The organism is Lentzea sp. NPDC054927, assembly GCF_053610285.1.
This window is the reverse complement of record NZ_JBSGXZ010000006.1, coordinates 1-111,732: the sequence shown is the minus strand read 5'-3', so window position 1 is coordinate 111,732 and position 111,732 is coordinate 1. Positions and strand designations below refer to the sequence as shown.

The window sequence follows — 111,732 nt, the reverse complement described above, 5'->3', positions numbered from 1 at the left end:
CGCACGAGTTCGTCGTCGGGGCAGGGGACGTCGGCCAGCGGGAACGGGATGCCGAGCGCGGCGTACTTGGGTGCGCCGAGTTTGTGGAACGGCAGCACTTCGACGCGTTCGACGGCCTCCAGGGTGCTGACGAAGGACGCGATGCCCGCGACGTTGTCCATGGCGTCGGTGTGGCCGGGCACGAGCACGAACCTGATCCACATCGGTTTGCGCAGCGCGGACAGCCTGCGGGCGAACTCCAGCGTCGGCGTGACCTCGCCGCCGGTGACGTGCCGGTAGGTGAGCGGGTCCCAGGACTTGATGTCCAGCAGCACCAGGTCGGTGTCGGCCAACAGCTCGTCGGACGCCCGCGAGCCCAGGAAGCCGGACGTGTCGAGCGCGGTGTGCAGGCCGAGCTGCTTGGAGCGGTGCAGGACTTCGGCGGTGAAGTCCTGCTGCAGCAGCGGTTCTCCGCCGCTGATCGTCAGCCCACCGCCGGCGACTTCGATGAACCGCCTGTACTTCGTGACCTCCGCCATGACCTCGTCGACGGTCATGCGGTGGCCGTCGCGCATGTGCCAGGTGTCCGGGTTGTGGCAGTAGAGGCAGCGCAGCGGGCACCCGCTCAGGAAGAGCACGAAGCGGGTGCCCGGTCCGTCGACCGCGGTGGAGATGTCCCATGAGTGGACTGATCCTGTGGTCACAGCGACTCGTGGAACGTGCGGTTGATGACGTCGCGTTGCTGCTCGGGCGTGAGCCGGACGAAGTTCACCGCGTAGCCGGAGACGCGGATGGTCAGCTGCGGGTGCTTCTCCGGATGCGCCATCGCGTCGAGCAGGGTTTCGCGGCTCAACACATTGGCGTTGAGGTGGAAACCACCCGCGTCGGTGTAGGCGTCGAGCACGCCGACAAGGTTGGTCACCTGCTCGTCCTCGGTGCGTCCGAGGCCTGCGGGCGTGATGCTCGCGGTCAGCGAGATCCCGTCCTGTGCCTGGCCGTATGGGAGCTTCGCCACCGACAACGCCGCGGCGACGAGCCCGTGCCGGTCGCGGCCGTTCATCGGGTTGGCACCTGGTGCGAACGGTTCGCCCGCGCGGCGTCCGTCCGGGGTGTTGCCGGTGTGTTTGCCGTAGACGACGTTCGAGGTGATGGTGAGCACCGACTGGGAGTGCACGGCGCCTCGGTGAGCGGGGTACTGCCGCACCTTCCGCATGAAATCCTCGACCAGCTCGACGGCGATCGCGTCGGCGCGGTCGTCGTTGTTCCCGTACTGCGGGAAGTCACCCTCGACGGCGTAGTCGACCGCGAGGCCGGTCGCGTCGCGGATCACGCGGACGCGGGCGTGCTTGATTGCGGACAGGCTGTCCGCCACCACCGACAGGCCGGCGATCCCGCACCCGAGGAGCCGCTGGACCGGGTGGTCGTGCAGCGCCATCTCGATGCGTTCGTAGGCGTACTTGTCGTGCATGTAGTGGATGATGTTGAGGGCTTCGACGTAGGTCTTGGCGAGCCAGTCGGTCATCCGGTCGAACGTCGTCCGCACCTCCTCGGGATCGAGGTACTCGGAGGTGATCGGCGGGAATGCCGGTGCGACCTGGACGCCGGTCATCTCGTCGCGGCCGCCGTTGATCGCGTACAGCAGCGCCTTGGCGAGGTTGACCCGCGCGCCGAACAGTTGCATCTGCTCGCCGACCTTCATCGCGGAGACGCAGCAGGCGATGGCGGTGTCGTCGCTGAACCGCGGTCGGATCAGGTCGTCGTTCTCGTACTGGATCGAGCTGGTGTCGATGGAAACCTTGGCGGAGAACCGCTTGAATCCGTCGGGCAGACGCGGTGACCACAGCACGGTGAGGTTCGGTTCTGGTGCAGGGCCGAGGTTGTAGAGGGTCTGCAGGAACCGGAAGCTCGTCCGCGTGACCAGTGGGCGTCCGTCTTCGCCCATGCCGCCGATGGACTCGGTGACCCAGGTCGGGTCGCCGGAGAACAGCTGGTCGTACTCCGGTGTGCGCAGGAACCGCACGATCCGCAGCTTGATGACCAGGTCGTCGATGAGCTCCTGCGCCTCGCGTTCGGTCAGCCGGCCCTCGTCGAGGTCGCGTTGCAGGTACACGTCCAGGAAGGTGGACGTGCGGCCCAGCGACATCGCGGCACCGTTCTGCTCCTTCACCGCTGCGAGGTAGGCGAAGTACAGCCACTGAACCGCCTCTCGGCCGTTGCTGGCCGGACCGGAGATGTCGTAGCCGTAGGACGCGGCCATGACGCGCAGTTCCTCGAGCGCCCGGACCTGCTCGGCGAGCTCCTCGCGGTCCCGGATGACGTCCTCCGTGGACATCATCTCGTCCAGCGCCGCCCGTTCGGCCTTCTTCGCCTCGACGAGACTGTCGACGCCGTAGAGCGGGACCCTGCGGTAGTCGCCGATGATCCGGCCTCGCCCGTAGGCATCCGGCAGACCGGTGATGATGCCTGCCTTGCGGGCACGCAGGATCTCGGCGGTGTAGGCGTCGAACACGCCGTCGTTGTGGGTCTTGCGGTACTTGGTGAAGATGTCCCGGATGTTCGGCTCGAGTTTGTAGCCGTAGGTTGCGAGGCTCGTCTCGACCATCCGCAGGCCGCCGGTGGGCATGATCGCCCGCTTGAGCGGTGCGTCGGTCTGCAACCCCACGATGATTTCGTGGTCGCGGTCGATGTAGCCCGGAGAGTGTGCGGTGATCGACGACGGGGTGTTCGGGTCGACGTCGTAGATCCCGCGAGCGCGCTCGTCGACGAACATCTCCGTCAACCTGTGCCACAACGCGGTCGTGCGCGGCGTCGGACCGGACAGGAAGGTCGCGTCGCCGTCGTACGGCGTGTAGTTGGACTGGATGAAACCGCGCACGTCGATCCTGCCGACGGTTGCGCGCTCGGCGGTGGCAGTCATCGCGTCAGCACGACCTTGAGCGCGCCGGTGTCGCCGGCGTTCTCGAATACCTCGTACGCCTGCTCCATCTCGTCGAGCACGAAGCGGTGCGTGATGAACCGCTCGCCGTCGATCCGGCCCGCCGCGACCATGCGCAGCAGGGTGGGCGTCGAGCTGGTGTCGACCAGCCCGGTGGTGATGGTGACGTTGCGGATCCAGAGGTTTTCCAGGTGCAGCGTGGCGGGCTTGCCGTGCACGCCGACGTTCGCGACGTGCCCGCCGGGACGCACGAGTTTCGTGCACAGCTCGAAGGTCTCCGGCACACCGACCGCCTCGATCGCGACGTGCGCGCCGAGTCCGCTGGTCAGCTCGCCGACGACGCGTTCCGCCTCTTCGGCGGTGGTCGCGGTGACGTCCGCGCCGAACTGCTTCGCGGCGTCGAGCCGGGACGCCGCCAGGTCGACCGCGACGATGTGGCTGGGGCTGTAGAGCTGCGCGGTCTGGATCGCGGCGAGCCCGATCGGCCCGGCACCCACGATCACCACGGTGTCGGCGGGCTTGATCCGTCCATTCAGGACACCGACCTCGTACGAGGTCGGCAGGATGTCCGCCAGCACGACCGCAGCCGTGTCGGTGACGTCGTCGGGCAGCAGGTGCGTGGAGGTGTCGGCGAACGGCACGCGCACGTACTCGGCCTGCACACCGTCGGTCGTGTGGCCGAGGATCCAACCACCGCCGCCGAGGCACTGGCCGTAGCTGCCAACGCGGCAGTATTCGCAGCGGCTGCAGGACGTGATGCACGAGATGAGCACCCGGTCGCCAGGCTTGATGCCGGTCACCGAGGCGCCGACCTGCTCCACGACGCCGACCGCCTCGTGGCCGAGGATCCGGCCGGGCCCGACCTCGGGCACGTCGCCCTTGAGGATGTGCAGATCCGTGCCGCAGATCGTGACCGCGGTGACGCGGACGATCGCGTCCGCGGGGTCCTTGATCTCCGGCTGGGGAACGTCTTCCCACGCGCGCTTGCCAGGACCGTGGTAGACCAGCGCCTTCATCGCAGATTCCTCCTCGTCGGTTCGTCGATCCCAGACTTCTCGGGTCGGCGGACGCGGCGCAGAGCCCGTGGTCCCAGACGCTGGAGGACCTAAGGACCTCCTGCTGCCTCGTGCGGCAGACCTACCGTCGACTTATGAAGCACGCACTGGTGGTGTATGAGTCGATGTTCGGCAACACCAAGGAAATCGCCGAAGCCGTGGCCGAAGGGTTGCGGGGCTCCATGACCGTTGAGGTCGTCGAGGTGAGCTCGGCCCCGGTGGAGCTGAGTGACGAGGTCGGGTTGCTCGTGGTCGGTGGTCCGACGCACGCGTTCAGCATGAGCAGGCCGAGCACCCGCGCCGACGCCGCCACCAAAGGCGCCGACAAGCAGGCGGCCGCGGCAGCAGGACTGCGGGAGTGGGTGGAGCAGATCGGCAAGGGAGCGGCACACCCGCCGGTGGCCGCGTTCGACACAAAAGTCAAGCGGCCGAAACTGCCCGGCTCCGCTGCCCGTGCCGCGCTCACACGGTTGCGGCGCGCCCACTTCCCGGTGCTCACGTCGGCGGAGAACTTCTACGTGGACGGCACCGCGGGCCCTCTGGTCGAAGGTGAGCCCGACCGCGCCAGGAACTGGGGTGCCAAGTGCGCGGCAGAGGTGGGACAGGCCGACATGTGACCACCGTGATCGCCGGCGGCGGCGTGAGCGGGCTCAGCCTCGCCGCGCACCTCGCGGTGGCCGATCACCGGCACCCCGTCTTGGTTGTCGACGACGGCTCGTATCCTTTGGACGACAGGACATGGGCGTCCTGGAGCGACCGGCCCGGCCTGCTGGACGCCGCCGCGTCGCGATGGTTCGAGCGGATCCATGTACACGCCAACGGCCGTACCACCGTGATACCGCTGGGGCGTTACCGCTATCGCGTGGTTCGTGGCAGTGATCTGCGGGCCGTCGTGCGCAGGTACACCGATCCGTTGCCGCACTTCACCTTCCATCGCGGTCACGTGGATCGGATCGACCAGAACGGGGTCGTGGTCGATGGTAACCACATGAGGTCCAGGTGGGTGTTCGACAGCGTGATCGGACCCGAAGTGCCGCCACCTGTGGACGCACAGCTGAGCTTCTGCGGCTGGTATGTACGCAGTGAACGAGAGGCGTTCGATGCGGAGACACCGACGTTCTTCGACTTCCGCACGTCACAGGAGCATGGCGCGAGTTTCATCTATGTGCTTCCTGGTCACTCAGGATCCTGCGCAGCTGGAGCGGGCCTTTGGCGCATTGTTCCGTTTCCACACCGCGGAGCCCGCGCTGCGCTTCCTTGACGAGGTCACCACGCCGCCGCAGGAATGGCGGTTGTTCGCGGGCATGCCCGCAGCGGTCTACCTTGCCGCGGCCGGGCGCCGTCTCAGTTCCTGACACCGCCGGTTTCGGCGTTGTGCTCGATCGTTCGCAGCACGGCGCGGCTGATGAGCGACACAGCTGGTGTGCTGATGCGCCAGTAGCGGCGGAAGTTGAGCCAGGCCTGGGGATCGGTGAGAGTCACCCGGATCTCCGATGAGAGCAGGGTGCGGCGTTCGCCGTAGGGGTGAGCGGTGAACGACCACACGACCTTGCCGAAACCCGGTGCGGCGAAGTCGAGGAAGTCACGCGGCTCGCACGGAATCCACTTCACCACTGGCCGCCAGAACTTGCCGACCGCGCCGAGCACGATCTCGTGGCCTGGATTCTCACCGAGGATCATCCAGTCCGTGCCGGCGTCGAGGTCGTCCCACGTCAGCCGAGTGCGCTCACGGGTGGGACCGTTTTTGCGTGCATGCCACCGTTCCGGCATCTCGCGGAACCACACCGCGAATCCCGCGACGCCCCCGCGCAGCTCGGTGAGGTCCAACTCCCGCAAGGCCTTCCACGTGGTCACCGGATTCGCGTCGACCAGCAGGTGGTCGGTGCGGCCGAACTCAGGCCTGGAGGCGAACCGGTCGGCGAGGAGCGGGGATGGTGGTGTGGCCATGGTGTGCCTCCAGAACCGGTTGGTGCACAACGAGAACAGGGCACGGGGCGTGATGGAGTGCGGCTCTGGTGACGGTACCGCTCTCGTGCGTGTCACCGGAACCGACGACGATCAGGTCGGTGTCGGTGCACCGTGCGATCGCCTCGTGCGGTTGCGCGCGGACCAGCACAGCGTGGTGCCGGATCCCGTCGAGCGCTGCGGACGCGCGTGCGAGTACATACGTGTGGTCCGTGTCCATGCCGCACCTGACCGGGGGCTCTGGCGCGGCGTGGAGGACCCGCAGCCCCGCGCCACGTCGCCGGGCGAAGTCGGCGGCGTGACGCAGCACCCGGCCGTCACCGGGGCCACCGCTGACCAGAACGGTGACGTGGCGGTGCTGGGCGTCGACGGCAGCGGGCGTCCCACGCACGACCACCGTGTCGCAGCGCGCCGCGGCGAGCAGCGGCAGGACGTGGCCACCCAGACCAAGTGCCGAGTTCGCCGGACCCCGGTAGCCGATGACCACGAGCTGGGCGTGGAAGTTTTCCTGTGGGCGGTGGATCTCGAGGCCGGTGCCGACGAGCTGGGCGTGAGCGGCTGCCCACCGCAAGGCGTTCTCGTCGCGTCTGGCGCCGTCTTGGATGATCACAACTGGTTCCATGCATTGACGATGGTCCGTCGCGTTCGTCTGGAGCAGGGCGGGAAGAGTCCACTGCGTCGGGACCAAAGTCCTGCCATCGCGAGGCCTGTCCGGCACAGTCGGTTCAGTGCGTTGCATGCTCGTCGGAGTCGAGCAGCAGCTCGGAGACGGAGCGACGCGGCGTGGGAGGGACAGGCGTGCTGAAACCCATGCGCAGCACGGTCTGCGGCACGAGCAGTCCACCAAGCGCCCGTCGCAGATCCTCGCGAACGCGCCGGACCTCGACCGGCTGGGACAGGAACGACGCGGACAGCCCGTGCGTGGTCGCGGTGAGTAGAACGCGCTGCATCGCTTGCCCCGCCTGCAGATCACCGAGTGGCCCGTCGTAGTGCGAGCACAGGACCATGACGAGCGGGTCGGACTCGTAGTCCTTACCGGGGTGGCGTTCGGGGCCCTGGAAGTCGCGGAACACCCACTCGTCCTGCATCTCCGGACGCACGCCCGCCGAAGCGGGCGGCACGCCGTCGATTGCGCCGGGACGATGGCCGGTGAACGCCGCGAGCTCCGCTTGCACGCCCTCGTCGCCGAGCTGGATCTGGTGTGCCTGCTGAACGAACCGCTTGAGCTGGGCGCGGTTCTCCGGCGTCGTCACGAGATGCAGCCAGGACCGTTCCAGCTCGGCCGCACGAACCAGCGCATGGCGCTGACGAGGGTCGATGATCCCTTCGAGGAACGGCCTGCGGTTGGTGCGACGGCGGGGCACTGCCGCGAGCAGGGCCCGGCTCTCGTCGTCGATCTTGAGCGTGCCACCGCGGCGCACCACGGCGAGCGCGCCGGGCGCGTCGTGGCCGGGCAGCATCGACACCAGTGGTCGCACACCCATGCTTTGCAGGGCCAGCCGCAGGTTGAACAGCGCCGCACCGCAGGACAGCCGCAGTTCGCGGTCTTCCGGGTCGGTCGCCGCCAGCTTGCGGCTCGGGTCCGGGTGCAGCTCGATCCGGTGGCGCCGCACGAGGAAACGCCACGGCTGGGTGTTGTGCACGGACGGAGCGAGCGAGGCAGTCGTGAGCGCGCTCTCGATCTGTTCGGGCCCCAGCCCCAGAGCCGCCACCACTTGAGCCATGTTCTTCACCCCATCGTGTTGCCTGGTGAAACCTGTTGTGGCGTTCACTGTCCGCGCCGCCACGGGGTGAACCCACCATCGAAGGTCCCGACCTGACCGGGACCGCTTGGCGCCGCAACGACCTCGTGACAGGCTTGATCCATGGTCGACTCTCAGGATCCACCGGTACGCAGCCTGCTCGGCGGGTTGCGCCTGGACGACCTGCTCGACGAGATGCGTGACCGGCTCGCCGAGATCGGGTCCACCAGGGACAAGATGCAGAGCCTGCTCGACGCCGTCCTCGCGGTCGGCGCCGGCTTGGAGCTGGACTCCACCCTGCAGCGCATCGTCCAGGCGGCCGTGGAGCTCGTGGGCGCCCGCTACGGCGCGTTGGGGGTGCTCGGCTCGCGGCACAACCTCTCGCAGTTCGTCTACGTCGGCATCGACCCCGAGACCCGCGCGCACATGGGGCACCTGCCCGAGGGCAAAGGCCTGCTCGGTCTGCTGATCAAGGATCCTCGGGCGATCCGCCTGCACGACCTGTCCGAGCACGCGGCCTCGGTGGGCTTCCCTGCCAACCATCCGCCGATGCACAGCTTCCTCGGCGTTCCGGTGCGGGTGCGGGACGAGGCGTACGGCAACCTGTACATGACCGAGAAGAAGGGCGGCGGGGACTTCACCGCCGATGACGAGGTCGTGCTGGAGGCACTGGCCGCGGCGGCCGGTGTGGCGGTGGAGAACGCCCGCCTGTTCGAACGCTCGCGGATGCGGGAGCGGTGGCTCGAAGCGACCGCGGAGATCAACGCGCAGCTCCTGGCCGGTGCGACCGCCGATGACGCGCTACGGCTGATCGCACAGCGGGCCGTTGAGCTGGCGTCGGCTTCGTGGGCGGCAGTGCTGCTGCGCGATGGGAATGAACTCCGCAAGGCCGCACAGGCGGGGAACGAGACTGTTCCCGATGCCTTCGCCGCCGACGCACCGGTGCTCGCGCAGGTGCTGGAGACGGCCGCACCGGCGTTGATCGAGGAAGTGGACGGCCAGCTCGGCGACCTGCCGGCCCAGACAGGCGCCGCGGTGGTGCTGCCGCTGCGCGCCGGAACCACGGTGACCGGTGTGCTGCTCGCCGTCCGGGACAAGGACGCGGCCTCCTTCGGTGCGGACCTGATGCCGCTGCTGGCGTCGTTCGCCGACCAGGCCGTGGTCGCGATCGAGTTCGCCGAGAACCAGAGCGCCAAGCGCCTGGTCGACGTGCTGGAGGATCGCGACCGCATTGCCCGTGACCTGCACGATCACGTGATTCAGCGGCTGTTCGCCACCGGCATGAGCCTGCAGGGCGCGTTGACCTGGGTGACTCACCCGGAGGCGCGCAGGCGGGTGACGAAAGCGGTGAACCAGCTCGACCAGACGGTGCTGGAGATCCGCACGTCGATCTTCGACCTGCAGGCGGACTCCGGCGACACCGGGCTGCGGCGAAAGCTGCTCAACGCCGTCGCCGAACTCACCGAAGACGGCGAGCTGAGCCCGGCAGTGCGGATGTCGGGCACTATCGACAGTCTGGTGCCTGACTACATCGGCGACCACGCCGAGGCGGTGGTGCGCGAGACCGTGAGCAACGCGCTGCGTCACGCTAACGCGACGGAGTTGACGCTGACCGTTGAGGCCGGCGACGCGCTGATCATCACGATGGTCGACAACGGCACAGGCATGCCACCTGACATCGCGCGCAGCGGCCTGCGCAACCTCGAACAGCGCGCGGCCGAGTTGAACGGCGCGCTCACCGTCGGCGAAGAACCTGGTGGCGGCACGCGGGTGACGTGGAGGGTCCCGCTGGACTAGCCGGTCTCGTTGTCGTGGGTGGGCTTGCGCAGCTGCGAGGCGAGCACGGCGGCCTGGGTGCGGCGTTCGAGGCCGAGCTTGGCGAGCAGGTGGGAGACGTAGTTCTTCACGGTCTTCTCCGCGAGGAACATCTTCTCCGCGATCTGCCGGTTTGTCAGGCCGTCACCGATGTAGTCGAACACCGTCCGCTCCTGCTCGGTGAGAGCACGAACCGGGTCTCCCTGCTCGCGTTCGCGGCGGATCCGGTTGAGCAGCGCCGCGGTCGAGCGGGCGTCCAGAAGCGACTGTCCGGCTGCGACGGTCTTCACCGCTGTGGTGAGGTCGGTGCCGAGGATGCGCTTGAGCACGAATCCGGACGCGCCCGCCATGATGGCGTCGAACAGCGCCTCGTCGTCGGTGAACGACGTGAGCATCAGGACGTTCAGCTCGGGCATGCGTGAGCGCAGCTCGCGGCACAGTTCGATGCCGTTGCCGTCGGGCAGCCGCACGTCCAGCACGGCCACGTCGGGGTTGGTCACCGGGACCATCGTCAGCGCCTCGGTCACCGAGGCCGCCTCGCCCACGACTTCGAGGTCGGGAGAGGCGCTGAGCAGCTCCCTGATCCCGACCCGGACTACCTCGTGGTCGTCCACCAGGAAGACTCGCGACACCACCGCAACCACCTTCTCTCGATCGTTCCGCGATCACGATCTCCCGGCGGACCGTGGGCCACACAGGGCCCAAAGACCCTGTCACCGGGAATCCAGTGTCCTCCGGACCTGCTCGAACTCCTCGGTGTCGATGTCACCTCTGGCCAGCCGCTCCCGCAGTATGCGCGTCTCCGAACCGGTGTGCGGGAACCGGCGCAGCAGCACGACGCCCAACGCGACCAGGCCGCCCCAGAACAGCAACATGGTCAGCGCCATCATCGAGAATCCGCCCCAGCCCATCGGGGTGCCGTAGTACCAGGTCATCGTCATCGCCTCCGTTGTCGTGTCCAGGCTCTTCCCGTTGACCGGGCTGTGCGGAGAGTCCAAGTGCCCGACCCAAGTGAGCAGGTCCGCCCTGTCCCTGCGGCGCGCTGCGGCGGAATCGTCGAGACATGCGATGGAACCCAGCAGAGTCCGCGGAAATCGTCGAGGCAGCCGTTAGAGCGCCCGTGTACAGCGCGGACCGCCCGTGGGCTCTGGAGCTGCACGGCCGGTCGGTCTACCTCTTCGAGGCAGGGGCACGGTCCGAGCACGACCCGCTCGGCTTCGACCGCTTGCTCTCGTGCGGCGCCGCCCTGGAACACGTCGTGCTCGCCATCCGGCACGCTGGCTGGCACCCGCACGTCGTGTTCCCGACCGACCAGGCCAGCCCCGACCTCCTTGCTGTCGTGCGCGCGGACCGCAGCCAGCCACCGGATCCGCAGGACCTCGACCTGCATCGGGCGATGCGCCTGGTGGACGTGTCCGGTGAAGGCGACGCTCACGCGTTCGGGTGGGCGAGCCACTGGGCGGGAACGGAGCTGCGCGCCCTGAGCGACCACGAACTCGTCGTGATCACCACCGATGACCGCCGCCCTGACCACGTCCGGGGCGGCGCGGCGCTGCAAGCCGCCGTGCTGGCCGGTCGAAGCGCCGGAGTGGCGGTGCGGCCGGTGGTGCACCTGGTGCACCGGCAGGAGTGGCGGGCGGGCCTGATCGAACGGCACGAGCTCGCCGGCTTCCCGCAGGCGCTGGCGATCGTCGGTGCCAAGGGCCCGGTCGGCACGGGACCTACGACAGCGTCCGCCGGTCGGTCCGATTCCTAGCGTTGTAGTCGGAAGGGAGTTCCGCCATGCGTGCTCGCGACATCATGACCAGCCCGGTGATCACCGTGACGCCGGCCGTACCGCTCAAGGGCGCGGCCGCGCTGATGGTCTCGCACGGGTTCACCGCGCTGCCCGTCGTCGACGACGACAAGCGCCTCATCGGCATCGTGACCGAGGCCGACCTGGTGCGCGGCCAGTACCTCGAGGAAACCGGCAGCGTGGTCGCCGACGTGATGACCACCCCCGCCGTGGCGATGGACGCCGCCGCACCCGCCGAGATGCTGGCACGCGTCATGATCGACGACCGCAGGCGGTGCGTCCCGATCGTCGACGGCTCGACCGTGATCGGCGTCGTCACCCGCCGCGATCTGGTGCGGGTGCTCGCCAGGGCCGACACGACGGTGGCTGCGGAGGTCCAGCGTGTGCTCGACATGTACAGCGGTGGTCGCAAGTGGACGGTCACGGTCCACGAGGGCGAGGCCGTGATCGGCGCCGCGACCACCGACGGCGAGACCGAACGGGTCCTCGTCGCACTCGCTGACGCGGTGCCGGGAGTGCTCCGCGCTCGCGTTCTGACTGGAGGACAACGATGAAGGCCCCATCCGCCCCGATCGTGGTCGGCGTCGACGGCTCCGCGTCGGCCCTGTCCGCCGTCACCTGGGCCGCGCAGGAGTGCGCCCGCCACAACGTGGCGTTGCGGCTCGTGCACGCTTATGTGCTGCCGACCCGCGGCTACCCCGAGATCATCCTCACCGGCAACGAGATCCGCCAGGCGATCGAGCAGCTCGGCCGCGACAAGCTGGACGAGGCCACCGCCGCCGCGCGGGCGGCCGCGCCGAACATCGAGGTGACGACCGAGATCGTGTGCTGCGGCTCCACCACGCTCCTGATCGAGGAGTCGAAGACCGCACGGCTCGTGGTGGTCGGCTCCCAGGGTCTCGGAACGGTGACCGGCATGATCGTCGGCTCCACCGCACTGGCACTGGCGGCCCACGGCAAAAGCCCAGTCGTCGTGGTGCGCGGAACCTCCGTGCCTGATGGGCCTGTCGTCGTCGGCGTCGACGGCTCTCCGACCAGTGAGGCCGCGCTGGCCTTCGCCTTCGAGACGGCGTCGATGCGCAGCGCTCCGCTCACCGTGGTGATGTGCTGGACCGACTTCATGGTGGAGAGCGCCTACACCGCCTCCCGGTTCACCGTGGACTGGGGACAGGTGGAGGCCGACGAGCGACGGCTGCTGGCGCAGCGACTCGCCGGGTGGCAGGAGAAGTACCCGGATGTGCAGGTGCATCCGGTGGTCGTGCGGGATCGGCCGGTGCGGGCGTTGATCCGGTACGGGGCTGAGGCTCAGCTTGTGGTGGTGGGTAGCCACGGGCACGGCGGGTTCGCCGGCATGCTGCTCGGCTCGACGAGTCAGGCCCTCGTCTACAACGCGCCGTGCCCGGTGGCGATCGTGCGGCCCGACTAGGCCGCGTTATCGGCTGACTTCCCCTTCGTCTTCGCGATGAAGGGGATGTCGGCGAACTGCAACTCGATGCCGAGGTTGCGCAGCTCGTGGCTCAGCCGCAGCAGGCTCACCTGCGACAGCGTGAACAACGTGTCGACATCCCACGCCCGGCCGGCGATCGCCAGGACGACCACGGTCGGGCGCTCGGTGACGTCCCGCTGGCTGTCGAGCACGCGGACCTTGTCCCGCAACTGCTGCATCGCCTGCGGCTCGAAGTACTGCGCCCACGCCGACACCTGCGCCTGCGTGTACAGGTGGCTCGCCGCCGTCGCGCGTCCGAGCCACTTGATGTGCACGATCTCGTTGTCGGGACCGAAGACGTCGCAGATCTCGAAGCCCCGCAGGTGCATCGGGGTGTAGGCGAGGCCGCGGTCCATGCACAGGTAGCCAGCCTGCTTGGCCACCTTCTCGGCGAAGCGGTGCTCGTCGTCCCGCTCGCCGGTTGGCACCCACACCGGGAACGTCAGCGTGCTCTTGTTCTCCAGCAGCGCGCGGACCTGCTCCTTGACGCGCGCGACCGCGCCTTCGCCGATCTCGTACCACTTGCCCTGGTGCAGGGCGTAGGTCTTGCCCTCGACCACGGTCTGGAACGCCACCCACTTGATCATGGAGATCGGCCGGGTGAACGGCTCCGCGCCCAGCTCGTCCTCACAGGGCGCAAGACCTGCCTTCCGCAGCACCTCGAGCCGAAGCGACGGGTCGACGGCTGCGAACGGCTCCACCAACTCGTAGATCTCGAACCCCGGCTCCAGCGCCCGCGCGGCGGTCGGGCCGACCCGGCTCGACTTGAAGGACTGAGCCTGGCCGATCTCCCGGATCGCCGAGGAGGGCCAGCAGACGCCCAACGGTCCGAACTGGTCGTCGCCGCCGAGTGCCGCGGAGAACTGGCGCTCCAGGTCCGGCATGACCGGGTCGTTGGGGCTGACAGGACGGATCTCCGCGATGTGGCGCAGCGGTGCGCCCGCCACGTCTTCGTCGACGATCGCGCTGATCTTGCGCAGGTCGGCGATGAACGTCTCGGGAGTGCGACCGAGCTGGATGTTCAGCGCGCGCCCTGCCCTGATGTTCCAGGTGTTGCCGTCGGTGGCGGCGTCGTAGGTCAGACCGGACAGGTCGGCCGGCCCCTCGATGCCGGTGACGAGCTCGCCCGCGGGTTCCAGGGGGAAGCCCGACAGCGAGCTGCCTGAGGGGAACGAGACCTCCATGCCGCGTGCGGACACGTCGAGGAGGCTGCTGCGGAGCACGCGGACCTTGTCCGGGTCGATCCGCCTGATCCCGAAGTTCAGCCCGAAGTCGTCGTCGAGCAGCAGCTCGTCGAGCATGAACCTGCTCGACGCGCCCCACGTGACGGCGCAGACCCACTCGTCGTCGATCTCGACGACGATGAGTGCGAACGGGGAACTGCCCGTGAGACCCAGGTTCTCGAGGTCCGACACCCCTGTGAGGTGCCGGACCCAGTCCGGCTCGCCGCTGCTGCGGACGCCGGCGAGTACGTGGGTGCGGGTTCCGGCGATCAGGAGTTCACCGTGGTACTTGAGGTCGACTCCTTCGACGCTCTTGAGGTAGTCGCCGAGGTTCTCGTGCGTGACCGGGAGGCGATACACGGTCGCCGCCCCGGTCGGAAGTGCCTTTGCCAAGGTAGGGGCTTCTTTCGTCGTTCGATCGACGACGCAGGTGAAGACAGCGGATGCATCGTCTGGCTGATAGGGCGCGCGGGGGAACGCGCGCAGCCGGACAGCCGTGCGGCAGGCCTGTGACGGTCCGATGTGGACACCTTGTGACGTCGCCCATTTGGATGCTGACGTCACACGATCGTGACTGGTCCTGCGCGCCTGTGAAGCCCTAGACTCGGCGCGCGTTCTCCCGACTTGTTCTGGTTCTGAGGCCAGGTTCTTGCCGGTGGAACTTCACGCGGCCTCCTGCTCGAACAGGGGGTCGCGTTCGCACGTCCAGGGCATGTTCGCCTTGGACGTGATCCAAGAATGACACGCCCACACGTATGAACACGGCAGCCGACACGCCCAAGACCCTTGAGTGGTCGACGTCCATCGCCGAACGGTGAGCCGTGTTTGGCGGGACTGAACTACGCGCCTATCAGTCCATTCCGTAAATCAGTGGCGGTAAGAACCGTCCACTTTCTTTCCAGATAAGGCCGACAACCTTGTCGAAGGCCTGATAATTGACAAAAAGTGGTCAATTTCAGGTATGGAAATCGCGAGAAGTTGCGCAGAGTGACTGATCGGATGCGGCTCGCTGCATGTCCGCGCTGCGGCAGAACGACCGTTCGTCGCAGATGGGGTCAATTGGTGCCCTGGGAGACGTCGTATGGATCAGATCGCGTGTTACACGCGGTTAAACGGTGCTGATTAAGCCTCGTGATGTTGGAATCGCCCTACGTGAAATCGATTTCTTGCGGGGTTCTCGTTCAAGTCCGCTGTTACCGGGTGGCTGTTGGGGGAATGACGACGACAGGGCACTCGGCACTGCGCAGACAGGCCGCAGCGACTCCGTGCGTGAGGAATTCGCGGACGGCTCCGCGTCCTCGTGTGCCGATCACCAGCAGCTCGGCGTGCTTTGAGGCGTCGGTCAGGTGGTCGGCCGCGTGCCCGACGACGACGCACTCGGCGACGTCCGGCGCGTGGAGCATCGTGGCGCGTACCTGCTGCACGGTGTCGTGGAGTTCGCGCGCGGGGTGTCGTTGCGGCATCTCGCCGTATGGGTTGAGCCCCATCGGCACGGCCGGCACGACCACCGGCTCCTGGTGGTAGGCCAGCATCGCCTCCACCCGCGCGCCCCGATGCGCCGCCTCTTCCATCGCCCACCGCAAGGCCGCGCGTGACTCCGGCGAGCCGTCTACACCGACCAGGATCACGGGTGTCCTCATGGCTGCTCCCATCACTCCTGACCAGCGTGGCGGCGAGGGCGGACGCGCCGGCAGGGACCAAGGTCACGAGCCAGGCGAGCCCATCCGCACTGCTGACGCCCACGCGCGAGGCGAACCCTCGATCACACCGAGTGGATGGAGGACGTCATGAGAGCGAAACGGGGCGACTGGCTCGTAGAAGCCGGCGGGCGGCGCGGAATGATCACGGCGGTCAAGCACGAGGACGGCAGACCTCCTTTTCTCGTGCGGTGGCTGGACACCGGGCACGAGACGCTGGTGTTTCCCGGCCCGGACGCGCACATCGTCACGGCCGAGGACGAGGCCGCGCGACTGCGCACGGGCTGACTTGTGGACACCCCTGTCGCACTCGGCCACCTCGCGACGGCGCTCGCGATCGGCCTGCTGCTGGGCGTGGAGCGTGAGCACGACAACGCGCACAACTCGACCAGGCCCGCAGGGTCTCGGACGTTCCCGCTGATCGCACTGGCCGGAGCGGTGAGTGCGGCGCTGTCACCGGTGGCGCTGGGCGTCGCGCTCGGTGCTGTCGCCGCGCTCGTCATCGCCTGGTACCTCAGCACCGCGGAACCTGGCGCTACGACCGAGATCGCCGCTATCGCCACGTTTCTGCTGGGCGCGCTCGCATGGCATCGGCCCGAGCTCGCGGTGCCGGTGGGTGTCGCGGCCGCGGCATTGCTGGCCGCGAAACGGCCGTTGCACCGGTTCGCCCGCAAGGTGGTGAGCGATCAGGACGTGCGCGACGCGATGATCCTGTTCGTCGTCGCGTTCGTCGTGCTGCCGCTGCTGCCCAACCGCCCGCTCGGCCCGTACGGCGTGCTCAACCCAGCCCGCGTGTGGTGGCTGGTCATCGCCGTCACAGTGATCGGCTGGGCCGGATACGTGGCGGCACGCGCGTTCGGCGAGCGCTGGGGCTTGCTCGTCACCGGGTTCGCAGGCGGTTTCGTGTCCGGGTCGGCGACGACCGCGGTGATGGGGCGCAAGTACCGAACCGTTGGTGCGGCGGCGTTTCCCGGCGCGGTGGCGGTCAACCTGGCCACTCTGTCGCAGATCGTCGCGGTGACCGCCATCGCCAGCCCGCCAGTTGCGCTGCGGCTCCTGCCCGCGATCGGAGCGGGTGCGGTGGTGCTGCTGCTTGAGGTGGCATGGCTCGTCTGGCGCACCAAACTCGCGGAAGCGGAGAACGACGAGCCCGTGCTGAGCAGGCCGATGTCGCTCAAGGCGGCGCTGTCGCTGGCCGCGATCCTGGTGCTGTTCCTGGTGGTCACCCGCGCGGCAGCCGAGTGGCTCGGTGGCGGGGGAGTGGTTGCGGCCGGAGCACTGGGCGGTCTGGCTGACGCGCACGCCGCAGCGATCGCGGCGGCTTCGCTTGCACCACAGTCGATTTCGGTGCACACAGCTGTCCTGGCCTGCGGTGCGGCGCTGGCCACGAACACCGTCGTGAAGCTCGTCTTGGCCACGGTGGCCGGCGGACCGCGGTTCGCGCTCCAGCTTGCGGCATGGCTCGCGCCGGCGGTCGTGGCGGTCGGGCTGGGCATGGCCTGGTAGGCCGGGGACGAAGGTCCCGAACGGCGCGGGACCGCAGGCACTCACCGGCCGCTGCGCGGACCGGAAGGCTGAAGTACATGAGCGAGAACGAATCCCGGCCCGTGGTGGTCGGCATTGATGGATCACCGGCCGCACTGGCGGCGTTGCGGTGGGCCGTTGAGGATGCTCGGCGGCGTGGGTGTCCGGTCGACGTGATCTCGGCGTGGCACCCGGACTACGGCGTGATGATCGGCCCGGTGCCCGCTGAGGTCCTGATGGCGCTGTCGCCGCAGGCGATGAAGGAAACCGCGCGGAAGAACCTCGACGCCGCGGTGCAGGGGTTCGAGGGTGTTGAGATCCGGGCGATCCTGGTCGAGGGCGACCCCAGGGACGTCCTCGCCAAGGCGTCGAAGGACGCGGAGCTGCTCGTGGTCGGCAACCGCGGGCACAGCACGGTGGTCGAGGTCATCCTCGGCTCGGTCAGCTCGTACTGCGTGCACCACGCCTCGTGCCCGGTCGTCGTGATCCGTGAGCCGAAGGTCAAGAAGGAGCACGCGCTTGCTGCCGCGGCCGCACCGCTGACGCCTGGACCGCTGCTGTGAACGCGGCGGCGTTGCTGACGGACGGCTCGGTCGTCACGGTGCGCGAGCTGGGGCCGGACGACGTGTCGGCACTGCTCGACCTGCACCGCGGGCTGCCGATCGAGGACCAGTACCTCAGGTTCTTCAGCACGTCGCCGAGGCAGTTGGAGGACTTCGTCGAGCGGATGGTCTCGCCGGACGCGCCACGCCACGTCGTGCTCGGCGCGTTCCGTGAAGGGCGGCTGCTTGGGGCTGCGAGTTACGTGGTGGTGCGGGAGACGGACTTCGCGGAGGTCGCGTTGGTCGTGTCGCACGCCGAGCAGGCCCACGGCGTCGGCACGCTGCTGCTGGAGCACCTGGCCTCGCTGGCGCGCAGCCGGGGCGTGCGCCGCTTCACCGCCGAGGTACTCACGATCAACGGCCGGATGCTGCGCGTCTTCACCAGCATGGGCCTCGTCACGGCCATCGTGCCCGACGGCGAGGTCATGTACATCGAGCTCGTCCTCGAGCCCGGCGACACTTACCTCGACGCGGTGAGCCAACGGGAATCGCTCGCCGACGTCGCGAGCCTGACCCACGTGCTGCGTCCCACCTCCATCGCCGTGATCGGCGCGGGTCGATCACCGGACTCGGTGGGGCACGCCGTGCTCCACAACCTCGTCGACGGCAACTTCACCGGCGACCTCTACGCCGTCAATCCGCACGCGAAGTCCGTGGACGGTGTCGACTGCTACGCCTCGGTCGGCGAGCTGCCTGAAGCACCCGAACTGGCGGTGCTTTGCGTGCCGGCGAAGGCCGTTCCCGCCGTCGCCGAGGAGTGCGGCCGCCGCGGCGTGCGCGCGCTGGTCGTCATCTCCTCGGGTGTCAACGCCGAGGAATTGCTGACGGTGGTCGGTGCACACGGGATGCGCCTCGTCGGCCCGAACTGCCTTGGCGTGTCGACGAGTGCGCCCGCCATGCGGATGAACGCCACGTTCTCCGCGCACAGCACGCTCGCGGGCACCATCGGGCTGGTCACCCAGTCCGGCGGCGTCGCGATCGGCGTGCAGGAGGAGTTGCGGAGGCTCGGCCTCGGCCTGTCGAACCTGGTCTCCACCGGGGACAAGCTCGACATCAGCAGCAACGACCTGCTGATGTGGTGGGAACACGACCAGGACACCCGGATCATCGCGCTGTACCTGGAGTCCTTCGGCAACCCGCGCAAGTTCGCCCGCATCGCCCGCAGGGTCGCCGCGAGCAAACCGGTGCTCGCCATCCGCGCGGCCACCAGCGAAGCGGGCCAGCGCGCTGCCGCCTCGCACACGGCCTCGACCGCGACGCCCTCGGTCACCAGGGACGCGCTGTTCCGCCAGGCGGGCGTGATCGCCGTCGACAGCGTGCCGGAGCTGACCGACGCCGTGATGGCCCTGAGCTGGCAGCCGCTCCCCAATGGACGGTCGGTCGCGGTGCTGAGCAACGCCGGCGGACTCGGCGTGCTGGCCGCGGACGCCTGCGTCCGCCAAGGACTGCACATGGCCACACTCGGCGAAGAGACCCGCAAGGCCTTGGCACAGTTGGTTCCGGCGACGGCCAGCGTGCAGAACCCGGTCGACACCACCGCGGTCGTCGACGAGGAGACCTTCGCCCGCTGCCTCGACGTCATCGGCGCGGACCCCGCGGTCGAGGCGGTGATCACCGTGACAGTGCCGACCGCACTCGGCGACCCCTCCGATGGTGTGCACAACATCGACGGCAAGCCGGTGCTCGCAGTGCGTACCGGTCAAATCGAACGGCTCGGGGGAGAGGTGCCTTGCTACGCCGAGCCCGCTCGCGCGGCAGCGGCTCTGGCACGGCTCGCGGAACGCGCCGAATGGCTCGCCCGCCCGAGGGAGTTCACTCGCCTGAGCCGGATCGACCTCGATGCCGCGAAGGCGATTGTGGCGCAGGGACAGGGCTGGCTGCCTCCGGACGAGGTGGTGTCGCTGCTGACCGCGTTCGGGCTGCCAGTGCTGGGCGGAACACTCGCGACGACCCTGGAGCACGCGGTGGCGGCGCAGCAGGCTTACGACGCACCGGTCGCGCTCAAGGTTGTCGCCGACGACCTGCTGCACAAGAGCAAGGGAGGCGGCGTGGAACTCGGCGTCACCGACGCGGGCGGGGTGGCGGAAGCCTTCCGCGCGTTCCAAGAACGCTTCGGCGACAGGTTGCGCGGCGTGTTCGTGCAGCCGATGGCCTCGGGCGGCAGGGAACTGCTGGTCGGCGTCGTCACCGACGAGAAGTTCGGACCGCTCGTGGTCACCGGACTCGGCGGCGTGGACACCGACCTGCTCGACGACCGGGCGGCCGCACTCGCGCCACTGTCCACAGCGGACGCCGACGATCTCCTGCACGGCTTCCGCACTGCGGGCCATGTGCTCGCGGAGACGAACGAGAAGGCAGTGCGGGAAGTGCTGCTGCGAGTGGCCGAACTGGCCGGCGCACTGCCCGAGGTCGTCGAACTCGACATCAACCCCCTGGTGGTGACGGACACGGGATGCGTGGTCGTGGACGCGCGGGTGCGCGTTGCACAGGCCGAGCACACCGACCCGTTCCTGCGCCGCCTGCGGATCAGCTGACAACGCGAAGACAGAGGAGAAAAGGCCATGAGCAGCAAGCCGATCGTCGTGGGCATCGACGGAACGCCCGCATCGGACCGAGCACTGGAGTGGGCGCTGGACGAGGCCGTCGTGCGCGGCTGCCCGTTGCACGTCGTCCACGCCTGGACCTTCGAGGCGCTCGCTGACTGGACGGAGACCACCGAGCAGCGCGTGCGGGCCGAGTCGGAGGCCCTGATCGAGAAGGCAGTGCAGACGTTGTCGGAACAGCGCGAGGAGCTGCCCGAGATCGTCCGCAAGAGCCTGCGCGGCGACGCCGCGGAGACGCTCGAAAAGGCCTCTGAAGGCGCCGCGATGCTGGTCGTCGCCTCGCACACCGGGCACCGGATCCGCCAGATCGTGCTGGGCTCGACGAGCATGCACGTCGTGCGGCACGCGCACGCGCCGATCGTCGTCATCCCGGTGAGCGACCGCGAACTCGCTGAGACCACGCGATGAAGGCCGCCGACGCGATGGTCTGGCCGCTCGTCACGGTCGGACCGCGTGACTTCGCCCGCCACGCCGGCGGCCTGATGGACGACTTCGGCCTGACGATGCTGCCCGTCGTCGACCAGCGCGGGTTCCGGGGCGTGGTGACGAGAGTGGACGTGATGCGAGGCAAGGAAGGTGTGCAATCACCTTTCGTGCGGCAGGTGATGTCGCAGCCGGTGCTCGTGGCCGCGCGGGACACGCCGGTGGAGACCGTCTTCGACGCGATGACTCGCTATGAGGTGTTGTGCGCGCCCGTGCTCGACGACGGGCAGGTTGTCGGCATGGTCACCAGGCTCTCGATTCTCCAGGCGATCACCCGGAACAACCACCTGCACGTGGAGGCAGGCCGTGCCGCTGTCCACAGCTGACCGCGAGGACGTCGCCCACCACGGACTGCCGGTGGCCGAGGTCGTCCTGATCGCGGAGACGGACGAGGCCGCCGGTCTCTCCACCACCCAGTGGCGGGATCGGCTGGCGGCGCTCGGCCCGAACGAGCTGCCCGCCCAGCGCGGGCAGAGCTGGGTGGTGCGGCTGCTCGGACAGCTGCACCACCCGCTCATCTACGTGCTGCTGGTGGCCGCGGGGATCACCGCCGCGCTGGGCGAGGTCGTGGACGCGTCTGTGGTGTTCGGTGTCGTCGTGGTCAACGCGATCATCGGGTTCATCCAGGAGGCGCGCGCTGAACGCGCTCTGGACGCGTTGACGGCGATGGTGCGCACCGAGGTGACCGTCGTGCGCGACGGTCTCACCGCGCGGGTCCCATCGGCGGAACTCGTGCCGGGCGACCTGGTCGTGCTGGAGGCGGGCGACCAGGTCGGCGCGGATCTCCGGCTGGTCACCACGAAGGAGTTGCGCGTCGACGAGTCGGCGTTGACCGGGGAGTCGGTGCCGGTGGCGAAGAACCCGGTGGCGTTGCCTTCGGACACGGCGTTGGCCGACCGCACCAACATGGCCTACTCCGGCACGTTGGTGACCGCCGGCGGCGGGCGTGGTGTGGTGGTCGGGACCGGTGCGGACACCGAGATCGGCCGGGTGCACCGGCTGGTCAGCACGACCACCACCGTGCAGACCCCGCTGACCCGCAAGCTCACGCGCTTCAGCCAGATCCTGACCGTCGTGATCCTCGGGCTCGCCGCGTTCAGCGTCGTGGTCGGCGTGCTGCGCGGCGAACCACTCGCAGAGATGGTCACCGCCGCTGTCGCGCTCGCTGTCGGCGCGATTCCCGAAGGCCTGCCCGCAGCGGTCACCGTGACGCTGGCGATCGGGGTGGCGCGGATGGCGCGGCGCAACGCGATCATCCGCAGGTTGCCCGCCGTCGAGACGCTGGGCAGCACCACGGTCATCTGCACGGACAAGACAGGAACGCTGACCGCCAACGCGATGACGGTGAACGCGGTCGTCGTGGGAAGCACGCGCCATGACCTGTCAGGCATCGGGTACGAACCCATCGGAGCCGTGACGCCCGAGGTGACACCGGCGCTGCGTGAGTGCCTGCTGGCGGGCCTTGCCTGCAACGACGCGCGAATCGTCGAGGACGGCGGACGCTGGCTCCCCGTCGGCGATCCGACCGAGGCCGCGCTCGTGGTCGCTGCCCGCAAAGCCGGTCTGGACGACAACGACGTGTCCGAACGGGTGGACGTGCTGCCGTTCAGCTCGGAACGGATGTTCATGGCGACCCGGCACGCCAACGACGTCGTCTACGTCAAGGGCGCGGTCGAACGGATCCTCGCCCTCGCCGGGCTCGACCACCACCCCGAAGCCGACGAACTGTCCGCCGCCGGTCTGCGGGTGCTGGCCATCGGACGCGCAGCAGGTGTCGAACTGTCCGAGGAAGGTTTGCGGGGCAACGTGGAAATGCTCGGCCTGGTCGCGATGCACGACCCGGCGCGCCCCGAGGCGATCGAGGCCGTGCGTGCCTGCCAGGCGGCAGGCATCGAGGTCAAGATGATCACCGGTGATCACCCGGCCACCGCTAGGTCGATCGCGGCGGAGTTCGGTATCACTGACGTGCACGCCCGCGTCGCGCCTGAGGAGAAACTGAGGCTGGTCAAGGAGATCCAGGCCGGTGGCGAGGTCGTCGCGATGACCGGCGACGGCGTGAACGACGCTCCTGCGTTGCGGCGCGCGGACATCGGTGTGGCGATGGGCAAGGGCGGCACGGAGGTGGCCAAGCAGGCCGCCGACATGGTGCTGACCGACGACAACTTCTCCTCGATCCGCGCCGCGGTCGAGGAAGGCCGCGCGGTCTTCGACAACCTGCGCAAGTTCATCATCTGGACATTGCCCACCAACATGGCCGAGGGCCTGGTGATCCTGACGGCGATCCTGCTCGGCGCGGCACTGCCGATCCTGCCGGTGCAGATCCTGTGGATCAACATGACCACCGCTGTCGCGTTAGGACTGACGCTGGCGTTCGAACCTCGCGAGGCGGACGTGATGAGCCGGCCACCGCTGCCACCGTCGCTCCCGCTGCTGACCCGGCAGCTCGTCGGCCGCATCGTGTTCGTCTCCGCGATCCTGCTCGCGTGCTCGTTCGGCGCGTTCCGCTGGCAGCTCGCCTCGGGCGCCACGCTGGAGGTCGCGCGGACGGTCGCGGTCAACGTCTTCGTCGGCGCCCAGATCGCGTACCTGGTCAACTGCCGCTCGCTGGAGAAATGGCGGCCGGCCACCGGACCGAACCGCTGGCTGTGGGTCGGGATCGGACTGACCGTGGGGCTGCAACTGCTGCTCACGTACGTGCCGTTCATGAACTCGCTGTTCCACACCGCGCCGCTCGGGTGGCAGCCGTGGCTGGTGGTCTTCATGCTGAGCGCGGCGGCGTACGTCGTCGTGGAGCTGGAGAAGTGGCGGCAGCGTCACGCGAAAGGCAGCTGATGGCCAAGCTGGGGCGGGAAGTCTACGAGCAGGAGCTGCTCCGGCTGCAGACCGAGCTGGTGAAGCTGCAGGAGTGGGTGAAGGCCACCGGCGCCCGGCTCGTGGTGGCGTTCGAGGGCAGGGACGCGGCGGGCAAGGGCTCGGCGATCAAACGGATCACCGAGCACCTCAACCCGCGCGTCGCCCGGATCGTGGCGTTGCCCGCACCCAGCGAACGCGAGCGCACCCAGTGGTATTTCCAGCGTTATGTGGCACATCTGCCGGCGGCGGGCGAGATCGTGCTGCTGGACCGCAGCTGGTACAACCGCGCCGGCGTCGAACGCGTGATGGGCTACTGCACACCGGAGGAGCACAGGTTGTTCCTCCGGCAGTGCCCGCAGTTCGAACGGATGCTCGTCGAGGACGGCGTCCTGCTCCGCAAGTACTGGTTCTCGGTCAGCGACGCCGAGCAGGAACGCCGGTTCCGCAAGCGCCTCGACGACCCGCTCAAGCGGTGGAAGCTCTCCCCGATGGACCTCGAGTCCTTGACCCGCTGGGAGGACTACTCGCGCGCCAAGGACGAGATGATGGTCCACACCGACATCGCAGAATCACCCTGGTACGCGGTCGAAGGCGACGACAAGCGACGGGCGCGGATCAACATGATCGCCCACCTGCTCAGCACGATCGACTACCACGAGGTCACCGCGCCGAAGATCAAACTGCCCCCGCGGCCACCGTCCAGCGGCTACCAGCGCACGGCCCGCGCATTGCAACGAGAAGTGCCGGATCACGCCGCCAAGCTGGTCTGAACGTCGGAGAAGAAGCCCTGCGGTCAGCTCGTCGACGCCGACGGAGGCAGTTGAGGAGCGGTCGCGGCACCAGCGCACCGAGGCTTCGTTTCGGCGAGACCAGGGGCTCATCGGTGACGAGACCAAGGTCCCTGGGGACCACCGTGTCCACCCGGAAGTCTTGGGGGTGGAGGTGGACGATGACCGCGAACACGATGTCCCGACTAGTCCGCAGGGCATTCCCCGGACGCAACCCGCTTGCCACGTTCGGCGACCGGATCGAGGGTGCGGTGCTCGCGCTGGGGGTCGTGGTGGCGTTGCTCGCCGTCCCCGTGGCCGGCGCGGTCGGCTCGGAGATCTACGCGACGCACGAGTCGCGCGTCGAAACCGAGCAGAAGCGCCGGACCCAGGTAAGCGCAGTGCTTGTCGAGGACGCGCCGTCGATGGACGGTGCCGCCAGCAGCGAAGCGCTGGTCGAGACGACCGATGCTGTCGCGACCTGGCGCACGCCGGACGGCCTTGTGCGGAAGGGCGTCGTTCGAGCGCCCTACGGCGCCGGGGCCGGCACGACTCTGCGAATCTGGGTTGATCTCAGCGGTGAGCCGGCCGAGCCTCCCATGACGAACCAGGGAGCCGCGTTCAACGCGATCTTCAGCGCACTGCTGCTGTGGGGCCTGATCGCGGGCACGATGGCGCTGGTGTTCGGACTCGTGAGGTTCGCGTGCATGAGGGTTCGCCTGCGCTGGTGGCAGCTCGAGTGGGAGCTGACTGCGCCGGACTGGACCGGGCGTTGAGACGGGCCACCGTTCCTGTTGGACATTCGAACGTCGTCGTTGCCGGTGTGGACGGATCCGAGCCCTCGCTGCGTGCGGTCCGCTGGGCGGCTGAGGAGGCGGCTCGGCGGGGCGCGGAACTCCGCCTCGTCCACGCCGAACTGCCGCTGCCTGCCGGCGTCCCAGATGCTTCCGGCATGGCCCGCAGTGCACTGCACGACGAGGCCATGGGGTGGATGCAGGATGCAGTCGCGGCCGTGAAGGAGATCGCTCCAGGTCTCGACTTCCAGACGCGTGTCGAGGTGAGCGCGGATGCCTGGTTGCTGGAGCAGGAGTCCGAGGTGGCGGCGGTCGTCGTGGTCGGCCCCCGTGGTCTCGGTGGCTTCGCTGGTCTGCCTCTCGGCTCCGTCGCCATCGCGCTGTCGTCCTGCTCGAGATGCCCGGTTGTCGTCGTCAGGGGCGAGGATTCCGCTCCAGACGCACCTGTGGTCGTCGGTGTAGACGGTGCGCCGGAGAACTGGCTCGTCGTGGACCGGGCGTTCGAGGAGGCTGCCGTTCGCGGCACCTCACTGGTGGCGGTGCACGCCTGGACCCCGCCGCTGGGGGACGAGGATTTCGCCGCGTCGGTCGGGATCCCCTGGTCCGAGCTCGGCGCCGTCCGCGAGTCACTCTTGGCGCAACGGCTCGCCGCCTGTGCTTACCGCCATCCTGACGTTCTCGTCGAGCAGTACGTGCTGTACGGATCTCCGACGGCACGACTCGTGGAGTTCGGCGAGCGAGCTTCGCTGCTCGTCGTCGGGTTGCATGGAGGAGGCTGGCCCAGTGGCCTCGAGCTGGGCGCGACGAGCCACGCCGTACTGCAGTTCGCACCGTGCCCGGTTCTCCTCGCGCGGCCTGGGCTGACCGAGCAGATCGGGCATGCGCGACGCGCCGTCTGACCCCGCACAGACCAAGAGAAAGGGCGCCGCGTCCGCGGCGCCCTCGCTCACTTCTTTTGTTGTTCACCGCAGCCAAGGGTTCGCCTTGACCACCGGCAGACCATTCCACCAGCGCGCCAGACCCCACGTGACACCGGACGCGCTGGCCGCGAGGGCGATCAGCACCAGTGCGTAGACGACGTGGTAGTCGATGAGCGGGTTGGTCGACATCGTCGCCTCGCCCGCCGAGGTGTGCTGCGCCGGCGGCCATTCCGCGACCCACATGAGCAGCATCATCAGTGCGCCGCTGACGGCCGCGATTCGCAGGCCGATGCCGAGCACCAGCGCCGCGCCGACCGCGAGCAGACCGGCCATGAAGAGCAGGTCGGCCCACCAGGCGCCGGCGATGTCGTGGAACAACGACTCGAACGGCCCGACGGCGACCCGGCTGAGGAAGCCCTTCGTGGGTGAGCCTCCCGAGAACCACGCGTTCTTGGCCTGGGTGGCGTAGCCGAGACCGAACGCCTTGTCGACGAACGCCCAGAGGAACAGCAACCCGGTCACGACGCGCAGCACCGCGAGGGGCACATCACTCGCTTCGGTTCGGGTGCGAGCAGGAGCGTGAACAGCGGACATCTTTACCTCCCAGGAAGTTCTTCTACCTTGAGTCTTGTCAGGAACGTCGCGCGCGAACGCAGCCGTTGGTCCCGGTTCGGTCGGGACATCACGACCTGCCGCGGCGATACCAGCGCCACAGCTCGTCCACGCCCCACACGATCACCGGGAAGGCGGCGAGCAGAGCCAGGTGTTCGACTGGTGGTACGGCGGTGCCGAAGACGCGCTGCAGAGCGGGAACGGTCACCACGGCGGCCGCGAATAGGACCTCGAACACGATGCCCCACAACAACAAACGGTTGCTGAAGACGCCGATCGACCGCAGCGACGCGTACTGGGTGCGGGACGCGAAGGCCGTGCCGAGCTGGCAGGCGACGATGCCCAGGAACGACATCGTGGTCGCCTGCACCCACACGTCGTGCAACGGCGCACCTTCACCGACCGGATCGCCTGGTGACCAGCCGCCCGAGACCAGGGTGAGGAAGAACCCGCCGAGCACCAGCAATGCCGAGACGCCGCCCAACAGTCCCCAGGCGCGCCACAGCATCTGCCGGTTGATGACGCCATCGGTGTGGTGCCGCGGCGGTCGCGACATGAGGCCGGGCTCGGCAGGTTCGCGGCCGAGTGCCAGTGCGGGCAGGGTTTCGGTGCCGAGGTCGATCGCCAGGATCTGCAATACCGTGAGCGGCAAGGGAATCGCGCCACCGGACAGCGCGAACAGCAGGAACGGGATCACTTCCGGGGTGGCGTGGGCGAAGATGTAGAGGATGAACTTGCGGACGTTGTCGTAGACCCGCCGGCCCGCCTCCACCGCGGTCACGATGGTGGCGAAGTTGTCGTCGGTGAGCACCATCGTCGACGCCTCGCGTGCCACGTCGGTACCGGAACGTCCCATGGCGACCCCGATGTCCGCACGGCGCAGCGCCGGCGCGTCGTTCACGCCGTCGCCGGTCATCGCCACGACGTTGCCCTGCGCCCGCAACGCGTCGGCGACGCGCAGCTTCACCTCGGGGGAGCTGCGCGCGAAGATCAGCTCCTCGTTGTCGCGCAGCAGTTCGTCCAGGTCGGCCTCGGTCATGTCGTCCAGCTCGGCGCCGGTGACGACCTTCGTGCCGTTGCGGGCGATTCCGACCTGGCGCGCGATCTCCTTCGCCGTGAGCCCGTGGTCGCCGGTGACCACGATGAGGCGGATACCCGCGGTGTGGCAGCGCGCCACGGCGTCGGCGACCTCAGGCCGTGGCGGATCGAACATCGCCATCAGACCCAGCAGCTCGAGGTCGCGCTCGGCATCCTCCCGGTGCTCAGGGATTGCGTCGCATCGTCGTCGAGCGACTGCCAGCACACGAAGACCGCGTTGCGCGTACTCGGCAATCACGCGCTCCACCTCGGCGGAGTCGTAGGCCGTCAACCGGGCCAGCACTTCCTCGGGTGCACCCTTGACGTTGACCACCAGACCGTGGTCACTGTGATCCACAGTGGACATCATGCGCAGCGCCGGATCGAAGTGGAACTGACGCACGCGGTGGTCTCCACGGCCTGTCGTGGACACCTCGGCACCAATCTCCGACGCTGCGTGCAACAGGGCGAGCTCGGTTGGGTCGCCGCTGCCCGCATCGAGGTCGGCGTTGTTGCACGCGGAGACCGCTGCGGCCAACGCGGTGCGATCGCCATCCGGCGTCCAGATATCGGTGACCGTCATGCGGTTCTGCGTCAGCGTGCCGGTCTTGTCCGTGCAGATCACCGTGGTCGAACCAAGCGTCTCGACCGCGGACAGCCGTTTCACGACAGCACCGCCACGAGCGAGCGACCGCACCCCGACGGCCAAGGCGAGCGTGATGGTCGGCAGCAGGCCTTCCGGCACGTTCGCGACGAGCAACCCGATCGCGAAGTTGAACGAGTCCGGCAACGGCAGCCCCGCGACGAACACGCCAAGCGGCAGGAACGCCATTCCAGCGCCGACCGCCACCGCGGCGATCAGCCACGCCACCCGCTTCACCTGACGTTCCAAGGGACTTTCGTCCCGCCCGACTCGCTGCGACAGCGCGGCGATCCGGCCCAGCTCGGTGCGCATGCCCGTTGCGAAGACGACTGCCTTCGCTTCACCTCCAGTGCAGCTGGTGCCGCTGAACACCAGGTCCCGCGCGTCGAGCAGCGGCCCTGCGACGTCGGTGAGCTCCGTGGAACGGTAGGCAGGCAGCGACTCGCCGTTGAGGGTCGACAGGTCGATTTCGATACCGCCCTCGATCAGCCGCGCGTCGGCCGAGACGCGATCGCCTTCCTCGACGATCAGCACGTCACCCGGCACGAGTTCGCGGGCGGGGATCGACGCGCGCACGCCGTCGCGCAGCACCGAGGCCTTTGCCGGCAGGTAGGCGGCGAGCGCCTCGACGGCCTTCTCCGCCTGCTGCTCCTGGACGAACGCCAGCCCGGCGTTGAGGACGATCACCGCGACGATCGCGGTGCCGAGTGGCGTGGTGCCGGCGACGATCGCGAGGACAGCGGCCAGCGCCAGCAGCAGTGCCAGCGGGTGGGTGAACTGGCGCAGGAGTTGCTTGGGCCAGTCCCGCCGTTTGTGGCGAGTGAGTTCGTTGGGGCCGTGCGCGACCAGCCGCCTGGCCGCCTCGCGACCCGACAGGCCGGTCGGCCTTGTCCGCAGGTCCCGGAACAGCCGGTCCAGCGGCTCCCGAGGATCGCTGTCTGGTTCGGTCGCAGTCGTGGTCGCCATGATTGTGAGCATCACCAGCGCGCGGCAGTGTCCCCAGGACCTAGGGACACGTCTGAGGTGCGACGTTGGTCCCGGCCTAGTCACCGCGTTGGGATCTGCGTCACACCCTGCCGGGAAGAGTCGACGGCCTGTGGTGCGACTTCACCGCGACGAACGACCTGTGCACCGGGGGCTTGGTCGCGGCGGCACACAGGTCGCAGTCAGGGCACCGGGTTCTCGCAGTGCTCACCTCGTCCGGCGAACGCGTTGTCGGCTCGCTGTTGGCGGTCTGAAAGCCCCGATCACTTGCGCGACTTCAAGAAGCGTGCGGCCACGAAGATCGCCGCGACGGCGACCGCGCCCATGGTGGCGATCAGCCGGTTCACGTCGACCGTGGGTACCCACCGCACGTTGTCGCCGTTGATTACGTAGGCGCCGGTGGGTTTCGCGGAGATCCCGAACCCTCCGCCTTCCCCCTCCTGGCCCTTCTCATCCCGGCCTGAACCACCACCGGTGCCACCCGAGATGGACGCGGCGGCGATGACGGTGACCCCGTTCCGCTCGTACGGCTCGGCGTAGACCCGCTTCGCCTCCACGGAGTTCTTGACGCTGGCGATCAGTTCCTCGATCTTCATCATCACTCCCGGTTCGTCGGTCGTCAGCCCCAGCATCCGGTGAACGGACCCTGCCGGGCAGGGCACTTCGACTCCGTGTGGACGTGCCGCCGGCCCCTCTTTCGGCCACGGCCAGGTACCCAGCGTCGAACCATGACAGCAGCCATCTCCCTGACCGGTGTGCGGAAGGCGTACGGCCGGACCAACGCACTCGACGGTCTCGACCTGACCGCGCAGGTCGGGGAAGTGCACGGCCTGCTCGGACCCAACGGCGCGGGCAAGACGACGACTCTGCGCATCCTGCTCGGCCTGCTACGCGCGGACGATGGCACCGTCACTCTTCTCGGCGGCGACCCGTGGCGGGACGCGGCCACCCTGCACCGGCGCTTGGCCTACGTGCCCGGCGACGTGACGTTGTGGCCCAACCTGACCGGCGGCGAGGTGATCGACCTGCTCGGCAGGCTCCGCGGCGGGCTGAACACGACCCGCAAGGCCGAGCTGATCGAGCGGTTCGAGTTCGACCCGACGAAGAAAGGCCGCGCTTACTCGTCCGGCAACCGGCAGAAGGTCGCGCTGATCGCCGCGCTCGCCAGCGACGCCGAGCTGCTGTTGCTCGATGAGCCGACCGCTGGGCTGGACCCGCTGATGCAAGCCGTGTTCGAGAACTACCTCGCGGTGCTCCGGACCGAGGGCAGGACGGTGCTGCTGAGCAGCCACGTGCTCGCCGAGGTCGAGAAGGTGTGCGACCGCGTCAGCATCATCCGCCACGGCAAGCTCGTCGAAAGCGGCTCGCTCACGGATCTGCGACACCTCACTCGCACCACGATCGAAGCTGACCTCGTCAGCCCGCCCAACGGGTTCGTCTCGCTGCCCGGCGTGCACGAGCCCCACCTCGACGGAACTCACCTGCGCTGTCAGGTTGACACCGACCAGCTCGACACGATCCTGCCCGCGCTCACCAAGCTCGGCGTGCGGACGCTGACGTGCCGGCCGCCGACGCTGGAGGAGCTGTTCCTGCGCCACTACGAGGTGAAGCGATGAACGGCACCCGTGAGCTCGTGCGCCTCGCTCTGCGGCGCGACCGGATCCTGCTGCCGGCCTGGATCGCCGCGTTCGTCTTGCTGGCGGTGACCTCGGCGGCCGCGACGAAGGACCTGTTCCCGACGGCGGACTCGGTGGCGCAGGCCGCGTCCCTGATGAACAACACGCCCGCACTGGTCGCGGTCTACGGCCACATCTACGACCTGACGTCGATCGGCGCGCTCGCCATGCTCAAGGCACTCGGCACCGGCTCGGTGGCGATCGCGATCTTCTCCATCGTCCTCGTCGTGCGGCACACCCGCGCTGAAGAAGAGGCGGGCAGGCTCGAGCCGGTCGGGTCGGGCGTGGTCGGCCGCCGTGCACCGCTGACCGCCGCCCTGCTGGTCGCGGTGGGCGCGAATGTGGCGCTGGGAGTCATCACGGCGGCTTCGGTGGCGGACGCCGGACTGCCCGTCGCGGGATCGGTGACGTTCACCCTGGCCTGGATGAGCGTGGGCATCGCATTCGCGTGTGTCGCGGCCGTGGCGGTGCAGCTCGTGACGAGCCGTCGCGCGTCGATGGGACTTGCCACGGCGGTGCTGGGCGTGGTGTTCGTGCTCCGTGCGATCGGGGACACCGTTGGCCCGCAGTGGCTGTCGTGGCTGTCGCCGCTGGGCTGGGGACAGCAGTTCCGGCCCTACGCCGGCGACCGCTGGTGGGTGTCCGGGATCGCGGCCGGTTTCGCGGTCGCGGTGATCGCGGCGGCGTATCGGCTCGTGGCACGGAGGGATCACGGCGCGGGCGTGCTGCGCGATCGGGTGGGGCCGGCTGCGGCGTCGCGGTGGCTGAGCGGGCCGGTCTCGTTGGCGTGGCGGCTGCAGCGAGGCTCGCTGGTGGGGTGGACGGTGGGGTTCGCCGCCTACGGCCTGCTGGTCGGCAGCGTCGTGCACCGCATCGGGGACATGGTTGGAAGTCTCGAGGCCCAGCAGATGTTCCCGCAGCTCGGCGACCGGGACGTGCTGACCGACGCGGTGCTCTCGGCGATGTTCGCGCTGCTCGGAGTGGTGGCCTCGGGCTACGGTGTGCAAGCGGCATTGCGACTGCACAGCGAGGAGGCGGAGCACCGCGCAGATGCCGTGCTGACGGCGAACGTGAGCCGCGCCAGGTGGGCGATGAGCCATGTGAGCGTCGCGCTCGCCGGTACCGCGTTGCTACTCGTAGGAGCAGGATTGTCGGCGGGCGTGGTCCACGCGGCACGGACCGGCGACACCGGCCAAGTCGGCAGGGTGTTCGTCGGTGCACTCGTGCAGGTGCCTGCGGCCTGGGTGCTCACCGGGGTCGTCCTGGTGCTGGTCGGCGCCGCGCCGAGGCTCGCCGCGCTGAGCTGGGCGGTGCTGGCGGCGTTCATGTTGCTGGGCGACCTCGGTCCCTTGCTGGGGCTGGACCAGTGGCTGCTGGATGCCTCGCCGTTCGCACACGTGCCGCACATGCCCGGCGGCGCGATCACGGCAACGCCGTTGCTGTGGCTGATCGCCGCGACCGCCGTCCTCACCGCTACCGGCCTGATCACGTTGCGGCGCAGGGACATAGGCTGAAGGAGAACTGATGAAGCACGCTGGACAGCAGGAGATCGCCAACGTCGTGGTCGATGCGGGCGATCAGACCTCGCCGGATGCCAAGCAGTACGCGCACGACCGGATCGCTCCGCTCGCCAGGTTCGCACCCGAACCGACGAACTACGCGCACGTCCGCATCGCGAACCCCGGTCCGCGCACCGTCGAGGTGCACGCGAACCTCGACGTCAACGGCACGCACGTGGTGGCGCAGGCAGAGGCGAAGACCGTCACCGAGGCGGTCGACGCCGTCCGGGACCACCTGCACCGCCAGCTGCTGAAGATGCACAACTGAGCTGTCAGCGCGCCGCGACGAGCTGCTGGGCGATCGTGTACGCCCAGCGGTCGATCTCGTGCCAGTCACGGAAATCGCCCGCCATCGGGCCCTGTGCCATCTTCTTGGCGATGAAGCTGGCAGCGGTCTCCGGCGTGAGCCTGCCGCCGAAGGTAATGGGTTCCTCCGCACCGATGCGCGCGGCGATCTCACGCACCTTGCGCGGGGCTCGCTGCGGCGTGAGATCGGTGCCGAGCGGGCCGCTGTGGAAGAGCCACAACGGCCGGGCGTGCAGGAGCTTCTCGTTGCGAGTCAGGAGCTTCACCGCTTCCCGCCGCCACCGGCCCGCGTACAGCGCGCTGCCGAGCACGACTGCCTTGTAGGGCTCGACGGAGCCGACATCCGCAGCGTCCAGCACGACGACCTCGTGCGACGCGGAACGGATCCGATTGGCGATCGCGTCTGCGATTTCCTTGGTAGCACCCATCTTGGTCGCGTAGGCGACGAGGATCTCAGTCATACCAACACCATCGTTGCGCTGGTCAGGCGTGGACAGAGCCCTTCGGTCGCCTGCACGACCGGGGCGACGATGCGTGGTGCCGTGGTGATCGGTGCCGAGCCTGCACGGACGTCTCCGGTGCTGCCGTCGACGGTGACCAGCTGGCCCTCTTTCAGCACCGTGGTGGCCGAACCGGTGCCCACCACGCACGGCACGCGCAGTTCGCGAGCCACGATGGCGGCGTGGCAGGTGATGCCGCCGCCGTCGGTGACCACTGCGGACGCGCGGCGCATCGTCGGCACCCAGTCGGGGTTGGTCATCTCGGCGACCAGCACCTCGCCGTCGCGCAATCGGTTCCCTTCGTCGGGGGAGCGCAGCACGCGGACCCGGCCAGAAGCAATCCCCGGTGAGGCGGCCAGGCCGGCGACCAGCGGACCTGACAACGGTGCGGCTTCCTCTGGCAGAGTTGTGATCGGCCGGGATTGGACGAGCCACGTCTTGCCGTCGGCGATGGCCCACTCGGTGTCCTGGGGTTCGCCGTAGTGCCGTTGCACGCGCTGGCCCAGCTGGCCGATCGCGATGGCCTCGGCCTCGGTGAGCACCTGCGCGTGTGATTCCTCGGTGTCGAGGTCGATGCGTTCGTCGTTGCCGTTCGCGCCACGCACGATCTTGTGCGTCTTCCTGCCAACGCGTGTGTCCACAAGAGACACCACATCGCCGTTGCGGCGCAGGACGTACGTGTCCGGTTCGACCGCGCCGCTGACGACGACTTCGCCGAGCCCGAACGAGGCCTCGACGAGCATCTTGTCGCGGTCACCGCTGGAAGGGTCAGCGGTGAACATGACGCCGGAGCGTTCGGCGTTCACCATCCTCTGCACTACCACGGCGATCGCGGGCTCGTCGGTGATGCCCTGTTCGGCCCGGTAGGCGATCGAGCGCGTGCCGAACAACGACACCCAGCAGTCCAGCAGCCGGTCCAGCACGGCGTGCGCGCCTCGGGTGTTGGTGAAGGTGCTGTTCATGCCCGCGAACGACGAGCCGGCGGTGTCCTCGGAGGTGGCCGAGGAACGGACCGCCACGGACTCGTCTTGGCCGAGGCCGCGATATGCCTGCAAGACCGCGTGCCGCACGTCGTCGGAGACGCCCGCCTTGCGCACCAGCTCGCGCATCCGTTCGGCGGACTCCTCCAGCCGCTGCGGCGAGGTACCTCGGTCTAGCGCGATCACGAGCTCGGCGGCGAGGTCGTCGCGAACCTGGCTCATGGACGTCAGGAACGCCTCGGCGGTGACGACGAAGCCGGGCGGCACCGGCAGCCCGGCGCCGGTGAGTTCACCGAGGTTGGCGCCCTTGCCTCCGGCGACGGAGGTGTCGTTCTTGCCGAGCGTGCTGAAGTCGCGGATGTAGGTGGTCACTTCGGCTCCTGGTCGCGGAGGAGGTCGATGACGGGACGGCGGGGTGTGGCGGGCAAAGGGTCGGCGTTGAACGCGGCCCACCCGACGCGGATGACCAGCTGCGGGCAGGTGGCACTGCCGAGGACCTCGTCGCGCACCAACTCCCTGGTCTTCACGACCTCCAGCGGCTGGCTGAGCGGGCAGCTCGCCAGCCCTGCGGCGGTCGCTTCCAGCAGCACCGCGCTGGTTGCCTCGCCGGCGCGCAGCCGGGACAGGTCGTCGTCGGACGACGTGCTCAGCACGAGGAGCGTTCCCGCGTCCTCACCGAGCAGGCTGGGACCGCCCTGCAGCAACGATCCCGGCGCGAACTCGCGCATCCGCAGGTCGCCGTACTGGCGGGAACCTGCGGGGATGTTGGCGGCGGGAACACCGGCTGACGCACCGGGATACACACCGCTCCACTGCCGGATCTCGGCTTGATAGGCCGGGTCGGCTTCCTGGATGCCGGCGGCCGTGCCGATCGCGATCAGGAGTTGGTCGTGTGCCTTGCCGGTGACGACGTGGGCGTCCACCCCTTCGGCACGGGCGGTCACCACGAGTTGCTGGAGGATCTCGTCGGGGGCGGGCCAGGAGGAGAAGGCGCGGCGATCGCTGCGCCTGCGGGGAATCGCGGCGGCGAGCGCGACGTGCGACTCCCTCGGTTCGAACGGCTGGAACTCGATCGCCGCGAGGTGGTCTGGCTGGGCGGGGTTGGGCAACCGGTGGACCTTCGCACGCCAGCCGAGTGCGGCGAGCCCGACTCGCAGGTGGTGCAACGCGGCCCCGCAGCTGATGATCAGGTCGGCGCCCAGCGGATCCGTCGCGGGCAGGCCGCGCGTGTGGTCGGCGTACAGGTGCAGGCTGCGCGCACCGGCCTCCCAGCGCCACGGCTGGGAGTTGTGCACCGAAGGTGCGCGTCCGGCGAGTGCTACCGCTGCTCGTACCGTTGTCTCGTCGGGCTGACCGCGGTCCATCCCGCTCACCTCCACGTTGAAGTCCTGCTTTGAAGCTCGCAGCACGAGCGGCCGCTGGAGAGGGGCCTACGTCCAGGCCTGGCCGGGACCCGAGGCACTCACCGCAGCATCAACGGACCCGCGTGCTGTTCGGCGCCGTTGGGAACCACCACGACCGGGCACAGCGCGTGGCGCAGGCAGAACGTCGTGACCGAGCTGAACACCACGAGATCCCGCTTGCGGGAACCGTGTCCGCCCACGACAAGGCACGGTGCGTGCTTGGACAGCTCGACGAGCGTGGGGCCGGGAACGCCGTGCGGCGTCTGCAGTTCCACTCGGACGCCATCGGCTTCCTGCCCCAGCTCTTCGAGTGCGACCCGGAGGTCCTCCTTGTGCGCCGCCTCGAAACCCAGCTGACACACCCCCACCGCCAGCACGGCGGTGTTGGTGCGCTTGGCTTCCCGCACGGCCCACGACAACGCGGCGCGTGCGGCGGGCGACTTGTCGACTCCGACGACTATGCGTGACTTCTCGCTCATGCCTTCAGCGTGCTGAGCCCGCCCGCCTGGTCGCAGGGTCCTTCGGTCCTCGCGGTAGGGGCGAAACGTCCCGGCCCGCCCACCCCCTTGGCACGTGTCTGATCGCTGCATCGCCGACAAGGCTTGGTCACATACCGACCAAGGATTGCCGGAGGGTGTCATGCGTGAACCGACAGTCGCCTCGCTGATGACACGTGAGGTGATCACCGCAGACGTCGAGTGCCCGTTCAAGGACCTCGTACAGCTGCTGGAGGACAACAAGATCAGCGCGGTGCCCGTGCTCGACGGCGGCTATCCGGTCGGCGTCGTCTCCGAAGCCGACCTGCTGCCCAAGGAGGAGTTCCGCGGCGGCACCGAAGACGCGCCCGGTCTGTTCGCGGGTCGTGCGACGAAGCACCGCTGGGAGCAGGCGAGCGGTGTTACCGCCCGCGACGTGATGACGTCGCCGGTCAAGAGCATCGCGCCGGACCTCGCCGCGAGCGCGGCCGCTCGCGAGCTTGCGGCCACCGGTGTGCGCAGGCTCTTCGTCATGGACTCCGACGGCGCGCTGGTCGGCGTGCTGTCCCGTCGCGACCTGCTGAAGCTCTTCGTACGTGAGGACGAGGAGCTGCGCACGACGATCCGCGACGAGATCTTCGGCCGGATGCTGTGGGTCGACCCCGACTCCCTCTACGTCGCGGTGACCGACGGAGTGGTGACGGTGCAGGGGCAGCTGGACCGGCAGAGCGAAGTGGAGATCGCCGAACACCTCATCCGCGTCCTGCCGGGCGTGGTCGACGTGCACAACCAGTTGAGGGCTGGGTGGAACGACACCACGCACACCCGCCAGACCGAGATCTTCGGCTGAGGAGCGTCATGAGGACTCGAGACGTGATGACCACGGACGTCGTGGTCGTCGAACAGGACACGCCCGCGCGTGACGCCGCCAGGCTGATCGCCGAACGTGGCTTCACCGCCCTGCCCGTGGTCGACGCCTTGGGCGCGTTGGTCGGCATGGTCAGCGAAGCCGATCTGCTGAAGAACCGCCTGCCGCAGGACCCGAGAGGGCTTGTGCACGGCGAACCCGTCGAAGCCAGGCAGGCGCCTGCCGACGTGGTCGCCGAGGTGATGACGAAGTCTCCGGTGACCGTGAGTCCGAACGCCGATCTGGCCGAGGTCGCCGCCCTGATGCTCGACCACGGTGTGCGCAGCGTGCCGGTCGTGCACGAGGGCCACCTCGCTGGAATCGTGACCCGCAGAGACATGCTGCGCTCCATCACCCGCGCGGACTGGGTCATCCAGGCCGAGATCCACAACCGGCTGGGCATGGTCGGCGGCGTGCAACGCTGGCAGGTCGCGGTGACCGGCGGCAAGGTGTCCATCGTGGACAAGGGCAACAGCGCCACCGAACGGCACGTGGTGGACGTGCTGGTCCGCGCAGTCGCGGGTGTGACCGACGTCGAGTTCACCACCGAACCCGTACGCGCGGGGAGCTGACGATGGAAAGGAAGCGTTGTAGGGCGCGGGCTTCCTGCACCCCTGGTCGGCCTTCGGCGGGGCGAGCGTGCACCCGTTGGCGCGGAAGTCATTCTGACGCGCGACGTACTGCTCGAACGAGAGGTTGACGGTCTCGTTCGCGTACCGCACCTGTTCGGCCTGATCCGCCGCCGGGCCGGCGGCGGCCATCGGTCCGTGGAGCGCCGCGGCCAGGAGGGCTCCGATTCCCATGACCGAGTGCGGCTTTAGATCTAGAACCCAGCTCGCGAGAAGTCGAAGGTGGCCGATGGTCGGCTCAGCCAAGTAGCGTCGGCATGTGCCAGAAGAGGGTGAGGTCATCGCCGGGCGGTACCGGCTGGTGTCGTCGATCGGGCAAGGATCCATGGGGGTGGTCTGGCAGGCGCGCGACGAGCAGCTCGACCGCGTGATCGCGGTCAAGCTGCTCAACACGGACCGGCAGTCCCCGGACGCGGTGGCGCAGATGCTGCGCGAGGGCCGGGTCGCCGGTCGGCTGCGGCATCCGCACGCGATCAGGGTGTACGAGGTCGTCGAGCACGACGGCAAGCCCTGTCTGGTGCTGGAGTACCTGCCCTCCCGCAGCCTCGCGGAGCTGATCGCCGAACGGGGCGCGCTGCCGCCGGGCGTGGTCGCGGCCGTGGGCAGGCAGGTCGCCGCCGCGCTGGCGGCGGCGCACGCAGAGGGCATCGTGCACCGGGACGTCTCGACGTTCAACGTCCTGCTGGCCGAGGACGGCATCGCGAAGATCACCGACTTCGGCATCGCCCGCGCGGTCGGCGAGGGCACGGTGACCGACGCCCGCTTGATCGTCGGCACGCCGGCCTTCCTGGCGCCGGAGGTGGCGGCGGGCGAGGCGGCGACGTTCGCCTCGGACGTGTTCTCCCTCGGCGCGACCCTCTACGCAGCACTGGAGGGCACGCCGCCGTTCGGCTTGGACGACAACCCCTACGCGCTCCTGCAACGCGTGGTCCGGGGGGAGTTCGAGCCGCCACGGTTGGGTGGCCCGCTCGGCGAGGTGCTCCTGCGCCTCCTGCATCGTGACGCGGCACAACGCCCGACGATGGCCGAGGCCCAGAAGCTGCTCGCGGCGGTCGCGGAGGGACTGCCGCTGCCCGCTGCGCCCCCGAAGAGCGGGACGCGGATGCTGCTCGTCCGCCGCCACCTGCCACGCCGGGTGATCGCGATGGTCGCCGGTGCGGCTGTCCTGGTCGCCGCCGGTGTTGTGATCGGCACCGTCGTGCAGGGCGACCGGCCCAGCAGCAGCGCCCAGACCAACTCCACCACGGCGACGACCACGGTCACGACCGCGAACGCCTGCGTTGCCCGTTACGAGGTGACCAACTCGTGGCCGGGCGGCTACCAGGTCGAGGTGACCGTGGGCAACACCAGCGGAGGCGGCCTAACCGGCTGGACCATCACGTGGCAGCCGGCTGCGGGCCACACCATCGGCAACCTGTGGAACGGCACCCTGACCCAGAACGCGACCGCGGTGACCGTCACCAACGCCGGCCACAACGCCGTGCTCGCTGCTGGGGGAACCACCTCGTTCGGGTTCGTCGCCGCCGGTCCTGAACCCGCTCGCCCGGCCGTGACCTGCTCCACCGCCAACTGAAACGTTGGCTTACCGGTCAACGGAAGGGAGGCGGGGTGATCAACGAGTACCGATATGCGGCTTGAGCTGCAGCGATGACTTTTCGAGCGGTGCAGGCGACCAGCTCGGCGATGACGATCAACCGGACGCGGCTGCCCATGCATGACATTGTCGTGGGTCGTGCCCCCGATCGGGTTTACATTTGTGATCTCGATGAGATGACGCCACCTCACCGCACCCACCGATCATTCGCTTGCGCGGCGCCCTTGCGGATCCGGCCCCAGCCTCTTGAATCCGATCAGATCGAACGCCTCAGCGTAAATCGGCAAGACTGTCTCGGCGGAGATGTCCACGAGTATCGCCATGCGTCTTAACCTGCATGGACATAGTTTTCGGCACGCACAACGTGGCGTGCTAAGGACGTGGTTCGCCGGGAGGTGCCTGTTCGTTTCCGGGTACCGGTTCAGGCGATATCACTGGCGGTGCCGGGCTCGATTCGACAGGCGGGGGAGTCAGGTTGCCTGGGCCCCTCGCCGAAAGTGCGACGTCCAGAAGGGACTGCGCGAGCTTGCCTGGAAGCCGTGCTACGGCCCCGTGCGGCAGTATGTTCACGAGGAAGAAGTTGCACGGCGCGTCCGTGGTTACTTGACGGCTGATCTCCGAGCCGCAATCGCTGAGATCCGCATGTAACCGATGATTGGCCGCGTTCGCAGCGATCACCCGACGATGCGCGCCACCGCGGCAGCGCTCGGCATCGACCCGAAGAACCTCGCCCGCGACATCCGGCGACTCGAACGCGAACTCGGTCAGCAGCTCCTGCACCGCGCCGCCCCACCGGACCCGATCACCGGCCTCACCGACCACAGTCGCGCGCTGGCAGCCGTCATCGTTGCCACCCTCGAACACAACCCCGACCTGGCCCGCACCGAAATCACCCTGCTGCCTGGCAGCGCACAGGCAGGGCAGCAACGGCGGTAGTCGCCGGCAGGTGACAGTGGCATCCCGCCCGCGTTCACATCACGCGGGCGGGACCTTTGAGCGGTGGCGAGGTCAGGCCCAAGCCTGATTCCAGTAGCTCAGGCACCTCCAGACCTGGATGGTCGCACCGTTGACGTACTGATAATCCCTGATGTCCAGGCATCGGTCGTCATAGACGTTGCGAATCTCGAGGTAGCCGTTGTGGGCTGGGTGTGGCACCAGTTTCCACAGCTGGTTGGATGCGTATGAGCAGTCGTAGATATAAACGGCGGTACCGTCGGCGGCCTGATGGTCCCGTGACTCGTCCAGACACCTGCCCGACTGGTCACCCCAGATAGCGACCACGTTGGTTGCCCACCTGTCGTCGTGGTAGATGTACCACCGCTGGTTGGACGGGTCGGGTGCCGTGAGGTAGTCCCACATCTGCAGACGGCTGCGGTTCGCGGTCTGCCAGTTCTCGACGTCTAACACCCGCGACTCTTCCCCGTTCGGACCGCGGCCGACCAACGCGCCATATTCCAGCGTCACGACGTTCGCAGCCTTCCCCTCGGCCGCTGCGTCGAGGTACTGGGTCAGACTTGAGACGTGCGTGACCTTCTCCGGTACGGCGGACGCAGACACGGACTCTGAGACCAGTGCTGTCGCCATTGTCGCGAGCATGACTGCCATTTTTGTTGACAACTTCGACTTCATATTCTCCTCCGATGGATGCCTGTGCCGGTCTGTCGCCGGTGGCATGTCTGGAGATCTACCCGGATGGCGTTGTCCGCGATCGGTGAAGTCCCTGGCGGACAACGGATTGCGGACTATGGTCGGTGCTCGGGGAGACACGAGCTCGGGGGGTGCGGATGCCTCGTGGCGAACGGCCGTTGGACGAGGGCGACGGTCCGGTGCTGCGTTTCGCCGCTGATCTGCGGCGGTTGCGGGCGAGTGCGGGTGGTCCGAGTTATCGTGAGCTGGCGCGCCGGTCGCACTTCTCGTCCACGGCGTTGTCGGATGCGGCGGGCGGGCGCAGGCTTCCCGGTCTGGAGGTCGTGCTGGGCTACGTCCGGGCATGCGGCGGAGACGAGGAGCAGTGGCGGCAACGCTGGCACGACGTCGCGGCCGAACTCGCCATTGCCGAGCAGGTCCCGCCCGCGGGCGAGGAGGAAGGGCCTGCTCCGTATGTGGGGTTGGCGGCGTTCGGGGCGCAGGATGCCGACCGATTCTTCGGCCGGGAGGCCGTGGTCGACACGCTGCTCGCCCGGTTGGGGCGGCAGCGTTTCGTCGCGGTGTTCGGCGCCTCCGGCGAGGGCAAGTCGTCGCTGCTGCGTGCCGGGCTCGCGCCGAGGATCCGTGCGGTGGTGTTCACGCCGGGACCGAACCCGGTCGAGGAGTGCGCTGTCCGCCTGGCCTCGCACACCGGCCGCGCACCGGGCCAGGTGTACGAGGAGTTGCTCGCCGATCCTAGGAATCTGCACCGGTTCGTGCGGTGTGTGTCCCCGGACGAGGATCTCGTGCTGGTGATCGACCAGTTCGAGGAGGTCTTCACCCTCTGCTCCGACCCCGCACGCCGATCGCGGTTCATCGAGGTGCTGCTGGCCGCCGTCAGCGCCCCGAACAGTCGCACCCGTGTAGTGCTGGGCGTGCGTTCGGACTTCTACCCGCACTGTGCCCAGTATCCGACTCTGGCCCGCGCACTGACTGACGCGCAGATCCTGCTTGGCGCGATGACCCCGGACGAGCTGCGCCGCGCAATCACTCAACCGGCCACGAAGACGGGCTGTAGCGTCGAATCCGCGTTGCTGACTACGCTGGTGGCTGAGGCGGCCGGGCGCAGCGGCGTGCTGCCGCTGGTGTCGCACGCTCTGCTGGAGACATGGCGCCGCCGCCGCGGCCACACCCTCACCCTGGCCGGCTATCAGGTCGCGGGTGGCATCCACGGCGCCCTTGCACGCAGCGCCGAGACCGTGTTCGCGGCGTTGATCGCGGACCAGCAAACCGTTGCACGCCAGCTGTTGTTGCGTCTGACGGCGTTGGGCGAGGGCACCGAGGACACCAAACGCCGCATCGACCGGTCGGAGGTGCCGGAGATGGGCCCGGTGCTGGACGTGCTGGCCGGCGCCCGGCTGATCACCCTCGGCGAGAACAGCGTGGAGATCACCCACGAGGCGCTGTTCCGAGCCTGGCCGCGGCTGCGCGAGTGGCTGGCCGAAGACCGCGACGGTCTGCGCATCCACCACCAGCTGACCGAGGCGGCACGGATCTGGGACGAGCTGGGCCGTGACACCGGCGCCCTCTACCGGACCACACGCCTGGCCGTGACCTCGGAGTGGGTCGACCGCGTCCGCCCTGGACTGACCAAGCGTGAGCTGGACTTTCTCACCGCAAGTCAGGTCGTGGAGAACGCTGAACGCACCGCGACTCGTCGCCGCACACGCCAACTCCGCTGGCTCGCCGCAGGACTAGCCGCGTTGCTCGTCGTGGCGACCGTAGGAGCAGGCATCGCTGTGCAGCAACGGCACAAGGCCGAACGCCGCACCCAGTGGGCACTGTCCCAACAGCTGGCCGCTCTGTCCCAGGAACAGGCCGCGACGTATCCGAAGGAGTCCCTCCGCAACGCCTTGCGGGCGTACAACGCCTATCCCGGCGTCGAGGCCCGCAGCCGCCTGCTCACCGCCAGTGCTGCACGTCCGCTACAACACATTCCTCTTGCCCACCCCCAGTTTTCGCTGGACCGGTACAGCCCCGACGGCAAGATCTTCGCCGTGTTCGACGACTCACAGCTCACGCTGTACGACTCCGCGACGCTCACCGTCATCAGCACGGTAAGCCCGCCTGCTGATGCTGCAGGCATGGCGGGCTTCGCATTCGGCCCGGACAGTCGGACCATCGCGATGGAGGATGGTCGCCACCAGCTGTTCCTGCTGGACACCGCCGGCCAAAGCGAGCCAGTGAAGCTGATTCAGGACGTCTCCCGTGACTCCTCAGCACTGCGCTTCAGCGCCGACGGAAGGTCACTGGTCACCGCGGGCACGACGACAACGATCTGGGATACGGCATCGGGCCAGAAACGCCGGGACCTCGCTGTGGGCGGCTACCGGGAGAAGACGCCAGCGATCGCGTCCGACAACCGTACCCTCGCGATCGCAGGCGCCGATGATGAACTTCAGATCTGGGACGTTGAAACCGGCGAGCACCGAAACAGCTACCGCTTCGGAAACACCGCCATCCACCAAATCCGAGCTGTGCCGAACAGCTCCCTTGTCGCGGTGTCGCTCGCCGACAACAAAGTCGTTCTGTGGGACACCGCCGCAGGAACACTGGCCGCCAGCCCACAACCGCGCGAGAACGCGGGAAACGTCATCGCCGTGAGCGCTGACGGAACGATGCTCGCCACCGCGGGTGACGGTATGAAGGTGAATTTGTGGGACATCCCGCGTGGCATCCCACTCGGGTCTTTGGTCGTCGATGAACGGGTGACACACCTGGAGTTCGCTCCCGACGGCACATTGGCGGTGCAGGGCCCCAGCGCCATCAGCTTCTGGCCGACCGCTATGTACCCCAGCTCGTCTTCGGGCGAAGTGCAGGCGCTGTCGTTCGATGCCTCCGGCTCCAGCGTGCTGGCGTTGACCTCAACAGGCACCGTGGAAAAGCTCAACGATCGACTGCGCAGCACCGGCACAACCCGCGTCGGGACCAGCGGGACGGCGGGTCGCTTCAGCCCCGACCGCACGCTCGTGGCGGTCGCAAGCCCAGGCGAGACAGTCGCCGTGCGCGACTTGGCGTCAGGGCGACAGACACACCTGACTGCCCCGAGTTTCGTGCCGGACGCAGCAGGGTTGCTGGCCTTCAGCCCCGACTCACGTGCCCTGCTGGTTGCCGGATCCACGAACCATGACGCGGTGTGGCGCTTGGACAACCCCGATGAGCCGATCCTGATCGGCAGTGAGCCGCGGCGCACGGCGGTGGCGTTCGGGGCGGGCGACGACGTGGCCATGGCGACCGTCAACGGCTGCATGAAGATCCAGAACATGGTCACCTGGCGCATGATGCTGCGTGCGTGCGAAGACGGTCCCAAGAGCGGGATCGCCCTGAGCCCGGACCGCCACTGGCTCGCCACCTGGAGCACGGGTGACATTGTGACCGTTTGGGACACCACAACCTGGCGCGTAGAAACCGAGATCTCGACCGGGCGCGACATTTCGCAGTTGGGGATACATCACGAGGTCGGCAATTCCTATGTCGAGGTGTCCGCACTGGAGTTCAGCCCGGACAGCACACGCCTGGCGATCGGTAGTAACGCCAACAAGATCATCGTGTGGGACATTCACTCTGCCGAGAGGTGGGCAACGCTGAGCGGCCACACCAACAAGGTGAAGCATCTGGCTTGGCGGCCCGACGGCCGCGCACTGATGTCCGCCAGTACCGACAACATCCTGCGCCTGTGGTCCCTAGACGTGGACGAGGCAGTCCGCGAAGGTCGCAGGCGTGTCGGTTGGTAACGAGTCCCAGCTGCTGTAGTGGTCCACACCGGACCATCGAACCTACGAGCCCGGCCCCGGCCTCTCGAACCCGCCGTCGTGTTCGCGGATGTTCAGGCGGGTGCCCGCGTCCCAGTCCAGTGCGGCGGTGATGTGGCGGTCTGCGACGCGGCCGCGTTGATCTACGGCGGCCATGCGGTACACGACGTTCGTCTGCCGGAGCGGCCGTGATGCAGGGACGGCGATAAGCGGGAGCGGCTGACCGGCAGCGCGGGTGGCGACGCCCGTCGTATTTCCTGGGGCGGTGCGGGGAACGATGGGGCGGATGTAGGAAATGGTCATCGAACGCCACCTGGAAGTGGCGCCGAAACGCAAAACAGGTGCTCAAATGGACTTGAGCACCTGCCACGCAGACGTCGCAAATTTGCGACATCTTCGTGTCCGAGGGGGGATATGAATCCCCATGCGTAGCAAGCGTGCAACATTCTTAGTTCATGCAACGGATCAGCCGGTTCAGCGGTGTCGTTTTATGCCGTTCTCGTTGACGCCGCTACTGAGGTCGTGAAGATCCCACCGCGGTGTGCGTGAGTCAACTGCTACACAAAACGGTTTGCTGGCACCATCAGGCCGCTCATCACCTGAAGTCATTGCTGGACCGCTGCGTGTTTCACCATAGCCACCGTCGAACATGAGAGCGCGGCACTACACGCGACCGTGCCTCGACCACCCGCTGGCGAGGCTGAGCGGCGTGTCCGGGCGTGGCCGACGAGTCGTCGGTTGATCAACGAGTACGAACCTGCAGCTCGGGACTCACGATGATCACCACCGCCGCGATCGCCAGCGCACTCATGCTCCAGCGCATGTGCTCTCCTGAGGGCTGTCGGCCCCTTCGGGGAGCGCTCCCAGTGCAGGCGTACCGGTTCACATGGGGAACAGGACACGGGATGGAGGGTCGATCGTCAGGTAATCGCAAGGCGGCAGGAAACCCGCCAAGCCGCCGTCATCGGGTTGGGTACTTCTTCTCCGCCGCTGCCCAGTGTACGAGCCGGAAGGTGTCCAATGATCCACGCGATTGTCGCCGCGGCCATGGTGATGTCCACCGTCGTCCTCCCACAGGCCGAGATCCCGCCACCCGGCGCGGTCACCATCGACATGATCAACGGAAGCGGCTGTCCCAGAGGCACGACCTCGGTGTCGGTATCACCGGACAACTCCGCCTTCCACGTGGTCTTCAGCAGCTATGCGGCCAAGGTCGGCCCCGGTGCCGCGCCGACGGACTTCCGGAAGAACTGCCAGCTGAGCATCAGGGTGAACGCGCCGGAGGGCTTCGTCTACGGCATCTCCGAGGTCGACTACGCCGGCTACCTCCACCTCGAACGCGGTGCCACCAGTTCCCTGAAGTCCAACTACTACTTCCAGGGCATGACTGACACGGGCTACCGCAGCCACAACTGGCAGGGCCCGGTGGATGACGAATGGCAGGCCACGGACGTGGGCTCGCCGATCATCTACCCGCCCTGTGGCGTGAACAGGAACCTCAACATCAACACCGAGCTGCGGGTCAACGTGGGCACGTCTGATCGGAAGAAGACGAGCTTCATGGCGATGGACTCGCTCGACGGCTACGCCAAGACGGACTACTTCTTCTCCTGGAAGCGTTGCCCGTAAACGGAATACCTGGTCGCAGGCTCGGAACCTTGATGGCTCCGGGCCTGACGACTGTGCTCGTCGACGCGCGATGAGTGAGAGGGTGACCTCCGGCGGCAGCGGAGTCATCCACGAGTATCGCCATGCGGCTTAACCTGCATGGACGTAGTTTTCGGCACGCACACCCACCGCCAGGGCATTGCGCGCCCTGGAGATCCTCCAGGCACGCCCCGGTACGACGGCCGACCAGCTCGCCGAGAGGCTGGGCGTCACGGAACGCGCCGCCCGCCGCTACATCGGGATTCTGCGAGAGGCTGGCATCCAGGTCGAGTCGAACCGAGGCCCGCACGGCGGGTACCGGCTGCGGCCAGCCGGCAGCCACCGACGCCGACGACACGGTCGGTGCTGCGCTCGGCAAGGTGATCCAGGCGCTACCCGAGAACGTCGGCCGGCAGGCGGCCGCACTGCGAGAGAACGCCAAAGCCGCGCCTGACCGGCACTCCGCTCGCCCGGATCCGGCCACCACCAGCGCACTCGTCGCCGCCGCTGCAGCCAGGCGCCAGGTGCTAATCGCGTACCGGAACGAGAACGGGAACGCGTGGAAGTCCGAAGTGGACCCGCGGGCGGTCGTGGTCCGCCACGGGCGCTGGTACTTGTTGTGTCATTCCCGCCGGGCGAACGCGATCCGCACCTACCGAATCGACCGGGTTGGCACGGTCGTGCAGACCGCGCACGAGTTCGAGTCACCCGAGGGCCTCGACCCGGTCGCGGCGCTGGAGGAGAACCTGGGCACGGGCTGGGAGTTCCCCGTCCACGTCGTGTTCGACGCCCCGCTGACCGAGGTGGCGCCGTGGATCCGGCCTCCGATGGGACGGCTTCAACCATTGGAGGCCGGATGCGTGCTCGTCGGCAGCACACGAGCTGCGTGCCGCGGTCGCGGCGGTCGCGACGCGCTTTGCCGCGGCCTTGGCGCCGCAGGACGGGTAGCAGCGCCCGCGCGGGTACGGGGAACGGCATCAGCCGCCACCAGCACATCGGTGTGCGGCGCCCGTTCGGGCGTGCACCCGAACAGGTCTATTCAGCCGATCTGCGTGCGCACCGCGGACACCGCACCCGGCAGAGTCGCATGGGGCCGCAACACGCGGTCGGCACCGGTAAGCCGCAACGGCCTGAGCACTGCTCGATTCGCCACAGTCGTCGCGAACGGGACGCCCAGGCGCTCGGCGTACTGCTGAGCGTCGAGCAGCAGCGTGATGCCGATCGAACCGAGAAACGTCACGGTCTGCAGGTCGACGACAACAGCATGGGGGCGACCGGCCACCAGGCTGATCAGCTCGTTCGCGATCGGATTGACCGTGCCCAGGTCGACCTCTCCGGAAACGTCCACCACCAGCACACCGTCCTGGTGGGTCGTGCGCAACACGCCGTCGCCTGGCGGGCCGCTGACAGCCGCGCTCGTCATGGCACTCCCTGTTCGCAGGACCTTCTCCTTCCTGGACAACGACGACGATCTCGTTTGGCTACGAAATCGAGTTCGTCATGCCCGGCGCCCGGTCCATGCTCAGAGATCACATCTCGGAGTGCCTGTGTCGCCCCGGTCCCTGCTCGGGAACCGGATCCCGGCGCATCGCCGACGGCCTGCTCGTCATCGGGCCGGGCTGTCACACTGTCCCCGAGCGGACTTCCTGTGACAGCGTGCAACAGCACTTCCCGTTGCGCAGACACTCGTCCGCATGGCCTGCGGAATGGGCGGACACCTGACGAGTGGCCGCCGAGCCGCCTGCCGCATCGTGAACGACGCGGCAGGCGAACACCGTCGTGGCACGGTGATGCGCTCGGCTTCGCCTGCGATGCCGCCGAAGCGGCCCTCGCGCAGGACCGCAGCCTGCACGCCCAAATCGAGCGCGCTGCGGTACGACCACTGGTAGTCGGTGCGTTCGGGGCCGAGTATCGGATCGAGGGTCCGGCCGAGCAGGTACTTGATCGTCGCGTTCATGTTGACGCCGATGTCGTTGCTTGCCGTGACGCGCAGCGTGTTCAATGGGGTGAGGTCGCCGTGAGGTTCACCCCCGAGTGCGGAGTGCCGCCGCACACTGTTGTGAACATGGCCCACTTGTCAATCGCGGCAACAAGTTCTGTCTACGTGTCGTAGGCGTGCCGGCAGTAGTGCTCGTGTTGTGCGACGCGAAGTCGCGTATGTGAATGGGCTTCCCGATAGGAGGCTGGCTCTGCCAGATGGATAGCTCCCGACCAGTGTTCGAGGTCGAGTTATCGGGGAACCTCATAGCTCTGAGGGAAAGTGAAAGAGGCTGTCATCACGACGGCCTCTTTCACATGCGGCTCAGGCCACGTGCCGCTCGGCGGGGTCGTTCGCCAGGAGAAACTGGCGCAGTCCTGCCAGATCGTCGGTGTTGATGTGGTCGACGCCGGCCGCGACCAGCTGCCGCCACACGGCTTCCCGCGCTTCTCCCTCGGTGTCCGGCGTGGCCCAGAACCGCACCCGATACCCGGCCGCGTGCGCCTGCGACACGATGCGGTGGAGTTTCTCCCGCTCGGCCACCGGAATGGGGCCAACTCCCTGCCACGTGAAGTTTTTCGTCCAGTTGTCGCTGACGAGCGGCATGAAACCGGCAGGGGCACCGCTGCCGAGATCACCAAGACGCCCGTCGTACCCGGCCAGCCGGACCCGTTGGGCGAGCATGTCCTCACGAGGCCGGTTCCCGCTGATGACCACCTCGACCGCGCCAGACCGTTCCCGGCCATTCACCCACTGGGTGAGCATCGGACGGAACTCGCGCAGCGTCTCGTCCACGGCCTGGTACGTCGCCGGCCCGTCGCTCTTGATGTCGACGAGCAGCTGGAAAGAACCGCGCCAGCGCGGGAAGACGTGGCCCCCGTTCGCGCGCACGAGCTCGGTGAGCGGCTGGAGGTAGAGGCTGCGCAGCGTGCGGCCCGGACGCGCGTCAGCCAGGTCGTGCGCCACGCGAAGTTCTCCGTCCACCAGCCACACATCCGCCTCCACCGACGTGAACCCGCGGTCGCGGGCGTCGGCCAGCGGACGGTCGTGTTCATAGTCGTTGTGCGCGTGGGCACGTTCGAGCGGCCGCACTCCGCCGGCAGCGGCGTCCGGCAGCGGGCCGGCCACGACGGTCACGAGCAGTGCCAGCACAACGGACAGCGTCGATCGCTTCATCGGCAACTCTTCTCTGCGCTCACGTGCGGCCCGCGGTGGTGGCCACCGCACAGTGTCTAGCCGCCGCTCATGGAACGAGTTCCTCTTCCGGGTGAACACCACTCGACGACGTGGGAACCAGCATTGGTCATCACCGAGGGCACAGGACGATGTCCAGCCCAGCCGGTCTCGTCCAGCTGTTGCCGGACCAGGTCGTCGGACGGCGGTCTGTCAGCCGCGAACCGGATCACGCCCTTGGCGAGGGAGCCGCCTGCCGCTCAGCGTGGCGGGCACCTCGCCAGTCGCGATCCGTGCCGCGATGCCTTCGAGGATGGCGGTCTTGCCCACGCCCGGATCCCCGATCAGGACGGGGTTGTTCTTGGTGCGTCGCGACAACACCTCGAGCACCTCGTCGATCACGTCCTCCCGCCCGATCACCGGATCGAGCAGGCCGTCGCCCACGGTCCGCCACCTCCACCCGAACGAAGGCCTACGTCTCAGATCCTTCACCTCGTGGCCCATGAGCACGGGTCGGAGAACGATGTCGAGCCCGGCTTCCGTGCCGGCGCGGAACTGCTCGGGCCGGGCTCCTGGACCGGGCACAGCGCCGGTGTCCATCCCCGCATCGCTTGCCGGACCCCGGTCCGATCGGTACGTGAGCAGTCGTCGGTTTGGCGGCGGGGAATAGCCTGAGCGGACCCAATGCCGGGTGTCTCCTTGTGAGGTGCCAGTCGGTGAATTACGTTCAGGCCAGTGGCAATGAGGTCTGTGCGGATCCAGGTGCTCGGCCCGACGCGGGCGTGGCACCTCCGTGCGGAGATCCCACTCGGCCCACCGGCACGGAGAGCTGTGCTGGGGTTGCTCGTGCTCGCCGAGGGTGAGACGGTGGCCACCGTCGGCCTGGTGGACGCGCTGTGGGGTGAGAACCCGCCGCGGAGTGCGGTGAACGTGCTGCAGACCCATGTCAAACACTTGCGGCGACTCCTGGAACCCGGCCGCACGTTCCGCTCGGGCAGCGAGATCCTGCCGTTCGCGAACGGTGGCTATGCGCTGAACCCGGATGCGGTGGACATCGATCTGCTCGCCTTCAGGCGCCTCGTCGCCGAGGCGAACGACGCCTACCGCGAGCACGACTGGGAACGTGTCGCGGCCGGGCTGGGCGAGGCCATGGGTCTGTGGCACGGCCGCCCGGTCGCGGACGCACCTCTTCTCGCGACGCATCCGAAGGTCGTGTCACTGGTCGCGAAACGGCGGGAAGTCCTTGCCCGCTACGGCGATGCGATGATCGAGATCGGTGCCGCGGTGGACGTGCTCCCCGACGTCGCCGAGGCGGCCGCGGACCAGCCTCTGGACGAAGCCGCACAGGCCCGCCTGATCCGCGCCTACCACTCCGCCGGCCACCGCGCCAAGGCGTTCGAGACCTACCGCGATGTGCGCAAGCGGCTCGTCGAGGAGCTGGGTGTCGATCCAGGGCCGGAACTGCGTGCCGCTCACGCGACTCTGCTCAACGACGACAACGATGTCGGCACGACAGGTGGGACCGTTCAGCTGCGACCGGTGCTGGGTGTGCCGAGACAGCTGCTTGCGCGCACTCCCGGATTCACCGGCCGGGCCGCGCAGATGTCCACATTGGACAAAATGCTGCCGGGCCGCTCGGACGGTGCGATGGCGATCGCCGCGATCTCCGGTACCGCCGGCGTCGGCAAGACAGCGCTGGCCGTGCACTGGGCGCACCGCGTCCGGGAACGGTTCCCCGACGGGCAGCTCTACGCGAACCTGCGCGGTCACAGCAAGGGCGGGGCGGCCCCGCCGATCGACATCCTCGCCCAGTTCCTGTCCGCGTTGGGGGTGCCCGCCGACCGCGTGCCCGTCGACGTGGAGACGGCGTCGGCCATGTTCCGGACGTTGACGACGGACCGGAGAGTGTTGGTGCTGCTGGACAACGCCGCCGGCCCGGACCAGGTCCGTCCGCTGCTGCCCTCGGGGCCGCACTGTCTCGTGGTGGTGACCGGCCGGGATCGGATGACCGGCCTGGTCGCGATGGACGGGGCTCGCCCCGTGACGCTCGACGTGCTGAGCCCTGACGACGCATGGGAGTTGCTGGCGCGCACTCTCGGCGCCGAGCGGGTACGCGCCGAGCCGGTGGCGGCCGCGGAGCTCGCGAAGCTGTGTGCCTACCTTCCGCTCGCCTTGCGGATAGCGGCCGCGAACCTCGCGGAGCGGCCCGGCTACGGGATCGAAGACCACGTCGGGGAACTGAGGGAGGGCAATGTGTTGTCCGCTCTCGCGGTGGAGGGCGACGAGCAGGTCGCGGTCCGGACAGCCTTCGACCTGTCCTACGCCGCGCTGCCGGCGCAGGCGCGGCGACTGTTCCGCCTGCTGAGCCTCGTGCCAGGAACGGACGCCGGCACGGAGGCCGTCGCGGCTCTCATCGACTCTGATCCCCATCAGGCCGCACGGTTGCTGGACAGGCTCGCCGCCGCCCATCTCGTCGAGCTCCACGCGCCTGGCCGATACGGCTTTCACGACCTGCTCCGCAGGTACGCGGCCGAGCGGACGTCGGACGAGGACACAGCGCGAGACCGCGAGTCAGCGCTGCACCGGTTGTACGACTGGTATCTGAACGCCGTGGACGGTGCCGCGAGACTGCTCTACCCGCACATGCTGCGGCTGCCGGTACCCGAGTTGAACGCCAGGGCGCCGTCCGGTGTCACCGGGCCCGCGGAGGCGTCGAACTGGCTGGACACCGAACGCGGCAATCTCGTGGCGGCGGTCCGGGGCGCGGCGCGAGGTGGACCGCGGCCGATGGCGTGGCTGCTCTCCGACTCCCTTCGCGGCTACTTCTGGATGTGCACGCGCCGCGTCGAGTGGCTGGCCACGGCGCAGGCCGGACTGGCCGCGGCCGAGGAGGCCGACGAGCCGCGCGTGCGGGCGGCCGCCCGGCTCAGCCTCGCCGACCTGTACTACCGCCAGGGCACCTACCGGGAGGCCGTGCGGCATTACACGTACGCGCAACTGGACGCGCGGAAGTCGGGCTGGGTCGAGGCCCAGGCCGCTGTGCTCGGCAACCTCGGAGGCCTCTACTGGCAGTCCGGGCGGCTCGAGGCCGCCGCCTCCCGGTTCGTCCGGTGCCTGGCCGTGAGCCGGAGCATCGGCCAGCCGGCGGGCGAGGCCGTCGCGCTCGGCAACCTCGGCCTCGTCCACTGGGAGCTGGGCCGGCTGGCGCAGGCAGCCGAGCACTACACGGCGGCGTTGACGCGATACCGCCAGATCGGTTCCCGCTACGGCGAAGCGCTCAACCTCGGCAACCTCGGCCAGACGCAGCGCGCCCGCGGACTGCCTGCCGAAGCGGCCGCGCTGCTCATCCGTGCCCTCACGCTGCACCACGAGGACGGCAATCGCAGCGGCGAGGCTCTGACGCGCAGCAGGCTCGCCGCGACTTACCTCGACCTCGCCCGCGACGCGGAAGCCCTGGAGCACGCACGCACCGGCCTCACCCTGGCGCGGGAGACCGGTGATCCCCGAACCGAGGTGGAAGCGCTCGCCGTACTGGCCACCGTGGACCACCGGCGCGGCCGCCGGGCGGACGCGATCCGCCAGTACCGTCAGGCACTGGACCTCGTCCGCACCATCGGCGACCGGTACCCGGAGATCGACATCCTGATCGGCCTGGCATCGGTCACCGCCGACGCCGGTCAGGCCAGGCACGCGCTCGCACTCGCCGAGCGCGCTGGTTACCTCGCACTGCGGGGAGAGGCCATGACCGCGCTCGCCGAGATCCTGTTCGCCTCGGGCAAACGGCAGGAAGGCGCCGAGCACGCACTGCGCGCGCTGGCGATCCACCGCGAAACCGGTCACCGCCACGCCGAAGCGCTCACCGTCGCCGTTCTGGAGCGGGCAGTGCCTACTCCTCGATGACGTCGCCGACGCCCTTGCGCAGAACGGAGCTGGCGCCGTTCGGCCACACGGTGATGACGCCCCACGGATTCACGCTGCCGTCCTGGCCGTCCGGGTTCTTGCAGGAGAACTCGGCCATGTTGAACGCGTTCCAGGCTCCGCTGCCGTCGAGCACCCGTTTGTGGGACTCCTCCGCGTTGGCCACCCAGACGCACGTGCTGCCGTCTTCCTCGTGCGTGACGTTGTGCGTGATGTTCGTGATCAGTCCTTCCTCCACACACCAGGACACCTGGTAGTGATAGCTCCACAGGCCTTGATCGGCAAGGCGTACCGGCACGGAGGTCAGCGTCGGTGTCGAACACGTCACCTCCTCGGCGCCGGCCGTGGTGCCCGTGGCGAGCGACGTCCCGGCGAGCAGGACGACCGCGCATCCCGTGAGCGCCGCGCTGCGTTTGATGTTCATCGAGTCCCCCCTCGAAACTGTGTGGTCCCAATGGTGTTCCTGCGCCGGGGTGCCCGCAAGGCGCAGCGACGCCTGGTCCAATCGCCGTCCAACGGACGTCCAGTCCCGCCGAATAGCTTCTGCCGCAAGGTGTTCGTACAGGGGAGGACTGATGAAGGCACGTTTCAGGAGGGTCGCTGCCGCGGCGGCTGTGGTTGTGTCGGTGGCTGCCGCCGTGGTCGGCAGTGGTGGGGCGAGCAGTGTCGCCCAGCCCGCCGCGGGTCTGCGGGCGTTCGGGATTTCGGCTGACGGCACGTTGATGGCGACGTTCACCACGGACCGGCCGCAGGTGCTGGACTGGGTGAGGCTGATCCAGGGTTTCAAGGGGGACACGGCGGCGATCGGCCTGGACTTCCGGGTGCAGAACGGTCTGTTGTACATGGTGGGCAACCAGGGCGGGATCTACACCGTCACGTGGTACCCGGACCCGGTCGTCACGAAGGTCTCGCAGCTGACAGTCCCGTTGTACGGCACGAACTTCGGGGTGGACTTCAACCCCGCGGCGGACCGGCTCAGAGTGATCAGCGACAACGGCCAGAACCTGCGGCACGACCTCAACACACACACCACCGCCGTGGACACGAGCCTGACGACCCCGCCCACGCAGGGGACGACCTACGGCGTCACCGCGGCCGCCTACACGAACAACGATCTGAACCCGGACACGGCGACCACGTTGTTCGACATCGGCACGATGACCGATCAGGTGCTCATCCAGTCACCGGCCAACAACGGAACCCTGGCGCCGACCGGCAAGCTCACCGTGGACGCCGGCCCCAACTCGGGTTTTGACATTTTCAGCACCCTGAGCGGCGGCAAGGCAACCTCGGTAGCGGGCTTCGCGACTCTCGTCGAGTCGAACGGCACCGCCTCCCTGTACACCGTCAACCTCCTGAACGGCACGGCCACCAGCGTCGGACAGTTCCCCCTGGCGATCACGGATCTCGCCATCTCGCTGTCCGGAAGCTGACTCTCCCAGGCCGGCCGAGAGCCCGTCCCAGCGCCTGTGGCGCGCCGGGGCGGGCTCACCTGCGCCGTCCAGTCGACGTCCAGTCCGGTTGAATAGGTTGTGCCGCAAGGGTTTCTCGTGCAGGGGAGGCAACTGATGCGGTCCAATCGGTTCAAGAGGGGCGTCGCGACGGCGGCTGTGGTCGTGTCGGTGGCCGTGGCCGTTGCCAGCGGTGGGGGGAGCAGCACCGCCCAGCCCGCCGCGGGTCTGCGGGCGTTCGGGATCTCGGCTGACGGCACGTTGATGGTCACGTTCACCACGGACAAGCCGCAGCAGCTGGACTGGGTGAGGTTGATCCAGGGGTTCGCGGGGGACACGGCGGCGATCGGGCTGGACTTCCGCGTGCAGAACGGTCTGATGTACCTGGTGGGCAACCAGGGCGGGATCTACACGGTCAAGACTCCGCCACAGGTGACGGACCCGGTCGTCACGAAGGTCTCGCAGCTGACCGTCCCGTTGTACGGCACGAACTTCGGCGTGGACTTCAACCCCGCGCTCGACCGGCTCCGGGTGATCAGCGACACCGGCCAGAATCTCCGGCACAACCTCGGCGACAACACCACCACGGAGGACGCCGTCCTCTCCACCCCGCCGGCGCTCGGGCCGACCAGAGGTGTCACGGCCGCCGCTTACACGAACAACGACCTGAACCCGGACACGGCGACCACGTTGTTCGACATCGGCACGGCCACCGATGAGGTGCTCGTCCAGTCACCCGCCAACAACGGTTTGCTGACCGCCACCGGCAAGCTGACCGTCGATGCCGGCGGCAACGCGGGTTTTGACATCTACAGCACCTTGTCCGGTGGAAAGGCGACGTCGGCAGCAGGTTTCGCCACTCTCGTCGCACCGGACGGCACTGTCTCGCTGTACACCGTCAACCTGCTCAACGGCACGGCAACCAGCGTCGGCCGGTTCCCGCTGCCGATCACGGATCTCGCCGTGTCGCTGACCGGAAGCTGACCCCTGCCGCGTTCACACCCGGCCGCACCGGGCGAGCCACGTGCCGACATGCAGCCATTCGCGGCCCCGGCGGTTGGTGACCAGCACCGTTGGCCGGACGCAACGCGGGCAGGGCTGCGGTGCCGAGTCGATCGTCATGGAAGTGTCCTCCCTGAGCTGTCCTGGTGAGGTCGAACGGCGGGGTGGACGGTCCGACCGCAGAGGCGCGCTGCGGCGAGCAGACCGTCCACCCCGCCTGTCCCGGTGCGTGCCGGTGTCCGTCGGGGGGAGGCGGACATCGGCGGTCGTGGACATCACCGGGCGCTCTGTGGGCGGCCGACAAACCCAGGCCGCCCACGAACGGGGTCAGGCGGCTGGAGCGACATGGCTGGCGCTCCCAGGTGGTCCCGGCGGTCGATTTCTCACCGGCCTGAGTGCTCCGGGCCACCTGGAGGAAGGGTGCGCGCCACGCGCTGCGGACACATCGGGAGAAGTACGGAGAAGGCTACGGATTCGTTGGCCAAACCGTTGCGGGCTTCTTCCTGCGCGGCGGAAGACACCGGATTACGGTTCCGTGGTATGAGCACGGTCGTCCGGAGGAGAGCATCGGGTCTCCCTCTGGAGCTGAGCAGTTTCGTCGGCCGCAGGCACGAGGTGGAAGAGGTCAGGCGCCTGCTGTCGGCGTCACGCCTCGTGACCCTCACCGGACCGGGTGGAGTGGGCAAGACACGGCTCGCCCTCGAGGTGAGTCACGTCGTGCACCGGGCGTTCCCGGACGGGGTGGTGCTGGTCGAGCTGGACCAGTTGCGCGACGCGGAGCTCGTGGCGAACGCCGTGGCGCTGGCGGTCGGCATGCGCGAGGCGGGCAGGACCTCACTCGAGATGCTGACCCACTATCTGGCGTCCCGCCGGCTGCTGCTGGTGCTGGACAACTCCGAGCATCTGGTCGACGCGGTCGCCGAGCTGTCCGGCGCGCTGCTGCAGACCTGCCACGAGCTGCGGATCCTGGCCACGAGCCGGGAGTGGCTGGGCGTCGCGGGCGAGGTTGTCATGCCCGTGCCACCTCTCACCCTCCCGGACCGGGAGCGGCCGATCGCCGAGCAGGAGCTGAGCAGTTCCGAGGCGGTGACGCTGTTCGCGGAACGGGCGGCGTCCGTGCGGCTCGGTTTCACCGTGAACGCCGCCAACGGGGCCACGGTGGCCGAGATCTGCCAACGCCTGGACGGCCTTCCGCTGGCGATCGAGCTGGCGGCGGCACGGGTGCGAGCGCTTTCGGAGAAGGACATCCTTGCCCGGCTGGTGCACCAGCCGCAGTCGTTCACCGCACGGCGGCGCCACCTCCCCGCCCGGCAACAGACGCTGCGGTCGTGCATCGAGTGGAGCCACGACCTGTGCTCGGACCGGGAAAAGCTGCTGTGGGCGCGGCTGTCGGTGTTCGCGGGCGGGTTCGAGCTCGACGCCGCGGAGGACGTGTGCTCCGGTGACGGGCTGGCCGTCGAGGACGTGCTGAGCACCGTGGCAACGTTGCTGGACAAGTCGATCCTGGTGGGGGAGCAGCACGGCGACGTGATGCGCTACCGGATGCTGGAGACCATCCGCGAGTTCGGCGTTGAGCGGCTCGAGGACACCGGTGAGCACGCTGACCTGCTCCGCGGGCACCGTGACTTCCATCTCGGGCTGATCGAGCGGGCCAACGCCGACTGGGTGAGCTCCCGGCAGGTGGACTGGTTCGCCCGGCTGGACCGGGAGCACGCCAACAACCAGACAGCCGTGGACTACTGCCTCAAGGAACCGGGCGAGCTGGACGCCGCGTTCCGGATACTGGCCGGGTTGTTCCACTTCTACTGGTGGGGACGCGGATGGGCCAGAGAAGGCCGCCTGTGGCTGGCGCGTGCGCTTTCCCAGCCGAGCCCGCCGTCCGCCGTCCGTGCCAGTGCCCTGCTCACCGATGCGAGTCTGGCGCTGGCGGACGGACAGTTCGACGTCGGCGGGGAGCGCCTGGCCGAGGCCAGGGCCATCGTCGATGTCGGGACCGACCCCGCCATCTCGGCCTTCGCCTACTGGGTGGAAGGCAGCGTCGCCTTGTACAGCGGTGACCTGCCGACCGCGATCGCGGTCTTCGAGCAGGGCCTCGCTGTGCTGTCCCCTGGAGTCGACGTGCCGCGCCGCCTCGACCTGATGCTGAGCTACTCGAGCGCGGTGGGACTCGTCGGCGACGCAGCTCGCGCCACCGCCTGTCACGAGGAGTGGCTGCGGATCACCGAGTCGGCGGGCGAGTGCTTCCACCGCTCCTACGCGCTCTGGAGCATGGGCTTGTTCGAGATGGCGCAGGGCGACCAGGACCGGGCCGCCGAGCTGTACCGCGAGAGCATCAGGCTGCGCAGGGACATCCGCGACCTCACCGGAATCGGCTGGTCGGTGGAGTCGCTGTCGTGGGTCGAGGCCGCGATGGGGCACGCGACGCCGGCGGTGACGCTGCTCGGAGCGGCGGACCGGCTCTGGGAGATCATGGGCCGCCCGTTGCGTACGTACCAGCACCTGTACCCGCACCACGAAGAAGCCGAGCGAGTCACGCGGGAGCGACTGGGCACCGAAGGGTTCGACGAGGCGTTCCAGCGCGGCCGGGCGATGAACGTCGACGAGGCGATCGCGTTCGCCCTGAACGAGCAGCCGGCGGCCGTCTTGCCAGTGGCGTCGCCCAGTGTGCTGACCCGGCGCGAGCGGGAGATCGCCGACCTCATCGCCGAGGGCTTGACCAGCCGCCGGATCGCGGACCAGCTGGTGATCTCGGTGCGGACCGTGGAGACCCACACCGAGCACATCCTGGCCAAGCTCGGATTCACGTCCAGGGTGCAGGTCGCGACGTGGGTGTCCCGGCAGCGGCCCCAGGAGGCCGCCGAATAATCGGCGTGTCATACCGCGCAGTGACCAGTCGCAACCCTTCCCCGGACGGGGAAGGGTTGCGACTGGTTGTCAGAGCAGTGCTTCGGCGGTGATGGGGAAGTCGCGGACGCGGCGTCCGGTGGCGTGGAAGACGGCGTTGGCGATGGCGGGTGCGACGCCGACGAGGGTGATCTCGCCGAGCCCCTTGACGCCCAGTGGGTTGGTCTCAGGGTCGTTGCCGTTGAGGTAGATGGCTTGGAGGTTGGGAATGTCAGCGTTGACGGGGACGAGGTAGTCGGCGAGGTTGGCGTTGGCGATGCGGCCGTCGCGGGGGTCGGTGACGGTGTGTTCGAGCAGTGCCTGCCCGATACCGCCGACCATGCCGCCGATGGCCTGACTGTCGGCGAGTTTCGGGTTGACGATCTTGCCTGCGTCGTAGACGCCGAGCATGCGCCTGAGACGGACGATACCGAGGCGGGCGTCGACGGCAACCTCTGCGAACACCGCGCCGTACGCGGACATGGAGAACCGGTCGTGCACGGCCCCGGCGTAGGTCCCGATCGCTTCGAGGTGGGAGCGTTGGTTGCGGGTCAGCAGCTGCTGATAGCTCTCGCCACGCGTGGGGTCGGTCTTCACGTGCATGCGTCCCTTGCGGACGATCACGTCGTCGGGATTGACGCGGTGCAGGGGTGAGCGGGAGTCGTTGACGGCCAGGGTGATCGCCTGGCGGCGCACCTGGTCGGAGCCGAGCTGGATCGCGGTGCCGACGCTGGCCATGGTCGTCGACCCGCCGTGCGGCCCGGTCGGCGGCATGACCGAGTCGCCGAGGCGGAACGTCACCGTGGTCATGGTCAGGCCGAGAGCGTCGGCGGCGACCTGGAGCATGGAGGTGTAGGTGCCGGGTCCCATGTCGCTGGTCGCGGACTGAACCAGTGCGGTGCCGTCGGCGTTGAGCCGGACATGGGCCTGGGCGGGAAACCCGCCGGTGTCGTAGACGGCGGCGGCCATGCCGGTGCCGATCAGCCAGTCCCCGTCCCGGGTGACGCCTGGTTTGGGATTGCGGCGGTGCCAGCCGAACTCGCGGGCGCCGACGGTGTAGCACTCGCGCAGCCGGCGGGTGGAGAACGGCAGGCCTGTCGACGGGTCCTTGCCCGGTTCGTTGCGCAGCCGCAGTTCGATCGGGTCGATGCGCAGTTCGTCGGCGAGTTCGTCCAAGGCGCACTCGATGACGTGGACGCCGGTGGCGAAGCCGGGACCACGCATCCAGATCGGGGTGTTCACGTCCAGCGGCACCGTGGAGTAGGCCTGCCGCACGTGGGGCATGCTGTAGAGCATCTGCCCCGGAAGCAGTACCGCCTCGGTGAACTTCTCGTAGCTCGACGTCTCCGACTTGACGTCGTGGACCATCGCGGTCAGCTGACCGCGCCGATCGCTGGCTACCTTCACCGCGTAGGTGTAGGCGGGCCGGTAGCCGGTGCCGAAGTACAGCTGCCGCCGGGACAGCACGAGCTTCACCGGGTGGCCGGTCACCCTGGCGGCCAGTGCCGCGATCGTGGTGTGCGGCCACGCCCGCAGCCCGCTGCCGAACCCGCCGCCGACGAACGGCGAGATGACCCGCACCGACTGCTGCGGAATGCCGAACACCGCGGCGATCTCCTGCTGGGTACCGCCGACCACCCATTGGGTCTTGTCCCACAGGGTGAGGTCGTCGCCCTGCCAGCGGGCGATGGTGGCGTGTGGCTCCATCGGGTTGTGGTGGTTGCGGGCCATCCGGTAATTCAGGTCGAGCCGGACCGGCGCCTGCGCCCACGCGGTGTCAGCGTCGCCGCGGGTGTAGGGGATGGGTTCGTCGGCTGGGGCCCGCGTCAGATCGGTCGACGGTGCCTCAGCGGCATAGGTGACCTCGACCAGGCTCGCGGCATGGTGCGCGGTCTCGAGGGTTTCGGCCACCACGACCGCGACTGGCTGGCCGAAGAACAGCACCCGGTCGTCCTGGAACACCCGCAACCTCCTGCCTGGCTGCGGGTTGTTCGAACCTGGATTGTCCACATAGGGCAGACGTGGCGAGTTTCCGTGGTGGATCACCGTCAGCACGCCCGGTTGGGCGAGCGCGGCCCGCGTGTCGACGCCGGTTATCCGGCCACGGCCGACGCTGCTGTCCACCACGGCCGCATACCGGACGTTCTCGAGGCCGTCATCCGGGCCGTGGTCGGCGGTGTAGGGCGCTTGCCCGGTCACCTTGAGCCGTCCGTCCACCCGCGACTGCGGGGTGCCGACAGCGGTCTGGGGTTGCAGGGTCACCGGGTTCCTCCCACCACACGCAGCTGACGTTCCACGGTCCGTTTCAGCAGCTCGACCTTGAACTCGTTGTGGGCCAATGGCTGGGCGCCATCCGCGGCCCGCGCGGCGGCCTCGGTCCACAGCTGGTTCGACGGCCGCTTGCCGATCAGGTGCTGTTCCACCGCGGACAGCTTCCATGGCACCGTGCCGACACCGCCGGCGGCGACCTTCGCCACCCGGATCAGCCCGCCGCCGATGCGCAGGGCGACTGCGGCGGAGGTGAGGGCGAACTCGTAGCTCTGCCGGTCCCGGACCTTCAGATACCCGGACTTGAGCGGGCCGGGATGGGGTGGGATCTCCACCGCCGTGATCAGCTCACCGGGCCGCAACGCCTGTTCCCGCTCCGGCGTGGTGTCCGGCCGGAGCAGGAAGTCGGCGAACGCCACCCGGCGTTCCCCGTCCGGGCCGAGCAGGTGCACGGACGCCTCCAGCGCCGCGAACGCCACCGCGACATCCGAAGGATGGGTCGCCACACACGCCTGCGAGGCGCCGAGGATCGCGTGGGTCCGGTTGAATCCCTCCCGAGCCGCACACCCCGAACCAGGCCGGCGCTTGTTGCAGGCAGCCGACACGTCGCGGAAGTACGTGCAGCGCGTGCGCTGCATGATGTTGCCGCCGATGGTCGCCATGTTCCGCAACTGCGCCGACGCGCTCAGCTCCAAGGCCTCCGAGATCATCGGATGGGCGTCGCGCACCCGGCGGTCGGCGGCGGCCTCGGACATCCGCACGAGCGCGCCGATCCGCATCCCACCCTGTGGGGTGGTGGTGATCTCCCGCAACGGGAGGGCGCTGATGTCGACCACCGCGCCAGGACGTTCGACGGTCTCCCACATCAGGTCGACCAGCGTTGTGCCGCCGGCGATGTACCGCTCACCGCGCTGTGCGGCGGCGACCGCCGCACGGGTGTCGGTGACCTTCGTGTAGGTGAAAGGAAACATGCCTGCCTCACCGGGCCTTCGCGGCCTGCTGGACCGCACGGACGATCTTCACGTAGCAGCCACAGCGGCAGATGTTGCCGCTCATCCACTCCCGGATCTCCTCTGGCGACCGCGCATGGCCTTCACGGATGCAGCCGACGCCGGACATGATCTGCCCCGGCGTGCAGAAGCCGCACTGGAACGCGTCCTGCTCGGCGAACGCCTCCTGCAACGGATGCAGGCGCTCGCCGTTGGCGAGTCCCTCGATCGTGGTGACCTCCGCGCCGTCCAGCCGGACCGCCAGCGTCAGACAACCGTTGACCCGCCGTCCGTCCACCAGCACCGTGCACGCGCCGCAGGCGCCGGCGTCGCATCCCTTCTTCGTGCCGGGCAGATTCAGGTGTTCGCGCACCAGATCCAGCAACGATGTCCGGTTGTCCACTGTGACCGTCACCCGCTTGCCGTTCACGGTCAACGCGACACGACTGCTCGTGCCCCCGCCGGCTGGCTGCGCGGACGCGGACGGCTCGGTGTCCAGAAGTGCTGGTCCGGCGACCACGCCGCCCGCCGCGATTCCGGTGGCCGCGATGAAAGTACGACGACGCAACGCCGGCGCGGACTCGACCGGCGCGGGCGGGGGAGCGGGCTCTGGTAGGTCGGAAACGGGGGAAGCGCGGTGCTCGGCGGACATGCGCCCTCCTGTCAGTTTCGGCGTGGTGGGATCAGATTCATCCAACCTGCGACGGCCATGCGGAGGGAGTTACTGACAGAGCACCCCTCGCGTCACCGTGTACACGAGGACCACACACTCGCTGTGCCGCCGGTCATGGTTCGGTGGGAAGGTCTTCGGCGAAGATCCGGAACTGGCAGGGGTGGGTGTGCAGGTGCCAGAGCGTGTCGGCGAGGACGGCAGGGTCGTGGGTCGGGTGCCCTGGCCGGATCGCACCGGGGATGATGAGCTGACCGACCTGGATTCCCTCGCCGGCCAGGGTGTCGTGGAGCATCGCCGCGTAGGCGCTCTCACCCGCGAACGCGATCGAGGTGCCGGCCACGTTCGGGTTCGGACGGGCGCCGGAACTGCCGTTGACGAACAGGATCGAGCCACGGCCGAGGCTCCGCATGCCCGGTAGGACCTGGTGCACCGCCGTGACGGGACCGTCGATCGAGAACTCCACCGCACCGACCAGATCGTCCACAGTGGTCTCCAGCACGGGACGCAGGAACTCCTGCTGCGGCAACGGGCTGTACTCGAGCACCTCGACCGGCCCCAGTTCCTCGGCCGCCTGGTCGAGTGCCGCGGTGAGTGCTTTCGGATCGCGGACGTCGGCGGCGTAACCGCGGGCGGTGAGCCCATCGGAGTGCAGGGCGGCGGCGAGAGCGTCGAGTCGTTCCTGGCTGCGGGAGATGAGGGCGACGCGGTGGCCCTCGGCCCCGAAGCGGCGAGCGACCGCGGCGCCGAGGCCCTGGCCGGCTCCGACTACGGCGATGGTGGTCATGAAGTTCCGTTCCTTCAGCGTTTCTGACGTGCGGGTGGGGTCGGCTGATCCGCCGTACCGGCTGCTACTTGATCACCTCGACGGTGACCTGGCCCTGTTCGAGCAGGGTGAGCCGGTCCAGCCCCGACTCGACCGTGCCGATCGCGATGACGTCGTCGGACGCGCCGCCGCCGGGCTCGGCGTTGTAGAAGAAGCCGAGATTTCCCCACGGCACGTAGTAGATGAGGTCGCCGTTGCGGGTGGCGCTGCCGGGCGAGCCCTCCGTGGTGAGGCGCTGCGGCAGGTAGCTGATCTTCTCCCGGCCGGCGAACTCCTCGAAGGCCAGCGTCAGCGGCAGCTTCGAGACGAAGTCCCGGCTCGTGGGGTTGTCGGCCACCCGGACGACGACCTCGGCATCCCCTGCGGCGAACCGCACTCGCGACGTACCCATCTCAACCCCTCCGGTCGTGTGCTGCGGCATGGCTGTCGTGGACTGCACCGAGCTCGTGGACGGTGTCGAGGTGCCGTTCGGGGAGTCCGCGCAACCTGACAGCAGGGTCGCGGTCAGGATGACGAGGAGTCGCTTCCTCATTGCGATGACCTCCGAAACGTTCGTGGCCGGTGGTGCGGCCCCGGATGACGGCCAGGTAGGTGACGACGGCGAGCACGGTGGCGGTGACGGTGACGAGCCCGAGAGGCAGGGCGTCGTGGCTGCCGCCCAGGCCGACCAGGGGTGCGGCGAGCCCGCCGACTCCGAAGCGGGCGAGGCCGAGCAGGGAGGAGGCGGTACCGGCGATGCCCGGATAGTTCGCCATGGCGAGGGACGTCGCGGGCGGGGTGATCGTGGCAACGCCGCCGACCATCGTGAACAGAGAGAGAATCACGGCGATCACGGGCAGGTGGAACACCGCGCTGACAAGCAGTCCGCCCGCGCCGGTCAGGCACATCACCAGCCCGACGACCATGGTGCCCTCTTCTGACCATCGTTCACACAGGCGGCCCGCGGCGAAGCCGAACAGCATGAACCCGAGCGAGTTCAGGGCGAACGCGAACGAGTAGCCCTGAGGGGAGAGGCCGTAGATGTCCTGCAGCACATAGGTGGCGCCGGCCAGGTAGGCGAACAGGGCGACGCTGACCAATCCGGAGATCAGCACTGTGCCCAGCAGCACCCGGTCGGAGAGCAGGCGGGTGAAGTCACGCCCGGTCTGCGCGAGCCCGCCGGTGGTGCGGCTCGTCTCCGGCAACGTCTCGCGGAAGATGAACAGACAGGCCAGCAGGATCAGCACGCCGACGGCGGCGAGGAGGACGAAGAAGCCGCGCCAGTCGGTGAAGGACGCGAGCTGCCCGCCGAGGACCGGTCCGACGACCGCGGCGAGCCCAGCGATCACGGTCAGGCGGCCGTAGTACCGCATGAGCTTGCCGCCGCTGTAGAGATCACGCCCCGCTGCCTGGGAGATCACGATGCCCACCCCGCCGGCCAGGCCCTGCACGACCCGCGCGCCGACCAGCGTGGGAATGGTGGGGCTGAGGGCGCACAACGCCGAGGTGACGACGTAGGCGACGACACCCACCAGCACAGGCCGCCGACGGCCGAAGCGGTCGGAGATCGGTCCCGCGACGACCTGGCCGATCGCCAGACCCAGCAGACAGGCGGTGATGGTCAGCTGCGCGGCCGAGGTCGTGGTGTGCAGGTCGGTGGTGAGCGCGGGCAGCACCGGCAGGTAAAGGTCCATGGAGATCGGACCAAATACCGTCAGCAGGCAGAGTACGACCGTCAGAGGGCGGCCGACGGCCTGTTCACGAGCGGGGCGGTGAATGTGGGTCACTCGGGGTCCTTTCGGGGCGTCACACGCGCAGCAGCGCCTTGATGGCGCGGCGTTCGTCCATGGCCCGGTAGGCCTCGGCGGCCTGGTCGAGCGGGAGCTCGAGGTCGAAGACCTTGCCCGGATCGATCCGGCGGTCCCAGATCAGGTCGATCAGCTGCGGCAGGTACTGGCGGACCGGAGCGGGGCCACCGTGCAGGTGGACGTGGGAGAAGAACAGCTCCAGCCCGTCGAGTGCGACGTCGTGGGCGACGCCGACGTAACCGACATGCCCGCCGGGCCGGGTCGAGTGGATGGCCTGCAGCATCGACTCCTGGGTGCCGACCGCCTCGATCACGCTGTGCGCGCCCAGTCCGCTGGTCAGGTCCTTGATCCTGGCCACGCCCTCCTCGCCGCGCTCAGTGACGATGTCGGTCGCTCCGAACTCCAGCGCGAGCTTTTGGCGTGGTGCGTGGCGGCTCATCGCGATGATCCGCTCCGCCCCGAGCTGCTTCGCCGCCAGTACGCCCAGCAGGCCGACGGCGCCGTCGCCCACGACCGCGACCGTCTTGCCAGGCCCGGCCTGCGCGGCCACGGCGGCGAACCAGCCGGTGCCGAGCACGTCGGACGCCGCGAGGAAGCTGGGGACCAGATCGTCGTCCGGCACATCGGGGGTGGCGACGAGGGTGCCGTCGGCGAGCGGGACACGCAGCAGTTCCGCCTGGGCGCCGAGGGTGCCCACGAGCTCCCGGCGGACGCAGGACGACTGGTAGCCGGCCCGGCAGATCTCGCAGGTGTTATCCGAGGCGAAGAACGAGCCGATCACGAACTGACCCGGTTCGATCGTCGTGACCTCGCTGCCGACTGCCTCGACGATGCCCGCGTACTCGTGTCCCATCGGAGCCGGGCCGTCGTAGTTCTCGATGCCGCGATAAGGCCACAGGTCCGACCCGCACACACAGGTCGCGGACAGCCGGATGATCGCGTCGGTCGGGGCGACGATCGTCGGATCCTCGCGTTCCTCCACCCGGATGTCGCCGGGCCCGTGCAACACAGCGCCACGCATGATGGCTCCTCCCTTGTGGTCGAATGCCGGTCCAGGACATCACCGGCGCTCGTGAGCAGGGAGTTTCTGCTGAGGGGTGTATCGACAGGGCACCCCGCGACCTGACCGCCGGCCATACGCTGATGGTGTGGACAATCGAGAGGAAGTCCGCGAGTTCCTCGTCTCGCGGCGTGCCAAGGTCACCCCGGCACAGGCAGGGCTGCCTGCCGGAGGCAACCGCCGCGTCCCCGGACTGCGCCGCAGCGAGGTCGCCGCGCTGGCCGACGTGAGCATCGAGTACTACTCGAAGCTCGAGCGCGGCGCGCTCGCCGGGGTTTCGGCCACCGTGCTGGCCGCGGTGGCACGTGCGCTACGGCTCGACGATGCGGAGCGCGCGCACCTGTTCGACCTCGCCCGAGCCGCGGACGGCACGGCCGCGATCGTCCGGCCCCGGCGCCGGACGAAGGCCAAACAGTGGGCTCCGCACGAGAGTCTGCAGTGGACACTGGACGCGGTGAGCGCGGGACCCGCGTTCGTCCGCAACGGCCGGATGGACCTGCTGGCCGCGAACCGACTCGCGCGAGCCTTCTACGCACCGATCTACGACAGCCGGTACCAGCCCCCGAACTTCGCCCGGTTCCAGTTCCTCGACCCGGCCTCGTACCAGTTCTACCCGGACTGGGACTCGTTCGCCGACATCTGCGTCGCCATCCTGCGCACCGAAGCCGGCCGCGACCCCCACGACAAGGAACTCCACGACCTGATCGGCGAACTGTCCACCCGCAGCGACGAGTTCCGCACCCGCTGGGGCGCCCACAACGTCCGCCACCACAGCACCGGCTCGAAGACCTTCCACCACCCCGTCGTCGGCGACCTCACCGTCGCCTACGAAGGCCTCGAGATTGCCGCGGACCCCGGTCTCACCCTCACCATCTACACCGCCGAACCCGGCTCACCCTCCGACGAAGGCCTCCGGCTGCTCGCGTCGTGGGCCGCCTCCCAGGAGGCCGAGCAGGAGTCCGCCACGCGGCACCCGTCCGGTTGACGCCGCCCTCGTAGCGCCCCGAACAGATGCGACAGCCAAGATCGCGATTCTCGGCGTCGAATCCACCGGTGCCCGCATGGTTACATCAGCGCGAGGAGCCGACCTGGCGGCGCGCCGCGAAATATGTACGGTCGAGTACACGAGCAGGGCTTACTGATCGAATACGACGGCCAGCGACTTTGCCTACGAGTCGCTCCATAGCTCATGAAGACGGTCGGGCCCGCATTGGAGCGGTGCAATTAAAACGGTCGAAAAATGAATTACCCCACGGGATTCTGGCGAATCCCGTGGGGTAAGAGAATGTCCGAGGGGGGACTTGAGTCCCCATATGTAGCAAGCTTGCGCAGTTCGTGTGTTCACGCGCTATTGGATAGCTCGAACCTAGTATAGAGGGCCAGTCGATGCGATTCAATCTTTCGTCGCTAAGTTCTGTCGATTGGGGTCAAGACCTTTCGTGGCGAACAGTTGGATAGCAGGCTGACCTGGAATCAGATCGGCCTATGTGCGCTGTGAGTGCGAGCGACACTACGACGAGCACCGCATCCACCGATCACTCGCTGGCGCGGCGCCCTTGAGGGTCCGGCCCCAACCTCTCGAACCCGAACAGATCGAATGCCTCAACGGGCCGCAGGGGAGAGTTGCTCACGAAGGCCTACGCTGAAGGGTTTTCATCGTGTCGAGCTGCTCAGCAGACGACGTGTCGACGTGTCCTCGCCGCCGGTGCAGGTGCCGCAGTTGCTGGGGCTCAGGTAGGCCGTGCGCCAATGGTTTCGGCCGTTCGGGCCTTGTCCACCGCAGCAGCCGTCCTACCGTGTGATCGGTGCACGAGAACAGCGTCAGCGCGCCGGTCTTCGGAGTGGTCGTACAGGTGCGCGACCTGCACGGTGATCTGCACGTCGAAGCCGCGAAGGCGGTCTCCACCCAACCCGAGCCGCTGAAGCTCGCGTTGGCCGGAACGACGGTGCGCGTGCGGTACAAGCACGGCGAAGGGCGTGGCGTACGCGTTGCGCCTGGGGTCGTGATCACGGCCGCCGGCCTGCTCGACGCCGGCAGCAGCGCACTCGGCAAGATCGTGGACGAGCCGTCGGACGAACCGTTCGCGTGCGTGTCGAGCGGTGTGCCGGACCCGGCTTTCCGTTACGCCCTTGAAGAACTGCCCGGCGCACCGGTGCTGGACACGCTGACCGGCTGTGTCTGCGGTGTTTTCACCGTTGAAGGCGCGATCGCCGAGATCCCCATGCTGCCCGAGCACGCGGTGGCGGACAGGGAGAATCATCGCTGGCTCGATCTGCTGACCGACGCCCAGTTGGCCGCAGCCGGGCGCAAACACCTGGGTCCTCGGCTGCGCAGATACCTCGGATCGGTGTGCGCGCTCGGCAGCGAGCACGAATATCAGCGCGTGGCGCGATCAGCGCCGGATCTGAAACGGATCTACCTCGCGCGCAAGGCCAACCCGCGCGCCGACGACAAAGCGCGCAAGGCAAGTACGCACGACGATGAAACCGCGCTGCCGGAACGCATCGATGCGGACAGGCTGCTGACCAGGTACCTGGACGTGCAGATCCTCGCCGATCCCGGCGCCGGTAAGACCAGCCTCGTGCGGCACTTCGCCTCGAAGACTGCGGACGAGCTGCTCGGCGGTGCCGATCCCAGGGCGGTGCCGTTGCCGACCACCGCACGGGCGCTCGCGGGTGACGTGTCGTTGTCCGATGCCCTGGCCGACGCGCTGCCGCGGGTGCTCACCACCGACCTGCCGCGGCAGGACCTCGTCGACCTGGTGAGCAAGGAACCGTTGCCAGGCGTGCCGTGGCTCGTGCTGGTCGACGGACTCGACGAGGTGGTCGACGTGCCGGGGCGGCTCAGGGTGGTGCGCCACATCGCGCACCACCGCTCGGGCACGACGTACCGGTTCATGCTGACCAGCCGCAACCTCAGCCGGCAGGAGCTGATGTCGTTCGACCACGCGGGTTTTCCGACGTACGAGCTCGAGCTCTTCTCTGAGCAGGATCTGCGCACGTTCACCGTGAAGTGGCTGCGGAACATCGGGCATCGAGACCCGGACGCGGTCGCGGAGGATCTGCTCGGCAGGCTCGCGGACACGAAGTTGTGGAGCCTGGTCCGGGTGCCGCTGATCGCCACGATGCTATGCGTCCTCTACGGCGCCGACCCCGGCCGCGAGCTGCCGAAGGACCAGACAGAGCTGTACGAGGAATACGTGGCGTGGCAGCTGGACAAGATCGCGTACGCGGAGACGCGCGTCCGGCTCGTGAGCTGGCTCGCCGGCCACGGCCCGACTGCGGAACGAGCGGCCGACAACCTGATCGACCACATCCCGCGGTTGCTCGAACACATCGCCTTTGTCCAGGTGAGCGGGCAGGTGCCGGAATCCGCGGCACTCCTCGACGTCGCCGTCGGATGGGACGGTGTGCCACGGCCCGAGATGGTGAGCCCCGACGAGTGGCGTTCGGTGGTGGGCGAGATCGTGCGCGCCAGTGGCTTACTCATCCAGCACGGTGATGACTTCGATTTCCCGCACCCGACCATTAGGGAGTTCCTGGCCGCCCGATGGCTCGTCCGTGCGGCCAGCGACCCCGCGACGGCGGCGCGCGGGCTTCTCGCTCCGGACTGGCGACGTCGGGGCCTGAGCCGTGAGGTGAAGGTGTTCGTCGCAGCCCAGCTCGCCAGAGCCGGCGCCGACCTGAGCGCGCCGTTGCGTCGCCTGCTGCGCCCGTGGCACCGCGTGCGCGAGTTCCCGTTCATCGCCGAACTGGCACGGCACGGCGTCGATCTCGATCTCGATCCCGGGGTCGGGGACAAGGCCGTGCGGATCCTGGTGCGCATGATCGAGTCACCGTCGACCCGGTCCGGCCGAGAATGGGAGGACCGCGCTACGTGGCTGCGGCACCTCGACCAGGACCGCCTGATCGAAGTGCTGCGCACGCTCGCCGCCAAGGAGAGCGCGCACGAGGACCGCAGGTTCGAAGCGTTGCGGTATCTCATCCAGGTCGACCTCCGGGCGAGCGAGCCGTTGCTGCTGCCGTTCCTGGCCAGCACCGGCATCGCGGATCAGGCCAGGCGCAGCATCGACACGCTCCTGTGGGAGCGTGACCAGGAACTGTGCCTGCGGGTGTTCTCTCATCTCGCCCGCAGCAACGCCCGAGATTGGCTGCGTCTGGTCGCCGCGAAGCTGGTGCAGCAGCACGAACCAGCCGTCGGCGTGAAGCTCCTCGTCGAGCTGGAGAGAGACCACACGGTCAGCGACCGCATCCGGGAAGCCGCAACCGCTGCGGTCGAGAAACACGACCCCGAGTTGGGCGTGATCATTCGCGGTGAGTTCATGGTGACCGCCCGGCACGAGGACTACCGGCTGGCCGCGATGGAACGGCTCTACGACGAAGCCCCTGAGCAGGCCCGAGTGCAGCTCACCGATGCGGCGCAGAACGAGCAGCTGTTCCCGCGGCCCCGGTTCGAGGCAGCGGTGTTCCTAGTGCGGAAGTTCGCCCACGACCCCCAGATCCTGCTCGACATCGCCGACAAGGGAGGGCTCATCCCCGACGAGCAGATGGAAGCCGCCCTGCTCAGCAGGGTCAGGTATCCACAGCGGGCCGCGGCACTGTTCGAGAAGATCGCCATCGGCGCCGCGCTGGACGGCCCGCTGTGCCAGAAGGCGATCGGCGAACTTCTGAAGCTCGACAAACAGGCAGCGGTCGGCCTGCTGAAGGCTTTGGTGCGGGACGACAAGAAACCGGACGCCTCAAGGCTCGACGCGCTCGCACGGCTGACCGGTGTGCTTTCCGGGGGCAGCTGCTTGGCGCTGTACGAACAACTCGTCGTGGCGTCGGGACTCAGCGATGAGAACAAGCTCGTTGTGGCGAAACGTTCACTCCATCTGGCGGTGGACGTCGACGCCGCCCTGAGGCTGCTCGTGAAGGTGGCGAGCGCGAGCTCCATCGTCGTCGACGTGCGCATGCAGGCGTCCGCCTCGGCCGCGCGCGTCGACGCGGAAGCCGGGTTTCTCGCCTACAAGAGCATCGCAACCTCAACCGATGTGGACGGCACGATCCGGGTGCAGGCCGTGGTGAAGGCGCGGGACAGCAAACGATCCTGGGGCAGGCGTCTCCTGGAGTCCCTCGCGAGCGATACGACGCTGGACGCCAACGCCAAACTGATGCTGGCGCGGCATCTCGGTTCGTCGGACGGCCAGCAGCTGGTGTGGAAGGTCGTCCGTGACGAACGCGCCAAGCCGGCCATCCGCATGGAGGCGGCCGCGCAGCTGAAGGGCTTCGGCTCGGATCAGGCGATGAAGGCGTACCTGCACTTGGCGGAAGCGCGCGGCATGTCCGGCAACCTTCGCCGGCAGGCCAACGGCAAAGCGCGGCAGCTCGGTTGGCGGCCGGCAGAGGAGTGACGCCTGCAAGCAGGCCCGCCGCGCACGTTCAGCATGCTGCTCATCGTCAACGAGCATCACCTGAAGTCTGTGGTGACGCCAATCCCGAGGTGAGCCTCACTTGCCGAAGGTATCCAGTACCCCCGACAAAACCGGTGCACTCTCCAGCGTTGTCACGCGCTTCAACAGGAAGTTCCTGAGCATCGGATACACGTCCTCCCACGGCAGCCGTTCTTGCTCCAGCAGCAGGCCCGTCCCGTGCTTGGCGGAGTACGCGGTGAGGTGTTCGTACAGCTCACGTTCGGCGGTGGTGAGGTGTGGTGGCGTGGCGGTGCGCTGAGGAGGTGCACCTTCCACAGCCAGCCTTCGAAAGTGATGGAGCGTGTCGATGTCGGTGAACACCGTGTGCGCAGGGATGCCCATGCCGCGCAGGTCGCTGACGAACTGCAGGCCAGGCAAGTCGATGTCGCCCCAGTAGATCACTCGTTGCGCCTGCCTGACCCAAGTGATGCGCGCGTACTGGTCGACGTGGGCACCGTGGCCGTGAAGCACGACGGTGCGTTCGTAGTCGTCGGTGATCGCGAACGCGGTCTCCTTGTTCTCCAGGATCAGAACCTGGGTCGGGTGCTGGGGCCAGCGGTCGAGGTCCTCGACGGTCGCCGCGAAATGGCGCATGCCCGCGAACTGAGCCCTGAGCGCCGGGTCGAGCACGGTGACCTGCACGAGTTCGGGAACGACACACAGGCCCAGTCGGTCGTGAAGTGTCCGCTTCCTGGACAGCGGCACTTCATCGGTGGACTCGTCGACACTCTCGTCGCCGAGGAGTGCGAGCACGAGGGTGGCGTGCGCGGCGAGCCACTTCGTGTGGACGCCCTCGATGGGCAGCTGTCGCAGGAACAGCCCTGAGGTGGGATTGATGGTCAGCCAATTGGCCGCGTGCACGAGCCGCGCGTAGTCGGCATCGTCCAGCTGGGTGATGCGGCGAACGAGGCGGTGGAACTTCGCTCTGGGGAAGGAGTTCTCCAGCTCGGTCAGTCGTCTGCCGCAGCGCAGCCAGGTTGCCTGGTCGTCGGGGTGAGTTCGCGCCACGTCGCCGGGACGGGACAGCACGAGCGTCTTGGGCATGGGGTGGGTTCCGGTGGGGAATCTCAGGTTGGCGCGTTCCACGTGGCCGGGGCCGGTGTATGCCGCCCAGTCCGCCGCCCATTCGTGACACCGCACCGGGTGCGCGGTCCGTTCGGATGGAGCTGGCGGGCGCAGCGAGATCCGCATCGGCCAGGTGCCACCGCCTCGTGCCCAGTCGGCGTAGGAGTCGCTGAACCGGCCTCGTAGCGACGCGATGATCTCGTCAGGCCGTCGCACGGATTTCGCCGTCCTCGTCAGCGAACCGGCGTGCGGCCAGCTCGCCGAAGGTGGCTGTCTTGCCGGTGGAGCGCGCGCCGTCGGCGGTCACGCGCTTGTCGACGAGGATTGCCTGACCGATGTACGGCTCGACGATTCCCGCCATGCGGATCGGTGCGGCGATCATCAGCTGGAAGCCGAACTCGTCGAACGCCGACAGCGCCTGGGCGGAGAAGTTCTCGTCGGACTTGCTGAAAGCCTCGTCGAGCATCAACGTGCCGAAGCGTGGCCTGCCGTCGGTGTCCGGATCGGCGAGGTTGTAACTCAAGGCGGCGGCGAGGCAGAACGCCACCAGCTTCTCCTGCTCACCACCGGAGTTCGTGGCGGTGTTGCGGTAGGTGTAGACGGTGATGCCGCCTTCGTCGAGTTCCCTGCCGTAGAACGTGTAGCTGTTGCGGACGTCGAGGACGTTGCGCCGCCATCGTTCGGCTGCGGTGTCCTGGTCGGTGAACTGCTTCATGAGTGCCTTGACGCGGTGGAACTGGGCCACCTGCTGCTCCGGGTCGTTCTTCAGCACGGCGGCCTTGCGCATGAGCTCGTCGACTGCGTCGCGGAAGGCCTTGACGTCGGCGGACGGGTTGGCGGCGTAGGCGATCTGCAGGTGCGTACCGTCGTTGAACTCGACCCTGCGCAGGCCGGCGTTGACCCAGCCGACCCGCTCTTCGATCTGGCGGCCAGCTTCGTCGATGGTGTGCTGCAGCATCGCGATCGACGGCACCATGTCGTTGCTGATCATGTGCTGGAGCTTGCCCATCGCTTCGGGAAGTCGACGGGTGACGATCTCGGTGTGCAGGGCGGCGAACGAAGCACCGCTGAGGTTCACGTCGCCGCTGTCGTCGGGCGCGTAGTCCCGCCAGTGCTCCAAGAACAAGGTGATAGCGCTGCGAATTCGCTCCGCTGCCAAGGCTTGGCGTGACGTGGCCTTGGTGACGCGGTTGTCCAGCTCTCGGCCCATCGATCGGCGGATCGCGCTGATGTTGGAGGTCGTCGCCGTGGTCTGGATGGCTGTGTACACCTCGTCGAGGTAGAGGCGCTCGTCTTCGTCAACCGTGTGCGGCTTGGCCTCCTCGGCGTGCCGCAGGTCTCCGAGTTTGATCTGCTCATCTGCCTCGTCATCGATGCGCTGCTTCGTCTTCTGCCAGTCGCCGATGGCCTTCTCGAACTCTTCCTGGGCCTTATTGCGCTGCGTTTCGAGACGTTGCAGATCCACGTCGTTCGCACGGATCTGTGCGATCTGTTCGCCGAGGCCGTTCGCCGCTCGTGTGGGCGCCCAGTAGTCGACGCTCGACCAGGTCGTGAAGTCCATCAGTTCGGTGGCCGCATCGATCCGCTTGTTCGCGACTTCAAGGCGTTCTCCGAACCCGTCGGCGCTCTCAGAGGCCGAGCGCACCTCGTCCGCCAATGCCGCGACCTCCCGCTCCAGCGCCTGCCGTTTGGCCGCGGTGTTCGCGCCGAGGATGTAGTTCGAGGGGTTGGTCAGCTCTGGGCGGTCGTCCTTGCGGTAGTGGTTACCCGGCATCTTGACCGTGCCGTTCAGTGTCACCGCGAAACGGTGACCGTCGAGCTCGGCTGCGGTCTCGACACAGACGTGGTCGAACTGGCGGGCAAGCTGAGCCGCGAGCCAGCGTCCGTGCGGGTGTTGCTGGTCGACCGTCAGCTTTCCGGCCAGCCGGTTGCGTGCTGGTTGTGGCATGTGCGCTGACACTGCGGTGACTTCGGTGTACTCGACCAGGCCACGCATGTTGTGGGAGTCTACGAAGCGGCGGACGCGGTCGATGTGCTCGGTGGCGACCAGCAGGCGCATACCGTAGTTGCGCAGGACCTTCTCCGCTACTGGACGCCAACACTCTTCGCCTTCGGCGATGTCGATCAGCTCGGCGGCGTAGGGCAGTGTGTTGATCGGGACACCGGTTCCGCGCACGATGGTCTCCCGGCGTGCGATCGCGTGTCCGGGAATGAGCGTGGGGGCGGAGCGGAGACGGCGCAGTTCGGCGTCTCGGTCCGTGTACTCCTGCTGCGCCTGCACCTTCCGTGAGATCTCCCGGTGCGCTTGCGGTTCGAGTTCGGCCTTCTGCTCTCTGGCTGACTCAAGCAGCACGGGCAGTCGCACCAGCAGGGCGCGGAACGCCGCATCGTCTTGCGGCACAGGCTCTCCGAGCCTGCCGACGTAGCCGCCGTATCGGTCTAAGCCTTCCTTCGCGGCTTTCGCAGCTGCCTCGAACTGCTGCCGCTGTACTTCGAGCAGCTGCAGCCCGGAGTTCTGCTGCTGGAGCTGTCCTGTCAGCCTGATGAGTAACCCTTGTGCATCGTCTTTCAGCTTGGTCTGATCCAGGAGCTGTGCTTCGAGCAGATCTGCTGATTCCCTGAGTGTGTTGAGCTCGGTGGTGAGCACGGCGAGGTGAAGACCGCGCACGTACCGTTCCAGCGGAGTGCCGCGCAGGCCCTCCGCAGTGCTGTGGTCCTGCTTGGACTCCTGGTGGTCGTTCCAGTTCGGGGGAACGTCGCGCAGCACCTCTTCCTGCCTGGAAGCGCGTTTCGCGGTGATGTAGGCCTCGTTCAGCGGAGTGAAGGTCTGCAGCATTCTTGCCGCGGCGGCGAACGACTCCGGCTTGTCTAGCATGTTCTCGCGAATGAACAGGTTCAGGTCGCCGACGTTCTTCATCGCCTTCGCCTTGCCCAGCAGGGACAGCGCGGTGCCGGTGTGGTCAAGACCGATTCGCCGACCGAGCTCCTTGAGGTATGCATCCTGGCTGCTGGGGAAACGCACGTCGGGGTGCATTCGCTTGAACCACCTCGTGTCGAACTCCCGCTCGGCCCACTCGTTGAGTGCTTGCAGGTCAAACGTGCCGTCGTGCAGCTGATGCATGGTGTTCATGGCAGAGCCGTCGTTCTCCGCACTGGTGAACCACTTCACCACCACCGCGGTGGTGGACGAACCCAGACCGTCCTCGTAGGTGACGCCGACTGCGGACCACGTGGGCTTGCCGCCTCGCAGGTAGCGCACCTTGGACTGCTCGTGCTCGTCGTTGGTTTCCGACCACGCACCTCGAACGTAGGCAGCGGCACTGCGGGAGTTCTGCTTTGCACCGCGTGCGGTGAGGTCGGCTGATGCGTTGAACCGCTGATCGTGGTTCGGGAGCAGAGCGAGGGAATGAGCATCCATAAGCGATGACTTGCCTGAGCCGGACGGGCCGGTCAGCAGAACGCCGCGCTCATCGATCGGGAAGTCCTTGTAGCCGCAGAAGGTTCCCCAGTTGACGACCTGAAGCCTGGCGAGGCGGAACTGGCCAGTGTGGACGGTCCGAGTCATTCGGCCTGCTCCTCCTCGTCGGCCGCCGCGCTCGAGGGACGGGTACCCGCGGCGATGGCCTGGTAGCGGTTGTCCAGCGCGGTGACCTGGTCGGCGGTGAGAATCGCGGTCACGACCCCGTAAACGGTGAACCTGTCGGTACCTCCGCGGACCGGCTTGATGATCGACAGCTCTTCCAGCGACCTGATCGCGGTGTTGATCTTTTTGCGGAACTCGACCTCATCGGTGTCGTTCGCCGGCTTGTAGGCGAACATGTGCTCGACCATGTCGGCTCGATCGACGATCGGCTCGTCAGGAGAAAGGATGTACTGGGTGTAGAGGTACAGCAGGAGCGTGCTCGCGGCCAGGCTGAGCGTCTTGGAGCGCAGGATCACCCGGCTGTGCGGGGACGGATCTTCCGCCTGTCTGGTGAAGGCGTACCGGTGATCGCGGTTGAGTTCCAGGAGCAGTCCCAGCTCCGCCAGCCGAGAGCGCAGCACCGCCTCGTACTGCTCCACGATCGGCCAGTGCTTGGACTTCTCTGTGACGTGCGGAGTTGCTACCAGTTCCTGCAACGCCCAGCACACCTGAGGCGGCAGCTCACTGGTGTCCCCTTCGAACCGTGCTGTGCGTTGCCCGTGGTCGACGTGGCTACCACCGGGCGTCTCGTCGTCATCGGCGAAGATGCTGCTCGGATCCAAGGACGCCTCGTCCGGTTCGGCGAGGTCGTCAGCGAACACACTGGTGAAGCTCCTGGGCTCAGTCATGGAACAGCTCTTCCTGCGTGGAACGGCCGCGGTGCAACGTCAGGCGTCGAGGGGCCGGTGCGGTGGGGGAGGGAAGCTGTTCGGCGAACACCGCGTACGGCAAGTCGATCTCGCGCCAGCCCCGATCGGTGCATGCCCGCACCACCGACCTGGTGCCCTCGTCGACGTCGCCGTACCGGGTGGCGAGCGACCACAACCCGATCACGTCCCCGGCGCGGGGACTGGGCAGCTGTGCCAGCACTTCGGGCAGGGTGGCGTAGCCGGAGTGCTGCTCCATGGTCAGGTGGACCGCGTCCCGCAACGCCGACCAGTCGATGGCTTCCCTCCCGCCGAGCGACGCGAGATCGATGTCGAACTCGTTCGTGGTGTCCATGACTGCGTCCGGAGCGGTGCCCATGCCCTGATCGAGCCGCAGACGACCCACCGAACGCGTCTCGACTCCACTCATGGGCACGACGAAACCGATGTCGCGACCGCCATGCGTGTGCTGGAACGCCACAGCCGCAGATGTTTGCGCCTCGCTGACCCGCGTTCGCATGCTGCGGTAGTGCGTGATGTCACCGCCGCGCACGAAATTGCTCATCCTGCGGAACGCGGCACCCCGCACGTCCTCGACCTCCTGGACTCGTTGCCACACGGCGGAGATGAATCCCTGCAGCGATGCCCTGTGGTGCCCAGGCAGGTCCTCGAGACGCCGGAGGATCTCCGCGATGTCGGACTCCAGCCGGGTTCGCTGCGAAGGCGTCGCGATCGCCGTGGCAAAGGCCCGAAAGGCCTGCCCCTCGGGTGACTCGGCGATGATGTCGTGTCCGTCGAACATGCGCTGCAACGACTCCGCGAACTCGACGTCGTCCGCGAGGCTTTGGCGCAGCAGCATGGCCGTGTTGGCGTGCATGCGTTCGCCGTAGACAGCGACATCTCCAGGGATGCGGTCGGTGAGCTGCGCGAGCGCGGCTACTCGGTCGACCAGCGCGCCGTTGTCCACCTCGGGCGTCTCGCCCCTGTCGATGGCATCGCGCTGAGCGACCAACTCCGCGATACGGTCGTCGATCATCCGTCGGCGGATCAACGGATCCGGGTTGGCGTCGGCGGCGATCTGGCTGAGCTGTGCCATCACCATCGCGAGCGCTGACTCGGTGGCGATCGACGTCTGTTGCCGCAGGGTGCGCAGTTGCCGCACCGCTGCCGCAGCCCCGGACGTCAGCTGGTAGCGCTCGATCCGAGGGTCACGTGGGTCGGCGGAGCGTTGCACCCAGCCCCGTTTGCGCCACCGCATCAGGAGGTCATCAGCGGTGATGGTCGACTCGTCGGTGTCCTCGGGTGAGTAGCTGCGCAACAGCGCCGGCAAGTCAGCATCGATCGAAGCGCTGAGGCTTTGGCCGTCCACGATCTGGCCATCACCGAGATGGGCCGCCATCAGCGCGAGGTACAGCATCGCGTCCCTCGAACGCAGCAGCGACATCGTGACATCGGCGGTCGCACTGCTGCGGAACTCATGCAACAGCTGCTCTGCAGTCTGCTCAGCCAAAGAACCCGAACCCCCGATCACAGCGTGATGGACGGCCTCCCGCATTGCAGCACGAAGCACCGACAAAACCAGGTCGATCCTCCCCGCGGCTCATGGTTCTATCGGACTGGTCCTGGACTTGTTACGTAGCGTGACAACGCCGACTCGCGGTCTCGCGCGGCGTCTGCTTGGCCGGCATCCACCCGATCGAAACGAGCTGGCCGGGACCACACGGCTGTTGCTCAACAGAGAGGTCGCACGACAGAGCACAACGAGCCCTGGATGACGGCGTCGACACCCAGGCTGATGAATGGAGGCGCTCGCCTTAGACTTCAAGCTACGTCGGGGGACATCTCAAGAACAATCAGCTAGGAGTGCGGAGATGGCCAAGAAGCCGGCGGAGGGATCGCGTAAGTCCACGGCGAACCCTAAGGTGACCTCTAAGGACGCCAACTTCACCGAGAACCGTGGAAACACGATCAGCCCAAGTGGCCCGATCAAGGTGGCGGCGCAGCCGCCGACGAAGCCCGCGGTGCCACCGTCTACCTCAAAGAAGAGCGAGGATGGCAAGAAGTAGTCGGGGGCTGAGCTGCCTTGGTTCCTAACAACGCGCTGGGGTGTCCTGGTCTTTCTGCTCTTCGTGGTGCCTGGAACTTGCTACGAGTTGTTGCGGGGTCGCACCATGCTGCCGCGTGAAGAGAGTGCATTCCAGCAGATCAGTAGGGTGCTGCTCTTCGGTTCGGTGATTTCGGCCCTCGTTGGCCTCACGCTGGCCGGTATCGGGGTGGGTGCGCCCGGATCGCTGCTCAACGCGTCGAAGTTGCTCTCCGGCGGCACGGGCTACGTCGCGGCGAACACGAGTCAGGCGGGATGGACCATTGCGTTGTTCCTGATCCTGTCACTGCTCTATGCGGTCATCACCAATGACCTGCGTACGTCGGACGGGGCTCCGGCCATCCATCAAGCTGATGCCTGGCACTCCATGGCTCACGTCCTTCCAGCGTTGTATTTGGACGGCCCACATCAGGTGACGGTCAGCGTTCGGTTGAAGTGCGGCCGCGATGTGGTCGGCAGGTGGCTCGGCAGTTCGACCGAACTGGACCCGTCGAAGCGTGAGCTGACGCTGCAAGCACCGTTGGTCACGCGGGAAAGCGGTGATGAGGAGGAAAAGTCATTCGACGAGGACTGGGCGGTCATGACGATCGTCGGGTCGGAGATCGAGTCGATCGCGTTCGCCTACTCGCCGAAGGAGGGCGCAGAGAAGCAGTTGCGGAACGGCATTCGTCGGTTGCTCGCCGACTGGTTGCGCCGGCACTGGACAGACTGGCAGTTCGCGTCATCGGTGGCGATTGCTGTTGTGATGCTCGCGGTGCTGCTCGGCTAGAACACCGCGTCAGTTGTTGGACGGTGGCCAGCCCGCGGCAGCGGAACTCAGCCGAGTCATAAGTGCCGGAGTGAAGCATCGTCGGAGCAGCGCGCCGATCGCCGACAGGAGGTTCCGGGACCTCGTGTCCGCCGTCCCGGCGAGTTCGTGGCGCTGGTCGCGGACAGCGGTGAGCCGGTCCGGTTGCGCCAGCATCGTCGCGGACAGTGTCGCGCAGAACGCTGCACCGAGCACGTCCGACGGGTCGCCGGGGCAGTACGTCATCAGTGCCGTGCGCATCTCGTGCAGGCCGGTGGCCGGCACGAATGACTAGGTCCGGGTCGTCTGTGTCGGGAAAGTCCTCGTCGAGCACGAATTCGGCCAAGTCGTTCTCAATCTCGGCGACCAACTCCCGGACGAGGTGGTCCAACGGCGCCTCGTCATCGCCGGCGATGTCACCGGACTGCGGGCGGGAAAGCGTGCGGTTGACGGTCTGGACGGCGAGCTCGACGTTGCCCAGCCGCCTGGCCGCCGTCAGCGCCACCATGAGCATGATCCCGTCGACCCCCGGATGTTCTTCGCGCATGGCGGGATGCTTGTCGACGGCCTGCGTCACCCCTCGAGCAGGGCCGCAGGATCGGCCCTGCTCGTCTACAAGTACCAGGACCGCAGCAGGACGATCGCCTGGAAGATGAACGTCTCCTTGCCTAGCAGGTCGACGACGCGTGGCTTCGCGAGTGCTTTGATCCCCGACTCGCACGCGCAGACGTGCTGATCACACATACTCAGCATCGAGCTGTGGAGCAGTCCGCACTGGATCGCGCACGGCTCGACCGCGATGGCGTCGGGGCGAGCTCGTACTGGACGTCCAGCTGCCACATCGCTTCTTCCAGAAATCCCAGCGCCTCGTGGATCATGGGCGCGTCGGACGTGGTGATCTCGTTCTTGTCCGACAGCGCGATGATCAGCTGGGCGGCGCGGACTCTCGCGCACAATCCGCGGCCGAGCAGGCCCGGCGGTTCCAGCTGTACGTGGTGCCGAGCAGACCGATGAACAGCGGTCGGCAGCGCCGCACCTCCGACACGCAGACGTCGAGGATCATCCGCTGCCGCGTCCCGGGGTCGAGCCGGTCGTCGGTCTCGATGCCCAGCGCAGGTCGACGGGACAGATCGAGACACCGCGGCCGTGCTCGCGCAGTTTGGCGTTCACTGTCGGAATCACCACGCGGGCCGGCACATCGCGTTCGTGGTCCATGTCGCGGAACGTCGAGGCGATGAACAGGGGAATGCGTCGCCACCCTGCCGGTGTGTCAGTCACGCGGAGAGGTATCGGGTGGTCGTGGACTGTGTTACGTCCACATCGTTCGGCAAATGAGTGAACGCAAATGAACTTGCTAACGGATCGTGCGTCATCCCGATGGTGGCTGTGAGTCTTGCGGGAAGGGGACGCCGATGAGATCGCTCCGACTTTTTCTGGTGTGCCTTCTGGTTACGTCCTGCAGTGGCGTCACTGGCACACCCGTACCTGATCCTCGCGACATGGAATTCGCTGTCGTGGCGGGAAAGGACGGTGTGGCGCTCGTCGGCGGTGCCTGGTTGGAGAAGGTGCCGGAGCTGGCCGATGAAGCGAGCTACGGAGTTTCGTCGATCGACATCGGGACGAGTGCCGCTGTCCTGGCGGGCAGCCATATGGCCGTGGTCCGGCCGCACCGGCCCCCTGCCATCGCGGACTGCGCGGACTGCGCGGGAATCGCGGCGACCGGCGAGAACATCCTCACCAGCAGGAAGAATTACACGCCTGGTGGATTCGAGATCGTGTTGTTCAAACACGACCTTGCGGTGGACAGGATCGTGACCGCAGAACGGCTGCAAGAACGCGGCAACACGGACTACGGCGCAGAGAACACGGCGTCGCCGGTCGTGTTGGCCGCTGAGCCGGGGAGGGTTACGGTCGGCTACCTGGCCAGGGACGGCGGTGTGAGGAGAGGTCCGTCCGTGGTCGCGCAGTACGACTTCGACGGCAGACTGATCAACCACGTGGTGGTCGACGGGATCCTCGGCAGATCAACGGTCTCCGCGGACGGTCGCAGGCTCGCGGTCGGCGTCGGTGGCTCCGGGGGTGCGTGCATCACCAGCTCCGTGCCGGTGATCATCGAGCTCGATTCCATGCAGGTGCGGACGATCGAGCCCGACCTGCTGGTGACCGCCTCAGGCGCGTACTCCTGGTTCCTGACCACGGACCTCGACTGGCGGACCGACCTGCTCACGGTGATGGGCGAGTTGCACGATCCACCGCCCGGCGAGACGTGCGATCCGTCCCCGAAGATCTGGCGGCGCGACGTCGACCCGGCGACGGCGATCGCGCGGGACACCGCTGGCCAGAACGCGACAGCGCGACGGTGGAACGGACCCGGCTGCGACGACGTCATCGAGGTCAATGGGAACTGGGCGAGTGGCGAACTCGTGCGGCGCTCCGGTGGAAAAGAGGAACGGCTCGGCAACTACGCGACGATGAGCCTTGGCCGTTCTGCGGCGGAGGAATGCGGGCAGAAGTGACAGCCTACAACGCCTTCATCAGCTACCAGAGCTCATCGCAAAAAGCAGCGGAGCGGCTGAAGCGGGACCTCTTCGCGATTGCCGGGCGACACGCGGGAGGCGCCGATTTCAGACTGTTCCTGGACACGTCGGATCTGAGGCCGGGACCACTGACCAAGGAGATCTGCACCGCGCTCGAGCAGTCGCGTTTTCTCGTTGTGGTGCTTGGTCCCACAACGCACGAATCCCCGTGGGTTGCCAAGGAGATCGAGCATTGGCGGGACAAAGTCGGTGCGCCGGAACGGCTGTTCCTCGTCCGGGCGGACAAGGGGGTCGATCTGACGTGGGACGACAACCTCGCCCCACCGGGATTCAGCGTTCCAGATGGTCTTCCGAAGCCCTTGTGGGACTACTTCAGCGTCGAGCAGAAGTGGATCAACTACTTCGGCCGCAGCCGGGACAGGCTCACCGGCCTCTGCGCGACGCTGATGAACGTCGAGACCTCCGAGTACCTCCTGGAGGAAGCCGCCTACCAGCGACGGCGCACGCGCCGCTGGACAGCTGTCGCGATCGTCATGGCCCTGCTCTTCGCCGCAGCCGCCGTTGGTTTCGTCAGAGCGGAGATCAACCGCCAAGAGGCGGAGCGCAACGCCACCCAAGCACGCGCCCAGGCGGACGCCGCCGAGGCTTTGCTCGCCGCAGCCGACGCTCCGACGCTCGCCATCGAACGGGCCCTGCGCGCCGCAGGGCAGAGCGACAGTCCCACCGTCCGGTCGGCGATGCTGGCCGTGTCGCACGCGTCCCGCAGGCTCAAACGGGCACTCGTGTATCCGCAGGAGGAGACTGGGAATCCCGTCGCGGCGGCCCGATTTTCCGCGGACGGCAGGAAACTGCTCGCCTGGAGTGCCGGGCGTTCGGTGGGCACGTCCCACGTGCGGGTGTGGGACGTGGCGTCAGGCGCGACGTCGGCGGATGTGCCAGTGGACGGCGAGGATCTCCGCGACGTCACCTGGCTGGGTAACGGACATCTCGTTGCATGCAGCGATGCCGGGCCGCTCGTGGTCGACGTCGTGGCGGCACGGACGACGAGGCTCGATGACGCTCAGAACAAGGCGTGCTCACTGCATCCATTCGCGGACGGTGTGGTGCTGCTGAGCGACGGCTCGGCGTACGTCGTGGACCAGCGCGGGAAATCGGTATCGGTCAACGGTGTCACCAGCGTGTCCGCGCACCCGTCGTCGCGAGCGGCTGTCGTGGCCGGGCCGGCCGGCGTCACCGTGGTGTCCGCCGCCAGGAAGGTGCCTGTCTCGGCCTCGCCGGCTTCCACAGCGTTCGCCGACTCACACGGCGGCTTTCTCATCGGCTTCGGCGCGCAGGAGTGGGGTGTCGTAGCGCAAGTGAATGGGGAACCGGTGCTCAAGTCCGTCCGGGTGCCAAACACTGCGGTGGACGTGGCGCCCCTGCTGCACGCCGGCCAGATGACCGGGGACCTCGCCTGGATCGCCGACGACGGTTCGATCTCCTGGACTCGTGACGGCCGAACAACGAAGCTGCCACCCCATCAGTCTCAGACGCCGTACGCGACTCGGCTGGTGCCGTTCGGTTTCGAGGAGTTCGTCGCGGTCCACCTGAATACCGCCACCGTGCTGAAGCCGCCGACCGGCAGATACGGGCAGGCGCCCGACTGGACGCAGGGCGCGCAGCATCAACTCGGCTCCGCACGGCAATCGCGCACAGAGCCGCTCGTGGCGCGGTGCCTCGACCACACGACCGTGCTGCTTAGGGGCAACACGGGTGCCGTGATCCTCGACGCCGGCGGCGAACAGGGCAGCATCAGCGGCGAGGGGCAGTTCACAAGCGGGTGCGATGTGGTCGACACCGGCCGCTCCCTGACGATCGTGCCACGACTGAGCCGGAAGTCTCCGGTCATCGTGCGCACGACGCTCGTGGCGGACTCTGTCGCCGTGTCACCGGTCGGTGACCAGCTCGCACTGGTGAAGGCGGGCTTCCCGATCGAGGTCCTGTCCACCCTGCCTGTCGGCAGCTTGCCGAAGCCGTGGGACGTCACGACCACCAGCGAGGGCGGGGCGGTGACGGCACTCGGCGAACGGGAGCTGTTCACCCGGCAGAAGGAACTCGTGACGGCGAGCTCCACCGGCGTCATCGGACGAGTCGGCATCCCCGAGTTCGCCACACTCGCCTCCCCCAGACCGGACGGAAAAGGCGGAGCGCTGAAGGAAGTCCGGCCCGCAGGCCTCCTCCTCGCCGATGAGAAGTCGACTACACCTGGCGCCGACTTGTGTGCCGATCAGCCGGTGAAGTACGTGCCAGACAAGGACTTCTCCCGTTCGGTACGGGCAGCGGAGGCACAGATTCCGATCGCTCGTGTCAACGGGAAGGTCATCGACTGCCGGGACGGCAGCGAGAGGTCCGATGTGCCCAACATCGTGAGCTACGAGATCGGTCACGGGATCGGGCAGATTGTTGCACGCGGTGAAAACCGCCTGACGCTGACGATGTGGGACCGCGGTTCGGCCTCAGGTCCATCTACAGTGGATGGACCGGTTCTGCCCGCCGATCAGGGCGTCGCGTCGTTCGACCCGACCGGACAGGTGAGCGTGGCGTTCGCCGTCGGCGGCCGGCATCTGACCCTGTACCAACGCGATGGCGATACCTGGAACACCTCGCTGACCCTGCCGACGGGGTTGTCCGGCGTCCAGGCCGCGCGGCTGGTCGACAACGCGTCACTCGTGCTCGCGGTGAGCACGGAGGGGGCGTTCGAGCTGTTCGACGTCGCGACCGGCCGCCTCGTGGCATCGGATCCAGGGCTGTCCCTCAACGTCGCCTCGGCGAACGTGACCGGGTTCTCCGCGCGCCGGGCCGGCGACAACCTGTCCGTCGGGCTGCACCGGTCCGGCAGCCCGACGGCAGAAGCGGCGGTGCAGATCCCGATCGCCATCCCCGCGCTGAAGCATCAACTCTGCTCTCTGTATAGGACAACGGAGTGCTGAGTTGCCTGATCATGTGCCGATGTGGAGGTGGCTCGCCCACAACGAGGGCTTGGTCATGCCCCGCAGAGGCGACCGCACTACCGCGCCGTCACGACCAGCCCGGCGCAGGCCATGCCGGTCCGCGAAGTGCACGGCCCCACCAGGCCCGCCAGAATGGTCGCCGACCTCGACCCGTACCGCAGGTTCCAGGCCGATCACCTGACCCGGATCAACGGCGTGCAGACCGAGATCCCGATGCCGAAGGTCAAGCTGGCGTCGGAGTTCTCCCTGTGAGCCCTCGCTTCACGTTGTACGAGTCCTTCACCTTCCTGTACGACGCGATTACACCGGCGCCCTTCAGCCGTTCGAGGATCAACTAGTGCGCCTCGTCCGCGGGCACCTTGAAGTCGCTCACGCTCGTGCTCGCGAAGTGACCGTACGGCTCGCCCAGCCGCTTCAGCACCGAGACGACTTCGGGCACCGGCGGTGCGGCCACGAGCAGCAGCTTCAATGTCAGGTTTGCGTCACCAACGGTGGTCGCGATACGGCCGATCTGGTCCGACGGCAACGATCGTTGCCGCGTGAGGGCGAAGACTCCCACGGGTAGGAGCACGTCGACATCGTCGTGCGGCGCGTACTGCGCCAGTTCGCCGAGGATCTTCTCCTTGGCGGGATCAGGAACCCTGTTACTGCGCAGCAGATCGGGCAGGAAGGCGCTGACCAGTTCGCAACCAGACGCGCGGCGGCGGAGTCGTTCGCACGTGCCACGGCCGCGCCTCGCCGCAGGCGACGGCCCGGAATCCGTATGTGATCCACCAGCCTCGATGAGCCAGCCCGGAAGCATCCAGTATGAACTGCCACGAGGCGCGCCGCGAGGTGTTGCGTCGTGGTCAGCGCCGTCCTCGGTTGGATTGGGCTGATCGTGTTGTGCTGGCCGCGTTGGTGCGGTGGCTACCTGTCTGGTTGCGGGAGCACCGGTTGGTGTCTCCGGGCAGCGTGCTGCGGTGGCATCGGCGCTTGGTCGCGAAGAAGTGGACCTACCCGAACCGGACTGGGCGACCGCGGGGTCGCGATGAGACCGTCGTGGCGTTGATCGAGCGTATGGCGCGGGAGAACCCGGCTGGGGTTACCGCCGTATCCAAGGTGAGCTGCTCAAGCTCGGCCACCGTGCTGCTGCTGCGTCAACTGTCCGCCGCGTACTGAAGCGTCCCTCGCCGATCCGGGATACCAGCACGTCGTGGCGGCGGTTCCTGAGTGCTCAAGCAGGAAGCATGCTGGCGTGCGACTTCTTCCACGTCAACTGCGCGGTCACGTTGAGGCGGGTGTACGTGGTCTTCGTGGTGGAGGTCGGCACCCGCTATGTCACATCCTTGGCGCCACCACCAACCCTGACGGTCTGTGGACAACCCAGCAGGCTCGCAACCTCTTCATGGGTCCTGGCGATCGGGCCAACGAGTTTCGATTCCTGGTTCGTGACAGGGCTGGCCACTTCACGGCGTCGTTCGACTCGGTTTTCGCTGACGCTGGTATCGACGTTGTGAAGATCCCGCCGCGGTGTCCACGAGCTAACTGTTACGCGGAACGGTTTGTCGGCACTGTTCGACGAGAGCTCACCGGCCGGCTGCTGACCATCAACGAGCGTGACCTCAAGTCAGTGTTGAACCGCTACTTGTTCCACTACAACCACCGACGACCACACCGGGCGACACCACCCTCCACCACGACCCGATCACCCGAACGGAAATCCAGGATGCAGATCACGTACGTCGTCGGTGCTCGGCGGCTTGATCAACGAGTACGAACCTGCGGCAGCTTGATGCGCAAGTCAGGCCTATTGGGCCGTGTTTTGGCACCCCACAGGCCGTGTTCTCGATCCGAACCAGATCCCAGTACAGGTCAGCCTCGTCCCAGCCGCGGCTTTCGTGTGCGAAGTTATCGATGGCGGCGGAGACCAGGTCGGCGGCCGGGCCGATGTCGACGGAGCGGCGCGCCGGCGAGGGCCGGTTGGAGTTCGAAGTGGCCATCGCTGCGGAACCGGCGGGCTGCATGCCTCAAGAGTTCGGACAAGGTGTGCATCGACACTCATGCTTACCTCGCTTCACCAGGTGTAACAAGTACTGGCCCTCGTATTCGCTGAGGCGGTGGGCTCTGCTGGGTCGGGACATGACGCTCGGCTCTGATCGGCGGAGCAGCTACCCGGCCCAGGGGCAGGAGGGTGGGCCGTGACTGTGTGCGCTATGTCAAGTGCCCTCTCTGCACTCAAGCCAGAGAGGGCGCCTGTTGTTCGGGATGCCTCATCGCCTCACTTCAGGAATTGCCTCCCGACCTGGATTAGCAACTTGACCAGAGGCCACTGTGGGTCCCAGAAGTGGTACGGCACGATTCGGGCACCGGGTACGCCGTAGACCCTGGACCAGTCAGCGTTGCGCTCCAGTTGCCAGTGCCAGAGTTCGGTTCGCTTGCTACGACCGATCATCCGGCCGTCTACGCCCCACGGACCGAATTTCGGCGATACCCCGACGATGAGGCCGTCAGGGGCGACGACCTGCATGATCACCGAACCGTGAAAGCCGCCGAACCACACCACTGATTCGACAGTGGTGTTCGCTGTACAGAGCCAGTTGTCGTCGACCTGTGCAGTGGTCCGCATGAAGTGTCCGGCGCCGAGGTCGGTCTGGTAGTCGGCCAGTGCCCAGAGCGTCATGACGTTACCTCCTTGGACTCGGTCGAAGACAGGGCGGCGCGGAGGAGTGACATCGGAAGGTAGACCGCGGTCGTTCGGGCGACGCCGGTCTCAGGATCTCGGACCAAGCCGCGGCTGACGGCGAAGCTGCTTGGCTCGTAGACCGGTTCGAGCTTCCCGTTGCGCATCTCCCAGGCGCCGTTCTCCGACTCGACGACCTTGCCTTCAGGGAACGTCGGGACGGGCACGGTCGACGCGAGCTCGGCTCCTTCTGGGATCGCGTCGAGCACGTCGTCGGAGATGGTCTCAAGCTCTGCTGGGCTGAGCCCGTGGTCGTGCATGGTCCACAAATCAGGGACCCAGCGGCGCTCGCCGTCTTCGACGACGTAGATCTGATGGCTTGTATCGCCGGTGACTAATCGCCGGACGTCCTTATCTCTTGCTGACATGTGAATCCCCTGGTGATCTCACACTGACCGCCGGATGTAGCGGTCAGTACTGGAGTGGCTACTGCGAGAGAAAATTCCCCAAGAACGGGAATCTTGTTGTGTTTGGTGAACCTTGAGTTGTAATCGTCAACGGTATGAACTGGTTGAGGAATACGTACTAGTGCGTACCGGGTGAGACGTACGCTCTGACGAAGCTCAGTAATCGGCCGTGTTGGGGAGGCATGCAGTTATGGAGGATCGACTAGTACGGTGGTTCGAGGTCATCCGGCGCATGCTTGACCAGCCGTTGACCGAACTCCCGCACGCGATGCTGTTGGACGAGCTAGTCAGGACCTTTGGGGCGAAGGCTGGCTCATGGATTGATCGACAGCCTGGCGGGACGATTGACTACCACCTGTGGGAACCGGGCGTGCAGCCCGATCGTGAGACCGGCCTATGGCTACAGGAGCATCTTGATCAGCATCCATTGCTATGCTGGTTCGCCGTCACGGCCGATCCAGCCGCGCAATCGATCGGCCGAGTCCCCAAGTCTTTCATCGATCAACGCTACGAGGCATGGGATGACGTCGTTGGGCACCTCGATATCGAGCATCAAATGGCTGTTCCACTGGCTCTGCAAGGGAAAGCACACCGAGCGTTCGTGATTGTCGCGGATGGCTCTGACTTCTCCGACGAAGATCTACAGCTTGCTCGGCGTTTGCAGGCATTGCTCGTGGGCTTGGACCGGCAGGCTCAAGCGCTGGCCAGGTGGATGCCATGGAGACCCTCGTACGAAGCTGGACTGACGAAGCGCGAACTAGCGGTCCTGGGCCTGGTGGCTGAAGGATTGACGGCTCATGCGATCGCCCGCAGGTTGTTGATCTCGCCGCGGACTGTGCAGAAACATCTCGAACACGTCTACGCGAAACTGCGCACCACGGATCGGGTGTCTGCGGTACTCACAGCCCAAGCGCTTGGGCTTCTGCAACGCAAGCAACTATGTGCATCCAAGCAACCTCGTAACCACCGAAGTGCTGAACTGACAGATGTCTGAAACGCTTGAGGCACCTTGATGATCGGTGGTGGTGTCGCAGTGTCCGCAGACGATCAAGATCGGGAATCCGTGCCCGCGGACGTGTCCAGCGAACGTCGCCGCGTCCGTCCGCTTCGTGTGAATCTCCCAGATGAGTTGCCCGAGCTGACGCCGGCTGTTTCCAGGATCTTGTTGGACATACTGATGGAGCTCAGGGAGAAGTCGAAGAACGACGAGGGGCCGTCAGCCCTGAGGTCCTGCTCGCGCGGCCAACCTAGGGCTCTCGTGCGAGGGTGATGGTGTCGGTGGACGTACGCGGCTGGGCACCGTCGCCGAGGAGGCCGTTATGTCTGAGAATGATCCGCCGTCCAAGAAGGACAGTCCTACCAGGCGCGGCAGGGCAGGCAAGAATCACGATGCTTGAGGCGGCCTCGAGTCTTCGTTCCCGAAGAACCGCCGGTGCTGACACCAGCGGTGTGTCGGATTCTCCTTGAGATGCTGGAGGACGCTGTCGAGAGGCAGAAGTCGAACCGCGCCCTCCAGTCGCACGGCGAAGGATGATCATCTATCGGCTGCGGGCTCTGTACCGACTTCTGGCCTGGTGACGTCTGGGTACGAGCTCGGCGGCCTGGTGTCGCGCTCCTGATCGTGACCAGACGTCGGAGTGGCCGCTGCCGACAGGTAGACACGGTCACCGTGCGATTCGGCAAGACCGGCGCCCGCACCGTCGCGATCGGCTCCGGCACCAGCCCGCTGACCTGCCCTGTCACCGCACCTGGGCCTGGATCGCCGCGGCGGAGCTGACCCTCAACGTGGAGCGGCAGGATCGTCTCGGCGGGGTCATCCACGCGTATCGCCATGCCGCTTAACCTGCGCGGATGTAGTTTTCGGCACGCACAGTCCTACGCCTATCGCTCAGAGCCAGAGCCATAGCCGTCCTGGGCTCGTTCGACCAGCGCCAGGTGAACTCGCGACGTGGGCGGTTCGGCAGATTCGGCGTCCACGGTGACGGCCAGCCGATCCGACACGACAAGACCTGACGACGCCCGCCGCGAGAGCTTTCGCCCTCGTTTGGAAACGCGATGCCCGGTCAACTGGGCGAGCACCTTCTCCACAGGACGCCACTGCGAAGGCGGCACTGCCAGGGCGGCGGAAGTGAGATCGTGCCACGAATCAGGATGAACTTCATCCAACGCCCCGATAACTTCCTGTGGAACGCGGGCAGTCGGACGTTCCGGCCTGCTGCCCTTGGCGTACGCGTAATAGTCGTTCATGACGCTGGACGTGGTGTCGAGCATGATCAGTTGGCCGGGGTTCGGCGTCGTGGGCGCGATCCGGTGCTCACACCAAGCTCCCAGAGCGTCGGCTTCGACGAAGATGCGTGGTCCGCCGGCTTTGTTGATGCGAGCGCGGGTATCGGCATAGGCGTAGAACTCGGCGGGGTGCCTGAGGACGTCCGCGACCATGATCAGGTCCGCGAGGTTGACGAACCACGTGCCGTCGGCGGGAACACCTTCCCGTTTGCCGCTGTCCGGCAGCACAGAAGCGAAGGGATCCACGCGCTCGAGGGTGACGATGATCGAGACGATGTGAGTCCGGTCGATCGTGCCGTGCCACCTCCTGCGGTTCTGCTGGAAGTTGGTTGCGCCAGAACGGAGATAGGTGATCGTTCGAGCGTTCTGGTCCAACGCTTTGTCTACGAGTTCGGCTGCTTTCTTGCGGACCCGGTCAGGGGCACCCCGCCGGGCCGGGTCGGTGAGACGGCCGCCTTTAGCCTCGATGATGAGCGTGGCGCCTGGTTGCGCGACGAGAACGTCGATGTCTGGACGTTGCCCGTCCCACGGGTAAGTACAGCCGCGTGGACGGTGTCGGTCCCGAAGACTCTGGACAGCGCGCTACACGTCAGTTCCTCGCACGCGTCTTGTCGGCGCTTGTCGAATGCTTCAAGCAGCTTCGGCTGCTGCTGGCACGCCTCGGCGGCCCATTCCAAGGCGCAGTGGATGAAGTCGCCGGGAACTGTCCAGAGTTGATGGCCGTCGGGCGTCGTGATGATGGGGCGCCGCCGCAGAGTGTTGGTGGCGTGGAGGCCGTCCAGGTCCGGTTGGCTTCCCAGGGCGGTGCTCATGGAGCTCAGCAGCGCCTCCAACTGCTCTTGGGGGATCGATGTGCGTTGCGCCAGAACAGAAGCAAGGTCACTTACGAGGGGAGCTCCGCCAAAGGTCGCCATGCCGGCGGCATGCGCGGCCATGTACTGGACTTGCGTGGCGTGATCCGCCCGGCGGGGGATCTGATTCAGCACGATCTGGAATTCTTCCTCGACCGCGCGGAGACGTTCGCATTGCACCTCGAAGTCAGCGTCCGCAGCGATCAGAGCGTCCCCGAGCGCGAACCCGAGCAACGACCGAGACTTTTCGGCGAGCGGCTCCACAATCGCGTCGAAGATCGGTCGCAGCTGCTCTGGATAGCCGAGCATGCGGTCGAAGCGCTGCTCGAACTCCAAGAGGTTCCGAGCGCTCGTGAGCGAGTCGAGAGACCCGATCCGGAGGGCCTTGGCCTCATGCACCTGGTTCTCTGCCATCGCGTACTCACGGAGGAGCCGATCCAGGTCGTACAGAGCCTGCGGGTGGTAGTCGGCCCCGAGCCCGAGCGACGACGTCCTCGACCGGCATCCCGGTGACGAGACCACCGTAGAATTCCAAGACGGCGTCGCTGCCGAAGTTGACAGGTCCGGGCAGAGCGCGGCGCATGCTGGTGAGGACCGTCAACCTGCTGTAGGTGAGAAGAGGGTCTGCAGCCATTGCGGTGGCGCGGATCTCCTGCAGGAGGAGCGGAAGCTTTTGTTCGACGGCATCGGCCTGCCGAAGCGTCTCCCGTTGCAGAGCATGGAGTTCGGCGCCGTGCGGCCACACGAACTGGCGAACACCGTTGGAGGTCATCCCTCCGGTTGTGATCGCGGAAGAGCCCAGATATGGCGACGCCGGTCCTTCGCGGTGTCGCCGTGCGTTCCGGCCTGGTCGTGCGGCCAATGGTCACCAATCAATTGCGTCGTTCGTCCGATTGGAGCATACGCCGGGTGCGGAAGGTAGTCGCCTTGTTTATCCGATCCGCAAGCGCGCTAAATCGAGGAAGCGACGCACGACGTAGGCGGCGTCGCGACCGACGCCTCGCAAGGTGGCGGAGGCGAGACTGCGCTGCCAGTCGAGGCCGACGAATTCAAGTCCGAGGTGTTGCGAGATGCCGCGGTCGTGGTCGAAGACAACGTGCACGCCCACCGATGCCAGTGACGGCAACGGTTTCCGAGCCACCGGCTAGCGTTGCCGACCATGACCGACCGCGCCGACGTGCCACCCGAGGTGCTGGCTGCCGTGCGCGGCATCTGCGCCGGCCTGCCCGAGAGTTACGAGGAACCGGCCTGGGTCGGGACGAGATGGCGTATCCGGCAACGCACTGTCCTGCACGTCTTCACCGCACATCCCGGCAGTACCGGCGCATTCAGCCGTGCCGCCGAACTGACCGAGCCCGCGGTGGTCATGACGTTCCGGGCCCAGGTCGAGGAGTTCGATTCGCTGGTCGGTGCCGGCCACCCGTTCTTCCGCGCCGCTTGGGGAACCCAGGTCGTCGGCATGATCATCGAACCTGACGCCGACTGGACCGAGATCAAGGAGCTGCTGACCGAGAGCTACCGCGAGCTCGCCCCGGCGAAGCTCGCGCGCCTCCTCCCGTGAGCAGCGGTCGAAGTCTTCCAGCTGCCAGGCACACCCTCGCCGCCGCAGCACCCTTGCGAGCCCGACTTCAACCCCTTGAGACTGAACGGATCGAACGCCTAGCGGTACTCAGCGGGACCGTCTCGGTGGAGTCCTTCATGAGTATCGGCATGCCGCTTGACCTGTGCGGACGTACTTTTCGGCATGCACACCGCGACGACGTTGTTCAGCCCTGCCGGGACCGTGGCCTGGCCGAGATCGTTTCTGCCCCATGCGATCACGGTGCCATCGGCGCGGAGTGCGAGTGCGTGCCGTGCGCCCGCGGCCACTGCTCGGACACCGGCAAGTCCTTGTGGAACGGTGTGGAGTGCCAGAACTCTGCAGTCACACGCTGACCTGCGGTGATCAGGTTCTGTCATCCTGCAGCATGATCGTGGGCGTGGCGCTGCGACTGCTGTATCTCGTCTTTGTTCGGCTCGGTTCTCGCGGACGCCGGCATTGATGTTCTGAAGATCCCGCCGAGGTGTTCGCGGGCAAACTGCCACGCGGAACGGTTTATCGGCACTGTCAGACGAGAGCTCACCAACCGGCTGCTGTTCGTCAACCAGCGGCACCTGACGTCAGTGCTGTACCGCTACGTATCCCACTACAACCCGATCACCCGACGGGAGACCCAGGCTGTAGATCCGTATGTCGTCGGCGAGTGCTTGGCGGCTTGATCAACGAGGACGAACCTGCATGAGCGTGATTCGCAGGTCCGGCACGTTGAGCCATGTTTTGGCACCCGACAGGAGAACAAGATCGTGTTTCTCCCATACCTCGCCCAGGCCACCCGGTCGGCGCGGTGGCCGGAGCCTGGGGGCAAGCTGACGGCCATGAATCGTGAGCACGACGTCGTCGTCTACGGCGCCACCGGGTTTGTTGGGGCGCTGACCGCCGCATACCTGGCCCGGCACGCCCCCGAGGGCGTACGGTTCGCGCTGGCCGGGCGGTCTGCGGACAAGCTCGCCGCCACCAGGGCCGGGTTGCCTGCGGCGGCGCGGGGGTGGCCGCTGGTCGTCGCCGACTCGGGGGACCCGGTCGCGCTGGCGGCGCTGGCCGCGTCGACGCGAGTGCTCGCCACCACCGTCGGCCCGTATGCGCGTTACGGGCTCTCGGTCGTCGAGGCGTGCGCACGGGCCGGCACGCACTACGCGGATCTGACCGGCGAGGTGTTGTTCGTCCGCGCCGCGATCGACGCCGTGCACGAGCTGGCCCTGGAGTCCGGAGCCCGGATCGTGCATGCCTGCGGCTACGACTCGATCCCGTCGGACCTGGGCATGTTGTTGCTGCACGAGCGGGCCGTGGCCGACGGCGCGGGTCCGCTCACCGACGTGCGGTTGGTGGCTACGGTCCGCGGCGGTTTCAGCGGCGGCACGATCGACTCGCTGCGGGCGCAGATCGAGGCCTACGAGAGCAATCCCGGCCTGCGGCGCGTCGCCGCCGATCCGCATGCGCTCAGTCCCGACCGCGCAGCAGAGCCGACGCCCGCCCAGCCCCGTGACGCGGGGATGCCCTCCCGCGCCGCCGACGGAACGTGGCAGGCGCCGTTCGTGATGGCCCCGTTCAACACCCGCATCGTGCGGCGCAGCAACGCCCTGCTCGATTGGGCCTACGGGCCTGAGCTGCGCTACGGCGAGGTCATGGGCGCGGGGCAGGGCGTCACCGGAGTGCTCATGGCGGCCGGTATCACCGGTGGGCTGGCCGGGCTGGTCGGCGCGATGTCGGTCAAGCCCGTCCGCGGCCTGCTCGACCGGGTGCTGCCCGCGCCCGGTACCGGGCCCAGCGAACAGGCTCGTGCGAAGGGCTGGTTCCGTTCGGTGCTGCACGCCACCACCAGTTCGGGGCGCCGCTACCGGGCCACCGTCGCCGGACCAGGCGATCCCGGCTACGCCGCCACGGCCGTCATGCTCGGGCAGAGCGCCCTCTGCCTGGCCCTCGACGACCTCCCGCAGCGGTCCGGCTCGCTCACGCCTGCGACGGCCATGGGCCGGCCTCTGATCGATCGCCTGCGGCTCGCCGGCCACACCTACGACGTCACGACCGCCTGACCCACGCCGTCGTGGGGGTTGGATGCTTCTTACGGCCTCGGGAAGCGTGTCCTAGTCGTGGCACCGAAGCCTCGGACGGATGGCTCTCGGTGTCGATGCGTCACGCGGGCCTTGAGGGAAATTGATCCAGGCGAGCACGTCGAGCCTGGTTTGAGTGGCCCGTGTGGGAGAACTCCGGGCTGGGGCAGAGGCCACCGCCCACCTCGCACGGCGCAGGCGAACTCACCGCCGACATGGGCCGGCTGCAATCCGGAAGGGGTCTGCTGCGCGAGTAGGTGACAGTTGAAGTCACGCAGCCTGACTGGTTGGCGTGGTCATGATTGCTTCGTATTCGATGGGGGATCAACCTGCCGAGGGCGGTTTGGCGTCTGCGGCGGTGGTAGGTGCGTTCGATCCAGGTGACGATCGCGGCCCGGAGTTCGTCGCGGGTGGTCCAGGTGCGCCGGTTGAGAACGTTGTTCTGCAGCAATGCGAAGAAGCTTTCCATGGCGGCGTTGCCTCCCGCGGCGCCGACCCGGCCCATTGAGCCGGTCAGGCCGTGGCGTGTGAGCGCACGGACGAATTTCCTTGATCGGAACTGCGATCCGCGGTCGGTGTGCAGAGCGCAGCCGGTGAACTCATCGCGGCGGGCGACGGCGTTGGTGAGCGCGGCGACGGCGAGGCGGGACGAGTGAATCCCGGGCTCGAGGCGACTTACTGGTCTTGCCGATCGTGTGCAGGGCGCAACGAAATAGTGGAGGTCGACTGCCAAACTTTGATCGAGGCGAACGGCCGGGTCCGCGATGAAGGTGTAGCCGTTGCTTCCGGTCACGGTCAGCGTGCGGAATCACTTTCTCCTCCGGCAGGTTGAGGTGTGTTGGCCACCTGATCGATCCGAGACAGGAGGAACTCGACGAAGTCGGATCCTTTCGCCATTTTGTCAGGTGTGTCGCCGCTCAATTTTTCGAACTCGGCGAAGTTCTCGCGTACAAACGCGAGACAGGCAGTCAGGTCGGCGGTCGTGATCAGAGAGCTATTGGTCGGGTCGGCCAGTCGCTTCAACTGCTTGGGCACGTGCACCCGCTCGCCGACCAGCTTGGTAGCGGCGACCATCGCGATGTGGAACTTGAAGTTGGTGCGCTCTTGAGTCGTTACATGAGCGGCCTCGGAGGAGAGGAACGCGTCGACGGCCTTCTGTGCCTCGGCGAGCCATAAGTAGATCTCGAGAGGGATGTCCTTCGAGAAGATTTTCTTGTAGTCGTCGTCGCGTTTGAGCAGGCTAGAAGGTCGGGCGCGTGAATTATCTGGGCGGCTGAGTCCCATTGCCATCACAGTCTGCGCGAGAAAGGGGATGCTGACGATCCGTTCGGGACTCTTGCCGTTGTTGCGGTAAAAGTTCTTCCGGCGGTCGTAGAACCAGCCTTTCCCGAGGAAGTAGGCCTCTATGTCCCGCTGGATGTCGTCGGTAGCTCGCAGAGAGGCTGCGGGCACCGAGGTCTGGCGGTTGGTGGCTCGGATGACGTGGGTCTCGCGTCACTGGATCGTCTCCGGTGACGAGGATTCGGACGAGCACTGAACGGTCGAGCGCAGGGTGGTCGTCAGATGCAGCGCGCAACTCGGTGTGGATCGTATGCGAGGTTTGCAGTCCGTTGACGACCTGCACGTTGTCGAGCGAGTAGGTCTTACCGACGACAGTGACCTGCGAGCAGACGATCGTGACGCCGTTGTTGAGCCACCAGAATTCTGGAGCGTCCGGAGTTTGTAGTGACTCTCTGATCTCCTTGTTGACCTCGACGTCACCTTGGTAATCGCGGACGTTCCAGTCGAAGATATGGCGGCGAAGTTCGCCCTTCTCGTCACTGAGGAATGTCATGTAATCACGGAGCTTGACGATTGCAACGTGACTGTTGCCGCTGGTCGCGTTTTCCTGGTAGGTAAGCTGTGTTGTGTAGGACGGAACAGTGCTGTTGCGCCGCCAGAGTTCTGCGGCACCGAGGAACTCGACACAGCCGGACGCGCCCGAGACGACCCCGGCGAGTTGCATCTCGAGGTCGCGGGCCTTGATCTCCACCTTGGCGTTGATGCCGTTGGTGCCGCTGGTCCGTCCGCGCGTTGCGTAGACGAAGTGGATGGTGACCTTTGGGTGTCTTGTAGCCAACTTGCGGAGGGCATCGCGGAAGAACCCGGTTCGGGTCACGATGACTGGCGAGTAGAGCTGACGGAGGTCGTTCTCGTCCTCGGTCAGGTCGAGTAGCCGGCGTGCCGAGTCGGCAGCCTTCTCAACTGCGGTCTCGCTGAACGATGTGACCCGCTTGGCCTGGATCAACCACAGCTCAAGTGTGGTGCTCACGGGTACCGTGCGTGCGTCGAAGCCGTCGTGCAAGACCTCGCTGTCTTCCGATAGCAACGTGTCCCCGAGAAACACGTAGACGCCGTCGAAGGCTCCGTCGTTGGTGCCGCCGACGATGCCATCCGAGGTCTCCTCCGCAGACAGTTCGCGACCGTGTAGGGCCTGCTCGGCGGCGAATAGCTCGAACGCGACATCGTCTGGGACGGGGGCAGCGCGATCCGCCTGACGCTCTGCGAGCACCTGGTCGAGCAGGACCAACTCGTTGTCCGCCACGACGTGAGAGTAAGGGCGCGTCGCTCAATCGTGGAGAAGGCGCGCGGTGCATAATTGACGTCATGGCCATGACGCTTCGCGGACGAGCACGGCGGGGCCACGGGCCGCTCCGGCTCAAGAGTGACGGCTAGTGGCTTCTCCGGTGGCCTTGTCGCTTCTGACGTCGAGAGTTGCAGCGGAGCCACAGCTCACGCTCAACGAGGAAGGCGCGGCTGCGGAGGCGGGGCAGCCCGATCAGATCCTGTTGTCCTGGGCCAAGGTCGTGCTTCACGAAGCCCTGCGCCGGTCGTCGCTGCTGGACGCGCGACCGTATGAGATCTTCGGCCAGGGTTCACGCGTGAACAACACCTACATCGAGCATGCGAGCGACATCGATCTCGTCCTCATGCTCAAGATGCCGTTCGAATCGAACATCGATGTGCTGGGCGGACCAGGCATTGGTGGCTGCGAGGACAGCTGCCAGGCTGATCTCTATCGCTGGGAGGAGTTCCGCGAGGACGTCATGGCCGCGTTGGCTGAGTCGTACGTCGTGAGCATGGGGCGCCGCTGCCTCAACGTCGACGACCCGGACTCGCTCTTCGGTGAGATGGTCGACATCCTCCTCGCGACGGAGTATCGCCTGTACTTCGGGTCGCCGGCGCCGGGCGTAGTGGCCTATGAGCAGGGAGTCTTCTTTCGCGACCGCGAAGGCAGAGCGATCGTCAACTTCCCCAAGCAACACCGGCGTAACGGTGACCAGAAGAACCGGTGTACTGGCGGCCGGTTTAAAGAGGTTGTCCGGTTGGCCAAGCGGGCTCGAAGGTTGGCCGAGTGGGAGCACATGATCGTCGAAGGCACTGCGCCGTCGTACCTGCTGGAGTGTCTCTTGTACAACGTTCCCGACCACGTCTACCGGACGTCGTCGCTTGAGCAGGCCTACCTCGGCGCGATCGAGTGGCTGCGTCGGTGCCACCGCGAGGATCCGGTGACGTTTGCGGGGTTGCAATGCCAGAACGGCATCAACCGGCTCTTCGGGAAGAGCCCGGATCAGTGGGAGGCCGGCGAGGCTGGAAGAATCACCGACGTCCTGCACGGGATCGTAAGCCCTAGTGTGATAGGCGCAGCATGACTTGGACGGCCGCACAGATAACTGCGGTGCTTGCGATCGCCGGTGGTGCGCTCACCGCGCTGCTGACCTACGTGCTGAATCGACGCGCTGCGCGCCGCGAGCGTCGTGCACTAACGTTTGGCGAAGCGCTCAGCGTCATCGAGGATTACGCGGAGATGCCGTACCGCATCCGGCGGCGGCCGGGCACGCTGGAGGGGCGCCAGCAGCTCACCGAGGAGGTCAGCCGGATCTATTCGCGGCTCGCGTTCCACCAGGCGCTGCTCGACATCGAGGCGCCTAAGGTCGCGGCTGCGTACAGGCTACTCGCGAACGAAGCGAAGGCCCAGGTTGGCGGCCAAATGAAGACGGCGTGGCAGCAGCCGGTGCGTGTCAATGACGCGGAGATGAATCTCGAGGAGTACTACGACCGGAAGCGAGTGGACCACGCTCGGGATCACTGCGTGGCGACGATGCGGGCGGTACTTTGGCACAAGCGCGTTCCCGCGGCACCAAAGCCGCTTCCCCGCAACGGTGAGCCTGCGTGAGGAGCTGGAAGAGACCCGCCATACCTGTTGCACGATCGATCCGAAATTTGCCACGATTCCCGTAGTGCAAATAGTCAGTGCCTGACCGACGACGTAGCCACTAACGAGGCCGCCGATGAATTGGCCGGCTTCACGAACGTCGAGTTCCTCAAAGGCAGCATCGAGTCCATCCCGTTGCCCGGCAACACCATCGACGTCGTGATCTCCAACTGCGTCATCAACCTCCGTCGACAAGCCCGCCGTCTTCGCCGAGACCTTCCGCGTCCTGCGCCCCGGCGGCCGCATCGGCATCTCCGACGTCGTCGCCGACGACCACCTCACGCCCTCCGAGCGAGCCGAACGAGGTTCCTATGTCAGCTGCATCGTCGGCGCCCTCACCTTCAGCGAGTACCGCGAAGGACTATGGGCCGCTGGTTTCAGTGACATCGAGATCACACCGACGTTCCAGGCGGCAGACGGCATGCACTCCGCGATCGTGCGTGCGACCAAATCGGCCGGCTCGGTGGACGCCCCGGTCGTCGCACAGGGCGAGGCGTGTGTTGTGGTGTCAGCTCCTGCTGCACGCCGACAGAGGAGTCGGCCGAGTCCGGCGTCACGGTGGCCGAAGCGAAGTCCGCTGCAGGTCGCGGCTGTCAGTGACTTGCATTCGGTAGCCAGGTACAGGCTGCCGTCGGAGCGGGAGCGCCCTGGGCCCCGCAAGCCTGCGCATAGAGAACGTGCGGCGTGGTTCGTTTCACCTTCAGTCTGGTCGCGACCGGCGACAGCTTGCACCTGAAGATCGAGGTTCCAGAGCAGCGCGCTGCTGTGCTTTCCAGTCCGATCCGAACTTCGTCCGGATCCTCGTGCGCGCCCAGAGGCTGATCCGGTTGGTTCAGGAGGTGCCAGCGTAGGAGTGCAGGCCGGAGATCACTAGGTTGATGAAGAAGAGGTTGAACAGCACGGCGATCATGCCGACGACGTTGATCCACGCGGCGGGCTTGCCGCGCCAGCCCGCCGTCGCGCGGGCGTGCAGGTAGGCGGCGTAGCAGACCCAGGAGACGAACGCGACGGTCTCCTTCGGGTCCCAGCCCCAGAACCGGCCCCAGGCGGCTTCGGCCCAGACCGCGCCGGTGATGATCGCGAAGGTGAGTGTGACGAACCCGAACGCGCCGGTGCGGTAGGCGACGCGGTCGAGATGCTCGGCGGTGGGCAGGCGTGTGACGGGCCTGTGCTCGCTCCACAGGTGCAGGCCGCTGACGATGCCGGACAACAGGAACACGCCGCTGGCCATGATCGCCGCGGCCACGTGGATCGTGATCCAGTACGACCTCAGCGCGGGTTGCAACGGTGTGACCTCGGTGTAGAGCTGGTTGCCCGCGACGAACAAAAGCAACGCCAGCGGCAGCAGCACGAACACCGACAGACGCCGAACCTCGTGCCGCCGCACCAGGTACAGCCACGCCACCACCGCGATCAGCCCGACCGCGGACAGGTACTCGTACAGGTTGCCCCACGGAACCCGTTGCGCCGCAACGCCGCGAAACACCAGCGAGGCGAGGTGCAGGACCGCGCCCAACACCGTCAGTGCAACGCCGATCCGTCCACACCGGACGGCTGCGGGAGGAGTGCTTCCGGAGTGCCGGGTCAGCGACCACTCCGCGGCGCCCAGCAGCGCGGCGGCCATGTAGACCCCGAACGCGCTGGTGAACGACCAGTCGCTGAGCAGGCTCACGCCGTCCTCCGCAGCCACCACAATCCGAGTACCGGCAGCACCAGCGGCACGAACCCGTACCCGACGCCGAAGAACGACCACACGGTCGCGTCCGGAAACGCCTGCGGCACGAGCAGGCTCGCGGCTCCGGCCAGCAGCACGCCGGCCAGTTCGATCGAGCACGCGACCAGTGCGACCTGACGGCCGCCCATCGCGAGGGCGACGGTCGCCAGCACGTACACGACGGCGGCGAAAGCGGAGAGCACGTACGCGGCCGGGGCGTCGTCGAAGCGCGTGGCGATCTGGACCGCCGACCGCGAGGTCGCCGCGATGGCGAAGATGCCGTAGACGGTGATCAGCATGCGGCCGAGGCCTTGGCGGGTCTCATGCATGGCCGGCCCAGATCTGGCCGAGGCGCACGGTCATCACGGGCACGCTCAGGCACGCGACCACCAGGACGCCCGCGCTCCAGCGAGTGCGTTCGGCGGCCGACCAGACCACCGCGACTGGCGGGATCACCACAGGGCCGAGCAGGTAACCGACGAACGACAACCGCTCGACGTCGCGCTCGGTGCCGAGCAGGGCCGCGATGCCGATGACGGCCTGGACGAGTAGGCCGACCTCCAGCACGGCGAGGCACCAGACCAGCCCCCAGGACAGCTTCGTCAGCGGCAACAGGGCTTTATTCAGTGCGATCAGCAGGCCCGCGTAGGCGGCGCCGGCGAGCGCGAGGACGGTCAGCGCCGTCGGCAGCACGTCGATCATGAGGCTCTTCCGGGGACGAGGGAGATCTACTACGGAATGTAGCACTACGGCTTGTAGTAGATCTCCGTCGAGCTCAGAAGACGAGGAAGCTGAGCGGCGTCGACACCAGCGTCAGGCCGCTGACCAGCGCACTCCACCGCAGCCATCCCGGCGTCACGCCCCGGTCGGCGATGCGGTGGAGACGCGCCGAGGCCGCGGTGATGCCCAGCGCGCCCGCGGGCGGCCCGGCGGTGAAGCGGTGCAGCGCCGACGCCAGCGCCTCCGGGCTGTGCTCGCGACAGGCACGTTCGTCCGCGCGCATCTCGATGAGCAACGCGACCGCGTCCGCTACCCGAGGCGCGCACCGCCGCAACGCCACGAGTGCCAGGTCGTGGCGCTCGCGGGCGTGGGAGTGTTCGTGGGCCAGCACGGCGTGCAGTTCGGCGGTCGACAGGCTGCGCAACGCGCCGGTGCTCAGCACCACGGACGACGGCGTGCCCGGCAGGCAGTACGCGACGGCCGCCGGATGATCGATCACCAGCGCGCCCGGCGCGACCTCGTCGGTGCGGCTGACCAGCGCCAGCACGTCCCGATGCCGCCGTCTGACCCGCGCGACCGCCCACCATGACGTGAAGAGCACCGTGATGAACGCGACCAGCACCGCGAGTCCTGACGCGACAAGGACATCGGCGGCCACAGTGGACAGTGGATCGCCGGCCCAGGCCGCGAGCGCCCGCGGGATCGGCGCGTCGTAGGAGTCGAGGCCGAGCGTGATCAGCACGCCCGCCAGTGACAGCACCCACGTGGCCGCCAGCATCTGCCACAACGCGATGCCGGTCCCCGGCGCCCGCCACACCCAGCGCGCCCGGAGCAGGAAGTGCGCCATGACCGCGCAGATCCCGAGCGTGATCACGAGGTGCAGTGCGGCACTCACGTCTCGTCCTGCTTTTCGGCGAGCGCCTGGGACAGCACCTCTGCCTCGGGAGTGCTGACCGAGCGTGCGAAGTGGGTCAGCGCGGCCTCGCGGTCGCCGGTGAGCGACAGCGCGTCGAGCATGAGCTGTGCGACGTATTCGTCACGACTGGCGACGGGGGAGTACCGCCATGCCCGGCCGTCGGCCTCGCGTCGCACGAAACCCTTCGAGGTGAGCCGCGTGAGCACGGTCATCACCGTCGTGTAGGCGAGCCCGCGCTCCGAGAGGGCCTCCCCGACGTCCCGCACGAGCATCGGCTCACGGCGGTCCCACAGGACCTCCATCGCCGCCCGTTCCAGCTCACCCAGCTTGCTCAGCACGCCGCCGATGGTGTCAGGTCGGCGTGCGGCGGCGCCACAGCCTGCGGGCCACCACGCCCGCCAGCAGGTGTGCGGCCACGGCGACGCCCGTGATCACGAGGCCGAACCGGTAGCCGAGTCCGATGTGGATGATCAGGCCGGCGAGCACGGCCACCACGACGAGAACGTTCGCCGCCCTCTTCACTCGGCGCCGCCGGGCTTGTTCGCTCGAACGCAGTGCAGGAACCAGCTGACGCGCGTGGTCCTCCCGAGGGCGAAGCCCGCGTCACCGAGCATGAGTGCGATCCGCTCGACCGGGTTGTCCCGCATCGTCTCGCCCGCAGTCGCGCCGACGAGATGCCTGGCCAGTGGTCCCTTCGGTGGCAGGAAGTCCGCGATGAGGACCCGGCCTCCCGGTCGCAGGACGCGGAACATCTCGGTGAACGCCTGAGCGCGGGCGTCCTCCGGGATGTGGTGGATCGCCAGGCTGGACAGCACGACGTCGAACGACGCGTCCGGCAGGTCCAGCGCCTCCGCCTTGCCGATCACGAACGAGCAGTCGGCGCTCGCCCGCTTGCGCTGGGCCTCGGCGACCATCTGCTCGGACACGTCGACGCCCACGGCGCGCCGGCCGGCCGAGGCGGCGAGTGCGGTGAGGTAACCGGGGCCGCAGCCGATGTCGAGCACCTCGTCCTGCGCGGTGACGTCCGCGAGGTCGACGAGGCGTCCGAAGATGCGGCGGCGGCTGCCGGTGAACGCGATCGAGGACAGGAGTTCGTAGGCGCGGGCATGGCGGATCGCGCCGGGAGCGTGGTCGGACGACTTCCCGTGTAAGCGGCTCTTCTGCATCTCGTGCTCCTCTAACTTAGTGACTACTAAGTTCTGGTTGACGCGAGCTTAGTCACGACTAAGTAGGGGTGTCTAGGATGCTTCTGTGACCGAACAACGGGAGCGCCGAACCAGGATGACCGCCGAGGAGCGCCGCGAGTCGATCCTCGCGGCGGCGACCGAGCTGTTCGCCGAGGTCGGCTACCTGCGCGGCAAGACGTCAGCGGTAGCCCGCAAGATCGGCGTGAGCGAACCCGTGGTGTTCCAGAACTTCGGCACCAAGGCGGCCCTGTTCGCCGCCGTCGTCGACCGCTCAGCCGATCACATCTGTCGCATGGTCGAACGGGTCACGGACGCGGACGTCCCGGTCTCCGGCCTGCTCAAGATGATGCTCGACCCCGAACACCTCCAGCACGTGCACAGCGCGGGCTCGGTGGGAGCGATCTTCGCCGACGCCTCCACGATCCACGACGAACCGGAGATCGAGGCCGCCACCCGCCGCGCCGTGCAACGGTTCGCCGCCGCGATCACCGGCCTGCTCGACCGCGGCCGAGCAGGTGGCGAACTCCGTGCCGACCTCGACACCGAAGCCGCCGCCTGGTGGCTGCTGTCCATGGTGGCCTCGCAGAAGTTCCGCCAGACCACCGCCGCCGACCCGAGGGATGTCGAGGCACGACTCGCGGAGGGCACGCTCGCGTTCCTGACCGAACGCTGATCAGCTCCTGCTCACGAGCAGATAGCGCTCATCGTCGATCGAGCGGCCCCACAATGCCGGATCGTCCAGCCGCGTGACGTCGGCTTCCTGGCGAACGTCCAGCACAAGCGCCCGGCACTCGGCAGCGGTCAAGCCCGCTCCCGTCGACCAGTGCCCTTCTATGAGCACGAGCATGCCGCCAGGCGCGAGCAGGTCGACCCAGCGCTTCAATGCGGTAGCGCGGTCGGGAAGTGCCCACAGCACATGCCGGGCGAGCACCACGTCGCAGCTACCTGGTGCGTAAAGAGGCCGGGAGGCGTCGCCCTCAACGAACGCCGCCGACACCCCGGCGGCGCTCGCCTTCGACCAGGCGGCCGCGACCATCCGAGGGGAGAGGTCCATGCCGCGGACCTCGTGCCCTGCCTGCGCCAACAGCACGGACAGGCTGCCTGTCCCGCATCCAAGGTCGACGATGGATGCTGGAGTGGTCGGCAACAGCGGCAGGAGCACCGCCGCCCACGCGGCACGCACTTCGGGGTCGAGCAGTCCGTGGTCTGGCTCCTGGTCGAAGGTTGCCGCGTGCTGATCCCAGAAGTCGCGCACCTCGCTTGTCATAAGTGAAGTTTGCCGCAGCACGTGCTTGTCGAGGGCGCGCTCGCTATTAACCGCCTTACATCTTCTCCGCTAGGGTCCCGCGCAGCGGATATCCGCTGATCAATGAGCATTCGCGCAGAGGAGTTGATGCAAAAGGTGTGCAGAAAAGTCATCGGTGCGCTGGCCTTGGTGGTGGCGATGGTGGGAATGCCTGGTCAGGCACTCGCACACGGCATCACCGGGTCGGCCGCCGGAAAGAATGCCTGGGAGTTCATCCCGCTGGGCATCGAGCACATGCTGCTCGGCTGGGACCACCTGCTGTTCATCGCCGGCATCGTGCTTCTCGCGGGCGAGCTCAAGCGGGCGGCGCAGCTGATCTCGGTGTTCGTGGTCGGGCACAGCACCACGTTGATCATCGCCACGCTGGCGGGCTGGAAGCTCAGCGCCACGCTGGTCGACGTCGTGATCGCGTTGAGCCTGGTGTTCGTCGGTGTGGTCGGGTGGATCGGCAGGCCGCAGAAGTGGGGCTGGTTCGCGGCATCGGTGTTCGGGTTCGGGTTGATCCACGGGCTTGGCTTGTCCACGCGGCTGCAGGACCTCGGGCTTCCCGAGGACGGCCTGCTGGTGCGGGTGATCGCGTTCAACGTCGGCGTCGAGATCGGCCAGCTGATCGGCATCGTGATCATGGTCGTGCTCGGCAGGGTGTTCGCGCGGCTGATCAAGTGGGACAAGGCGCCGAAGCTCGCCAACGGTGGTCTGGTCGCTGCCGGGGTCGTGGCGGCGATCATGCTGAGCGTCCTCAGCGTGTTCGCACCGGCGCCGCCCGCGGACGCGTATGCGGCCGGGTGTTCGGTCAAGACGCGCACGGAGACGTTCAAGGGCGAGGGCAACCACCCGCCGAAGGACTTCTACGAGCCCAGCGAAACTGCGCCGGAAGCTGACTTCGGGCACGTCGCAGGTGACGGCTACCTCATCGTGCAGTACTCAGGGTTGTCCGAGGCCGAGGTGGGGCAGTTGCGGACGTTCATCACCGGTCCGGACGGGCAGAAGGTCGTGGGCGGGCTCAAGCAAGGACAGGCCGAGCAGATCAAGGCCATCAACGCCTACGACACGATGACCTGCGAGAAGCTCGACCTGGAGTCGATGAAGAAGTTCGCCGACAAGTGGCTGACCGATCCACGCTCGAAGAGTGCTGAAGGCTGATCGTGAAGATGACCGAACTGCGTGTGGTGCGCGCGGCCCTGGTGGCCGTGCTGTCCAGCGCTGTCTCGGTCGCCGCCCATGGGGCGGCAGGCGGGGGCATGCCCGACCTCGGGTCGACGCTGCTGCTCACGCTCATGATCGCGGGCGCCGCCACGGCTCTCGCTGATCGCCGGCGCAGTGCGAAGCGCACTGTCGCCATCCTCGCGGCAGCTCAGCTGTCGCAGCACGTCATGCTCACCTGGCTGTCCGGCCTGGCACACCACCACGACCTCTCGCTGCACCCCGCGATGATCGCCGCACACGTGGCCGCTCTCGTGGTGTCCGGGTTCCTCTTGGCTCGTGCCGAGGACGTGGTCTTCGCCGTCGCGGGCGCGTTCGCCGCGTTCATGCCACGGCTGCTGGTGTCATTGCCCATGCCCGCCGACGTGCCTGTCGCGGTGCCGGTGTGGTCGGACGTCGATCCTGTTCGGACTGTCCTCTTGCGACGCCAACTCGGGCGCCGGGGACCTCCGCGCGGCTTCTGAATCCCAGCTGTTCTTTTCTCCTTTGAGTTCAGGAGTCGTACCAACATGTCTTCAACACGTTTGGCGCGCGCTGGCGCGTGTGCCGCGGCGGCACTGGCCGCTGCACTGGCCTCGGCCGGATCGGCCTGGGCGCACGTCAGTCCGACACCTGGTGAGATCAGCCGTACCGGGTCGAGCGAGGTGGCGTTTCGGGTGCCGACCGAGTCGACCACCGCGGGCACGGTGAAGTTCGAGCTGACCCTGCCCGCCGAGAACCCGGTCAGCTCGGTGCGGCTGGAACCCAAGGCGGGCTGGAACGGCACGATCACCAGGGCGAAGCTCGACAAGCCGGTCACCACCAACGGCATCACGATCGAAGAAGCGGTCCGCAACGTCACCTGGACCGCTGAGCCGGGCGTGCGCATCGCGCCCGACCAGTACGGCGTCTTCCGCATCTACCTCGCCGGGCTCCCGAGCACAACCGACACGCTGGTCGTCGCCGCGGCGCAGACCTACGACGACGGCAAGGTCGCGAACTGGGATCAGCCGCCGAAGTCCGACGGCACCGAGCCGGAGAACCCGGCACCGGTCATCAAGCTCGTGGCCGGTGGCAGCGACATGGCCGGCATGAACCACGGCACGACGTCGCAAACCGCGACCTCACAGGACAACAGCGCGCGCTACCTCGCCGGCGGCGCACTCGCCTTGGCCGCGCTCGGCCTCGGCATCGGGGTGGGCGCGCTGCTGCGCGTCCGCCGGGCTACCCAGGAGCAGTCATGAACCTCCGTCGTTCGATCGCGGCCTTGGTCGCCGTGATGGGATTCGTGCTGCAGGGCGCCGCGCCGGCGTTCGCGGACGCCAAACTGGAGAAGAGCGATCCCGCCGAGGATGCGTCGCTGACCGCGGTGCCGGCCGCGTTGACGCTGACGTTCAACGAGCCGGTCAACCCGCAGTCGCTCGCATTGACCGGTCCGGACGGGCAAGCGGTCACGCTCGCCGCGCCCACGACGGCCCAACTCGTCGTGACTCAGCCGGTACCCGCGCTGGCCAACGGCGCGTATGCCCTGGCGTTCAAGGTGGTGTCGACGGACGGGCACAACGTCTCGGGCACCATCAAGTTCACTGTGGCGGCCCCGGTGCCCACCACGACGACCACGACGACGACCACGCAGCCGCCGGTCGTCTCGAGTGCTCCCGCGGTGCAGAACCAAGCTGCAGAGAACTCGTCGACGACATGGTGGGTCGTCGGCGCAGCCGTGGCGTTGGTGCTGGCTGCCGTGGCCTACGGGTGGATCCGGCAACGTCGAGCCTGACCGGTTGTGGGTGGGCGCGCATCCCGCGTCCACCCACGACCTCGCGGAGGAGGTGAAAGCCGCGGTGAAAATCCGCTTCTACCGGTGGCCGATCGTGGCAGCGTCGCCCTGATGGGGCTCACGGGCTACGTGGTGCACGACGTCGCCGCCGAACAGCCATCACCCGCTGGAGCGCCAGCTGGCCCGCCACCGAAGCGCGCCGTCAACCCCGAGGGCGACGCACGGTTCCCGGACTCGATGAAGACCGCCGAACTGCCGCAGGGCGGCCCGTTCACCGAACGCGGCAACGGCCGCTGGACGATCGTGCCGGGCGGCGGCGATCGAGTTGGCCCCAACGTGGCACCGCTGACCTACACGATCGAGATCGAAGGCGGTGTCGAAGTACCCGGTGGCGCCGAGGGCTTCGACCGCATGGTGCGCGGCGTTCTGGCGCACCCGAAGAGCTGGATCGGCAGCGGCCAGCACGCGTTCCAGCGCGTCGCCGACGGAAACGCGGACGTGCGGGTCAGTCTCACCTCGCAGATGACCACGCGGCAGCTGTGCGGATTCGAGATCCCGTACGAGGGTTCGTGCTGGCGACCGGACCTGAAGCGGGTCGTGATCAACACCGCCCGGTGGGAACGCGGTGCAGTGGTGTTCCAGGGCAGCATCGTCGCCTACCAGCAGTACGTCATCAACCACGAGGTCGGGCACGCGCTGGAGTTCGACCACCAGGGCTGCCAGACCGATGGCGAGCTCGCGCCCGTGATGATGCAACAGACCTGGGGCACGTCGAACAACTACCTCGCGAGCATCGGCGCTGATCGCGTCACCGCGGATGGCAAGGAGTGCGTGCCGAACCCGTGGCCGTTCCCGCGCCGACCTTGATGAGCGGCATTGCGGCCAACACCAGGTAAGCGACTGCGAGCACGATCAGCCCGGCAGACACTGCACCTGAGAACAGCACCCCACCCGCCGCGCTTCCGAGCGGGAAGCCCAATGCACACACGGCTGCTCGGGCACCCGTGACCTGGCCGCGCACGTCGTCGGGGACGCTGCGCTGGAACAAGGAGCGCTCGATCGCGTAGTACGGGCCCCACAGGAACGACGCCACTGCGACGAGCACCGCCGCGACCGGAAGTGCGTCGGTGAGAGTCAACGCCGCCAACGCCGGCGCCCCGGCAGCGATCACGACCGGCAGCCGTGCACGCACGGGGAGCCTGAGAAACAGCGGAAGTCCACACAGGACACCACACAACCCACCTGCTCCCGCAGCACCGAGGAGCACACCGAAGGCGAACGCGCTGTCGTGCAGGACGTTCAGCGCGTAAACGGGGTACAGCAGATCGGTCGCTCCGCTCAGGAACAAGAACCCTGCGGCACATGCCGTGAGCACCGCCGCCGTCGGGTATCGCGCCAGCACCACGAACGCCGGGCGCCCACGATCTTCGCGTGCGGGCGCGCGCAGGTCCGGTAGCCGGAACGAGAGCCAACTCATGACGGCGAAGCTCGCTGCATCGACCATCAGCGCCGTGCTGATGCCTGCCGTTCCGACCAGGAAACCGGCCACGGGCGGCCCAACCACGTAGGCGAGCTCCCAGTTGACCGACAGCAGGGAGTTGGCCGACTCGAGGTCACCGTCCTCGACGACCCGAGGGACGAGCACGCCCTCGGCAACCTCGCTGACCGCCGCCAACGCCGCGCTCACCGCCGCAACCACGCAGATGTGAACGACACGAAGCTGCCCGAAGCGATCGAGCACCGGCAACAGCGCAATCAATGCGCCGCGGAGCGCGTTGTCCCATCCCATCAGCAGCCGCACCGGAAACCGGTCCAGCAGCCTTCCCGCGACCGGGCCACACACCAGGATCGGCAGCCCCGAGCAGAGCAACACCAGCCCGAGCTCGCGAGGGCCCGCCAGATCCAGTACCAGCCACGACAGGGCAACGACCGTGAACGCGCTACCACACCGCGACACCATCATCCCGAGCCAGAACCGCCGGAAGGCTGGTTTGCGGAGAACGCGCAGATACCCCCGGAAAGTGCGTCGCATGCACTCACGCTAACGGGCTGAAATGGAAAATGTTATTTCATTGTGCAAATTCTCTTTTTAATTAAATGGGGGAAGGAAGCGGAGTGTTGCCGCGTTGCGCCAGCATCGAGGTCATCAGCTCGATGTCGGAGATCTGGGTGACCAGCATGTTCGCGGCGAACGTGCGCAGCTGGTCGGTCGAGGCGTACTGCTCTCCCGCGCGCATCATCGGCATGCCGCCCTGGTGGTGGCGGATCATCAGGCGCAGGAAAAGTAGACGTCGAGCTCTTGCCCGCGCAACGACTTCAGCGTGGCCAGCTCGTCCTCTGTTGCCATGCCCGGCATGACCGCGGCTCCGGAAGCAGGACCTGCCGCGTGGCCAGCGTGACCTGTTTCCGAAGGCACCCAGGCCATGTGAGGACCTGGCGCGGCGGCTGGCTGCTCCCACAGCGTGAGCCAGCCCTGCATGCGGCCGATCTGCTCCAGCTGGCCGTTGCCGATGTCGAACGCGAGCAGGCGCACCGCCTGATCGGTGGTGTGGTCACGGATGGCGTCGGCCATCACCACTGCCTGGCGGTGGTGCACCGTCATGTCCTGAGAGAAACCGACATCGACCGTACCGAACTCTGCCCGCGCCGGGTGCAGTTGCGTCCTCAGCAGCGTTCCGCCGACCATGCCGAGCGCGGCGACCACCAAGAAGGCGATCACCGGCACGGCCACACGTCGAAGCATCGAGTTCGTCGTCAGAAGTTCGCCACCGCCGCGTACAGCAGCGTCAGCACGATCGCTGCGACGGCAACCGCCGCCACGA

109 protein-coding genes and 4 pseudogenes (1 of these 113 only partly in view) are annotated in these 111,732 nt (G+C 67.5%); 52 read left to right on the top strand and 61 right to left on the bottom strand.

The window, feature by feature from the left end; translation table 11 throughout:
- The 3 genes in view from pflA to ACWGE0_RS12270 are tightly spaced (each overlapping or abutting the next) and all read right to left on the bottom strand, a layout consistent with a single transcriptional unit that may run on beyond the window.
- Positions 1–683, bottom strand: partial view of a pyruvate formate-lyase-activating protein gene (pflA, locus tag ACWGE0_RS12280; RefSeq protein WP_452260955.1) — the 5' portion only. It extends 46 nt beyond the left edge of the window; 683 of the gene's 729 nt are visible here — the first part of the coding sequence; its start codon is at positions 681–683; its stop codon lies beyond the left edge, outside the window.
- Positions 680–2,896, bottom strand: a complete 2,217-nt coding sequence (pflB, locus tag ACWGE0_RS12275; protein ID WP_452260954.1) for a formate C-acetyltransferase — start codon at positions 2,894–2,896, stop codon at positions 680–682. The genes pflA and pflB overlap by 4 nt, the downstream gene beginning before the upstream one ends.
- The gene (locus ACWGE0_RS12270; RefSeq protein WP_452260953.1) at positions 2,893–3,930 is read right to left on the bottom strand and encodes a zinc-dependent alcohol dehydrogenase family protein; all 1,038 of its coding nucleotides are present in this window, start codon (positions 3,928–3,930) and stop codon (positions 2,893–2,895) included. The genes pflB and ACWGE0_RS12270 overlap by 4 nt, the downstream gene beginning before the upstream one ends.
- 134 nt (positions 3,931–4,064) lie before the next feature.
- Here ACWGE0_RS12270 and ACWGE0_RS12265 point away from each other — a divergent pair, with 134 nt between their 5' ends.
- On the top strand, positions 4,065–4,586 hold the full coding sequence (locus ACWGE0_RS12265; RefSeq protein WP_452260952.1) for a flavodoxin family protein: 522 nt from the start codon (positions 4,065–4,067) through the stop codon (positions 4,584–4,586).
- Positions 4,583–5,230, top strand: a complete 648-nt coding sequence (locus ACWGE0_RS12260) for a lycopene cyclase family protein (RefSeq protein WP_452260951.1) — start codon at positions 4,583–4,585, stop codon at positions 5,228–5,230. Before ACWGE0_RS12265 ends, ACWGE0_RS12260 begins: the two co-directional genes overlap by 4 nt.
- Positions 5,231–5,313: 83 nt before the next feature.
- Here ACWGE0_RS12260 and ACWGE0_RS12255 read toward each other — a convergent pair whose 3' ends face one another.
- The 3 genes from ACWGE0_RS12255 to ACWGE0_RS12245 all read right to left on the bottom strand — a co-directional run bounded on the left by ACWGE0_RS12255 (position 5,314) and on the right by ACWGE0_RS12245 (position 7,658).
- Positions 5,314–5,916 carry a hypothetical protein gene (locus ACWGE0_RS12255; protein ID WP_452260950.1) on the bottom strand — a complete coding sequence of 201 codons (603 nt, stop codon included), beginning with the start codon at positions 5,914–5,916 and terminating at the stop codon, positions 5,314–5,316.
- The gene (locus tag ACWGE0_RS12250) at positions 5,864–6,556 is read right to left on the bottom strand and encodes a universal stress protein (protein WP_452260949.1); all 693 of its coding nucleotides are present in this window, start codon (positions 6,554–6,556) and stop codon (positions 5,864–5,866) included. Before ACWGE0_RS12250 ends, ACWGE0_RS12255 begins: the two co-directional genes overlap by 53 nt.
- Before the next feature lie 103 nt (positions 6,557–6,659).
- Entirely contained in the window at positions 6,660–7,658 is a 999-nt protein-coding gene (locus tag ACWGE0_RS12245; RefSeq protein ID WP_452260948.1) for an Acg family FMN-binding oxidoreductase, read from the bottom strand.
- 141 nt (positions 7,659–7,799) lie between these two features.
- Here ACWGE0_RS12245 and ACWGE0_RS12240 point away from each other — a divergent pair, with 141 nt between their 5' ends.
- Complete coding sequence (locus tag ACWGE0_RS12240) at positions 7,800–9,473, top strand: sensor histidine kinase (RefSeq protein WP_452260947.1); 1,674 nt, start codon at positions 7,800–7,802, stop codon at positions 9,471–9,473.
- Here ACWGE0_RS12240 and ACWGE0_RS12235 read toward each other — a convergent pair.
- Both ACWGE0_RS12235 and ACWGE0_RS12230 read right to left on the bottom strand, forming a co-directional pair.
- Complete coding sequence (locus ACWGE0_RS12235; protein ID WP_452260946.1) at positions 9,470–10,126, bottom strand: response regulator; 657 nt, start codon at positions 10,124–10,126, stop codon at positions 9,470–9,472. The genes ACWGE0_RS12240 and ACWGE0_RS12235 overlap by 4 nt on opposite strands.
- A gap of 78 nt (positions 10,127–10,204) precedes the next feature.
- Complete coding sequence (locus ACWGE0_RS12230; RefSeq protein WP_452260945.1) at positions 10,205–10,489, bottom strand: SHOCT domain-containing protein; 285 nt, start codon at positions 10,487–10,489, stop codon at positions 10,205–10,207.
- A gap of 122 nt (positions 10,490–10,611) precedes the next feature.
- On the opposite strand from ACWGE0_RS12230, the gene ACWGE0_RS12225 reads away from it, so the two are divergent.
- From ACWGE0_RS12225 to ACWGE0_RS12215, 3 genes are read left to right on the top strand one after another with little or no spacing between them, the layout of a single operon-like run.
- Positions 10,612–11,247, top strand: coding sequence for a hypothetical protein (locus ACWGE0_RS12225; RefSeq protein WP_452260944.1), 636 nt, complete (start codon positions 10,612–10,614; stop codon positions 11,245–11,247).
- A 26-nt stretch (positions 11,248–11,273) separates the two neighbouring features.
- Complete coding sequence (locus ACWGE0_RS12220; RefSeq protein WP_452260943.1) at positions 11,274–11,840, top strand: CBS domain-containing protein; 567 nt, start codon at positions 11,274–11,276, stop codon at positions 11,838–11,840.
- Positions 11,837–12,712, top strand: coding sequence for a universal stress protein (locus ACWGE0_RS12215; RefSeq protein ID WP_452260942.1), 876 nt, complete (start codon positions 11,837–11,839; stop codon positions 12,710–12,712). The genes ACWGE0_RS12220 and ACWGE0_RS12215 overlap by 4 nt, the downstream gene beginning before the upstream one ends.
- On the opposite strand, the gene ACWGE0_RS12210 is transcribed toward ACWGE0_RS12215, so the two are convergent.
- Together ACWGE0_RS12210 and ACWGE0_RS12205 are read right to left on the bottom strand one after the other, a co-directional pair.
- Positions 12,709–14,388 (bottom strand): TIGR04141 family sporadically distributed protein, encoded by a 1,680-nt coding sequence (locus ACWGE0_RS12210; RefSeq protein WP_452260941.1) that lies wholly within the window; start codon positions 14,386–14,388, stop codon positions 12,709–12,711. The two genes, ACWGE0_RS12215 and ACWGE0_RS12210, sit on opposite strands and share 4 nt — an antisense overlap.
- An 800-nt stretch (positions 14,389–15,188) precedes the next feature.
- Entirely contained in the window at positions 15,189–15,635 is a 447-nt protein-coding gene (locus ACWGE0_RS12205; protein WP_452260940.1) for a universal stress protein, read from the bottom strand.
- A gap of 147 nt (positions 15,636–15,782) precedes the next feature.
- Here ACWGE0_RS12205 and ACWGE0_RS12200 point away from each other — a divergent pair, with 147 nt between their 5' ends.
- The 10 genes from ACWGE0_RS12200 (at position 15,783) to ACWGE0_RS12155 (ending at position 26,217) form a co-directional block, all read left to right on the top strand.
- The gene (locus ACWGE0_RS12200) at positions 15,783–15,980 is read left to right on the top strand and encodes a DUF1918 domain-containing protein (RefSeq protein WP_452260939.1); all 198 of its coding nucleotides are present in this window, start codon (positions 15,783–15,785) and stop codon (positions 15,978–15,980) included.
- Positions 15,981–15,983: 3 nt separating this feature from the next.
- A complete protein-coding gene (locus tag ACWGE0_RS12195) occupies positions 15,984–17,198 on the top strand; it encodes an MgtC/SapB family protein (protein ID WP_452260938.1) in 1,215 nt (404 codons plus the stop codon).
- Between the two features lie 77 nt (positions 17,199–17,275).
- On the top strand, positions 17,276–17,779 hold the full coding sequence (locus ACWGE0_RS12190) for a universal stress protein (protein ID WP_452260937.1): 504 nt from the start codon (positions 17,276–17,278) through the stop codon (positions 17,777–17,779).
- The gene (locus ACWGE0_RS12185) at positions 17,776–20,352 is read left to right on the top strand and encodes a bifunctional acetate--CoA ligase family protein/GNAT family N-acetyltransferase (RefSeq protein WP_452260936.1); all 2,577 of its coding nucleotides are present in this window, start codon (positions 17,776–17,778) and stop codon (positions 20,350–20,352) included. The genes ACWGE0_RS12190 and ACWGE0_RS12185 overlap by 4 nt, the downstream gene beginning before the upstream one ends.
- Before the next feature lie 27 nt (positions 20,353–20,379).
- A complete protein-coding gene (locus tag ACWGE0_RS12180) occupies positions 20,380–20,829 on the top strand; it encodes a universal stress protein (protein WP_452260935.1) in 450 nt (149 codons plus the stop codon).
- Positions 20,826–21,230: a CBS domain-containing protein gene (locus ACWGE0_RS12175; RefSeq protein ID WP_452260934.1), complete on the top strand. Its 405-nt coding sequence runs from the start codon at positions 20,826–20,828 to the stop codon at positions 21,228–21,230. The genes ACWGE0_RS12180 and ACWGE0_RS12175 overlap by 4 nt, the downstream gene beginning before the upstream one ends.
- The gene (locus tag ACWGE0_RS12170) at positions 21,211–23,736 is read left to right on the top strand and encodes an HAD-IC family P-type ATPase (RefSeq protein WP_452260933.1); all 2,526 of its coding nucleotides are present in this window, start codon (positions 21,211–21,213) and stop codon (positions 23,734–23,736) included. Before ACWGE0_RS12175 ends, ACWGE0_RS12170 begins: the two co-directional genes overlap by 20 nt.
- On the top strand, positions 23,736–24,527 hold the full coding sequence (ppk2, locus tag ACWGE0_RS12165; RefSeq protein WP_452261129.1) for a polyphosphate kinase 2: 792 nt from the start codon (positions 23,736–23,738) through the stop codon (positions 24,525–24,527). The genes ACWGE0_RS12170 and ppk2 overlap by 1 nt, the downstream gene beginning before the upstream one ends.
- 179 nt (positions 24,528–24,706) lie before the next feature.
- A complete protein-coding gene (locus ACWGE0_RS12160; RefSeq protein WP_452260932.1) occupies positions 24,707–25,300 on the top strand; it encodes an Rv1733c family protein in 594 nt (197 codons plus the stop codon).
- Positions 25,301–25,347: 47 nt separating this feature from the next.
- Positions 25,348–26,217, top strand: coding sequence for a universal stress protein (locus ACWGE0_RS12155; protein WP_452260931.1), 870 nt, complete (start codon positions 25,348–25,350; stop codon positions 26,215–26,217).
- A gap of 63 nt (positions 26,218–26,280) precedes the next feature.
- Here ACWGE0_RS12155 and ACWGE0_RS12150 read toward each other — a convergent pair whose 3' ends face one another.
- From ACWGE0_RS12150 to ACWGE0_RS12140, 3 genes are all read right to left on the bottom strand, one after another.
- A complete protein-coding gene (locus ACWGE0_RS12150) occupies positions 26,281–26,832 on the bottom strand; it encodes a hypothetical protein (RefSeq protein WP_452260930.1) in 552 nt (183 codons plus the stop codon).
- Between the two features lie 88 nt (positions 26,833–26,920).
- Positions 26,921–29,536 (bottom strand): cation-translocating P-type ATPase, encoded by a 2,616-nt coding sequence (locus ACWGE0_RS12145; RefSeq protein ID WP_452260929.1) that lies wholly within the window; start codon positions 29,534–29,536, stop codon positions 26,921–26,923.
- A 281-nt stretch (positions 29,537–29,817) separates the two neighbouring features.
- The gene (locus tag ACWGE0_RS12140; protein WP_452260928.1) at positions 29,818–30,186 is read right to left on the bottom strand and encodes a spore germination protein GerW family protein; all 369 of its coding nucleotides are present in this window, start codon (positions 30,184–30,186) and stop codon (positions 29,818–29,820) included.
- Between the two features lie 96 nt (positions 30,187–30,282).
- Between ACWGE0_RS12140 and ACWGE0_RS12135 the strand changes: the two genes are divergently transcribed.
- The 3 genes from ACWGE0_RS12135 to ACWGE0_RS12125 are packed head-to-tail and all read left to right on the top strand — an operon-like array spanning position 30,283 to position 33,057.
- Positions 30,283–31,170: an ATP-binding cassette domain-containing protein gene (locus ACWGE0_RS12135; RefSeq protein ID WP_452260927.1), complete on the top strand. Its 888-nt coding sequence runs from the start codon at positions 30,283–30,285 to the stop codon at positions 31,168–31,170.
- Complete coding sequence (locus tag ACWGE0_RS12130) at positions 31,167–32,744, top strand: ABC transporter permease (RefSeq protein ID WP_452260926.1); 1,578 nt, start codon at positions 31,167–31,169, stop codon at positions 32,742–32,744. The genes ACWGE0_RS12135 and ACWGE0_RS12130 overlap by 4 nt, the downstream gene beginning before the upstream one ends.
- A 10-nt stretch (positions 32,745–32,754) precedes the next feature.
- Positions 32,755–33,057 carry an HPF/RaiA family ribosome-associated protein gene (locus ACWGE0_RS12125; RefSeq protein WP_319969288.1) on the top strand — a complete coding sequence of 101 codons (303 nt, stop codon included), beginning with the start codon at positions 32,755–32,757 and terminating at the stop codon, positions 33,055–33,057.
- A gap of 4 nt (positions 33,058–33,061) precedes the next feature.
- Here ACWGE0_RS12125 and ACWGE0_RS12120 read toward each other — a convergent pair whose 3' ends face one another.
- The 4 genes from ACWGE0_RS12120 to ACWGE0_RS12105 are packed head-to-tail and all read right to left on the bottom strand — an operon-like array spanning position 33,062 to position 36,457.
- A complete protein-coding gene (locus ACWGE0_RS12120; protein WP_452260925.1) occupies positions 33,062–33,556 on the bottom strand; it encodes a flavodoxin domain-containing protein in 495 nt (164 codons plus the stop codon).
- Complete coding sequence (locus ACWGE0_RS12115; protein WP_452260924.1) at positions 33,553–34,947, bottom strand: PEP/pyruvate-binding domain-containing protein; 1,395 nt, start codon at positions 34,945–34,947, stop codon at positions 33,553–33,555. Before ACWGE0_RS12115 ends, ACWGE0_RS12120 begins: the two co-directional genes overlap by 4 nt.
- Positions 34,944–35,984: an Acg family FMN-binding oxidoreductase gene (locus tag ACWGE0_RS12110; RefSeq protein WP_452260923.1), complete on the bottom strand. Its 1,041-nt coding sequence runs from the start codon at positions 35,982–35,984 to the stop codon at positions 34,944–34,946. Before ACWGE0_RS12110 ends, ACWGE0_RS12115 begins: the two co-directional genes overlap by 4 nt.
- A 53-nt stretch (positions 35,985–36,037) precedes the next feature.
- The gene (locus tag ACWGE0_RS12105; protein WP_452260922.1) at positions 36,038–36,457 is read right to left on the bottom strand and encodes a universal stress protein; all 420 of its coding nucleotides are present in this window, start codon (positions 36,455–36,457) and stop codon (positions 36,038–36,040) included.
- Between the two features lie 160 nt (positions 36,458–36,617).
- On the opposite strand from ACWGE0_RS12105, the gene ACWGE0_RS12100 reads away from it, so the two are divergent.
- The 4 genes from ACWGE0_RS12100 to ACWGE0_RS12085 all read left to right on the top strand — a co-directional run bounded on the left by ACWGE0_RS12100 (position 36,618) and on the right by ACWGE0_RS12085 (position 40,520).
- Positions 36,618–37,304, top strand: a complete 687-nt coding sequence (locus ACWGE0_RS12100) for a CBS domain-containing protein (RefSeq protein ID WP_452260921.1) — start codon at positions 36,618–36,620, stop codon at positions 37,302–37,304.
- An 8-nt stretch (positions 37,305–37,312) separates the two neighbouring features.
- On the top strand, positions 37,313–37,933 hold the full coding sequence (locus tag ACWGE0_RS12095) for a CBS domain-containing protein (protein ID WP_452260920.1): 621 nt from the start codon (positions 37,313–37,315) through the stop codon (positions 37,931–37,933).
- 316 nt (positions 37,934–38,249) lie between these two features.
- Positions 38,250–39,563, top strand: a complete 1,314-nt coding sequence (locus ACWGE0_RS12090; protein ID WP_452260919.1) for a protein kinase domain-containing protein — start codon at positions 38,250–38,252, stop codon at positions 39,561–39,563.
- 672 nt (positions 39,564–40,235) lie between these two features.
- Positions 40,236–40,520, top strand: coding sequence for a helix-turn-helix domain-containing protein (locus ACWGE0_RS12085; protein WP_452260918.1), 285 nt, complete (start codon positions 40,236–40,238; stop codon positions 40,518–40,520).
- 72 nt (positions 40,521–40,592) lie between these two features.
- On the opposite strand, the gene ACWGE0_RS12080 is transcribed toward ACWGE0_RS12085, so the two are convergent.
- Positions 40,593–41,168 (bottom strand): RICIN domain-containing protein, encoded by a 576-nt coding sequence (locus ACWGE0_RS12080; RefSeq protein ID WP_452260917.1) that lies wholly within the window; start codon positions 41,166–41,168, stop codon positions 40,593–40,595.
- Positions 41,169–41,389: 221 nt separating this feature from the next.
- Between ACWGE0_RS12080 and ACWGE0_RS12075 the strand changes: the two genes are divergently transcribed.
- Positions 41,390–45,004, top strand: coding sequence for an nSTAND1 domain-containing NTPase (locus tag ACWGE0_RS12075; RefSeq protein WP_452260916.1), 3,615 nt, complete (start codon positions 41,390–41,392; stop codon positions 45,002–45,004).
- 42 nt (positions 45,005–45,046) lie between these two features.
- On the opposite strand, the gene ACWGE0_RS12070 is transcribed toward ACWGE0_RS12075, so the two are convergent.
- On the bottom strand, positions 45,047–45,178 hold the full coding sequence (locus ACWGE0_RS12070) for a hypothetical protein (RefSeq protein WP_452260915.1): 132 nt from the start codon (positions 45,176–45,178) through the stop codon (positions 45,047–45,049).
- A gap of 864 nt (positions 45,179–46,042) precedes the next feature.
- Here ACWGE0_RS12070 and ACWGE0_RS12065 point away from each other — a divergent pair.
- The 3 genes and pseudogenes from ACWGE0_RS12065 to ACWGE0_RS12055 form a co-directional block, all read left to right on the top strand.
- Complete coding sequence (locus tag ACWGE0_RS12065; protein ID WP_452260914.1) at positions 46,043–46,651, top strand: DUF4360 domain-containing protein; 609 nt, start codon at positions 46,043–46,045, stop codon at positions 46,649–46,651.
- A gap of 178 nt (positions 46,652–46,829) precedes the next feature.
- Entirely contained in the window at positions 46,830–47,123 is a 294-nt protein-coding gene (locus tag ACWGE0_RS12060; protein ID WP_452260913.1) for an HTH domain-containing protein, read from the top strand.
- Positions 47,050–47,289 (top strand): annotated as a pseudogene (locus ACWGE0_RS12055) (WYL domain-containing protein); the annotation flags it as partial. The gene ACWGE0_RS12060 and the pseudogene ACWGE0_RS12055, both read left to right, overlap by 74 nt.
- 419 nt (positions 47,290–47,708) lie before the next feature.
- On the opposite strand, the gene ACWGE0_RS12050 reads toward ACWGE0_RS12055, so the two are convergent.
- From ACWGE0_RS12050 to ACWGE0_RS12035, 4 genes and pseudogenes are all read right to left on the bottom strand, one after another.
- Positions 47,709–48,092, bottom strand: coding sequence for an STAS domain-containing protein (locus ACWGE0_RS12050; RefSeq protein WP_452260912.1), 384 nt, complete (start codon positions 48,090–48,092; stop codon positions 47,709–47,711).
- 183 nt (positions 48,093–48,275) lie between these two features.
- Positions 48,276–48,671 (bottom strand): hypothetical protein, encoded by a 396-nt coding sequence (locus ACWGE0_RS12045; RefSeq protein WP_452260911.1) that lies wholly within the window; start codon positions 48,669–48,671, stop codon positions 48,276–48,278.
- A 300-nt stretch (positions 48,672–48,971) separates the two neighbouring features.
- Positions 48,972–49,823, bottom strand: coding sequence for a phosphatidylinositol-specific phospholipase C/glycerophosphodiester phosphodiesterase family protein (locus tag ACWGE0_RS12040; protein WP_452260910.1), 852 nt, complete (start codon positions 49,821–49,823; stop codon positions 48,972–48,974).
- A gap of 243 nt (positions 49,824–50,066) precedes the next feature.
- Positions 50,067–50,258 (bottom strand): annotated as a pseudogene (locus ACWGE0_RS12035) (hypothetical protein); the annotation flags it as partial.
- Positions 50,259–50,561: 303 nt separating this feature from the next.
- Between ACWGE0_RS12035 and ACWGE0_RS12030 the strand changes: the two are divergent.
- Entirely contained in the window at positions 50,562–53,720 is a 3,159-nt protein-coding gene (locus tag ACWGE0_RS12030; RefSeq protein WP_452261128.1) for a tetratricopeptide repeat protein, read from the top strand.
- Here ACWGE0_RS12030 and ACWGE0_RS12025 read toward each other — a convergent pair.
- Positions 53,707–54,162 carry a hypothetical protein gene (locus tag ACWGE0_RS12025; protein ID WP_452260909.1) on the bottom strand — a complete coding sequence of 152 codons (456 nt, stop codon included), beginning with the start codon at positions 54,160–54,162 and terminating at the stop codon, positions 53,707–53,709. The two genes, ACWGE0_RS12030 and ACWGE0_RS12025, sit on opposite strands and share 14 nt — an antisense overlap.
- A gap of 151 nt (positions 54,163–54,313) precedes the next feature.
- Between ACWGE0_RS12025 and ACWGE0_RS12020 the strand changes: the two genes are divergently transcribed.
- Both ACWGE0_RS12020 and ACWGE0_RS12015 read left to right on the top strand, forming a co-directional pair.
- Complete coding sequence (locus ACWGE0_RS12020) at positions 54,314–55,171, top strand: DUF4394 domain-containing protein (RefSeq protein WP_452260908.1); 858 nt, start codon at positions 54,314–54,316, stop codon at positions 55,169–55,171.
- 135 nt (positions 55,172–55,306) lie between these two features.
- Positions 55,307–56,173: a DUF4394 domain-containing protein gene (locus ACWGE0_RS12015; RefSeq protein ID WP_452260907.1), complete on the top strand. Its 867-nt coding sequence runs from the start codon at positions 55,307–55,309 to the stop codon at positions 56,171–56,173.
- A 12-nt stretch (positions 56,174–56,185) separates the two neighbouring features.
- Here ACWGE0_RS12015 and ACWGE0_RS12010 read toward each other — a convergent pair whose 3' ends face one another.
- The gene (locus tag ACWGE0_RS12010) at positions 56,186–56,311 is read right to left on the bottom strand and encodes a hypothetical protein (RefSeq protein ID WP_452260906.1); all 126 of its coding nucleotides are present in this window, start codon (positions 56,309–56,311) and stop codon (positions 56,186–56,188) included.
- 420 nt (positions 56,312–56,731) lie between these two features.
- Between ACWGE0_RS12010 and ACWGE0_RS12005 the strand changes: the two genes are divergently transcribed.
- On the top strand, positions 56,732–59,056 hold the full coding sequence (locus ACWGE0_RS12005) for an ATP-binding protein (RefSeq protein ID WP_452260905.1): 2,325 nt from the start codon (positions 56,732–56,734) through the stop codon (positions 59,054–59,056).
- Positions 59,057–59,125: 69 nt separating this feature from the next.
- Here the strand turns inward: ACWGE0_RS12005 and ACWGE0_RS12000 are convergent, their stop codons facing one another.
- The 7 genes from ACWGE0_RS12000 to ACWGE0_RS11970 all read right to left on the bottom strand — a co-directional run bounded on the left by ACWGE0_RS12000 (position 59,126) and on the right by ACWGE0_RS11970 (position 66,635).
- Positions 59,126–61,336: a xanthine dehydrogenase family protein molybdopterin-binding subunit gene (locus ACWGE0_RS12000; RefSeq protein WP_452260904.1), complete on the bottom strand. Its 2,211-nt coding sequence runs from the start codon at positions 61,334–61,336 to the stop codon at positions 59,126–59,128.
- Complete coding sequence (locus ACWGE0_RS11995) at positions 61,333–62,313, bottom strand: FAD binding domain-containing protein (RefSeq protein WP_452260903.1); 981 nt, start codon at positions 62,311–62,313, stop codon at positions 61,333–61,335. The genes ACWGE0_RS12000 and ACWGE0_RS11995 overlap by 4 nt, the downstream gene beginning before the upstream one ends.
- A gap of 7 nt (positions 62,314–62,320) precedes the next feature.
- Complete coding sequence (locus ACWGE0_RS11990; protein WP_452260902.1) at positions 62,321–62,983, bottom strand: (2Fe-2S)-binding protein; 663 nt, start codon at positions 62,981–62,983, stop codon at positions 62,321–62,323.
- A 133-nt stretch (positions 62,984–63,116) separates the two neighbouring features.
- Positions 63,117–63,788: an SDR family NAD(P)-dependent oxidoreductase gene (locus ACWGE0_RS11985; RefSeq protein WP_452260901.1), complete on the bottom strand. Its 672-nt coding sequence runs from the start codon at positions 63,786–63,788 to the stop codon at positions 63,117–63,119.
- Positions 63,789–63,852: 64 nt separating this feature from the next.
- Positions 63,853–64,218 carry a cyclophilin-like fold protein gene (locus ACWGE0_RS11980; protein WP_452260900.1) on the bottom strand — a complete coding sequence of 122 codons (366 nt, stop codon included), beginning with the start codon at positions 64,216–64,218 and terminating at the stop codon, positions 63,853–63,855.
- Position 64,219: 1 nt separating this feature from the next.
- Entirely contained in the window at positions 64,220–65,593 is a 1,374-nt protein-coding gene (locus ACWGE0_RS11975) for a multidrug effflux MFS transporter (RefSeq protein WP_452260899.1), read from the bottom strand.
- 19 nt (positions 65,594–65,612) lie between these two features.
- Entirely contained in the window at positions 65,613–66,635 is a 1,023-nt protein-coding gene (locus ACWGE0_RS11970; RefSeq protein WP_452260898.1) for a zinc-dependent alcohol dehydrogenase family protein, read from the bottom strand.
- 127 nt (positions 66,636–66,762) lie between these two features.
- Between ACWGE0_RS11970 and ACWGE0_RS11965 the strand changes: the two genes are divergently transcribed.
- The gene (locus ACWGE0_RS11965) at positions 66,763–67,659 is read left to right on the top strand and encodes a helix-turn-helix transcriptional regulator (RefSeq protein WP_452260897.1); all 897 of its coding nucleotides are present in this window, start codon (positions 66,763–66,765) and stop codon (positions 67,657–67,659) included.
- A gap of 820 nt (positions 67,660–68,479) precedes the next feature.
- Complete coding sequence (locus ACWGE0_RS11960; RefSeq protein ID WP_452260896.1) at positions 68,480–72,067, top strand: NACHT domain-containing protein; 3,588 nt, start codon at positions 68,480–68,482, stop codon at positions 72,065–72,067.
- A 96-nt stretch (positions 72,068–72,163) separates the two neighbouring features.
- Here ACWGE0_RS11960 and ACWGE0_RS11955 read toward each other — a convergent pair whose 3' ends face one another.
- From ACWGE0_RS11955 to ACWGE0_RS11940, 4 genes are read right to left on the bottom strand one after another with little or no spacing between them, the layout of a single operon-like run.
- Positions 72,164–73,408, bottom strand: coding sequence for a Wadjet anti-phage system protein JetD domain-containing protein (locus tag ACWGE0_RS11955; RefSeq protein WP_452260895.1), 1,245 nt, complete (start codon positions 73,406–73,408; stop codon positions 72,164–72,166).
- Positions 73,395–76,757 (bottom strand): ATP-binding protein, encoded by a 3,363-nt coding sequence (locus ACWGE0_RS11950; protein WP_452260894.1) that lies wholly within the window; start codon positions 76,755–76,757, stop codon positions 73,395–73,397. The genes ACWGE0_RS11955 and ACWGE0_RS11950 overlap by 14 nt, the downstream gene beginning before the upstream one ends.
- Positions 76,754–77,503: a DUF4194 domain-containing protein gene (locus ACWGE0_RS11945; RefSeq protein ID WP_452260893.1), complete on the bottom strand. Its 750-nt coding sequence runs from the start codon at positions 77,501–77,503 to the stop codon at positions 76,754–76,756. Before ACWGE0_RS11945 ends, ACWGE0_RS11950 begins: the two co-directional genes overlap by 4 nt.
- The gene (locus tag ACWGE0_RS11940) at positions 77,496–79,031 is read right to left on the bottom strand and encodes a DUF3375 family protein (protein WP_452260892.1); all 1,536 of its coding nucleotides are present in this window, start codon (positions 79,029–79,031) and stop codon (positions 77,496–77,498) included. Before ACWGE0_RS11940 ends, ACWGE0_RS11945 begins: the two co-directional genes overlap by 8 nt.
- A 361-nt stretch (positions 79,032–79,392) precedes the next feature.
- Between ACWGE0_RS11940 and ACWGE0_RS11935 the strand changes: the two genes are divergently transcribed.
- Together ACWGE0_RS11935 and ACWGE0_RS11930 are read left to right on the top strand one after the other, a co-directional pair.
- Complete coding sequence (locus ACWGE0_RS11935) at positions 79,393–79,587, top strand: hypothetical protein (RefSeq protein ID WP_452260891.1); 195 nt, start codon at positions 79,393–79,395, stop codon at positions 79,585–79,587.
- A gap of 12 nt (positions 79,588–79,599) precedes the next feature.
- Positions 79,600–80,394 carry a DUF6338 family protein gene (locus ACWGE0_RS11930; RefSeq protein ID WP_452261127.1) on the top strand — a complete coding sequence of 265 codons (795 nt, stop codon included), beginning with the start codon at positions 79,600–79,602 and terminating at the stop codon, positions 80,392–80,394.
- 9 nt (positions 80,395–80,403) lie between these two features.
- On the opposite strand, the gene ACWGE0_RS11925 is transcribed toward ACWGE0_RS11930, so the two are convergent.
- The 4 genes from ACWGE0_RS11925 to ACWGE0_RS11910 all read right to left on the bottom strand — a co-directional run bounded on the left by ACWGE0_RS11925 (position 80,404) and on the right by ACWGE0_RS11910 (position 81,690).
- Complete coding sequence (locus tag ACWGE0_RS11925; protein ID WP_452260890.1) at positions 80,404–80,697, bottom strand: hypothetical protein; 294 nt, start codon at positions 80,695–80,697, stop codon at positions 80,404–80,406.
- A 327-nt stretch (positions 80,698–81,024) separates the two neighbouring features.
- A complete protein-coding gene (locus tag ACWGE0_RS11920) occupies positions 81,025–81,156 on the bottom strand; it encodes a hypothetical protein (RefSeq protein ID WP_452260889.1) in 132 nt (43 codons plus the stop codon).
- A 2-nt stretch (positions 81,157–81,158) separates the two neighbouring features.
- Positions 81,159–81,368: a hypothetical protein gene (locus ACWGE0_RS11915; protein WP_452260888.1), complete on the bottom strand. Its 210-nt coding sequence runs from the start codon at positions 81,366–81,368 to the stop codon at positions 81,159–81,161.
- 103 nt (positions 81,369–81,471) lie between these two features.
- Complete coding sequence (locus ACWGE0_RS11910; RefSeq protein ID WP_452260887.1) at positions 81,472–81,690, bottom strand: hypothetical protein; 219 nt, start codon at positions 81,688–81,690, stop codon at positions 81,472–81,474.
- Positions 81,691–81,911: 221 nt separating this feature from the next.
- Between ACWGE0_RS11910 and ACWGE0_RS11905 the strand changes: the two genes are divergently transcribed.
- Genes ACWGE0_RS11905 through ACWGE0_RS11895 form a run of 3 tightly spaced genes read left to right on the top strand, consistent with a single transcriptional unit; the run spans position 81,912 to position 86,191 of the window.
- The gene (locus tag ACWGE0_RS11905) at positions 81,912–82,928 is read left to right on the top strand and encodes a hypothetical protein (protein WP_452260886.1); all 1,017 of its coding nucleotides are present in this window, start codon (positions 81,912–81,914) and stop codon (positions 82,926–82,928) included.
- Positions 82,925–85,918 carry a TIR domain-containing protein gene (locus tag ACWGE0_RS11900; RefSeq protein WP_452260885.1) on the top strand — a complete coding sequence of 998 codons (2,994 nt, stop codon included), beginning with the start codon at positions 82,925–82,927 and terminating at the stop codon, positions 85,916–85,918. The genes ACWGE0_RS11905 and ACWGE0_RS11900 overlap by 4 nt, the downstream gene beginning before the upstream one ends.
- Positions 85,919–85,939: 21 nt before the next feature.
- Positions 85,940–86,191 carry a hypothetical protein gene (locus ACWGE0_RS11895; RefSeq protein WP_452260884.1) on the top strand — a complete coding sequence of 84 codons (252 nt, stop codon included), beginning with the start codon at positions 85,940–85,942 and terminating at the stop codon, positions 86,189–86,191.
- A gap of 82 nt (positions 86,192–86,273) precedes the next feature.
- On the opposite strand, the gene ACWGE0_RS11890 is transcribed toward ACWGE0_RS11895, so the two are convergent.
- Complete coding sequence (locus ACWGE0_RS11890) at positions 86,274–86,741, bottom strand: hypothetical protein (protein WP_452260883.1); 468 nt, start codon at positions 86,739–86,741, stop codon at positions 86,274–86,276.
- A gap of 585 nt (positions 86,742–87,326) precedes the next feature.
- Here ACWGE0_RS11890 and ACWGE0_RS11885 point away from each other — a divergent pair.
- Entirely contained in the window at positions 87,327–88,034 is a 708-nt protein-coding gene (locus ACWGE0_RS11885; RefSeq protein ID WP_452261126.1) for an integrase core domain-containing protein, read from the top strand.
- A gap of 165 nt (positions 88,035–88,199) precedes the next feature.
- Here ACWGE0_RS11885 and ACWGE0_RS11880 read toward each other — a convergent pair whose 3' ends face one another.
- Positions 88,200–88,601 carry a hypothetical protein gene (locus ACWGE0_RS11880; protein ID WP_452260882.1) on the bottom strand — a complete coding sequence of 134 codons (402 nt, stop codon included), beginning with the start codon at positions 88,599–88,601 and terminating at the stop codon, positions 88,200–88,202.
- A complete protein-coding gene (locus ACWGE0_RS11875) occupies positions 88,598–89,029 on the bottom strand; it encodes a hypothetical protein (RefSeq protein WP_452260881.1) in 432 nt (143 codons plus the stop codon). The genes ACWGE0_RS11880 and ACWGE0_RS11875 overlap by 4 nt, the downstream gene beginning before the upstream one ends.
- 271 nt (positions 89,030–89,300) lie before the next feature.
- Between ACWGE0_RS11875 and ACWGE0_RS11870 the strand changes: the two genes are divergently transcribed.
- On the top strand, positions 89,301–90,062 hold the full coding sequence (locus ACWGE0_RS11870) for a response regulator transcription factor (protein WP_452260880.1): 762 nt from the start codon (positions 89,301–89,303) through the stop codon (positions 90,060–90,062).
- An 887-nt stretch (positions 90,063–90,949) separates the two neighbouring features.
- Here the strand turns inward: ACWGE0_RS11870 and ACWGE0_RS11865 are convergent.
- The 3 genes from ACWGE0_RS11865 to ACWGE0_RS11855 all read right to left on the bottom strand — a co-directional run bounded on the left by ACWGE0_RS11865 (position 90,950) and on the right by ACWGE0_RS11855 (position 93,313).
- Positions 90,950–91,600 carry a hypothetical protein gene (locus ACWGE0_RS11865; protein ID WP_452260879.1) on the bottom strand — a complete coding sequence of 217 codons (651 nt, stop codon included), beginning with the start codon at positions 91,598–91,600 and terminating at the stop codon, positions 90,950–90,952.
- A gap of 137 nt (positions 91,601–91,737) precedes the next feature.
- Positions 91,738–92,619 (bottom strand): hypothetical protein, encoded by an 882-nt coding sequence (locus ACWGE0_RS11860; protein WP_452260878.1) that lies wholly within the window; start codon positions 92,617–92,619, stop codon positions 91,738–91,740.
- Positions 92,620–93,136: 517 nt separating this feature from the next.
- Positions 93,137–93,313, bottom strand: coding sequence for a hypothetical protein (locus ACWGE0_RS11855; protein WP_452260877.1), 177 nt, complete (start codon positions 93,311–93,313; stop codon positions 93,137–93,139).
- 51 nt (positions 93,314–93,364) lie between these two features.
- On the opposite strand from ACWGE0_RS11855, the gene ACWGE0_RS11850 reads away from it, so the two are divergent.
- Complete coding sequence (locus ACWGE0_RS11850; protein ID WP_452260876.1) at positions 93,365–93,766, top strand: MmcQ/YjbR family DNA-binding protein; 402 nt, start codon at positions 93,365–93,367, stop codon at positions 93,764–93,766.
- A gap of 98 nt (positions 93,767–93,864) precedes the next feature.
- Here ACWGE0_RS11850 and ACWGE0_RS11845 read toward each other — a convergent pair whose 3' ends face one another.
- A complete protein-coding gene (locus tag ACWGE0_RS11845) occupies positions 93,865–94,074 on the bottom strand; it encodes a hypothetical protein (RefSeq protein ID WP_452260875.1) in 210 nt (69 codons plus the stop codon).
- Between the two features lie 138 nt (positions 94,075–94,212).
- On the opposite strand from ACWGE0_RS11845, the gene ACWGE0_RS11840 reads away from it, so the two are divergent.
- Both ACWGE0_RS11840 and ACWGE0_RS11835 read left to right on the top strand, forming a co-directional pair.
- Positions 94,213–94,464, top strand: a complete 252-nt coding sequence (locus ACWGE0_RS11840) for an integrase core domain-containing protein (protein WP_452260874.1) — start codon at positions 94,213–94,215, stop codon at positions 94,462–94,464.
- Between the two features lie 156 nt (positions 94,465–94,620).
- The gene (locus tag ACWGE0_RS11835; protein ID WP_452260873.1) at positions 94,621–95,835 is read left to right on the top strand and encodes a saccharopine dehydrogenase family protein; all 1,215 of its coding nucleotides are present in this window, start codon (positions 94,621–94,623) and stop codon (positions 95,833–95,835) included.
- 288 nt (positions 95,836–96,123) lie between these two features.
- On the opposite strand, the pseudogene ACWGE0_RS11830 reads toward ACWGE0_RS11835, so the two are convergent.
- From ACWGE0_RS11830 to ACWGE0_RS11820, 3 genes and pseudogenes are all read right to left on the bottom strand, one after another.
- Positions 96,124–96,502: pseudogene (locus ACWGE0_RS11830) on the bottom strand (transposase); the annotation flags it as partial.
- Between the two features lie 146 nt (positions 96,503–96,648).
- Complete coding sequence (locus ACWGE0_RS11825) at positions 96,649–97,305, bottom strand: hypothetical protein (protein ID WP_452260872.1); 657 nt, start codon at positions 97,303–97,305, stop codon at positions 96,649–96,651.
- Positions 97,306–97,372: 67 nt separating this feature from the next.
- Positions 97,373–97,687 (bottom strand): annotated as a pseudogene (locus ACWGE0_RS11820) (AIPR family protein); the annotation flags it as partial.
- Between the two features lie 880 nt (positions 97,688–98,567).
- Between ACWGE0_RS11820 and ACWGE0_RS11815 the strand changes: the two are divergent.
- Genes ACWGE0_RS11815 through ACWGE0_RS11805 form a run of 3 tightly spaced genes read left to right on the top strand, consistent with a single transcriptional unit; the run spans position 98,568 to position 100,492 of the window.
- Positions 98,568–99,545, top strand: coding sequence for a hypothetical protein (locus tag ACWGE0_RS11815; RefSeq protein WP_452260871.1), 978 nt, complete (start codon positions 98,568–98,570; stop codon positions 99,543–99,545).
- The gene (locus tag ACWGE0_RS11810) at positions 99,542–100,069 is read left to right on the top strand and encodes a hypothetical protein (protein ID WP_452260870.1); all 528 of its coding nucleotides are present in this window, start codon (positions 99,542–99,544) and stop codon (positions 100,067–100,069) included. Before ACWGE0_RS11815 ends, ACWGE0_RS11810 begins: the two co-directional genes overlap by 4 nt.
- Before the next feature lie 27 nt (positions 100,070–100,096).
- On the top strand, positions 100,097–100,492 hold the full coding sequence (locus tag ACWGE0_RS11805; RefSeq protein WP_452260869.1) for a methyltransferase domain-containing protein: 396 nt from the start codon (positions 100,097–100,099) through the stop codon (positions 100,490–100,492).
- Positions 100,493–100,940: 448 nt separating this feature from the next.
- Here ACWGE0_RS11805 and ccsB read toward each other — a convergent pair whose 3' ends face one another.
- From ccsB to ACWGE0_RS11770, 7 genes are all read right to left on the bottom strand, one after another.
- Positions 100,941–101,798 carry a c-type cytochrome biogenesis protein CcsB gene (ccsB, locus tag ACWGE0_RS11800; protein WP_452260868.1) on the bottom strand — a complete coding sequence of 286 codons (858 nt, stop codon included), beginning with the start codon at positions 101,796–101,798 and terminating at the stop codon, positions 100,941–100,943.
- The gene (locus ACWGE0_RS11795; RefSeq protein ID WP_452260867.1) at positions 101,777–102,151 is read right to left on the bottom strand and encodes a hypothetical protein; all 375 of its coding nucleotides are present in this window, start codon (positions 102,149–102,151) and stop codon (positions 101,777–101,779) included. The genes ccsB and ACWGE0_RS11795 overlap by 22 nt, the downstream gene beginning before the upstream one ends.
- Positions 102,144–102,524 carry a hypothetical protein gene (locus ACWGE0_RS11790; RefSeq protein ID WP_452260866.1) on the bottom strand — a complete coding sequence of 127 codons (381 nt, stop codon included), beginning with the start codon at positions 102,522–102,524 and terminating at the stop codon, positions 102,144–102,146. Before ACWGE0_RS11790 ends, ACWGE0_RS11795 begins: the two co-directional genes overlap by 8 nt.
- 73 nt (positions 102,525–102,597) lie before the next feature.
- On the bottom strand, positions 102,598–103,437 hold the full coding sequence (locus ACWGE0_RS11785; RefSeq protein ID WP_452260865.1) for a M56 family metallopeptidase: 840 nt from the start codon (positions 103,435–103,437) through the stop codon (positions 102,598–102,600).
- A complete protein-coding gene (locus tag ACWGE0_RS11780) occupies positions 103,434–103,793 on the bottom strand; it encodes a BlaI/MecI/CopY family transcriptional regulator (protein ID WP_452261125.1) in 360 nt (119 codons plus the stop codon). Before ACWGE0_RS11780 ends, ACWGE0_RS11785 begins: the two co-directional genes overlap by 4 nt.
- Positions 103,794–103,809: 16 nt before the next feature.
- Positions 103,810–103,980, bottom strand: a complete 171-nt coding sequence (locus ACWGE0_RS11775) for a hypothetical protein (protein ID WP_452260864.1) — start codon at positions 103,978–103,980, stop codon at positions 103,810–103,812.
- Complete coding sequence (locus ACWGE0_RS11770) at positions 103,977–104,624, bottom strand: class I SAM-dependent methyltransferase (protein ID WP_452260863.1); 648 nt, start codon at positions 104,622–104,624, stop codon at positions 103,977–103,979. Before ACWGE0_RS11770 ends, ACWGE0_RS11775 begins: the two co-directional genes overlap by 4 nt.
- Positions 104,625–104,709: 85 nt before the next feature.
- Between ACWGE0_RS11770 and ACWGE0_RS11765 the strand changes: the two genes are divergently transcribed.
- Positions 104,710–105,318: a TetR/AcrR family transcriptional regulator gene (locus ACWGE0_RS11765; protein WP_452260862.1), complete on the top strand. Its 609-nt coding sequence runs from the start codon at positions 104,710–104,712 to the stop codon at positions 105,316–105,318.
- On the opposite strand, the gene ACWGE0_RS11760 is transcribed toward ACWGE0_RS11765, so the two are convergent.
- The gene (locus tag ACWGE0_RS11760) at positions 105,319–105,912 is read right to left on the bottom strand and encodes a class I SAM-dependent methyltransferase (protein WP_452260861.1); all 594 of its coding nucleotides are present in this window, start codon (positions 105,910–105,912) and stop codon (positions 105,319–105,321) included.
- Between the two features lie 135 nt (positions 105,913–106,047).
- Here ACWGE0_RS11760 and ACWGE0_RS11755 point away from each other — a divergent pair, with 135 nt between their 5' ends.
- The 5 genes from ACWGE0_RS11755 (at position 106,048) to ACWGE0_RS11735 (ending at position 109,777) form a co-directional block, all read left to right on the top strand.
- Positions 106,048–107,094 (top strand): HupE/UreJ family protein, encoded by a 1,047-nt coding sequence (locus tag ACWGE0_RS11755; protein ID WP_452260860.1) that lies wholly within the window; start codon positions 106,048–106,050, stop codon positions 107,092–107,094.
- Positions 107,095–107,102: 8 nt separating this feature from the next.
- Positions 107,103–107,618, top strand: coding sequence for a hypothetical protein (locus tag ACWGE0_RS11750; RefSeq protein ID WP_452260859.1), 516 nt, complete (start codon positions 107,103–107,105; stop codon positions 107,616–107,618).
- A 45-nt stretch (positions 107,619–107,663) separates the two neighbouring features.
- Positions 107,664–108,377, top strand: coding sequence for a YcnI family copper-binding membrane protein (locus ACWGE0_RS11745; protein WP_452260858.1), 714 nt, complete (start codon positions 107,664–107,666; stop codon positions 108,375–108,377).
- Positions 108,374–108,910 carry a copper resistance CopC family protein gene (locus ACWGE0_RS11740; protein ID WP_452260857.1) on the top strand — a complete coding sequence of 179 codons (537 nt, stop codon included), beginning with the start codon at positions 108,374–108,376 and terminating at the stop codon, positions 108,908–108,910. Before ACWGE0_RS11745 ends, ACWGE0_RS11740 begins: the two co-directional genes overlap by 4 nt.
- 84 nt (positions 108,911–108,994) lie before the next feature.
- Complete coding sequence (locus ACWGE0_RS11735; protein ID WP_452260856.1) at positions 108,995–109,777, top strand: DUF3152 domain-containing protein; 783 nt, start codon at positions 108,995–108,997, stop codon at positions 109,775–109,777.
- On the opposite strand, the gene ACWGE0_RS11730 is transcribed toward ACWGE0_RS11735, so the two are convergent.
- From ACWGE0_RS11730 to ACWGE0_RS11720, 3 genes are all read right to left on the bottom strand, one after another.
- Positions 109,719–110,942, bottom strand: a complete 1,224-nt coding sequence (locus tag ACWGE0_RS11730; protein ID WP_452260855.1) for an MFS transporter — start codon at positions 110,940–110,942, stop codon at positions 109,719–109,721. The genes ACWGE0_RS11735 and ACWGE0_RS11730 overlap by 59 nt on opposite strands.
- 61 nt (positions 110,943–111,003) lie before the next feature.
- Positions 111,004–111,180, bottom strand: a complete 177-nt coding sequence (locus ACWGE0_RS11725) for a DUF305 domain-containing protein (protein ID WP_452260854.1) — start codon at positions 111,178–111,180, stop codon at positions 111,004–111,006.
- A complete protein-coding gene (locus ACWGE0_RS11720) occupies positions 111,180–111,641 on the bottom strand; it encodes a DUF305 domain-containing protein (protein WP_452260853.1) in 462 nt (153 codons plus the stop codon). Before ACWGE0_RS11720 ends, ACWGE0_RS11725 begins: the two co-directional genes overlap by 1 nt.
- Between the last annotated feature and the right edge of the window lie 91 nt (positions 111,642–111,732).

What these genes read in the sequence shown, in the direction of transcription:
- ACWGE0_RS11885 (WP_452261126.1), top strand. Translation starts at nt 87,327, where the DNA reads ATGGGTCCTGGCGATCGGGCCAACGAGTTTCGATTCCTGGTTCGTGAC.
- ACWGE0_RS12125 (WP_319969288.1), top strand. Translation starts at nt 32,755, where the DNA reads ATGAAGCACGCTGGACAGCAGGAGATCGCCAACGTCGTGGTCGATGCG.
- ACWGE0_RS12085 (WP_452260918.1), top strand. Translation starts at nt 40,236, where the DNA reads ATGATTGGCCGCGTTCGCAGCGATCACCCGACGATGCGCGCCACCGCG.
- ACWGE0_RS12190 (WP_452260937.1), top strand. Translation starts at nt 17,276, where the DNA reads ATGAGCGAGAACGAATCCCGGCCCGTGGTGGTCGGCATTGATGGATCA.
- pflB (WP_452260954.1), bottom strand. Translation starts at nt 2,896, where the DNA reads ATGACTGCCACCGCCGAGCGCGCAACCGTCGGCAGGATCGACGTGCGC.
- ACWGE0_RS11935 (WP_452260891.1), top strand. Translation starts at nt 79,393, where the DNA reads ATGGCCAAGAAGCCGGCGGAGGGATCGCGTAAGTCCACGGCGAACCCT.
- ACWGE0_RS12205 (WP_452260940.1), bottom strand. Translation starts at nt 15,635, where the DNA reads ATGAGGACACCCGTGATCCTGGTCGGTGTAGACGGCTCGCCGGAGTCA.
- ACWGE0_RS12025 (WP_452260909.1), bottom strand. Translation starts at nt 54,162, where the DNA reads ATGAACATCAAACGCAGCGCGGCGCTCACGGGATGCGCGGTCGTCCTG.
- ACWGE0_RS12040 (WP_452260910.1), bottom strand. Translation starts at nt 49,823, where the DNA reads ATGAAGCGATCGACGCTGTCCGTTGTGCTGGCACTGCTCGTGACCGTC.
- ACWGE0_RS12135 (WP_452260927.1), top strand. Translation starts at nt 30,283, where the DNA reads ATGACAGCAGCCATCTCCCTGACCGGTGTGCGGAAGGCGTACGGCCGG.
- ACWGE0_RS11980 (WP_452260900.1), bottom strand. Translation starts at nt 64,218, where the DNA reads ATGGGTACGTCGCGAGTGCGGTTCGCCGCAGGGGATGCCGAGGTCGTC.
- ACWGE0_RS12020 (WP_452260908.1), top strand. Translation starts at nt 54,314, where the DNA reads ATGAAGGCACGTTTCAGGAGGGTCGCTGCCGCGGCGGCTGTGGTTGTG.
- ACWGE0_RS11880 (WP_452260882.1), bottom strand. Translation starts at nt 88,601, where the DNA reads ATGACGCTCTGGGCACTGGCCGACTACCAGACCGACCTCGGCGCCGGA.
- ACWGE0_RS12005 (WP_452260905.1), top strand. Translation starts at nt 56,732, where the DNA reads ATGAGCACGGTCGTCCGGAGGAGAGCATCGGGTCTCCCTCTGGAGCTG.
- ACWGE0_RS12200 (WP_452260939.1), top strand. Translation starts at nt 15,783, where the DNA reads ATGAGAGCGAAACGGGGCGACTGGCTCGTAGAAGCCGGCGGGCGGCGC.
- ACWGE0_RS11760 (WP_452260861.1), bottom strand. Translation starts at nt 105,912, where the DNA reads ATGACAAGCGAGGTGCGCGACTTCTGGGATCAGCACGCGGCAACCTTC.
- ACWGE0_RS11905 (WP_452260886.1), top strand. Translation starts at nt 81,912, where the DNA reads ATGGAATTCGCTGTCGTGGCGGGAAAGGACGGTGTGGCGCTCGTCGGC.
- ACWGE0_RS11920 (WP_452260889.1), bottom strand. Translation starts at nt 81,156, where the DNA reads ATGTGTGATCAGCACGTCTGCGCGTGCGAGTCGGGGATCAAAGCACTC.
- ACWGE0_RS11950 (WP_452260894.1), bottom strand. Translation starts at nt 76,757, where the DNA reads ATGACTCGGACCGTCCACACTGGCCAGTTCCGCCTCGCCAGGCTTCAG.
- ACWGE0_RS12130 (WP_452260926.1), top strand. Translation starts at nt 31,167, where the DNA reads ATGAACGGCACCCGTGAGCTCGTGCGCCTCGCTCTGCGGCGCGACCGG.
- ACWGE0_RS11850 (WP_452260876.1), top strand. Translation starts at nt 93,365, where the DNA reads ATGACCGACCGCGCCGACGTGCCACCCGAGGTGCTGGCTGCCGTGCGC.
- ACWGE0_RS12140 (WP_452260928.1), bottom strand. Translation starts at nt 30,186, where the DNA reads ATGCTGGGGCTGACGACCGACGAACCGGGAGTGATGATGAAGATCGAG.
- ACWGE0_RS11740 (WP_452260857.1), top strand. Translation starts at nt 108,374, where the DNA reads ATGAACCTCCGTCGTTCGATCGCGGCCTTGGTCGCCGTGATGGGATTC.
- ACWGE0_RS12215 (WP_452260942.1), top strand. Translation starts at nt 11,837, where the DNA reads ATGAAGGCCCCATCCGCCCCGATCGTGGTCGGCGTCGACGGCTCCGCG.
- ACWGE0_RS12050 (WP_452260912.1), bottom strand. Translation starts at nt 48,092, where the DNA reads ATGACGAGCGCGGCTGTCAGCGGCCCGCCAGGCGACGGCGTGTTGCGC.
- ACWGE0_RS11795 (WP_452260867.1), bottom strand. Translation starts at nt 102,151, where the DNA reads ATGCATGAGACCCGCCAAGGCCTCGGCCGCATGCTGATCACCGTCTAC.
- ACWGE0_RS11990 (WP_452260902.1), bottom strand. Translation starts at nt 62,983, where the DNA reads ATGTCCGCCGAGCACCGCGCTTCCCCCGTTTCCGACCTACCAGAGCCC.
- ACWGE0_RS11860 (WP_452260878.1), bottom strand. Translation starts at nt 92,619, where the DNA reads ATGGCAGAGAACCAGGTGCATGAGGCCAAGGCCCTCCGGATCGGGTCT.
- ACWGE0_RS12065 (WP_452260914.1), top strand. Translation starts at nt 46,043, where the DNA reads ATGATCCACGCGATTGTCGCCGCGGCCATGGTGATGTCCACCGTCGTC.
- ACWGE0_RS12120 (WP_452260925.1), bottom strand. Translation starts at nt 33,556, where the DNA reads ATGACTGAGATCCTCGTCGCCTACGCGACCAAGATGGGTGCTACCAAG.
- ACWGE0_RS12245 (WP_452260948.1), bottom strand. Translation starts at nt 7,658, where the DNA reads ATGGCTCAAGTGGTGGCGGCTCTGGGGCTGGGGCCCGAACAGATCGAG.
- ACWGE0_RS11970 (WP_452260898.1), bottom strand. Translation starts at nt 66,635, where the DNA reads ATGCGTGGCGCTGTGTTGCACGGGCCCGGCGACATCCGGGTGGAGGAA.
- ACWGE0_RS12270 (WP_452260953.1), bottom strand. Translation starts at nt 3,930, where the DNA reads ATGAAGGCGCTGGTCTACCACGGTCCTGGCAAGCGCGCGTGGGAAGAC.
- ACWGE0_RS12220 (WP_452260943.1), top strand. Translation starts at nt 11,274, where the DNA reads ATGCGTGCTCGCGACATCATGACCAGCCCGGTGATCACCGTGACGCCG.
- ACWGE0_RS11730 (WP_452260855.1), bottom strand. Translation starts at nt 110,942, where the DNA reads ATGCGACGCACTTTCCGGGGGTATCTGCGCGTTCTCCGCAAACCAGCC.
- ACWGE0_RS12080 (WP_452260917.1), bottom strand. Translation starts at nt 41,168, where the DNA reads ATGGCGACAGCACTGGTCTCAGAGTCCGTGTCTGCGTCCGCCGTACCG.
- ACWGE0_RS11945 (WP_452260893.1), bottom strand. Translation starts at nt 77,503, where the DNA reads ATGACTGAGCCCAGGAGCTTCACCAGTGTGTTCGCTGACGACCTCGCC.
- ACWGE0_RS11810 (WP_452260870.1), top strand. Translation starts at nt 99,542, where the DNA reads ATGACTTGGACGGCCGCACAGATAACTGCGGTGCTTGCGATCGCCGGT.
- ACWGE0_RS11725 (WP_452260854.1), bottom strand. Translation starts at nt 111,180, where the DNA reads ATGATCCGCCACCACCAGGGCGGCATGCCGATGATGCGCGCGGGAGAG.
- ACWGE0_RS11995 (WP_452260903.1), bottom strand. Translation starts at nt 62,313, where the DNA reads ATGTTTCCTTTCACCTACACGAAGGTCACCGACACCCGTGCGGCGGTC.
- ACWGE0_RS11835 (WP_452260873.1), top strand. Translation starts at nt 94,621, where the DNA reads ATGAATCGTGAGCACGACGTCGTCGTCTACGGCGCCACCGGGTTTGTT.
- ACWGE0_RS11750 (WP_452260859.1), top strand. Translation starts at nt 107,103, where the DNA reads ATGACCGAACTGCGTGTGGTGCGCGCGGCCCTGGTGGCCGTGCTGTCC.
- ACWGE0_RS12100 (WP_452260921.1), top strand. Translation starts at nt 36,618, where the DNA reads ATGCGTGAACCGACAGTCGCCTCGCTGATGACACGTGAGGTGATCACC.
- ACWGE0_RS12015 (WP_452260907.1), top strand. Translation starts at nt 55,307, where the DNA reads ATGCGGTCCAATCGGTTCAAGAGGGGCGTCGCGACGGCGGCTGTGGTC.
- ACWGE0_RS12145 (WP_452260929.1), bottom strand. Translation starts at nt 29,536, where the DNA reads ATGGCGACCACGACTGCGACCGAACCAGACAGCGATCCTCGGGAGCCG.
- ACWGE0_RS11745 (WP_452260858.1), top strand. Translation starts at nt 107,664, where the DNA reads ATGTCTTCAACACGTTTGGCGCGCGCTGGCGCGTGTGCCGCGGCGGCA.
- ACWGE0_RS12030 (WP_452261128.1), top strand. Translation starts at nt 50,562, where the DNA reads ATGAGGTCTGTGCGGATCCAGGTGCTCGGCCCGACGCGGGCGTGGCAC.
- ACWGE0_RS11770 (WP_452260863.1), bottom strand. Translation starts at nt 104,624, where the DNA reads ATGCAGAAGAGCCGCTTACACGGGAAGTCGTCCGACCACGCTCCCGGC.
- ACWGE0_RS12070 (WP_452260915.1), bottom strand. Translation starts at nt 45,178, where the DNA reads ATGGCCGCCGTAGATCAACGCGGCCGCGTCGCAGACCGCCACATCACC.
- ACWGE0_RS11875 (WP_452260881.1), bottom strand. Translation starts at nt 89,029, where the DNA reads ATGTCAGCAAGAGATAAGGACGTCCGGCGATTAGTCACCGGCGATACA.
- ACWGE0_RS12150 (WP_452260930.1), bottom strand. Translation starts at nt 26,832, where the DNA reads ATGTCCGCTGTTCACGCTCCTGCTCGCACCCGAACCGAAGCGAGTGAT.
- ACWGE0_RS12095 (WP_452260920.1), top strand. Translation starts at nt 37,313, where the DNA reads ATGAGGACTCGAGACGTGATGACCACGGACGTCGTGGTCGTCGAACAG.
- ACWGE0_RS12175 (WP_452260934.1), top strand. Translation starts at nt 20,826, where the DNA reads ATGAAGGCCGCCGACGCGATGGTCTGGCCGCTCGTCACGGTCGGACCG.
- ACWGE0_RS12180 (WP_452260935.1), top strand. Translation starts at nt 20,380, where the DNA reads ATGAGCAGCAAGCCGATCGTCGTGGGCATCGACGGAACGCCCGCATCG.
- ACWGE0_RS12105 (WP_452260922.1), bottom strand. Translation starts at nt 36,457, where the DNA reads ATGAGCGAGAAGTCACGCATAGTCGTCGGAGTCGACAAGTCGCCCGCC.
- ACWGE0_RS12240 (WP_452260947.1), top strand. Translation starts at nt 7,800, where the DNA reads ATGGTCGACTCTCAGGATCCACCGGTACGCAGCCTGCTCGGCGGGTTG.
- ACWGE0_RS11890 (WP_452260883.1), bottom strand. Translation starts at nt 86,741, where the DNA reads ATGCTTCCGGGCTGGCTCATCGAGGCTGGTGGATCACATACGGATTCC.
- ACWGE0_RS12255 (WP_452260950.1), bottom strand. Translation starts at nt 5,916, where the DNA reads ATGGCCACACCACCATCCCCGCTCCTCGCCGACCGGTTCGCCTCCAGG.
- ACWGE0_RS12265 (WP_452260952.1), top strand. Translation starts at nt 4,065, where the DNA reads ATGAAGCACGCACTGGTGGTGTATGAGTCGATGTTCGGCAACACCAAG.
- ACWGE0_RS11985 (WP_452260901.1), bottom strand. Translation starts at nt 63,788, where the DNA reads ATGACCACCATCGCCGTAGTCGGAGCCGGCCAGGGCCTCGGCGCCGCG.
- ACWGE0_RS11870 (WP_452260880.1), top strand. Translation starts at nt 89,301, where the DNA reads ATGCTTGACCAGCCGTTGACCGAACTCCCGCACGCGATGCTGTTGGAC.
- ACWGE0_RS12010 (WP_452260906.1), bottom strand. Translation starts at nt 56,311, where the DNA reads ATGACGATCGACTCGGCACCGCAGCCCTGCCCGCGTTGCGTCCGGCCA.
- ppk2 (WP_452261129.1), top strand. Translation starts at nt 23,736, where the DNA reads ATGGCCAAGCTGGGGCGGGAAGTCTACGAGCAGGAGCTGCTCCGGCTG.
- ACWGE0_RS12250 (WP_452260949.1), bottom strand. Translation starts at nt 6,556, where the DNA reads ATGGAACCAGTTGTGATCATCCAAGACGGCGCCAGACGCGACGAGAAC.
- ACWGE0_RS11790 (WP_452260866.1), bottom strand. Translation starts at nt 102,524, where the DNA reads ATGATCGACGTGCTGCCGACGGCGCTGACCGTCCTCGCGCTCGCCGGC.
- ACWGE0_RS12160 (WP_452260932.1), top strand. Translation starts at nt 24,707, where the DNA reads ATGACCGCGAACACGATGTCCCGACTAGTCCGCAGGGCATTCCCCGGA.